The organism is Shimazuella kribbensis DSM 45090 (genome assembly GCF_000428065.1).
Lineage (GTDB): Bacteria > Bacillota > Bacilli > Thermoactinomycetales > Thermoactinomycetaceae > Shimazuella > Shimazuella kribbensis.
Genome location: NZ_ATZF01000007.1, coordinates 113,839 through 229,181, shown reverse-complemented (window position 1 = coordinate 229,181; position 115,343 = coordinate 113,839). Strand labels below are relative to the sequence as shown.

At 37.8% G+C, this 115,343-nt stretch carries 108 protein-coding genes and 9 pseudogenes (2 of these 117 only partly in view); 82 read left to right on the top strand and 35 right to left on the bottom strand.

Annotated elements, in window-relative coordinates; all coding sequences use genetic code 11:
- A protein-coding gene (locus tag A3GQ_RS0112805) for a hypothetical protein (RefSeq protein WP_028777379.1) crosses the window boundary here: on the bottom strand, positions 1-839 show its 5' portion. Its footprint begins 265 nt before the window's first position; only the first 839 of its 1,104 coding nucleotides appear in the window; its start codon is at positions 837-839; the stop codon falls past the left edge of the window.
- Positions 840-1,434: 595 nt separating this feature from the next.
- Positions 1,435-2,598 carry an iron-containing alcohol dehydrogenase gene (locus A3GQ_RS0112795; RefSeq protein WP_028777377.1) on the bottom strand — a complete coding sequence of 388 codons (1,164 nt, stop codon included), beginning with the start codon at positions 2,596-2,598 and terminating at the stop codon, positions 1,435-1,437.
- 163 nt (positions 2,599-2,761) lie between these two features.
- Here A3GQ_RS0112795 and A3GQ_RS0112790 point away from each other — a divergent pair, with 163 nt between their 5' ends.
- The 3 genes from A3GQ_RS0112790 to A3GQ_RS0112780 all read left to right on the top strand — a co-directional run bounded on the left by A3GQ_RS0112790 (position 2,762) and on the right by A3GQ_RS0112780 (position 6,240).
- Entirely contained in the window at positions 2,762-3,118 is a 357-nt protein-coding gene (locus A3GQ_RS0112790) for an ArsR/SmtB family transcription factor (protein ID WP_028777376.1), read from the top strand.
- Complete coding sequence (locus A3GQ_RS0112785; protein ID WP_028777375.1) at positions 3,115-5,217, top strand: heavy metal translocating P-type ATPase; 2,103 nt, start codon at positions 3,115-3,117, stop codon at positions 5,215-5,217. Before A3GQ_RS0112790 ends, A3GQ_RS0112785 begins: the two co-directional genes overlap by 4 nt.
- 117 nt (positions 5,218-5,334) lie before the next feature.
- A complete protein-coding gene (locus A3GQ_RS0112780; protein ID WP_028777374.1) occupies positions 5,335-6,240 on the top strand; it encodes a cation diffusion facilitator family transporter in 906 nt (301 codons plus the stop codon).
- 23 nt (positions 6,241-6,263) lie between these two features.
- On the opposite strand, the gene A3GQ_RS24370 is transcribed toward A3GQ_RS0112780, so the two are convergent.
- On the bottom strand, positions 6,264-7,433 hold the full coding sequence (locus A3GQ_RS24370; protein WP_051271719.1) for a CapA family protein: 1,170 nt from the start codon (positions 7,431-7,433) through the stop codon (positions 6,264-6,266).
- 142 nt (positions 7,434-7,575) lie between these two features.
- On the opposite strand from A3GQ_RS24370, the gene asnS reads away from it, so the two are divergent.
- Entirely contained in the window at positions 7,576-8,865 is a 1,290-nt protein-coding gene (asnS, locus tag A3GQ_RS0112770; protein ID WP_028777373.1) for an asparagine--tRNA ligase, read from the top strand.
- Between the two features lie 19 nt (positions 8,866-8,884).
- Positions 8,885-9,574 carry a DnaD domain-containing protein gene (locus A3GQ_RS0112765; RefSeq protein WP_051271716.1) on the top strand — a complete coding sequence of 230 codons (690 nt, stop codon included), beginning with the start codon at positions 8,885-8,887 and terminating at the stop codon, positions 9,572-9,574.
- A gap of 47 nt (positions 9,575-9,621) precedes the next feature.
- Here the strand turns inward: A3GQ_RS0112765 and A3GQ_RS0112760 are convergent, their stop codons facing one another.
- Positions 9,622-10,248, bottom strand: coding sequence for a hypothetical protein (locus A3GQ_RS0112760; protein WP_028777371.1), 627 nt, complete (start codon positions 10,246-10,248; stop codon positions 9,622-9,624).
- Positions 10,249-10,532: 284 nt separating this feature from the next.
- Between A3GQ_RS0112760 and A3GQ_RS0112755 the strand changes: the two genes are divergently transcribed.
- Together A3GQ_RS0112755 and A3GQ_RS0112750 are read left to right on the top strand one after the other, a co-directional pair.
- Positions 10,533-11,120 (top strand): TetR/AcrR family transcriptional regulator, encoded by a 588-nt coding sequence (locus A3GQ_RS0112755; protein ID WP_037464842.1) that lies wholly within the window; start codon positions 10,533-10,535, stop codon positions 11,118-11,120.
- Between the two features lie 54 nt (positions 11,121-11,174).
- Positions 11,175-12,542: an MFS transporter gene (locus A3GQ_RS0112750; RefSeq protein WP_028777369.1), complete on the top strand. Its 1,368-nt coding sequence runs from the start codon at positions 11,175-11,177 to the stop codon at positions 12,540-12,542.
- 85 nt (positions 12,543-12,627) lie between these two features.
- Here A3GQ_RS0112750 and A3GQ_RS0112745 read toward each other — a convergent pair whose 3' ends face one another.
- Complete coding sequence (locus A3GQ_RS0112745; protein ID WP_028777368.1) at positions 12,628-12,987, bottom strand: peptidase inhibitor family I36 protein; 360 nt, start codon at positions 12,985-12,987, stop codon at positions 12,628-12,630.
- A 306-nt stretch (positions 12,988-13,293) separates the two neighbouring features.
- On the opposite strand from A3GQ_RS0112745, the gene A3GQ_RS0112740 reads away from it, so the two are divergent.
- Complete coding sequence (locus A3GQ_RS0112740) at positions 13,294-13,914, top strand: histidine phosphatase family protein (RefSeq protein WP_051271711.1); 621 nt, start codon at positions 13,294-13,296, stop codon at positions 13,912-13,914.
- Positions 13,915-14,898: 984 nt separating this feature from the next.
- Positions 14,899-15,351, top strand: a complete 453-nt coding sequence (locus A3GQ_RS24360; protein ID WP_051271707.1) for a hypothetical protein — start codon at positions 14,899-14,901, stop codon at positions 15,349-15,351.
- A 779-nt stretch (positions 15,352-16,130) separates the two neighbouring features.
- Here the strand turns inward: A3GQ_RS24360 and A3GQ_RS0112720 are convergent.
- Positions 16,131-17,210, bottom strand: coding sequence for an acyltransferase (locus A3GQ_RS0112720; RefSeq protein ID WP_028777366.1), 1,080 nt, complete (start codon positions 17,208-17,210; stop codon positions 16,131-16,133).
- 375 nt (positions 17,211-17,585) lie between these two features.
- Between A3GQ_RS0112720 and A3GQ_RS0112715 the strand changes: the two genes are divergently transcribed.
- Positions 17,586-19,319, top strand: coding sequence for an ABC transporter ATP-binding protein (locus A3GQ_RS0112715; protein WP_169818293.1), 1,734 nt, complete (start codon positions 17,586-17,588; stop codon positions 19,317-19,319).
- 112 nt (positions 19,320-19,431) lie between these two features.
- Here the strand turns inward: A3GQ_RS0112715 and A3GQ_RS0112710 are convergent, their stop codons facing one another.
- On the bottom strand, positions 19,432-20,388 hold the full coding sequence (locus tag A3GQ_RS0112710) for an NADP-dependent oxidoreductase (protein WP_028777364.1): 957 nt from the start codon (positions 20,386-20,388) through the stop codon (positions 19,432-19,434).
- Entirely contained in the window at positions 20,385-21,743 is a 1,359-nt protein-coding gene (locus A3GQ_RS24355; RefSeq protein WP_051271704.1) for an MFS transporter, read from the bottom strand. Before A3GQ_RS24355 ends, A3GQ_RS0112710 begins: the two co-directional genes overlap by 4 nt.
- 122 nt (positions 21,744-21,865) lie before the next feature.
- Between A3GQ_RS24355 and A3GQ_RS0112700 the strand changes: the two genes are divergently transcribed.
- A complete protein-coding gene (locus A3GQ_RS0112700) occupies positions 21,866-22,747 on the top strand; it encodes a LysR family transcriptional regulator (protein WP_028777363.1) in 882 nt (293 codons plus the stop codon).
- Between the two features lie 60 nt (positions 22,748-22,807).
- Positions 22,808-23,497 (top strand): GH25 family lysozyme, encoded by a 690-nt coding sequence (locus A3GQ_RS0112695; protein WP_051271701.1) that lies wholly within the window; start codon positions 22,808-22,810, stop codon positions 23,495-23,497.
- A 4-nt stretch (positions 23,498-23,501) separates the two neighbouring features.
- Here A3GQ_RS0112695 and ytaF read toward each other — a convergent pair whose 3' ends face one another.
- Positions 23,502-24,116 carry a sporulation membrane protein YtaF gene (gene ytaF / locus A3GQ_RS0112690; RefSeq protein WP_028777361.1) on the bottom strand — a complete coding sequence of 205 codons (615 nt, stop codon included), beginning with the start codon at positions 24,114-24,116 and terminating at the stop codon, positions 23,502-23,504.
- A gap of 147 nt (positions 24,117-24,263) precedes the next feature.
- Between ytaF and A3GQ_RS24350 the strand changes: the two genes are divergently transcribed.
- The 4 genes from A3GQ_RS24350 (at position 24,264) to A3GQ_RS0112670 (ending at position 26,854) form a co-directional block, all read left to right on the top strand.
- A complete protein-coding gene (locus A3GQ_RS24350) occupies positions 24,264-24,863 on the top strand; it encodes a YczE/YyaS/YitT family protein (RefSeq protein ID WP_037464837.1) in 600 nt (199 codons plus the stop codon).
- 93 nt (positions 24,864-24,956) lie between these two features.
- Complete coding sequence (locus tag A3GQ_RS0112680) at positions 24,957-25,166, top strand: hypothetical protein (protein ID WP_028777360.1); 210 nt, start codon at positions 24,957-24,959, stop codon at positions 25,164-25,166.
- A 131-nt stretch (positions 25,167-25,297) separates the two neighbouring features.
- The gene (locus A3GQ_RS0112675; RefSeq protein ID WP_037464834.1) at positions 25,298-25,831 is read left to right on the top strand and encodes an NADPH-dependent FMN reductase; all 534 of its coding nucleotides are present in this window, start codon (positions 25,298-25,300) and stop codon (positions 25,829-25,831) included.
- Between the two features lie 339 nt (positions 25,832-26,170).
- On the top strand, positions 26,171-26,854 hold the full coding sequence (locus tag A3GQ_RS0112670; protein ID WP_028777358.1) for a TerC family protein: 684 nt from the start codon (positions 26,171-26,173) through the stop codon (positions 26,852-26,854).
- Positions 26,855-26,877: 23 nt separating this feature from the next.
- On the opposite strand, the gene A3GQ_RS0112665 is transcribed toward A3GQ_RS0112670, so the two are convergent.
- Positions 26,878-27,765, bottom strand: a complete 888-nt coding sequence (locus A3GQ_RS0112665; protein ID WP_028777357.1) for a LysR family transcriptional regulator — start codon at positions 27,763-27,765, stop codon at positions 26,878-26,880.
- A gap of 211 nt (positions 27,766-27,976) precedes the next feature.
- Here A3GQ_RS0112665 and A3GQ_RS0112660 point away from each other — a divergent pair, with 211 nt between their 5' ends.
- From A3GQ_RS0112660 to A3GQ_RS0112635, 6 genes are all read left to right on the top strand, one after another.
- On the top strand, positions 27,977-29,137 hold the full coding sequence (locus A3GQ_RS0112660) for an MFS transporter (protein ID WP_028777356.1): 1,161 nt from the start codon (positions 27,977-27,979) through the stop codon (positions 29,135-29,137).
- 142 nt (positions 29,138-29,279) lie between these two features.
- The gene (locus A3GQ_RS0112655) at positions 29,280-29,531 is read left to right on the top strand and encodes a hypothetical protein (protein ID WP_028777355.1); all 252 of its coding nucleotides are present in this window, start codon (positions 29,280-29,282) and stop codon (positions 29,529-29,531) included.
- Between the two features lie 153 nt (positions 29,532-29,684).
- The gene (locus tag A3GQ_RS27075; protein ID WP_156877702.1) at positions 29,685-29,825 is read left to right on the top strand and encodes a hypothetical protein; all 141 of its coding nucleotides are present in this window, start codon (positions 29,685-29,687) and stop codon (positions 29,823-29,825) included.
- A gap of 197 nt (positions 29,826-30,022) precedes the next feature.
- Entirely contained in the window at positions 30,023-31,006 is a 984-nt protein-coding gene (locus A3GQ_RS0112645; protein ID WP_028777354.1) for a ketoacyl-ACP synthase III, read from the top strand.
- 423 nt (positions 31,007-31,429) lie between these two features.
- On the top strand, positions 31,430-32,761 hold the full coding sequence (locus A3GQ_RS0112640) for an ArsB/NhaD family transporter (RefSeq protein WP_211227734.1): 1,332 nt from the start codon (positions 31,430-31,432) through the stop codon (positions 32,759-32,761).
- A 107-nt stretch (positions 32,762-32,868) separates the two neighbouring features.
- On the top strand, positions 32,869-33,258 hold the full coding sequence (locus tag A3GQ_RS0112635; protein ID WP_028777352.1) for a VOC family protein: 390 nt from the start codon (positions 32,869-32,871) through the stop codon (positions 33,256-33,258).
- Between the two features lie 411 nt (positions 33,259-33,669).
- On the opposite strand, the gene A3GQ_RS0112630 is transcribed toward A3GQ_RS0112635, so the two are convergent.
- The 4 genes from A3GQ_RS0112630 to A3GQ_RS0112615 all read right to left on the bottom strand — a co-directional run bounded on the left by A3GQ_RS0112630 (position 33,670) and on the right by A3GQ_RS0112615 (position 37,523).
- The gene (locus A3GQ_RS0112630; RefSeq protein ID WP_028777351.1) at positions 33,670-34,065 is read right to left on the bottom strand and encodes a RidA family protein; all 396 of its coding nucleotides are present in this window, start codon (positions 34,063-34,065) and stop codon (positions 33,670-33,672) included.
- 2 nt (positions 34,066-34,067) lie between these two features.
- Positions 34,068-34,967: a PhzF family phenazine biosynthesis protein gene (locus A3GQ_RS0112625; protein ID WP_028777350.1), complete on the bottom strand. Its 900-nt coding sequence runs from the start codon at positions 34,965-34,967 to the stop codon at positions 34,068-34,070.
- Between the two features lie 544 nt (positions 34,968-35,511).
- Positions 35,512-36,840 (bottom strand): sensor histidine kinase, encoded by a 1,329-nt coding sequence (locus A3GQ_RS0112620; protein ID WP_028777349.1) that lies wholly within the window; start codon positions 36,838-36,840, stop codon positions 35,512-35,514.
- Complete coding sequence (locus tag A3GQ_RS0112615) at positions 36,837-37,523, bottom strand: response regulator transcription factor (protein ID WP_028777348.1); 687 nt, start codon at positions 37,521-37,523, stop codon at positions 36,837-36,839. Before A3GQ_RS0112615 ends, A3GQ_RS0112620 begins: the two co-directional genes overlap by 4 nt.
- A gap of 720 nt (positions 37,524-38,243) precedes the next feature.
- Between A3GQ_RS0112615 and A3GQ_RS28050 the strand changes: the two genes are divergently transcribed.
- Complete coding sequence (locus tag A3GQ_RS28050) at positions 38,244-38,855, top strand: DUF6223 family protein (protein WP_245596781.1); 612 nt, start codon at positions 38,244-38,246, stop codon at positions 38,853-38,855.
- Between the two features lie 469 nt (positions 38,856-39,324).
- Here the strand turns inward: A3GQ_RS28050 and A3GQ_RS0112600 are convergent, their stop codons facing one another.
- Together A3GQ_RS0112600 and A3GQ_RS0112595 are read right to left on the bottom strand one after the other, a co-directional pair.
- A complete protein-coding gene (locus A3GQ_RS0112600; RefSeq protein WP_245596780.1) occupies positions 39,325-39,516 on the bottom strand; it encodes a YbdD/YjiX family protein in 192 nt (63 codons plus the stop codon).
- A gap of 2 nt (positions 39,517-39,518) precedes the next feature.
- The gene (locus tag A3GQ_RS0112595; RefSeq protein ID WP_028777345.1) at positions 39,519-41,591 is read right to left on the bottom strand and encodes a carbon starvation CstA family protein; all 2,073 of its coding nucleotides are present in this window, start codon (positions 41,589-41,591) and stop codon (positions 39,519-39,521) included.
- A 324-nt stretch (positions 41,592-41,915) separates the two neighbouring features.
- Here A3GQ_RS0112595 and A3GQ_RS0112590 point away from each other — a divergent pair, with 324 nt between their 5' ends.
- A complete protein-coding gene (locus A3GQ_RS0112590) occupies positions 41,916-42,623 on the top strand; it encodes an alpha/beta fold hydrolase (protein ID WP_037464828.1) in 708 nt (235 codons plus the stop codon).
- 466 nt (positions 42,624-43,089) lie between these two features.
- Here the strand turns inward: A3GQ_RS0112590 and A3GQ_RS28385 are convergent, their stop codons facing one another.
- The 3 genes and pseudogenes from A3GQ_RS28385 to A3GQ_RS0112580 all read right to left on the bottom strand — a co-directional run bounded on the left by A3GQ_RS28385 (position 43,090) and on the right by A3GQ_RS0112580 (position 45,616).
- Positions 43,090-43,512: a glutamate ligase domain-containing protein gene (locus A3GQ_RS28385; RefSeq protein ID WP_342665002.1), complete on the bottom strand. Its 423-nt coding sequence runs from the start codon at positions 43,510-43,512 to the stop codon at positions 43,090-43,092.
- A 75-nt stretch (positions 43,513-43,587) separates the two neighbouring features.
- Positions 43,588-44,019 (bottom strand): annotated as a pseudogene (locus A3GQ_RS28380) (Mur ligase family protein); the annotation flags it as partial.
- 58 nt (positions 44,020-44,077) lie between these two features.
- On the bottom strand, positions 44,078-45,616 hold the full coding sequence (locus A3GQ_RS0112580) for a recombinase family protein (RefSeq protein ID WP_028777343.1): 1,539 nt from the start codon (positions 45,614-45,616) through the stop codon (positions 44,078-44,080).
- Positions 45,617-45,700: 84 nt separating this feature from the next.
- Here A3GQ_RS0112580 and A3GQ_RS27065 point away from each other — a divergent pair, with 84 nt between their 5' ends.
- The 6 genes from A3GQ_RS27065 to A3GQ_RS0112555 all read left to right on the top strand — a co-directional run bounded on the left by A3GQ_RS27065 (position 45,701) and on the right by A3GQ_RS0112555 (position 49,173).
- Positions 45,701-45,856: a hypothetical protein gene (locus A3GQ_RS27065; protein ID WP_156877700.1), complete on the top strand. Its 156-nt coding sequence runs from the start codon at positions 45,701-45,703 to the stop codon at positions 45,854-45,856.
- Between the two features lie 372 nt (positions 45,857-46,228).
- Complete coding sequence (locus A3GQ_RS27720; protein ID WP_169818292.1) at positions 46,229-46,384, top strand: hypothetical protein; 156 nt, start codon at positions 46,229-46,231, stop codon at positions 46,382-46,384.
- Positions 46,359-46,628, top strand: coding sequence for a hypothetical protein (locus A3GQ_RS27055; protein WP_156877698.1), 270 nt, complete (start codon positions 46,359-46,361; stop codon positions 46,626-46,628). Before A3GQ_RS27720 ends, A3GQ_RS27055 begins: the two co-directional genes overlap by 26 nt.
- A 383-nt stretch (positions 46,629-47,011) precedes the next feature.
- Positions 47,012-47,239 (top strand): hypothetical protein, encoded by a 228-nt coding sequence (locus A3GQ_RS0112565; protein ID WP_028777341.1) that lies wholly within the window; start codon positions 47,012-47,014, stop codon positions 47,237-47,239.
- 557 nt (positions 47,240-47,796) lie between these two features.
- On the top strand, positions 47,797-48,324 hold the full coding sequence (locus A3GQ_RS24335; RefSeq protein WP_037464825.1) for a cupin domain-containing protein: 528 nt from the start codon (positions 47,797-47,799) through the stop codon (positions 48,322-48,324).
- Positions 48,325-48,861: 537 nt separating this feature from the next.
- The gene (locus A3GQ_RS0112555) at positions 48,862-49,173 is read left to right on the top strand and encodes a hypothetical protein (RefSeq protein ID WP_156877697.1); all 312 of its coding nucleotides are present in this window, start codon (positions 48,862-48,864) and stop codon (positions 49,171-49,173) included.
- Positions 49,174-49,204: 31 nt separating this feature from the next.
- On the opposite strand, the pseudogene A3GQ_RS28045 reads toward A3GQ_RS0112555, so the two are convergent.
- Positions 49,205-49,489, bottom strand: a pseudogene (locus A3GQ_RS28045) (IS4 family transposase); the annotation flags it as partial.
- Between the two features lie 273 nt (positions 49,490-49,762).
- Entirely contained in the window at positions 49,763-50,257 is a 495-nt protein-coding gene (locus tag A3GQ_RS0112550) for a DinB family protein (RefSeq protein WP_028777339.1), read from the bottom strand.
- Positions 50,258-50,652: 395 nt separating this feature from the next.
- Between A3GQ_RS0112550 and A3GQ_RS0112545 the strand changes: the two genes are divergently transcribed.
- A complete protein-coding gene (locus A3GQ_RS0112545) occupies positions 50,653-50,847 on the top strand; it encodes a hypothetical protein (RefSeq protein ID WP_028777338.1) in 195 nt (64 codons plus the stop codon).
- Between the two features lie 5 nt (positions 50,848-50,852).
- Entirely contained in the window at positions 50,853-52,100 is a 1,248-nt protein-coding gene (locus A3GQ_RS0112540) for a glutathionylspermidine synthase family protein (RefSeq protein WP_028777337.1), read from the top strand.
- A gap of 308 nt (positions 52,101-52,408) precedes the next feature.
- Here the strand turns inward: A3GQ_RS0112540 and A3GQ_RS0112535 are convergent, their stop codons facing one another.
- Positions 52,409-52,861, bottom strand: a complete 453-nt coding sequence (locus A3GQ_RS0112535; protein WP_028777336.1) for a Mur ligase family protein — start codon at positions 52,859-52,861, stop codon at positions 52,409-52,411.
- A gap of 166 nt (positions 52,862-53,027) precedes the next feature.
- Between A3GQ_RS0112535 and A3GQ_RS24330 the strand changes: the two genes are divergently transcribed.
- From A3GQ_RS24330 to A3GQ_RS0112505, 6 genes are all read left to right on the top strand, one after another.
- Positions 53,028-53,879: a cytochrome c oxidase assembly protein gene (locus tag A3GQ_RS24330; protein WP_051271688.1), complete on the top strand. Its 852-nt coding sequence runs from the start codon at positions 53,028-53,030 to the stop codon at positions 53,877-53,879.
- 12 nt (positions 53,880-53,891) lie between these two features.
- Positions 53,892-54,221 (top strand): c-type cytochrome, encoded by a 330-nt coding sequence (locus tag A3GQ_RS0112525; protein WP_028777335.1) that lies wholly within the window; start codon positions 53,892-53,894, stop codon positions 54,219-54,221.
- A gap of 238 nt (positions 54,222-54,459) precedes the next feature.
- The gene (locus A3GQ_RS0112520) at positions 54,460-54,678 is read left to right on the top strand and encodes a hypothetical protein (protein ID WP_028777334.1); all 219 of its coding nucleotides are present in this window, start codon (positions 54,460-54,462) and stop codon (positions 54,676-54,678) included.
- Entirely contained in the window at positions 54,651-55,451 is an 801-nt protein-coding gene (locus tag A3GQ_RS0112515; RefSeq protein ID WP_028777333.1) for a vWA domain-containing protein, read from the top strand. Before A3GQ_RS0112520 ends, A3GQ_RS0112515 begins: the two co-directional genes overlap by 28 nt.
- Before the next feature lie 36 nt (positions 55,452-55,487).
- Entirely contained in the window at positions 55,488-55,823 is a 336-nt protein-coding gene (locus tag A3GQ_RS0112510) for a hypothetical protein (RefSeq protein WP_028777332.1), read from the top strand.
- Between the two features lie 364 nt (positions 55,824-56,187).
- Positions 56,188-56,421: a hypothetical protein gene (locus tag A3GQ_RS0112505; RefSeq protein WP_037464822.1), complete on the top strand. Its 234-nt coding sequence runs from the start codon at positions 56,188-56,190 to the stop codon at positions 56,419-56,421.
- Between the two features lie 528 nt (positions 56,422-56,949).
- Here A3GQ_RS0112505 and A3GQ_RS24325 read toward each other — a convergent pair.
- From A3GQ_RS24325 to A3GQ_RS0112485, 3 genes are all read right to left on the bottom strand, one after another.
- Positions 56,950-57,261 carry a site-specific integrase gene (locus A3GQ_RS24325; protein ID WP_281170829.1) on the bottom strand — a complete coding sequence of 104 codons (312 nt, stop codon included), beginning with the start codon at positions 57,259-57,261 and terminating at the stop codon, positions 56,950-56,952.
- Between the two features lie 2 nt (positions 57,262-57,263).
- A complete protein-coding gene (locus tag A3GQ_RS28245) occupies positions 57,264-57,653 on the bottom strand; it encodes a tyrosine-type recombinase/integrase (RefSeq protein WP_281170828.1) in 390 nt (129 codons plus the stop codon).
- An 870-nt stretch (positions 57,654-58,523) separates the two neighbouring features.
- Positions 58,524-59,126 (bottom strand): coiled-coil domain-containing protein, encoded by a 603-nt coding sequence (locus A3GQ_RS0112485; RefSeq protein ID WP_169818291.1) that lies wholly within the window; start codon positions 59,124-59,126, stop codon positions 58,524-58,526.
- A 335-nt stretch (positions 59,127-59,461) separates the two neighbouring features.
- On the opposite strand from A3GQ_RS0112485, the gene A3GQ_RS0112480 reads away from it, so the two are divergent.
- The 9 genes from A3GQ_RS0112480 (at position 59,462) to A3GQ_RS0112440 (ending at position 70,569) form a co-directional block, all read left to right on the top strand.
- Entirely contained in the window at positions 59,462-60,853 is a 1,392-nt protein-coding gene (locus A3GQ_RS0112480) for an RtcB family protein (RefSeq protein WP_051271684.1), read from the top strand.
- Between the two features lie 19 nt (positions 60,854-60,872).
- The gene (locus A3GQ_RS0112475; RefSeq protein ID WP_028777327.1) at positions 60,873-61,799 is read left to right on the top strand and encodes a hypothetical protein; all 927 of its coding nucleotides are present in this window, start codon (positions 60,873-60,875) and stop codon (positions 61,797-61,799) included.
- Positions 61,800-61,991: 192 nt separating this feature from the next.
- On the top strand, positions 61,992-62,252 hold the full coding sequence (locus A3GQ_RS0112470) for a hypothetical protein (protein WP_028777326.1): 261 nt from the start codon (positions 61,992-61,994) through the stop codon (positions 62,250-62,252).
- 34 nt (positions 62,253-62,286) lie between these two features.
- Positions 62,287-63,225: a conjugal transfer protein TrbL family protein gene (locus A3GQ_RS0112465; protein ID WP_028777325.1), complete on the top strand. Its 939-nt coding sequence runs from the start codon at positions 62,287-62,289 to the stop codon at positions 63,223-63,225.
- A gap of 15 nt (positions 63,226-63,240) precedes the next feature.
- Positions 63,241-63,597: a hypothetical protein gene (locus tag A3GQ_RS0112460; RefSeq protein ID WP_028777324.1), complete on the top strand. Its 357-nt coding sequence runs from the start codon at positions 63,241-63,243 to the stop codon at positions 63,595-63,597.
- Positions 63,539-65,935 carry a VirB4 family type IV secretion system protein gene (locus tag A3GQ_RS0112455; RefSeq protein ID WP_028777323.1) on the top strand — a complete coding sequence of 799 codons (2,397 nt, stop codon included), beginning with the start codon at positions 63,539-63,541 and terminating at the stop codon, positions 65,933-65,935. The genes A3GQ_RS0112460 and A3GQ_RS0112455 overlap by 59 nt, the downstream gene beginning before the upstream one ends.
- A 24-nt stretch (positions 65,936-65,959) precedes the next feature.
- Positions 65,960-66,685, top strand: coding sequence for an SLC41A family transporter (locus A3GQ_RS0112450; RefSeq protein ID WP_028777322.1), 726 nt, complete (start codon positions 65,960-65,962; stop codon positions 66,683-66,685).
- Positions 66,686-66,761: 76 nt separating this feature from the next.
- Entirely contained in the window at positions 66,762-68,513 is a 1,752-nt protein-coding gene (locus A3GQ_RS24320) for a type IV secretory system conjugative DNA transfer family protein (RefSeq protein ID WP_051271678.1), read from the top strand.
- A gap of 1,477 nt (positions 68,514-69,990) precedes the next feature.
- Positions 69,991-70,569, top strand: coding sequence for a GNAT family N-acetyltransferase (locus A3GQ_RS0112440; protein ID WP_028777321.1), 579 nt, complete (start codon positions 69,991-69,993; stop codon positions 70,567-70,569).
- Between the two features lie 1,054 nt (positions 70,570-71,623).
- Here A3GQ_RS0112440 and A3GQ_RS0112435 read toward each other — a convergent pair.
- Positions 71,624-71,941, bottom strand: coding sequence for a hypothetical protein (locus A3GQ_RS0112435; RefSeq protein WP_028777320.1), 318 nt, complete (start codon positions 71,939-71,941; stop codon positions 71,624-71,626).
- Between the two features lie 223 nt (positions 71,942-72,164).
- Here A3GQ_RS0112435 and A3GQ_RS27045 point away from each other — a divergent pair, with 223 nt between their 5' ends.
- Together A3GQ_RS27045 and A3GQ_RS27040 are read left to right on the top strand one after the other, a co-directional pair.
- Positions 72,165-72,332, top strand: coding sequence for a hypothetical protein (locus A3GQ_RS27045; protein WP_156877693.1), 168 nt, complete (start codon positions 72,165-72,167; stop codon positions 72,330-72,332).
- A gap of 228 nt (positions 72,333-72,560) precedes the next feature.
- On the top strand, positions 72,561-72,719 hold the full coding sequence (locus A3GQ_RS27040) for a hypothetical protein (protein ID WP_156877692.1): 159 nt from the start codon (positions 72,561-72,563) through the stop codon (positions 72,717-72,719).
- A gap of 62 nt (positions 72,720-72,781) precedes the next feature.
- Here the strand turns inward: A3GQ_RS27040 and A3GQ_RS0112420 are convergent, their stop codons facing one another.
- Positions 72,782-73,165, bottom strand: a complete 384-nt coding sequence (locus A3GQ_RS0112420) for a hypothetical protein (RefSeq protein WP_028777319.1) — start codon at positions 73,163-73,165, stop codon at positions 72,782-72,784.
- Positions 73,166-73,446: 281 nt separating this feature from the next.
- Between A3GQ_RS0112420 and A3GQ_RS0112415 the strand changes: the two genes are divergently transcribed.
- The gene (locus tag A3GQ_RS0112415; protein ID WP_028777318.1) at positions 73,447-74,076 is read left to right on the top strand and encodes a recombinase family protein; all 630 of its coding nucleotides are present in this window, start codon (positions 73,447-73,449) and stop codon (positions 74,074-74,076) included.
- Between the two features lie 479 nt (positions 74,077-74,555).
- Positions 74,556-75,182, top strand: a pseudogene (locus A3GQ_RS0112410) (ATP-binding protein); the annotation flags it as partial.
- Between the two features lie 336 nt (positions 75,183-75,518).
- Here A3GQ_RS0112410 and A3GQ_RS0112405 read toward each other — a convergent pair.
- The gene (locus A3GQ_RS0112405; protein ID WP_028777316.1) at positions 75,519-76,115 is read right to left on the bottom strand and encodes a DUF3393 domain-containing protein; all 597 of its coding nucleotides are present in this window, start codon (positions 76,113-76,115) and stop codon (positions 75,519-75,521) included.
- 616 nt (positions 76,116-76,731) lie between these two features.
- Between A3GQ_RS0112405 and A3GQ_RS0112400 the strand changes: the two genes are divergently transcribed.
- The 4 genes from A3GQ_RS0112400 (at position 76,732) to A3GQ_RS0112375 (ending at position 80,465) form a co-directional block, all read left to right on the top strand.
- Positions 76,732-76,974 (top strand): hypothetical protein, encoded by a 243-nt coding sequence (locus tag A3GQ_RS0112400; protein WP_028777315.1) that lies wholly within the window; start codon positions 76,732-76,734, stop codon positions 76,972-76,974.
- Between the two features lie 129 nt (positions 76,975-77,103).
- Complete coding sequence (locus A3GQ_RS0112395; RefSeq protein ID WP_028777314.1) at positions 77,104-77,319, top strand: hypothetical protein; 216 nt, start codon at positions 77,104-77,106, stop codon at positions 77,317-77,319.
- 1,665 nt (positions 77,320-78,984) lie between these two features.
- A complete protein-coding gene (locus A3GQ_RS0112380; RefSeq protein ID WP_028777312.1) occupies positions 78,985-79,518 on the top strand; it encodes a M15 family metallopeptidase in 534 nt (177 codons plus the stop codon).
- Positions 79,519-79,664: 146 nt separating this feature from the next.
- Entirely contained in the window at positions 79,665-80,465 is an 801-nt protein-coding gene (locus A3GQ_RS0112375; protein ID WP_028777311.1) for a PIG-L family deacetylase, read from the top strand.
- A 529-nt stretch (positions 80,466-80,994) separates the two neighbouring features.
- Here A3GQ_RS0112375 and A3GQ_RS0112370 read toward each other — a convergent pair.
- Together A3GQ_RS0112370 and A3GQ_RS0112365 are read right to left on the bottom strand one after the other, a co-directional pair.
- The gene (locus A3GQ_RS0112370; RefSeq protein ID WP_028777310.1) at positions 80,995-81,699 is read right to left on the bottom strand and encodes a hypothetical protein; all 705 of its coding nucleotides are present in this window, start codon (positions 81,697-81,699) and stop codon (positions 80,995-80,997) included.
- Positions 81,696-82,025: a PadR family transcriptional regulator gene (locus A3GQ_RS0112365; protein ID WP_028777309.1), complete on the bottom strand. Its 330-nt coding sequence runs from the start codon at positions 82,023-82,025 to the stop codon at positions 81,696-81,698. The genes A3GQ_RS0112370 and A3GQ_RS0112365 overlap by 4 nt, the downstream gene beginning before the upstream one ends.
- 215 nt (positions 82,026-82,240) lie before the next feature.
- On the opposite strand from A3GQ_RS0112365, the gene A3GQ_RS0112360 reads away from it, so the two are divergent.
- From A3GQ_RS0112360 to A3GQ_RS24315, 5 genes and pseudogenes are all read left to right on the top strand, one after another.
- Positions 82,241-83,161 (top strand): ABC transporter ATP-binding protein, encoded by a 921-nt coding sequence (locus A3GQ_RS0112360; RefSeq protein WP_037464819.1) that lies wholly within the window; start codon positions 82,241-82,243, stop codon positions 83,159-83,161.
- The gene (locus A3GQ_RS0112355; RefSeq protein WP_028777307.1) at positions 83,154-84,350 is read left to right on the top strand and encodes an ABC transporter permease subunit; all 1,197 of its coding nucleotides are present in this window, start codon (positions 83,154-83,156) and stop codon (positions 84,348-84,350) included. Before A3GQ_RS0112360 ends, A3GQ_RS0112355 begins: the two co-directional genes overlap by 8 nt.
- A 31-nt stretch (positions 84,351-84,381) precedes the next feature.
- Complete coding sequence (locus A3GQ_RS0112350; RefSeq protein ID WP_028777306.1) at positions 84,382-85,617, top strand: ABC transporter permease; 1,236 nt, start codon at positions 84,382-84,384, stop codon at positions 85,615-85,617.
- A gap of 20 nt (positions 85,618-85,637) precedes the next feature.
- Positions 85,638-86,864, top strand: a complete 1,227-nt coding sequence (locus A3GQ_RS0112345) for an ABC transporter permease subunit (RefSeq protein WP_028777305.1) — start codon at positions 85,638-85,640, stop codon at positions 86,862-86,864.
- 262 nt (positions 86,865-87,126) lie between these two features.
- A pseudogene (locus A3GQ_RS24315) lies at positions 87,127-88,551 on the top strand (IS4 family transposase).
- A 105-nt stretch (positions 88,552-88,656) separates the two neighbouring features.
- On the opposite strand, the gene A3GQ_RS0112330 reads toward A3GQ_RS24315, so the two are convergent.
- Positions 88,657-88,839 carry a DUF4158 domain-containing protein gene (locus tag A3GQ_RS0112330; RefSeq protein ID WP_028777304.1) on the bottom strand — a complete coding sequence of 61 codons (183 nt, stop codon included), beginning with the start codon at positions 88,837-88,839 and terminating at the stop codon, positions 88,657-88,659.
- Between the two features lie 207 nt (positions 88,840-89,046).
- Between A3GQ_RS0112330 and A3GQ_RS0112325 the strand changes: the two genes are divergently transcribed.
- The 10 genes and pseudogenes from A3GQ_RS0112325 to A3GQ_RS26290 all read left to right on the top strand — a co-directional run bounded on the left by A3GQ_RS0112325 (position 89,047) and on the right by A3GQ_RS26290 (position 101,311).
- Entirely contained in the window at positions 89,047-89,394 is a 348-nt protein-coding gene (locus tag A3GQ_RS0112325) for a hypothetical protein (protein WP_028777303.1), read from the top strand.
- Positions 89,395-89,698: 304 nt separating this feature from the next.
- Positions 89,699-90,895 (top strand): IS110 family RNA-guided transposase, encoded by a 1,197-nt coding sequence (locus A3GQ_RS0112320; RefSeq protein WP_028777302.1) that lies wholly within the window; start codon positions 89,699-89,701, stop codon positions 90,893-90,895.
- 195 nt (positions 90,896-91,090) lie between these two features.
- Entirely contained in the window at positions 91,091-91,552 is a 462-nt protein-coding gene (locus A3GQ_RS0112315; RefSeq protein ID WP_028777301.1) for a hypothetical protein, read from the top strand.
- A gap of 176 nt (positions 91,553-91,728) precedes the next feature.
- Positions 91,729-94,615, top strand: a pseudogene (locus A3GQ_RS24310) (Tn3 family transposase).
- A gap of 283 nt (positions 94,616-94,898) precedes the next feature.
- The gene (locus tag A3GQ_RS25720; protein WP_028777300.1) at positions 94,899-95,567 is read left to right on the top strand and encodes a DUF4328 domain-containing protein; all 669 of its coding nucleotides are present in this window, start codon (positions 94,899-94,901) and stop codon (positions 95,565-95,567) included.
- Between the two features lie 520 nt (positions 95,568-96,087).
- Positions 96,088-96,963, top strand: a complete 876-nt coding sequence (locus A3GQ_RS0112300; protein WP_028777299.1) for a TolB family protein — start codon at positions 96,088-96,090, stop codon at positions 96,961-96,963.
- A 374-nt stretch (positions 96,964-97,337) separates the two neighbouring features.
- Positions 97,338-98,228 carry a tyrosine-type recombinase/integrase gene (locus A3GQ_RS26295; protein WP_083964220.1) on the top strand — a complete coding sequence of 297 codons (891 nt, stop codon included), beginning with the start codon at positions 97,338-97,340 and terminating at the stop codon, positions 98,226-98,228.
- Positions 98,229-98,601: 373 nt separating this feature from the next.
- Positions 98,602-99,006, top strand: a complete 405-nt coding sequence (locus tag A3GQ_RS0112290; RefSeq protein ID WP_028777298.1) for a hypothetical protein — start codon at positions 98,602-98,604, stop codon at positions 99,004-99,006.
- Positions 99,007-99,143: 137 nt separating this feature from the next.
- A pseudogene (locus A3GQ_RS24295) lies at positions 99,144-100,577 on the top strand (IS4 family transposase).
- A gap of 584 nt (positions 100,578-101,161) precedes the next feature.
- The gene (locus A3GQ_RS26290) at positions 101,162-101,311 is read left to right on the top strand and encodes a ribbon-helix-helix domain-containing protein (RefSeq protein WP_083964219.1); all 150 of its coding nucleotides are present in this window, start codon (positions 101,162-101,164) and stop codon (positions 101,309-101,311) included.
- Positions 101,312-101,658: 347 nt separating this feature from the next.
- Here the strand turns inward: A3GQ_RS26290 and A3GQ_RS0112270 are convergent, their stop codons facing one another.
- On the bottom strand, positions 101,659-102,192 hold the full coding sequence (locus A3GQ_RS0112270) for a hypothetical protein (protein ID WP_028777297.1): 534 nt from the start codon (positions 102,190-102,192) through the stop codon (positions 101,659-101,661).
- Positions 102,193-102,610: 418 nt separating this feature from the next.
- Between A3GQ_RS0112270 and A3GQ_RS0112265 the strand changes: the two genes are divergently transcribed.
- Positions 102,611-103,030: a hypothetical protein gene (locus tag A3GQ_RS0112265; protein ID WP_028777296.1), complete on the top strand. Its 420-nt coding sequence runs from the start codon at positions 102,611-102,613 to the stop codon at positions 103,028-103,030.
- A gap of 516 nt (positions 103,031-103,546) precedes the next feature.
- Here the strand turns inward: A3GQ_RS0112265 and A3GQ_RS0112260 are convergent.
- Positions 103,547-104,017: a GyrI-like domain-containing protein gene (locus A3GQ_RS0112260; RefSeq protein ID WP_028777295.1), complete on the bottom strand. Its 471-nt coding sequence runs from the start codon at positions 104,015-104,017 to the stop codon at positions 103,547-103,549.
- A gap of 109 nt (positions 104,018-104,126) precedes the next feature.
- Here A3GQ_RS0112260 and A3GQ_RS0112255 point away from each other — a divergent pair.
- The 7 genes and pseudogenes from A3GQ_RS0112255 to A3GQ_RS27710 form a co-directional block, all read left to right on the top strand.
- Positions 104,127-104,321, top strand: a pseudogene (locus A3GQ_RS0112255) (HTH domain-containing protein); the annotation flags it as partial.
- Between the two features lie 917 nt (positions 104,322-105,238).
- On the top strand, positions 105,239-105,655 hold the full coding sequence (locus tag A3GQ_RS0112250) for a hypothetical protein (RefSeq protein ID WP_028777293.1): 417 nt from the start codon (positions 105,239-105,241) through the stop codon (positions 105,653-105,655).
- A gap of 21 nt (positions 105,656-105,676) precedes the next feature.
- Positions 105,677-107,005, top strand: coding sequence for a hypothetical protein (locus A3GQ_RS0112245; RefSeq protein ID WP_028777292.1), 1,329 nt, complete (start codon positions 105,677-105,679; stop codon positions 107,003-107,005).
- 158 nt (positions 107,006-107,163) lie between these two features.
- Positions 107,164-107,556 (top strand): hypothetical protein, encoded by a 393-nt coding sequence (locus tag A3GQ_RS0112240; protein ID WP_211227730.1) that lies wholly within the window; start codon positions 107,164-107,166, stop codon positions 107,554-107,556.
- Between the two features lie 825 nt (positions 107,557-108,381).
- Positions 108,382-109,155, top strand: coding sequence for a metallophosphoesterase family protein (locus A3GQ_RS0112230; RefSeq protein ID WP_051271676.1), 774 nt, complete (start codon positions 108,382-108,384; stop codon positions 109,153-109,155).
- Positions 109,156-109,220: 65 nt separating this feature from the next.
- Positions 109,221-109,433, top strand: coding sequence for a hypothetical protein (locus A3GQ_RS0112225; protein WP_028777289.1), 213 nt, complete (start codon positions 109,221-109,223; stop codon positions 109,431-109,433).
- Between the two features lie 781 nt (positions 109,434-110,214).
- Positions 110,215-110,547 carry a hypothetical protein gene (locus A3GQ_RS27710; RefSeq protein WP_028777287.1) on the top strand — a complete coding sequence of 111 codons (333 nt, stop codon included), beginning with the start codon at positions 110,215-110,217 and terminating at the stop codon, positions 110,545-110,547.
- Positions 110,548-111,103: 556 nt separating this feature from the next.
- Here A3GQ_RS27710 and A3GQ_RS24290 read toward each other — a convergent pair.
- Positions 111,104-112,675, bottom strand: a pseudogene (locus tag A3GQ_RS24290) (glutamate synthase-related protein).
- A gap of 328 nt (positions 112,676-113,003) precedes the next feature.
- On the opposite strand from A3GQ_RS24290, the gene A3GQ_RS24285 reads away from it, so the two are divergent.
- Complete coding sequence (locus tag A3GQ_RS24285) at positions 113,004-113,237, top strand: hypothetical protein (RefSeq protein ID WP_037464813.1); 234 nt, start codon at positions 113,004-113,006, stop codon at positions 113,235-113,237.
- A gap of 112 nt (positions 113,238-113,349) precedes the next feature.
- Here the strand turns inward: A3GQ_RS24285 and A3GQ_RS0112195 are convergent, their stop codons facing one another.
- On the bottom strand, positions 113,350-113,553 hold the full coding sequence (locus tag A3GQ_RS0112195) for a hypothetical protein (RefSeq protein WP_028777286.1): 204 nt from the start codon (positions 113,551-113,553) through the stop codon (positions 113,350-113,352).
- A gap of 347 nt (positions 113,554-113,900) precedes the next feature.
- Here A3GQ_RS0112195 and A3GQ_RS27855 point away from each other — a divergent pair, with 347 nt between their 5' ends.
- The 3 genes and pseudogenes from A3GQ_RS27855 to A3GQ_RS24280 form a co-directional block, all read left to right on the top strand.
- On the top strand, positions 113,901-114,383 hold the full coding sequence (locus A3GQ_RS27855) for a terminase small subunit (RefSeq protein ID WP_028777285.1): 483 nt from the start codon (positions 113,901-113,903) through the stop codon (positions 114,381-114,383).
- 111 nt (positions 114,384-114,494) lie between these two features.
- A complete protein-coding gene (locus A3GQ_RS27030) occupies positions 114,495-114,635 on the top strand; it encodes a hypothetical protein (RefSeq protein WP_156877687.1) in 141 nt (46 codons plus the stop codon).
- A 546-nt stretch (positions 114,636-115,181) separates the two neighbouring features.
- A pseudogene (locus tag A3GQ_RS24280) lies at positions 115,182-115,343 on the top strand (IS4 family transposase); it runs 1,241 nt beyond the window's last position.

Here is a 115,343-nt window from a genome sequence, read left to right as displayed (position 1 = left end):
ATGCTGAGTTCGTCAAGCATTTGATCCCATCTTTTCGCTGTTTCAAATGCGCGGATATAATCGTTACTAAGGCAGTATAGGATGGAAATAGAGCGGAGTGAAGAGACTTTATCTTGTGCACTCTTTGCTTTCTCAAGGTGTTTGCTTTGATAATAGATTGATTTTTCATAATCTTTAATGTCTTTAGCATAATGATACAAAGTCTGAGCATCTAACTGTTCTTCTTCCAACAAACGGAATAAGCGTTTCCCCTCTTCCTCATCTCCAAATTCGATTGCCCTACTAAATAAGGTTGTAGTTTCCTCCACCTCTATTCTGTCAGGAAACTCTTCTTTCATCCATTCCGAAAATTCTTCTATTTCATTTTCTGTATATATCTCTCGAAGTTTGTCCTTGTTTTTAAACAAATATAAATGATCTTCAGTGATTGTTTGATTTTCAAGATAATCACATGTAGCTTCTACACCAGCAGAAAAAATAAATTCACTACTATACCCACAATAGGTATCATAGTTAGCACATTTAGCCTTTTCAAATAACCATACATTTTCTGGTTCTCTAAATTTTGCAAGCAAATAAGAAAGGATGTTTAATGATTCTCCGATCCCTTGGTAAGGGGCGTTCATTCTATTTTCTATTTCTTGTTCCATCAAAAACTTTACAAGCTCTTTATCATGGGAGTTACCACTATATTGCAGTTCGATTGCAAGAGCATATCTCTTCAAATAGTTTGCATCTCCGAAATCATCATTTTCAGAATATACAAATACAAACTCGTTCCACATCTCTTTCGATTTCCTAATATGATTGAAATGATTTTTGATATCTTTTATTTCCATGATGGTATATCCTTTCTTTATTTGTAAGTGTGCAGAGTTGATCTTTTATTCATGGATTTTGTTCTACTGCCACAGCAACTAAATTATAAAAAACTGAATATTTTTCTATTTTTTCATTCTTCGCTTCTTAATGAAATTTATTATATAAAATGGAAGGATGATTAGTGCTATCGCATTGAAATAATTTCCATCTTTAAACGCGAAAAAAGCACCAACGATAAACAAAATGGTAATTACAAATCCAACAATAATTAATAGATAATTAATCCATTTTCTACTTCTCATATTATTCTTTCCTTCCTAGTATTTTGATAATACATATTTGAATATAATTATAATCAATTAGGTTAGGGGTATGCATCTAAAAAAGAGATATATGACTAATGGTAAATATTTACCTATTAATTGAAAGCTGATGAAACAAATTTCAAGAAGTTTTCTATGCAATATACTCTCATTTTTAATTCATCCTTCTTTATATAAAAAAAGCTACTGCATAAACATCTTTCGACATTTTTGAGCAGTAGTATCACTCTACAAGGTTTCTTATCTATTTAAGTTATTTTATCTTTCTTTTTTATACTATTTTTCTCGATTACAAACTCATTTTTAAGATTTCGTATACATCTTGTGGGGATACTGGCTGAAAACGACCTACCGTTCCTGATGGTGCAGCTTTTTCTGCCATGTCGGTCAATCTTTCCTCGTTGATACCATAGTCTGCTAAGCGATTGGGAGCCCCTATACTATTCCAGTATTCACGGAGTTTCTCAATTCCTTCTATTGCAATCTCACGATCAGACTTATTCGTACTATCTACTCCAAAAACACGAATAGCTAGTTGTTTCATTTTTGGTGTTGTGGTGTCTAAGTTGTACTTGATCCAGTTTGGGAAAATAATCGCTAAACCACCGCCATGAGGAATATCATAGACAGCTGAAACAGCATGTTCGATGCTGTGTGTACCCCAATCTCCTGTCATACCCATACTTAGCGTCCCATTTAATGCCATGGTGCCACAATATAAGATAGATTCCCTAGCCTCATAGTCTTCTGGATTTTCTAGTGCTCGGGGTGCTGCTTCTATAACGGTACGCAAGATGGATTCTGCAAATCTTTCGTTGAGTGGAACATTCGGAGCATGGCTAAAGTATTGTTCCAAAACATGTGACATAATGTCTACTGTCCCATATATGGTTTGATCTTTAGGTACAGAGAAAGTATGTACAGGATCTAAGATGGAGAATCGAGGAAATACAAAAGGAGAGCCCCATCCTATTTTTTCTTGTGTTTCCCAGTTAGTAATCACAGATCCAGCGTTCATTTCTGATCCCGTAGCGGCAAGTGTTAATACTGTTCCAAATGGTAATGCATCTGTGGCGTTTGCTTTTTTGGCAATGATATCCCATACATTGCCCTCAAACTTTGCACCAGCTGCAATAGCTTTTGTTCCATCTATTACACTACCTCCACCAACAGCCAGAATAAAATCTATTTGTTCAGCTTTGCAGATGTCTATTCCTTTTTGAACAGTTGTTAAACGCGGATTTGGTTCAACTCCACTTAATTCAAAGACAGTAGCATTTATTTCAGTTAATTGTTGTTGTACTTGATCATAGAGACCATTTCTTTTGATGCTACCTCCACCATAAACCAATAAAATTTTTGTTCCGTACGGCTTAATTTCTTTAGACAAAGCAGATAATTGATCACGTCCAAAGATTAATTTAGTTGGATTTTGATAAATGAATGGTTCCATTTTATTTTCACCTCTTTTTCGGATACCTATCATTATATCTCACCACTTCATCCTACAAAAATAAACAATTACTCATAATTTATTCAAAAGTTTGTTGGACGATAGTAGTATGAGATAATACAATTATATTCAAACAAATATTTGAATAAGGGAGTCTATCCTCTTGAGTAAAGATGTTTGTTCTACAGAATGTATAAATAAGGAAAAAGCCGCTAAAATGCGTGCTCGATTTAAGGAGGAAAATTTTCTAAGAAAGACAGATTTATACAAATCATTAGCGGATGCAAATCGACTGAAAATCGCTTATTCCCTTCTGTTAGAAGATGAATTGTGTGTTTGTGATATAGCGAATGTATTAGAAGTTTCTGTTGCTACAGCGTCGCATCATTTACGATTTTTACGAAAAAAAGGGTTAGCAAAACACCGGAAGGTAGGAAAGATGGTTTACTATTCTTTAGACAATGATCATGCAAAGCAATTGGTGGAATTAGCTTTTATCCATCGAAAAGAGGGAAGATGATGAGTAGAGATGAGCAAGTAGCAGTATATCGGATTGAAGGTCTCAGTTGTACATCTTGTGCAAAAAAATTCGAAAACAATGTCAATCAGATCGCGTCCGTGTCAGAAGCGAAAGTTAATTTTGGAGCAGCTAAGTTAATTGTAAATGGAGCAGCATCCATCCATGAATTGGAAAAAGCTGGTTCGTTTGATCATTTACAATTGGTCGCCGAACATGAGGAATTCAAAAAGAGATCTTGGTATCTACAAAGACATTATCAGCAACTTACCCTTGCTGCAGTTTTTCTTTTAGTTGGATTTGTTGTACAACTTCTTTATGAGGAACAAAATATTATCGGAATTCTCTCTTTCGTTCTTTCAACCCTTATTGGCGGAGTTACGCTTTTTTACGAAGGTTTTAAGAACTTAATTCGTTTTCAGTTTGATATGACGACTTTAATGACCATTGCTATCATTGGTGCTTTTGCAATAGGAGAATGGAGTGAAGGTGCAACTGTTGTCATTTTGTTTGCAATTAGTGAGGCGTTGGAACGTTTTTCTTTCGAACGTGCAAGAAGATCCATTCGTTCTTTGATCCGATTATCACCAAAAGAAGCACTTGTTGTCAGGGATGGTCAAGAGCAGTTTATTCCAATAAAGGAAATAAAAATTGGAGATATTTGTATTATAAAAGCAGGTCAACAAATTGCTGTCGACGGCAAGGTTATTCAAGGTACATCTTCTGTTAATCAAGCTGCGATAACAGGCGAATCTATTCCTGTTATCAAGTGTGTAGATGATGATGTTTTTGCAGGTACCATGAATGAAGAAGGTTATTTAGAAGTACAAGTAACCAAAACATCAGCAGATACTACCCTTTCCAAAATTATACAGTTAGTAGAAGATGCACAAGCAAATCGAGCATCATCACAAACTTTTATCGATCAATTTGCTAAATATTATACACCTGCTATTCTGATTCTTGCTATTTTGCTTGCCGTTGTTCCTCCTTTGTTTCATGATGATTGGATGACTTGGATTTACCGTGGACTTACTGTACTAGTAGTGGGTTGTCCTTGTGCACTTGTAGTTTCTACACCTGTGGCGATCGTAACGGCAATTGGTAATTCTGCTCGAAATGGCGTCCTGATTAAAGGGGGGGTTTATTTAGAAGAATTGAGCATGATACAATCGGTAGCTTTTGATAAAACAGGTACATTAACGAAAGGTGAACCTGCTGTAACCGATTATATTTCCTTGAATGAAGCCCGTCATTCCTCTGTTATACAAATTGCTGCCATACTAGAGAGTGGATCTACCCATCCTCTTGCATCTGCTATTCTTCGTTATGCTAAAGATCATCAAATAGAGCCAATGGTAAATCCTAGTTCGTTTCAATCGCATACAGGTAAAGGGGTAACCGGAATAATTGAAGGTGTGAAATACTTTTTTGGGAGTCCTAATTGGTTTGGAAAACGAGTAACGACAGAAATTTCAAATCAAATTGTCCCATATCAACAAGCAGGAAAAACGGTAATGCTTTTGGCTACTTCAGATGAAATACTTGGTGGATTCGCAGTTGCTGATCAACCACGAGAGGAAAGTAAGCAAATTATAAGAGAGCTAAAAGACATGGGTGTAGATCATGTGGTGATGCTAACAGGAGACAATCAACATACAGCACATGGTATCGCTGATAGATTAGGAATAGAAGAAGTAAAAGCGGAATTGTTACCTAATGAAAAACAACAGTATATACAACAGTTACGTAATTCCGGTATATCTATTGCGATGGTGGGCGATGGTGTAAATGATGCACCTGCTTTAGCTATTTCCAACGTTGGTATAGCGATGGGAGGTGCTAGTTCAGACACTGCCTTAGAGACAGCAGATATGGTTTTGATGGGGAATAAGTTAGAGAAATTACCATTTGCTATTCGCTTGAGTCGATTTACAAAACGTATTATTGGACAAAATATTACTATAGCATTGGGATTGAAATTGATTTCTCTTCTTCTCATTATCCCCGGTATGCTCACATTATGGTTAGCTGTTTTTGCTGATATGGGAGCAACTGTTCTGGTAACGTTAAATGCACTTCGTCTTTTACGTAGTAAATAGCTGTTTTCCTAAAGTGAAGTGATCTAAAAATACATCTAGATGCATAAAGCTGCTTTGTTCTTTCTTTGGGAAACATTTTCAACGGAGATATGATGAAAATGAAAGAGGACATAGTAGATGAAATTAGATTGGAAATCAAGTATTGTTGCGATCTGGATAAGCCTTATTAGTAATGTTTTTTTGACGATTGCAAAATTTATTGTTGGTGTGTTTTCGAAAAGCCAAGTACTGATCGCCGATGCGCTTCACAATGCTGGAGATGTAATTGCCACTGTTGCAACACTTACGTCATCAATGGTATCTAAAAAGCCTGCTGACGAAGAACATCCATATGGACATGGAAAAGCGGAAGTAATCGCGTCTTTAATTGTTGCCATTATTTTAGCAGCGGCTTCACTATATATGGTCTATCACTCTATTCTTGCACTTTTTGAACCCGCAGTAAAAGCAAGTTGGATTGCCTTGATTGCCGCTTTTCTATCTTTAATATGGAAACAAGGATTGTACCGATATTGTATCCGTTTAGGAGAAGAGCAAAAAAGTAAAGGTTTGATTGCGACAGCAAAAGATCATCTTGCTGATGTGTATGCATCTATTGCTGCCGTTGTCGGGATTGGTGCCGGACTGCTAGGCGATGTATTTTCTATAGAAATATTCAGATTTGGCGATCCTTTGGCAGGAGTTGTCGTCTCTTACCTTGTTCTAAAGTTAGCCTATGATATGGGCAAAGAATCCATTGGTATTTTGATGGAACAAAATGTGCCATTTCCAGAATTGATTCAATTTCATCATATTGTAGACACGATTCCTGAAGTGAAACGCATTGATCGAATTCGTGCACGCGAACATGGTCATTATGTTATTGTCGATATTCGAGTAAGTGTTCCCAATCAATTAACTGTGAAAGAAGGACATGATGTAAGTCGGAGAATCAAAGAATCCATTATAAAAGAAAATCCAAATGTAGAGGAAGTATTGGTTCATTTGAATCCTTGGTTTCCGGAAAAATCAGATGGAATGTAAAAAAGAACTGCTTTTGCAGTTCTTTATGGTTTTGGAGCAAATACCGGGAAGCTTTCCGTTTTGGTAATAATGGAATTAATATCATTCCAAGATTTTTCCCATCTCTTTTTCGTAAAGCCTGGATATGCTTTTAAGTTTCCCGCTTTTTTGGTTGGTAAGGGAACCACTTGGTATTCAGATTTTCCGGATTTTTTATATTTGTTTACAACAGTAGGTAAAAATGAGGTTTTTGTAAGTTTTATTTTTTTCGTTTTTGCATCTTTCATGATGTCCAAATATACAATCACACCTTGATCGGTGTATGGATCAGATTGATTGGAAATGAAATTCCCCATAGAGTAGATTATCAATTTCTCTTGTCCATTTATGTTTACTTTTTCAATTTGTTGTTGGACATGGGGATGATGTCCTAAGATAACATCAGCTCCTGCCTGTAATACTTGCGTAGCGGTTTTTTTCTGAAACGGATTGGGAGTGCGTTGGTATTCTGTCCCCCAGTGTAAAGAGACTAAGACATATTCGGCTCCTTGTTGTTTTAGCTCCTTGATATCTTTGGTAATTTTAGCAGGATTAATTAAATTAACCAAGTAAGGTTTACCTTTAGCAACAGGAAGTCCGTTTGTATGTTCGGTGTAAGAGAGAAATCCTAATTTGATTCCATTTTTCTCTATTACAATACCTTTTCGCTGTTCAGGAGTAGGAGCTGTCCCTGTCATCATAAAACCTTTCTTTTTAATCGTAGTAAATGTTCGAATAATCCCTTTTTCACCTGTATCATTGGAATGATTATTTGCTGTTGTTATCACATCTACACCAGCATACTTTAATGCATCCAAGATTTGATCAGGTGAATTGAATCTAGGAAATCCACTATAAGGTTTGCTCGTACCAGCCAAGGTTGTTTCTAAGTTTGCAACGGTTAAGTCAGGAGAAGATAAATATGGCTGGACGTTTTTAAAAAATTTGCGAAAATCATAACCGTTTTTTGTTTTTCCAGACTTCATTTGTGGTTCATGCATCATCACATCACCAATTGCTGCGATCGTAAGCTTTGAGGGTGGTGGAGGAGGTGGTGATGATTTTTTTTGTTTCTGTTCATCTGCCTGATCAATTTGAACTAGTTGGCAAGCGGATAATAGAAGAAATAAGACCAACATAGTAATGATCGATATTTGTTTTCTCAGTTGAATCACTCTCCAAAAATATGTTGCTACTGCTATACGATATTTTACCAGAAATTCAACAGGAAATGAAAAGTTTATCCCCGTTGTTGTCGAGTGGTGAACATAGTATAATTATGCTTAATGTTAATTGAATCGGATGGAGGATTGTTGAATGTTAACAACTATTGCCAATCTACACAATCATATAGAGGAAGAAGTAAAGATAGGTGTCTGGATGTATAACAAGCGGTCTAGTGGAAAAATTCAATTTCTACAGTTGAGAGATGGATCAGGTACAATACAAGGAGTTTTGCTAAAAAACCAAGTAGATTCATCGATCTGGGACGCTGCTAAAAATTTGACACAAGAAAGTTCTTTGTATGTATGGGGAAAAGTGAGAAAAGATGATCGAGCACCGTCTGGATTTGAATTAGATGTCATAAATTTAGAAGTCATACATATTGCAGAGGAATATCCCATTGCGAATAAAGAGCATGGAGTAGATTTTTTATTGGATCATCGACATCTTTGGATTCGGTCAGAAAGACAGCGTGCCATTCTCAAAATACGTGCAGAAATTATTCGGTCTATCCAGTCTTATCTTGATTCGGAAGGATTCAATTTAGTTGATCCTCCTGTGTTAACACCTTCCTCTTGTGAAGGTACAACCAATTTGTTCCATACAAAGTATTTTGACGAAGATGCTTATTTGACTCAAAGTGGTCAATTGTATATGGAAGCTGCTGCGATGGCCTTGGGTCGTGTTTATTCTTTTGGTCCTACTTTTCGCGCAGAAAAATCCAAAACACGTCGTCATTTAATTGAGTTTTGGATGATTGAACCAGAGATGGCATTTGTAGATCATCAAGGTAACTTGGAAGTACAAGAAAAGTTAGTTTCGCATGTGGTGCAGTCGGTTCTGACTAATTGCAAATTAGAATTAAAAGTTTTGGGTCGGGACATCAGTAAGTTGGAAAAAATTCAAGCTCCTTTCCCGCGCATTACCTATGACGAGGCAGTAGAGAGGCTCCAAAAGGCGGGTGTAGATTTTACTTGGGGGGATGATTTCGGTGCTCCTCATGAAACTTTATTAGCAGAGCAATTTGAACGACCACTGTTTATTACAGAATACCCGACAGGAATCAAAGCTTTCTATATGAAACCGAATCCTGAACGTCCAGAAGTCGTACTGTGTGCCGATATGATTGCACCAGAAGGTTATGGTGAGATTATTGGTGGTAGTCAACGTATTGATGATCCTGTCTTACTGGAGAAACGTTTCCAAGAACATGATCTACCAACAAAAGATTACGCTTGGTATATGGATCTAAGAAAATATGGAACTGTTCCACATTCAGGTTTTGGATTGGGATTGGAAAGAACAGTTGCTTGGATTTGTGGTCTGGAACATGTGAGAGAGACCATACCATTTCCTCGGATGTTAAATCGCATGTATCCATAAACCGACAAGGGGTCTGCAAATGAAAGGAAATGAAAAAATACGAGCTATGTTCGTACAACTTTTACAAAAGGGTACGATTCCATTGCCTGTTGCCCTCTTTACGGAATACAAACGTCTGGGTTTACGAGAGACCGAAGTATTGTTGCTAACACAACTACTTATTTTTCAGGAGAAAGAAAAAATAGCTGCACCAACTTTTCAAGAACTCTCCTATCGAATGAATTTAACAATACAAGAGATTGCAGATATGGTAGCGAAATTATCAAAAGATGGTTGGGTAGGAATTGGTTCAAAAGGAGAAAAAGGATATGATCTCTCTCTTATCTATGAACGTCTAGTAGCAAGTATAGAAGAAGAGGATGACGAGATTATTATTGATTCGGATGAGCAATATCAAACATTGTTTCATCTTATTGAACAAGAATTTGGACGGCCTCTTTCTCCAAATGAGTGTGAACATATTATCAAATGGTTGGATGAAGATCTTTATCCAGAAGAACTCATTGAAGCAGCACTTCGTGAAGCAGTTTATTGTGAGAAAATATCGATACGGTATATGGATCGTATATTAATGGAGTGGGAAAGACATCAAATCCGTACTGCTGAACAAGCTATCCAATTTTCGAAGCGTTTTAGGCAACCTGAAACACCAGTACAACCCAAACGGTCTACTTCCGAATTTACGTTTTATAATTGGTTAGAAGGATAGTAAAACCCCCATCCTTTTTATAAGAGAAAGGATGGGGGTTTTTTGTTTTATTTCAATATATCTTGGAACCATTTGGAAGTTGGTTTCCAAATATGAATGTTCCACCAATGGAATGGAGGGATGATAATATGTTGAAAAAACCATCGCACAGGAATCCAAATCAAATGAATTGTAATCCACTTAATCGGAATCCACAGTACATAACGTAAAATCTGTCCAATTATCCGAAAGATCCATGAAACTGCTATGTAAGTCCAACGAACAACTACAACAATGATTTCATTCCAAATCCAGTGCAAGACAGGATAAAAGATATGTTTCCATAACCAAGTGAATGGGAAGATGATGACATAGTAAAGAATAGGATACAAAATGTTCGTCCAGACGAATACAAATAGGTAACGCCAAATAAATAAGAAGACAGGTGTAATGATAAAATCCCATAACCATTTTAATGGTATCCAAACGACATAATATAACGGATAACCAATGATATACTTCAAAATAAATATGAAAACGGGTTCAAGAATAGTAGTCCATAACCATTGGAGAGGTATAGTAATAACATAAATCCAGATCCATTCTAAAATTTTGTAAATGAGATAGAACGGAAAATATATGACAAAAGCGATTCCGCGTACAAATGCTTTTATTACTTTTCCTATTTCTGCCATTTTTTTCCCCTTTTCGTTAAGTTTTAGGATAGGTAATGTTACAGAGGCAAAACGAAACTTCCTATTTATCATAAAAGAAATATGCAATTTGTAACAAGTCATATATGAATAATTCTAAAAAAGATTGTAATTATAATATTGAACCAAAATCATCACCTTAGAAAGTTGACAGAGTTATAATGATTTATTTAAGAATAGGAAAGTTATGATTGACAGAAATTCAAATAAAGGATAATATGACAGTATTCACTGACGTTATGGAAATAGAGAATAGGTGATTGGAAATGAGTAGAAAGTTACAAAATCAAGATAAAATGTTATTATCAGCTATTGAGTTGATCGCAGAAAAGGGATACAAAGGAGTAACAACTCAGGAGATTGCAAAACATGCAGGTTTTAGTGAAAAGACCTTGTTTCGCAATTTCGGTACAAAATTAAATCTGTTATTGACAGCATATGATCGATTTCACTATGGAGCAGAGATGACTGCACTTTTTCATGAGAAGTTAGTGCATGATTTGCCAACAGATTTAAAATTAATTAGCAAAACCTATCATGATTTGATGAATCAAAATCGAAAATTGATCATGATTTCGATTAAAGATGAGCATTTGATGGATGTTCTGAAAGATAAGGCGCAAAATCATCCAAGACAATTATTGCGTATTTTGACAGAATATTTGACTCAAATGCAAATGGAGCAAAAAATAAGAGAAGATATTAATCCGGAATCCCTTGCCCTCGCATTTATGATGATGAACTTCGGTGCATTTATGAACAATCTTGATGTGGAGAAGTCCATTTATAACATGTCATTAGATACCTTTGTTAAGGACAGTGTACAAATTTTTGTTCAAGGCCTTAAGACATAATTTTTTTTAACCAAATAGACAGTCAGTACTGACTGTAAAAAGGGGAAAAATAAGATGAAGCACAGACAACACGGAGACAAACTATTACTCATTTTGATGTTTACCCTTATTATTTCAGCAATGAGTGCTTTGATGTTTAATTTTACATTAACAGATATTAGTAAGGAATATCATATAACTACCGCACAAGTAAGTTGGGTTACATCCATTTATGGCTTAATTTATGGGATTGGGACAGTATTTTATGGGAAGATGGCTGACCAGTATCGACTAAAAAACTTGATTACATTTGGACTATTATTTTTTACGGTGGGATCATTAATTGGTTTAGGATCCACGAGTTTTTGGATGGTTTTGGCAGCAAGAAGTGTACAAGCACTTGGAGCTAGTGTCATCCCAGCAATATCCATGCTCATTCCTATCCGTTATTTTGCGCCTGAAAACAGAGGAGTTGCAACGGGGACTATCGTAGTTGGTCTTTCATTAGGAAATGCTCTGGGGCCAATCATTTCAGCACTCATTGTGGAATTTACCCATTGGAGATGGTTGTTTTTTATCCCCGTTTTTATTGTCATAGTGATACCCTTTTATCGCAAGTATCTAGATGATGAACAACTACTCAAAAATAGAAAAACAGATTGGATAGGCGGCTTCATGCTAAGTTTAACAGTTACGAGCATTTTATTATGGATTACAAATGGATCCTGGTGGTATTCACTCATTGGTTGTGTTACTCTTCTATTATTTATTGTAAGGATTCACAAATCATCAAACCCTTTTATCCAGCCTGTTCTTTTTCGAAACAAAGATTATGTAGTTGGACTGGGGATTTCTTTTCTTGTTAATGGTATGTGTACAGCAATTTATTTTGTTATCCCACTGCTTTTAGCCAATGTTCAACAGCTGCAGGCAGGATGGATCGGGTTTGTCATGGTTCCAGCAGCAGCAGTGTCAGCATTGCTTGGTAGATACGGTGGGAAAATAGTAGATACGAAAGGTAACAAGCCATTATTTACGATTGCTTCTTGTTTATTAATGGTGTTTTTTGGGGCTATCTCTATTTTAATAGGTAGTTCACCTTATGTAATTGCTATATTGTTGATTTTTGGTTTTTTAGGTCAATCGTACATGATGCTATCCATTTCGAATTCTATTTCTAGAACTTTGCCTTATGATCAAGTAGGAGTAGGGATGGGATTTCTTATGATGCTAAATTTTATTGCTGGGAGTATTGGTACTGGTATATACGCCAAGATAGTGGATATAGATGCCAAAGTCGCGATAATTCCTATCCAATTGTATGGTCCAAGCATTATATATAGTAATATATTTACTCTATTAGTTTTATTGCAACTTGTAACATTGATGATTTATTATTTGTCCCAATATGTATTCCAAAAAAGAAAGGTTTCACATTTATAAACAGATGGTCTACAATATGATCAGGGAGAGAACAAGGGGTTATTTACCATTCCTTATGTTATGGTAAATAACCCTTCTGCTTTGTCTATTCGATTTTGATAGAGGATATTCGGTCGTTAAATTGATAGATTGTTAAATCATTAATCTGTCGACAACCTCCCTCGAGTCGTATCGATTCGGCGTTTTCATCAAAATTGGCGTTATCATAAACTTTAATCGCATTCATCGAACAATTTGCTTTAAAAGAGCTGATCCGATCATTCCAAAAATCACCTACATAGTTTGTACTTCCACAGAATGTTGTTGATTTACCTGAGTAATTAATATCCTCATAAACCGTGACACAGCCAGCAGATGGTGTTGCATTATCCATAAAAGCAGTATGTGAAGAAGCAAAGAAGAAAGAGAGTATTAGTAAAATTATAACAATCCGACGATTTATCATGATTTCCTCCTTCGATTTTGTATAATTTCTTATTTTCAATTTATTATTTAGTTCACGAAATTATTATCCAATATCTGTAATTCGGAGGAGATGGTAAGAATCATTAGTAAATTTTACATTTATTGATTGTTATTTGTGATACACGACTTGTTTTGCTATTCAGGATTTCCATGGTTGTGTAGGGGGAATCCTTATCGGTTCTAAATACTATATTTAAATATTAGTATTTAATATTATTAATTCTGATTGTAAAATAAGGTTGAAACGAAGATGTACCCAGTTCACTATGATTGTAGGAGGGTTTGGTTGAAGTTGAATACCACTTTATATTTTGTGAGACCAGGAGAAACCGACTGGAACCGTAATCAGCGAATGCAAGGAAGAACAGATTCACCACTTACCCTTGTTGGAGTGGACCAAGCAAAAACTTTGTCACAACGTTTAGAACATATTGATTTTCATGCCATTTACACAAGCGAAAGCAAAAGGGCATGTGATACAGCTTCTTATATTTTACATAACCGCAAGATAAAATTAAGAAAGACCAAGGATTTAACAGAGATGTATCTTGGAGAGTGGGAAGGTTGTACATTATCTGAAATACAATTCCAATATCCTGATGAGTACCATTTATTTTGGAAGAATCCTAGCTCTTATGAAGCAACAGAAAGCAAGGGAGAAACCTTTGTTGACGTGCAGGAAAGGGTCATACCATTTGTACAAAATATTGTAGAGAGACATGTAGGAGAAACTATCCTGCTCGTAACCCATGCTATTGTAATTAAATTATTAGTTAATTTTTATGGTGGAGAAGATTTGTCTTCTCTTTGGGAAAGCCCTTACTATGATAGTACAAGCTCTTTTATCATGGAGTTTACTCAAAACGAGGTGCATTTATCATTTGAAGGGGAAAGATTGGGATATTAGAAGGAAAGCAGTTGGAACAATTGGAAACAAGGTAAGGAAGTACTTGTTGTACATATCGAGGACGATTTGTATTATTGTGAATCGAATGCGTATTTTCTAAGATCGAAGAGGATTACCCTTCTTTGGGCGAATAAAGATACATATCCAAATTATATTTTACTTTATTTTCCCGATGTTAATTTTATGATGTATCGATCATTGTTATTTTTAAATAGAATACTGTAGTAAGTAACAAAGAAGAACGAATGAATCGAAAAACGTTTAGCCTATGTGTTATTATTCTCATACTACTTTGAACTTGTAGTTCATCAACGCCTTCCGTAACCAAAATAAATTCAAAACAATCACAAAATAATGCAAAGACGATGCCTCTTATTTCTGATAGAAAATTTGGAGAAATGGAACGGTGACTTTTTTACGTTATCCAAGGAATTACAGTGGAGATAAGTATAATGAAGCTGCTATGCGAATAGCAATTAATAAATTTCTACAAGATGGACAAAAAAACAATATTTGGATTGAATTTATTCTTTAGCAACCGATTATTCTCAAGAATGTATTCAAAATTTATCTACAGATGTTCAAACTGATTTATCAAAAAAATGGAAAAATTGTTTTGGTAGAGGAAAAAAGGGTATATTTCTCCATATTATTAGATGCCAGCGGGAGTATGAAGGAAAAATAGGGAACAAAACAAAGATGAATATTGCCAAAGCGGCTGTACAAAAGTTTGCTTCTACTTTGCCAAGTAATGCTGTTATATCGTTACGTGTCGATGGACATAAAGGGGGTAATAATGGTGCGGATAAGACCACTTCATCATTTTGCCGTCAGGATACCCCGATCCTCTATAGGTCGGGGAGGAATGGTGGCGTTGTTCGGTATCCTCTTGTGGGATGCTTAGAAAAACACTCTTTTCTTCTGTTTATTTTCCTTAATGTTCGGAATTTTAATGAAAATTGTTGAAGGATCGAAGGTGGAAAAGTGGAATGGACGATTACAGCAAAAGTGAAGATCTTTCCCAATGAGGAGCAAAAGAAACTTTTGTTAGAAACATTACAAGCTGTCAAAGTAGGATGTAACTTTGTATCGGAACAAGTGTATCAAAGTAAGGTTCTAACGAGAGCCAAATTGATTAAAATGACATACGAAACGCTTCGCTCTCGCTATTCTCTTCGCTCTCAAATGTCCCAAAGTATTGCGATTGCTGTCATTGCGAAATACAAATCAGCGAAATCGAATGATCATGACTGGTCTCTAGTTAGGTTTAAAAATCCTGAATACGATCTCGTCTTTAATCGGGATTATTCCATTCGACCCAATAAAATCTTTTCGGTTAACACATTAGAAGGTCGGGTACAAATTCCTTACGAAACGAAAGGGATGGAACATTTCTTTGACGGAACATGGAGATTCGGAACAGCGAAGCCTTGGTAGAACGCTCAACCCACGGTGTACCAGCGATCATGCTTGCGTACTTTGGACAGGTCTGAGAGGTATAGGCAGGGTCCACAGCAATCACAGTGGATTGATCCCTTTGGAATCGCTTGCATGACTGGACAGATACAAGCCCCACCTCTTTAGAAGGGATGGATAAGAGAAGACAAGAGAAAAATAAAATTTACGATGAAGGCCAAGAAAATATTCATCAACTCAATCGAGAAAAGAGAGATTTAAAATCACAATAAATGAATCATAACATTGTTACTGCTTGTTAGTAGCGCTGTTTTGTTATTTGTTCATAAGGGATATTTGAAAACTAGTTTGTAGCAGAGACTGTATTTGATTAATCCATGCCTACTTTAACTTACAAATAATTGGTGATATTAGAATCTTTTCGAATAAGTGAATTAAAACTTCAAGCTGTCTCTCCTTATGTTTCATATATAGTAGCTAGTGAAAGGGTTGCTACCATGCAAAGTAAACATATTAACCAACCCTTCTAAGGAGCACAAAGAATTCAATAATTGGAGATAATCTTATAAACTAGAACAGCAGCCCTTGCTTAACCTAGCGAAAAATCAACCTCCGTTTTCACCACTATTATTACGACCACCACACAACTACACCATCATCGGGTCTATATGTCATTTCATTCACCACCTTACAATAGGACTTTTTGCGTTTGAAATATTTCGTAGAATTTGCGTTTCTACGGCACTATTATTACAGTAAAAGACCAAGGCGCACAGATCTTTTTTACGCCTTGGTTTCCATTATTTTGCTATATAACTTGGACCAGAATAGGATTGAGTATTTGTTTTGGTTGGATTGTTTCTCACTTTAGGAATAGGAATAAAGTATTGATAGTAAGGGACTTTTTCAAAGATTTTCAATGAGATAACGCTAACTATTAAGTAGAACAGAAAGGCAAAGCCTATAGCAGCTGGATGCCAGAAGAAGGCCGGCATAAAAGCTCCATAATAGATAAATAGTGGATGCATCACATAAATCCCCATGGAGTATTCTCCAATAGAAGTTAATGTCTTATCAAGCTTTGTTATTTGTTTTATTTTTGGATAGATACCGATTAATACAATGAAAAGAATAGGTACAATGATCATATTTTCTAATCGATATTCAGCTATTAATCGAATCCGATAAAAAGACCAAAGTCCATCAGCTAAAACGACAAATGCGAGAGCAAGATTTATCTTTGGGTGAGACTGTATCCAATCGCGAATCGTAGTCCAATATTGAGCAAGGTATCCACCTAAAATAAAATAGAAGATCCAATTGAATACATATACTTTTTCCCAATGCAAATAAAGTGGGAGCAGTTTTAAGAAGAGAAGTTGTACAATAAGCGAACCTACTAACATGATATTCCATTGTTTTGGACTGTCTACCCATTTTTGTAAGAGTGGGAAGATCAAATAAAATTGAAGGACCAATGAGAAGAACCACAAATGATAAAATCCTTCTCCTAGATACAACATTTGATAAAAATATTCGATGGAGAATGCAAAGTTAGTATGCCCACTATAAAGATAAGAAATAATCTGATAGAAAACCGTGAATGCAAGAAATGGGATAATTACTTTACTTGTTCGTGATTTCCAATAATGCTTAGCTTGAAACCCTTTTATTTTCCGGTGATAAAACAACAGAAAACCACTAATCATAATAAATAGATTAATACCATAGCGGCTCATCTGATTTAATAATAAGGTATACCATTCATGATGTTGATCGTGAATATAATAGTAGGAACCAGTAACATGGATGACTAAAATCAATAGGCAAGACAAGGCTCTTATCATATGGATTTCGTATAGGTAGTTATCGTTCTTCAAAGAAAACACACCTTTAAAAAATATTCACTTCTAACAAAGGTGAATAAAAATATACCTTCGTATCATGGAATGAGTTAGTTAGAAGCTAACATATATTTTGATAATGCACAAATAGATTTATAAAATTTTATATATGCAAACAGGTGTAAACAGAGGAGTAAATAGTAGTATTTTGGAGTATACGCGAGATTTAAATTCAAATGTGAATTTATTTTTACATAATCAGGCAGGTGAAAGTGCGGAAATGGGAATTATTATTAAAATATTATAAAAATTATGAGCTCAACTTAATATGGTATGATAAAAGGTAAGTGTCTCCTACGAGCTTTGGAAGATAAAGTGAAAACCGTACAGAAAATCTTCAAAAGTACAACGATGCGACTAGCGTGGCGATGGATGTGGGAAAAGAAGCTGCTTTCACTCGTGATTCTCTTCTGTGTCATGATGGATGCACTGGTTTCTTTCCTCCGTCCATATATGACGAAGCTATTCATCGATGAAGGGGTCAGTCAAGGGGAAAATGATATTCTCCTTCTCTCGATTCTTGGTTTCATGTTCGCCAGTGTGTTCGGCTTTATGTTCATGAGGCTTGGCGACGTCCTAGAGGAACTTATGAACGGATATGTAGATCTTGGTCTCCAAGGAAATCTAAGGGAGAAGCCGAATCAAGTATCTGAGCTTCGTTTGTTCCATAAGTTTCACAGCACGGAGTTGCCAGCAGGAGTGCCGATCTGGACCAGCAAGATTTCCTCTGCTATTTCAACTGTGATTCCTGATTTGCTCAACCAGAAACTCAACATGGTGGTGTCGCTTGGTGCCATGTTGTGGATTAGTCCTGTGCTGACCGTGATCTGTGTCTTTTGTGTCGGTTTGCTTTTTCTGTCAAAGCGTGTATTGAAAAAATACGCAAAGCTGAATAAGCAAATGTTCGAGCAGCAAAACAAGATCATGTCGCACACGGTTGATTTTTTTCGATCGTTTCGTGACATTCAGATGTGTGGAGCAATAAAGAGGGAAAATGACGAATTTAAGCGTCTCCGTACTGCATACATGAAGACCAATCTCAAAGCTGCTATGACGAAGATCTTTGGGATTGATTCGTTTTCTGTATTGATGGAAGCTATCATCACAGGGGCGATTTTCCTCATGGGGATGTTGTATTTTCAAATTATCTCACCTGGGCAATCCTTCCAGTTTGCGGGCTACGCTGTGACTTTTCAGGTGGGTGTCAATTGGTTCTTTCAGCGCTTCCAGTCTGTATTGGAATTTGTGCCTGATGTGGACCGATGTGACGAAATTCTCCATTTGGAGGAAATTCCTCTGAACCTCAATCCGATCGACCTGGAAGAAGTAGAGACTATTGAGTTTCGAAACGTGACTGCTACGCATCTGGGGAGCAATGTACCTGCGATCCACAATGTGTCTTTCTTGATCCGAAAAGGCGAAACTATCGGGCTTGTTGGACCATCTGGTAGCGGGAAGACTACAGTGATCTATCTGCTAGGCAGGATGCTTGAGCCCGATTCGGGGGAAGTACTGATCAACGGCCGATCGATCAAGGACTTCACCCTAGAATCGATGCGAGAACGGTTTGCTTTCTGCTTCCAAGATACAGACCCGCTCGATCGTTCGATCATCGCCAACCTAGAGCTTGCTAATCCTGAGGCAACAGATACAAAGATCCAGAAAGCGCTTTTCGATGCTTCTTTGGACTTGCCTAAGGAAAAACTCCAAGGAAAAACAGATCTCTCAGGCGGTCAGAAGCAGCGTCTCGGAATTGCACGATCTCTCCTTCGGCCCAATGCTGAGGTGTTCATCCTAGATGAATTTACCTCTGCTTTGGACGCAAAGACGGAAAGCCAAATGATTCAGCGAATGGATCGCAGGCTACAAGGAAAGACTCGGATCATCATCGCACATCGATTTTCCACGATTCGCACTGCGGATCGGATCGTAGTGATGGATTCCGGAAAAATTGTACAGACAGGTCCACATGAAGAGCTTCGTCGTCAGAAGAAAGGCTTGTACTATGAGCTGTGGAAAACCCAAAAAGAACAGTCATGGCTCGAAAAGTGGAATGGGAAGGTCCTAGGATTCTTCCAGAAATAAGGAGTAAGTGGCTTGGATTGATCTGGGGAATTTTCTGATCTCCGAGTCCCTTCTCCGTTTGAAAACCGCCCTTGTTGGAGTGAAATACAACAAGGGCGGACTCATTCATCGTTTATTTGGAATGATTAATAGCTAAAATGATTCTTCCACGTCCATGACCCGTTTCACTGAGAATATGGGCTTTGTGGGCTTCTTGTAAGGGAAAGACTTTGTTTGTTTCTGCTTTTAGTTTTCCTTTTACCATTAAATCAGCGATTTGCTGTGAAATAAGTTTTTGCTCCTCCAATGATGGCATAGTTTGAACATCAGGTTTTATAGCGATGATCCCCTTTTGTGCGGCCTTATCTATCGATGGTTCTCCAACAATAGATACTAATTTTCCTCCTCTTTTTACTACTTCCATCGATCGTTCCAGTGTTTCACCACCCACTGTATCAATCACAAGATCTATTTCTGAAACATGTTCTTCAAAAAGTTGGTTTGTATAGTCAATAACTTGATCAGCCCCTAATGAGTAGACAAAGGGGACATTGCGAGTGGATGAAGTACCGATAACGTGAGTACCAACCCATTTGGCCATTTGTACCGCTAGCATTCCAAAACCGCCTGCTGCTCCATGAATCAATATTTTCTGTCCTTTTTGTAATCCTCCATCATGAAAAAGTGTTAACCATGCAGCCAAAGCACTGGCCGGAATAGTGACAGCTTCTGAGAAACTTAAACCTTCGGGTTTAAGCGCAATTTGTTCAATGGAAGCTGTAGTATATTCCGTGTAAGTTCCATAGGCGCTTCGTCCAAATACGGCTTGTCCTTTGGTGAAAGTTGTAACATTTTCTCCTACTTCTTCTATAATACCTGCAAAAGTAGAACCTGGAATATAGGGGAACGTAGCAGGGCGTATCTGTTGAAACATACCTTTTCTATATTTCCAATCATAAGGTAATACTGCTGCGGTCTTAATTTTAACCAATACTTCCTTTTCTGCTGGTTTTGGATAGGGTATCGATTCGAGTTTTAGTTGTTCGGGACCTCCATATTGGTAGATGCGTATTGTTTCTCTTGATTTCATTTTGTATAAACTCCTTTGTTCATTTTTGTAAGTAGGAACATGAAAATCAAATTTACTATGGTGAGCACAAAGAAAAATAAATAAATATTACTGTAAATTCCGGATAGATCTGTATTGCTAAATGGATTGAGTGGAGGAATATGTTTAAATTCGATAAATTTAGTTAAAAGTGTTCCTGATATAGCAATCGTAAGAAAATTAAGTAATCCAAACATCCCCATTCCTATACCTGTATGTTCCTTTGGAAGGTGAGTGGAAATCGTTTTGCTAATGGTTGGCTGCATAAAAATGTAACCTATCTCAGTAAGGATAAGCAGGATAGAAAGCAACCATGCTTGATATCCTGAAAAAGACGAAAGCATGAAAAATCCTATACCAAGTAAAAAGATAGATATGGATAATACATAACGACTGCCTAAATGGTCTGTTAACTTACCACCAAATTTACCCATCAATGCAGCTGCAACAGCTGCTGGAGTTAGTACTAGCCCGATTTTATATCCAGATAAACCAAAATACTGACTTAGTAATAATGGGGTAATAAGAAAAACTCCAAAGTTCATTGCTGTATTAATGACTCCCATAAGTACACCTTGAACATAAGCAGTCCGACGAAACAGTGTAAATGGAACAAAAGGATTTTGTACTTTTCTTTGTCGCCAAACAAACAAGAGAAAGAAAATCAGGCTAATGATTAGTAAACTTATTTTCATAAAGGTAATAGCTTCCATTAAGGAAATAACAGATCCCATCAATAATCCTAAACTGAGGAAATCTATTTTATCTTTTTGTTTAGCAGTTTCATTAGGCAGCCATTTCCATATAAATGGAATGGTGAAGAGAAGAATGAATGGGAATAAAAATAGGAATCTCCAATTCAAACCTGTAAGTAGCCCGCCTAGTACAGGACCAATAATTGCTCCAAATGCCATGGCAGAAGCAAGTGTTCCTAGTGCATTTCCTCTTCTTTCTTCAACAATATATTTTGCTGGGATGGTCATTGCCAATGATGGAATGGTAGAGATCCCAATTCCTTGTATGATTCTCCCGATAAGAAGCAAGGTGAAATTTGGTGCGAAAAAGCAAAGGAGAGAGCCTCCGAAAAAGAAAACTACTCCAAATAACGCTATTTTTTTCACGCCATATAGATCTGCTAATTTCCCATATATTACGGATCCCATTGCAGAGATTATCCCAGCAATGGTTACTAACCAACTAGTAGTGGAAGGAAGCAAATCAAACTCTTTCGAGATACTAGGAAGTGCAACATTTAGCATGTAACTATTTACAATAGCGAACGGTACCATAAATAGAAGTAAACCAATAATTTTTTTTTCATCTTGTAGGGCAATCATAATGTTCTATCTCCCCGTGTTCTTTGATCTATATTTGTATCATACGCTTGCCTATGCATTATGAAAAATGTATATTTTCTTATATATAGATAACTTTTAACTTATGAAATGAGGTTAGAGTGATGGATTTACTTCCATTGAGGTATTTTAAAAAAGTGGCAGAAACCAAACATCTCACACATGCAGCAGAAGAGTTACATATTACACAACCTGCATTAAGTCAAACGATTGCTAGATTAGAGAAGGATTTAGGAGTAGCACTTTTTGATCGAAAAGGTAGGAAGATCCATCTTAATGCTTATGGAAAAGTGTTTCTAAACAAAGTAGATATTATTTTACAAGCATTAGAGGAAGGTAGGAGAGAGATAGCTGATATGGCTGGACTCGACAGAGGAACGGTGGCGATTGATACGACTTTTTTACCGCATTTTTCAGAAGTAATAAACGATTTTCGAACAACCTATCCTGATGTTCAATTTCGCATATCACAAACAGCATCACTAGAAAAACAAAATGAAATGCTAGAAAATGGTGAAATAGATTATTGTATTTCGTGTAAACAAAAAGATTTAAATGGAATAATTAGTATTCCTATCCAGACGGAAGAAATCGTATTTATTGTATCCAAAAAGCATGGTCTTGCTAAGCAAACCAAAATACAATGGACTGACATTGCAAAGGAATCTCTTATTCATTTTAAAGAAGGACATACCTTTAGAGAAGTAACGGATGAATGGTGTAAAACAGTTGGAATTACTCCAAAAATAGTTTGTGAAACAGATGATTCTAAAACATTAACAACACTTGTTAGTTCTGGAATAGGTGGTGCTTTTTGGTTAGAGACATTAGTAGAGGAGAACAATGCGTTTCATGTCTTAACGATCGAAGAGCCAATTTGTCATCGGAATTATTATTTGTCGTGGTCGAAAAAGCGATATCTTTCTATTGCAGCACAACGATTCAAAGAATTATTATTAGAAGATTATAGAAAAATAAATATATAGACTAGTTTGTAATGCAAACAAATTAATTCACACCGTTACAACAAAGAAATAGGAGGAAAAATGATTCGATATATTAGTGTAATAATGGTTCTTGTTGTTGGTCTAGGAATGCTTCATTATTATGGTTTTATCTGGTACAATTCGATATTTGCTATAGGATATGATGTGAAAGGGTTAGATGTATCTCATCACCAAGGGGCAATTGATTGGGAAGCGGTAAAAGAAGAAGGTAAGTTTGATTTTGTTTATATAAAAGCAACCGAAGGAAAAGACTTTACAGATAATCGTTTTGCTAATAATTGGATGGAAGCTCGAAAGCAAAGATTTCGAACAGGAGCATATCATTTTTTCTCCATGCAGAGTAATGGAAAAGATCAAGCCGAACATTTCAAAAGGATTGTTCCTGTAGTGTCGGATAGTTTACCACCAGTTATCGATGTGGAAATAGCTTTATATCATGATAAAAAGAAAGTTCTAGACAGCTTGACAACGATGATTAAGGAATTAAAAAAAACATACCAAAAAGAGCCTATTTTATATGTGACTTATGATACTTACCATACCTATATAAAAGACTCTATGGCTGGTTATCAAATATGGATTCGTGATGTTTTTAAATATCCCTCGATTGATAAAGAAAAGTGGATGATGTGGCAGTACCATAATCGAGGGCATGTGAATGGAATAGAAACATTTGTTGATATCAATGTATTTAAAGGAAATCATTTAGATTTAATAAAGTTAAAGTGATAGCCTACATCAAGATTTCGAATAGGCCCATACTTACTAATAGTACTCCTGCAATGGAGCTGGCAAAACGATTGATCCAAGAATAGGATAGTTTTATACCCATTCTGATCCCTATCATCATCGTGCAAAAGGACATACTACCAACGACAATACTAGACAATACAGGAGATACACCAGTTATTCCACCTCCGATTCCTACACCAAAACAATTGAGTGATAGAGCTATACCCAACAGTAACGATTCCTTGGAGGAGATGACTTTGTTGTTATCTGTATCAGCTCGCTCAGGGCAATCTAGTATTTTTTGTAGATAATGTCCTTCTTCTGATTTCTGTCTTGCATCGTTTAATGTGATACGTTGCCAATCCGTCCAAATAGTCCAAGCGCCTATGCCAAAAAGAATGATGCCGCCACCAATGTTAGCTAAATCAGGGTCAATATAATTACCGATCCAACTCCCTAATGTAACAGAAAAATAAGTAATTACAGCTCCAATACCAGCAATGATGAAGTTCGATTTAACAGGTATTTTAGTAGATTGTACGCCATATGCGACGCCTACTCCTAAGTTATCCAAATTGGCAGCAATCCCAATCAATATAATGGTTAACCATTCCACATCCGATACCTCCTAGGTCTCTGGACATTTGTAACAGCGTATGCAAGGAGGATCGAATGTTGAAAACAAAAAAGAAGACAACTCAGTTCTTCCGTCTTGTCATCATTCATATATATTTGCCATTACACAAAATGGGATGGATGATGAATGAAGGATGCTCCAATAAGGTTTATTCAATATATTTTGGGTCTACTGATAAAAACATTTGGACTTGTTTTGGTTATCCGATCTAATTTAGGAACTGGTTCATGGGAAGCATTTTATATAGGGTTAGCTAAAAAATCAGGCTTATCCATGGGAATGTGGGTTTTTATAATTGGTTTTATTCTTATTTGGTTCAATGCGTTTTTATGGAAAAGAAAGCCAACTTATAGCTCTTTTTTGACCATCGCAATGGTAGGGATATTAATTAATTGTTGGTTATTTTTTATAACACTTCATCCTATCCATATCGGATTGCAAATGTCGTTGTTTTGGACAGGCCTGATTGTTGCTTCTTTTGGAGCATCTATTTATCTGCTATCCGATTTTACCCCTACCCCAGTGGATCAACTCATGTTTGCTTTGTCTTATCGCTTTCAAATTTCTATTATGTTTGCCAAGACAGTTAGCGAGTTATTTGCTCTTCTTTTGGCGATTGCATTACATGGATCAATCGGGATAGGTACAATTATATTTGCTTTCCTCTTTGGACCGTTCATTCAGTTTTTTATACAAAAATTAAATCGAAAACAGGCTATACTTTAATAAATTTTTATAAAAAATCGCGTGTATATATTATTTGTATTTAAAATGTTTTAATATATATAAGTGTTTAAATCTATGAAAGAGGAATGGGAAATGTCGAAATCTCCTACTAAAAAAGGAACTGGAATGGCTTTAGGATTGTGTATAGGAGTAGCACTTGGATCGGGTATTGGCTTGGCATTGGGTAATACAGCTTTTATAGAAGTAGGCATGGCAGTAGGTGTTACATTTGGCATCATCTTTGAATCATCAAGTAAAAAAAGCAGGAGAAAGAATAATTTCTTCGTCCCTTTAAAAGAATAACCAATGAATAAACTATTAAATTAGATGTTGTATTTTTTGAAAATTTATTGACAAAAGATTTAGCTGAGGATAAAATGTCAGTGTATACTGTCGTTGTATACGATGGATTAGAGTTAATAGGAGGATACAACATGTTGAAAATAGGAATTATTTTAGGAAGTACAAGACCAGGAAGAGTTAGTCCGCAAGTAGGAGAATGGGTGAAAGCATTGGCGGATAAACGTGGAGATGCAACTTACGAGATAGTAGATATTGCCGATTATAAATTACCATTCTTTGGAGAATCAGGTGCAGAGGCGCAAATTCAGAAATGGTCAGAAAAACTAGCTAGCTTAGATGGTTTTGTTTTTGTTACTCCAGAATATAATCATAGCATTACTGGAGCTCTTAAAAATGCACTCGACTTAGCGCGTGAGGAATGGAATAACAAAGCAGCAGGCATTGTCAGTTATGGTTCTACTGGTGGAGCCCGTGCAGCAGAACACCTTCGTGGAATCATGGGTGAGTTACTTATTGCTGATGTAAAAACACATCCCACTCTTTCATTATTTACCGATTTTGAAAATTTTTCTACTTTTAAACCTGCTGATCTGCATGTAAGTAATATTAATCTGATGTTAGATCAAGTTGCCGCATGGAGTGGCGCATTAAAAACATTACGTTAATGAAAAGAATTATCAATAATATTTTTGGCCGATGAGTTTATTATAAATCATCGGTTTTTTTGTCTTTTTAATTTGAAAATACTTTATTTAAACTACAAATGACAGGAAGGTTTTACTTCAAGAATTTGTTATGGCATCACAATGGATAGGCATCTACGAACGTTATGTCTATTTTAAGAGGTGGATTTATGTTGAAAAAGAACAAAAATATGCAAAGTGTGAATAGTATAGGTCTGATAATATACAAAATATAAAGTAGTAAATGTTCTTTTTTTTATGCTGAAGTAAAGTAAATATAATGTAAATGGAGCATATTAACAGTGAGGAGTGGTACTAGTCATGGATTTTTTTACACCCGACTATTGGTCAGCATTGTTAGCAATTATCGTCATTGATTTAGTTCTGGCTGGTGATAATGCGATCGTCATTGGTTTAGTAGCAAGGAATTTGCCCAAAGAACAACAGAAAAAGGTGATCGTTTGGGGGACAGTTGGTGCAATTGGAATAAGAGCAATTGCATCGTTATTGGTAGTTTGGCTTTTAAAAATTCCAGGTCTGCTCTTGATAGGTGGCATATTACTGGTTTGGATAGCTTATAAACTCCTCGCAGAAGAGAAAGAACATAATGTAGAATCAGGCCAAAGTTTTTGGACGGCGATAAAAACGATTATTATAGCTGATGCCTTGATGGGATTGGACAATGTTCTTGCAGTTGCAGGAGCCGCACATGGCGACTTCTCCTTAGTCATTATTGGTTTATTAGTATCGGTACCAATTGTAGTGTGGGGAAGCACGCTAATTTTAAAATGGTTAGAACGTTATCCTATTATCATTACGATTGGAGCTGCCGTTTTAGCATTTACTGCTGCTAAAATGATGGTAGATGAGAAATTTTTGAAAGGTTTTTTTGAAGATAATCCCTTATTGAAATGGGGAGTAATCATCGTTGTTGTAGTGGGAGTAATTATGATTGGGACATGGAAAAAGCGGTCAAAACAAAATCAGCATACGAAATCAGAATAAACATAGGGAAGAAAACACCTTACTCAATTCGCAGTAAGGTGTTTTTCATTCTGGTAATAGTGGATGAGATATTCTTGAAAACGTAGAGCTGATTTAGATAAATATTTTTCTTTTAGCCATACAAGTTGAAAACTCCGCTGGAAATTTTGTTGTTTGATCGGTATTAAGGTGATTTCAGGACGCGAAACAGCTTCTGTTATAAACGCTACCCCAATTCCTTTTGCTACAAAACTGCTGAGAGCAGATAATTCTTCGACTTCACAAACGGTTTGAGGTTGAAAATTTACTTCTTTGCATAAACCATCTGTTATATGACGAAAATGATTTCGTGATGGTAGGCTAATGAAATCTTCATCTGAGAGAGCATGGAGATCGATTTTAGAATAATTTGCAAATGGATGCGTTTTTGGAACTGCTACATAAATTTCTTCTGTAACAAATACATGGTTTTCCATGTTCTTATTTGTAACTGGTAAGGAAGTAATGTAAAAGTCGATTTCTCTGTTTTGGAGAAGGTTTTGATTTTGCTCTTCAGAATGTGTCTGTTTAATAAGCAGACGATTGTTAGGAAACAAAGTTAAAAATGAGCTCACAAGTTCTGCGTCACATTGGTGATCGGTAGATGCCAATGTGACTCTTCCTCGATCGATATCGGCTTGATCCATTACTTGTTTTTTTCCTTCTTCTAATGCCGCTAGTGCAATGTCTACCTGCTTGAGAAAGGTTTGACCATATTCGTTTAATCTGATTTGCCGTTTTTGTCGATCAAACAAAGCAACACCTAGATCATTTTCTAATCTTGCAATGGTTTTACTAAGTGCTGGTTGGGCAATATGAAGTTCTTCTGCAGCTTTTGTTAAATGTCCAAGTCGAGCAACTTTTTGGAAGTATTGTAGTTGTAGTAGTTCCATGGAATCACTCCTCCTATTTCATATACTAGATGGAATGTATATATGTTGAATTATATATTTTTATTTATTATTTATCCATAGTACGATAAGCCCAACAAGATAAATCGATGGAAAAGTGGAGAAGCAAGTTGGCCAACATGATTTAGCAGGAAAGAATAAAGAAATAAAATTCCAAAATTCAAAAATAAAGAAAAAGAAAGGTTGATTGGAAATGAAAAACATAGCAATTTATTTACTGGCGATTGGAACATTTTTAACAGGTACTTCTGAGATGGTTGTGGCAGGAATTGCAAATCTAATAGCAAAAGATCTACAAATTACCGTTGCGCTTGCTGGTCAATTGGTAACCGCATTTTCCTTGGCATTTGCGATTGGTACTCCTATTGTTGTTACTTTTACTTCTCAAATGGAACGAAAAAAAGTTTTGCTTGGTTCATTAAGTTTTTTTCTCATAGGGAATATCGTTTCTTTCTTCCCAAATTCGTTCCCGATTCTATTGCTAACAAGGGTTATTCTTGGAACTAGTGCCGGTGTGTTTATTGTGGTGGCTATGAGTGTTGCTGCTAAATTAGTCACACCTGATAAAATTGGGAATGCAATCAGTACTGTTTCTTTAGGATTTGGAGCATCATTGGTATTGGGTGTACCTCTTGGGGTGTTTTTAAGTGAATGGTTGGGTTGGAGATCTATTTTTGCTCTTTTAACTATCTTGAGTTTAGCGATTATGATTCCATTATTCCAATTAATCCCCAAATTAGAAGGATCGGAACCAATCCCTATCAAAGAACAATTTTCTATTTTGAAAAACAAAAAAATTTTGGGTGGTCTATCCATTTTTTTCTTTTTGATCGCTGGATACGGAGCGAATTATACTTATCTAACGCCATTTTTGCAAGAAACTATTCATCTTGATATGACAACGATCAGTTTGAGTATGTTCGTGTTTGGTATTTTTGCAGTGGCAGGAACCCGACTTGGAGGATTTGGTGCAGATAAATGGGGAACATCCCGAACAATTACGTATAGTGTTTTATTTCATACGATCTTCTTGATTTCTATACCACTCTTTACTCAATCTGTGCTGTTAACATTGCTACTTACTGGATTATGGGTAGGAATAGCAAATATAACAATTCCAGCTTTGCAGACATATTTCATTCAACAAGCACCACAATCGTCAGATTTGGCTTTAAGCGCAAGTTCTTCTGTAGCCCAATTTGGATTAGCAGTAGGAGCAGGTCTTGGTGGCATGTTGATTAAATTCTCAAGTACAACTAGTTTTAATCCTTGGTTTAGTGCCATTATTGTGATCTTCGCTTTCTTGTCATCCATTATTGTCTTAAGTGTTAAATCAAAAGTAGTATCTGAATAAATGAATAAATCGAGCATCTACTAGAAATATTTAGATGCTCTAACTATTTTATTTTAGAATGTCTACTGTGTAGTATAATGAAAAATGCATGAAGTATGAAATTTCTGTATAATTGGAATGTTAATAGAGTAGGAGGGATGGGATGAGTGTTAACATTTTTTCTTCTGATTTTAAGGCTAAATCACATCAATTCTATAAGCAAATGCGAAAAGAGCGACCAACCTATCCTATTACACTACCAGGTAACAATCAGGGTTGGTTAATTACAAAGTATAAGCATGCAATAGAGATAATGAGTGATCAGCGGTTTATAAAGGATCCTCATGTGTTTCCTGATAACAACAATTATCGTTTCTTTCCAGATGACTACCGGGAATTTTTTATAGATTCGTGAGAGAGAAAACCCACGGTTTCAAACGTGGGATGAAAGCGATAGTCAGACGAGAGATGGCAGAGATCATCTCGTCTGACTATTTTTTGAAATTCTTGACATATACAAACATCGTTCTATAATATCCGTAAAATCCCATTTAGGGAGGTGAAATCGATGCACAGAGCCTTCCGATTTCGGCTTCGTCCCACAACAAAACAACGTATTTTAGAGTTAGCTGTTGAACAAGATGAATTAATCTATCGTCCAGGTTTTTTACTAAGGGGATTAGTTGAGTTTCCTGTGAAATACGAATAGTTTTTGGGAAACCACGCTTTTTAGAAAGTTGTGGTTTTTTTATATTTATCGAAAAGGAATGAACCAAATAGGAAAATTAAGAAATTGTACATTTATATAAGATGAATGAAACGTTATTATGGATGAAAGGTATTTTTTTAATTTTATATACAAATGATTTTAATATGGATAGTGTTCAGGATACGGAGGTAAGTTGTATGTTGTTTTCACAAGCAAAGGTAACTGCTGTTGGTTCTTATGTACCTGGAAGAAGACTAACGAATGATGATTTATCTAAATCAGTAGAAACAAACGATGAATGGATTCAACGAAGAACTGGAATGAAAGAAAGAAGAATCGCGGAAGATGTTCAATTTACAAGTGACTTAGCGATCAAAGCAGTTGAAAGTATGATAGAAACTTTTTCGCTTGAAATTCAAACCATCGATATGATTATTGTAGCAACATCTACATCTGATTTTGTATTTCCGAGTGTAGCAAGTCAAATTCAGAATTATTTTGGTATCTCGCAATGCGGTTCAATGGATCTTAGTGCAGCATGTGCTGGTTTTACCTATGCGCTCAATGTAGCAAATGGGCTTGTTTCAACCAATCAATGTAAAAAAGCATTGGTAGTAGGAGCGGAAACCATGTCCAAAGTTGTTGATTATCAAGATCGGACCACGTGTGTTCTATTTGGAGATGGAGCAGGGGTAGCCTTGGTAGAAAGAGAAGAGATCAATCCTAGTTTTGTTCATGCATCATATGGGACAAGAGGGGATGCAGGTCGGTATTTATATGTTTCCAATATAGCTAATAACATAGAAGGTGAAGGAATTAAAAAAGAGAAAAAAATTGTTCAAAATGGAAGGGAAGTTTTCAAATTAGCTGTTTCTTCCCTTTCCAATACTATTCCTCCCTTTTTAAAAGAAGCAGACTATGGGGTAGGAGATGTAGATTGGTTTGTGCCACACAGTGCTAATATGCGGATCATCCATGCAATTTGTGATCGGATCAATATGAATGAAGATAAGGTTCTATTCAGTGGAGAGTACTATGGTAATACCTCATCTGCATCTATTCCGCTATCTTTGACAGAAGCCTATCAGTTAGGAAAACTACAAAGAGGTGATCTTATTTTACTCTCTGGTTTTGGTGGAGGGTTTGTTTATTCACATTGTTTGTTAAGATGGAGTATTTGACTCTCTACACTGCTGAAGCAGTGGGATTCTTGGGATGGTAGTCTTTTGACTACTGCATTTAAAGGAAGTCTTAAATGAAGAAAAGATTGAAATCCAAATAAAGTTAGTTCAGGAAGAACCTTTTGCAAAGCACATCAGGCTAGTGAAGGATTTTTTGTTGATAACAAATAGGATACAAAGGTGTTATGTTATTGCTGTAAAAACAATGGGTTTCGAATTATTGTAAGGTCAGAGTACTATGCAGATTTGATCTTAATGCTTATGAGGCATCATCTTTTATAGAAAGTAGAATGGACAGCCTAACTTGTATCTTGCCTCCAAAGATCATTCCCTTTATAATGACATTAATATGAATATGTATTTTTCGGAGGAGCCTGTCAACCTATAACTTCTTTTTTAATAAAAAGGGAAGTTTATGTGTTGATGGGCTTTTTATTATGCAATAAGGGTGGGATTTGTTTGAATACAACAATGTTGGCTATTGGGATTTTTTTCATTATTTATGCCTTTATCATCACAGAGAAATGGAATCGAGCAGTTATTTCGTTATTAGGTGCATCTGTTATGATTTTAGTAGGTATTATAGATGTGCATAAAGTGTTTACTCACTATATAGAGTGGAATACGATTGCACTATTGATCGGTATGATGATTTTAGTGACCATCACGAATACAACAGGAGTTTTTCAATGGTTGGCGATCAAAACAGCAAAGTTAGTGAGAGGCAACCCGATTCATCTTTTGATGATGCTATCTCTTTTAACGGCCGCAGTTTCCGCATTGTTAGACAATGTTACAACAGTGTTGCTCATTGTGCCCATCACTTTTTCGATTACTCGTATTTTAAAGGTTAATCCAGTTCCTTATTTGATTTCTGAAGTAATCGCTTCCAACATAGGTGGGACTGCTACTCTCATAGGAGATCCGCCTAATATTATGATTGGTGCTGCGAACAAACATCTAACATTCAATGCTTTTTTGATGAATTTAGGTCCAATAGCAGTTATTATTCTTTTTACCACTCTTCTTATGTTGTATTTTATTTACCGCAATAAGCTTACTGTAACAGAAGAAGATAGACAGAAATTAGCTAATTTAGATGAAAATGAATCCATTGAGAACATTCCATTGATGAAAAAATCCTTATTTGTACTGGGATTAACGATTGTTGGTTTTACGCTTCATTCTATCTTACATGTAGAAGCATCTGTCATTGCTTTTGTAGGAGCCAGTTTATTGTTGCTGATTGGTTTAAATGAACATCAGATCGAAAAAACATTTGCCTCCGTTGAATGGACGACAATTTTCTTTTTTGCTGGGTTGTTCACTTTGGTAGGAGGGTTACAAGAAGTAGGAGTAATTAAATATGTCGCACAACAAGTGTTGAATCTCACTAATGGTGATCTTTCTTTAGCAGCTATTTATATTTTATGGATATCTGGAATTGCTTCTGCTACGATCGACAATATCCCTTTTGTTGCTACGATGATTCCATTGATTCAAGAGATGGCAAATAGCCTTGGTGTTAGTGTAAACGCACCTGCAATTAATACTCTCTGGTGGTCGTTAGCATTAGGAGCTTGTTTGGGAGGGAATGGTACGATTTTAGGTGCTTCTGCAAATGTAATTGTTGCAAGCCTTGCTGCTAAAGAAGGAAGAGGATTTAGTTATATGGAATTTTTAAAAATTGGAGCTCCGATCACGCTTGTTTCCCTAATCATCACCCATATCTATATTTTCATTCGCTATTTATAAGATAAAAGACAAAATGAATTTTTTTCCTTTCGAAACTATTGGGGAGGCAAGTGGAATGTTGAAAAGTGAGATTTGTTTTAGAAGAAAAAGAAAGGGAGTATTGTATTATGAAACTGAACAATATACGTTTATGTGTCACTAAGTTTAGGGAATGTTTTTTCTTTGATCGGGATATTTTAGGATTTAAAGTGTTATGGGGAAATGAAACTTCTGCTTTTGCTGAATTTGATACAGGTTTATCAAGACTGGCTTTGTTTCATCGAGAGCTTATGGCTCAATCGGTTGGTGTACATGATTTGCCATTGGAAAGTAAAAGTATGGACCCGTTTGTTCTTATTTTTGAAGTGGATCAAGTAGATAGGAAGTATAAGGAGCTACAGGATAAAGGGATCACATTTATCACTGAACCAACCGTTCGAGAAAATTGGGGAATGAAAGTATCTCATTTTAGAGATCCTCAAGGGAATATGATAGAGATTTACGAAGGTTTAGAGTGACTGGATAGGTAAAGAAAATAAAATTCATCTTAAAATAGGCAGACCTCTTTTATTTGAAAAAAGGTTCGCCTATTTTGTTTTCGATTATACCCAAATTATAAAAGTACTTATCATCACAAATAGGATAACATAGGTATTTACATTAAAATGATGTTATGAAACGTATGGTTGATAAAGATGGAGAAAAGATGAAACGAATAGGGATAGAAGGAGCATCGATCAGTTTTGCCGTTATTTGCTCAAGAAATGGAATGTGTATGAAGGACTAGATCATGATCTGTCTTACTATCCCTATTTTATTATAGAGGTACTTTAATAGTTTTTTAGGACGAGCTGTTGTAATTGGTTTAACCATCTTTATTGTAGCATAGTTATCTTTAAATGCAGGAGAGAACTGGCTATTTTCCTTTCTTACTGGCTATTTGAATCAGGAAGAGTTGCAATCATGCTAATCTCAACACGCGCACCTAGTGGCAATGAAGCAGCGACAGTTGTTTCGCGCACAGGGTATTCGTGATCAGGGAAGTAGCTTGCGTAGATTTCGTTAACTAGGCCAAAGTCTGATGCATCTGTTAAGTAGATCGTAGTTTTTACGACATCACGAAAGCCAACATCGATTTTATCAAGAATCTTGCCAAGATTTCTCATCACTTGATGCGTTTCAGCTTCGATACCGCCTTCGATAAGGGTACCCTCAGGGGTTTGCCCGATCTGTCCAGCTGTGAAGACCATTTCTGCATGAATGACCGCAAATGAATAAGGTCCAGCCGCCGGGGAAAGACCTTCCACTGCTCTTATTCGTTTCATTTTTAAACCTCCAATTTTGTTGAAAACACTTGTACAGCGCTTGCTGTAACTAGTATTTCATTCGTATCCATATCGTGGTTAATCTCCGCAAAACCTGGACGACCTATGAAGTTTCCTTGTTCTACGATTATTTTTTGTTGTTTGGATTCTATAAGATTGTTTTGTTTTGCGGCATGTATTAAACCAGCTTGCATGGAGCCGGTAAAAGGGTCTTCATCAATACCTATAAGAGGAGCAAGGCCACGCGCGTGCAAGTGTGACTCTTTCTTTATTGTTTCGTTGGTGAATAAACAAAATACAATTATATTTTCAGAACCAAAACTCGAACGGATTTGCTCGTAATTAAATCTCAGATCTCCAAGTTGTCTAAGGGACCTAATTGGGATATATAGGTAATTCAGTTCGTGGTCTAGGAGTACCTCACCATTTTTTTCAAGCACATTGGTGGGAATACCAAAGGAATGTGCAAATTCTTCCCCTTGTAGACGATAAGGTTCCATAGAGACTTTCGGAGTGGAAAATGTAATTTGGGACTGACTGTCGTTACCTCGCTTAACAGAAATATGGATCACGCCAATGTTTGTTTCGACACGGATAGAGCTTTGCCCAGAACCACCGAGACCATACATATGGAGTCGCGCTAGCTCATATAAAGCTCCTACGGTAGCATGCCCACAGAATTGCACTTCTTCGGTTGGCGTAAAATAACGCAGCTTGATATCAGCATCAACAGTAGTGGGCTTGAGTACGAATGAAGTCTCAGATAAGTTCATTTCTTTCGCGATATTTGCCATTTCGTAATTGTTCAGTTCGTCAGCATTTGTAACAACACCGGCAGGGTTACCACCAAAAAGAGTGTCCGTAAACGCATCCACTTGATGCAGATCGATTATTTTCTTCATGTTGTCTCCTCTGTTTCTAAATTGTAATTTGTCAATTCTGAAAATAACAAATCCAACTGTATGAACCTTGAATTTCCTTTCCTACTGTCTTTTCATCTTCATCATGGTCAAAAACATACATTTTCAATATTTTTTACCTAAGTCTCTACTTCTAAAAAGAATTACTCTACTATTTTAATATATATTCTTGTTTTACAAAACAAAAAAGTTCATTTCTAGTTCCAAATGTCTTAAGCTATTGGGGTTAATTGGAACAAAGCTCCTTAACATACAGAAAGTTAATAGTTTTACATTCCTAAAAACCGTAGCGTACCCTTTATCCAAAATAGTACAGTGTCCTCTTTTTTTAGTAACAGGGGTACCAGGAAGATATGTGTAAAAATAGGATATAGGCTAGGGATATTTACCAATGGACATTAGAAAGCCCAACAACCGTTGGGCTAATACATTTTTAACCTGTGAAATCCAGTGCCTTTCAAAAGGTTGTGGAGACCGTCTCTAATCAATTATATAGTCTCCAAAATCTTTCATATAACTGGTCGGACTATGCACAAGGCAGATAAACAATAAACTGGGTCCCACGCCCGATCTCACTTTGTACCGAAATGAAGCCTTGATGAGCTTCAACAAATTCTTTTGCAATTGCAAGTCCTAGACCCATGCCACCTGTATGACGGGAACGTGATTCTTCAACGCGATAAAACCGATCGAACAGAAAGGGCAGTTGCTCCGCCGCGATTCCGACTCCGGTGTCCGTAATCGAGATAGACGCAAAACGCGATTCATCATGGGAAATATCCGTAATTTGGATCGAAATCCTTCCACCAGATGAGGTATACCGCATGGCATTAACCAACAAATTATAGAATACTTGCGTAATTCTGTTAGGATCGACGAACACATTCAATTTTTGCGCCGGATACGAACGAATAATGTCGATATGTCGTTCTTCTGCTTCCGGCTTTAACATATCGATAATCCGATCTAAAAGGGGAATAAGATCAGTCGAGGATCGATCCAACTTCAATTTTCCTGCTTCTGCCAGTGTTAACTGGTGGAGATCGTCAACAAGCTTGGACAATCGGATTACTTCATCCTGCATAGGCAATAAGGTTTCTGGAGGAATGTCTCGTCCTCCCTCTTGAATCATTTCCATATAACATTGAATAATGGAGAGCGGTGTTCTTAATTCATGCGCCACATCGGCTGTCAAATTTTTTCGTACTTCTTCTGCGTGAAATAACTGCTGCGACATATGATTAAGCGCTTCAGTAACTTTCCCGAACTCATCCATTGTTGTCACAGGAATGCGAGTGTGAAGCTCTCCAACTGCGATTTTTTGTATGGCAGGGATGAGACGTTTCAGGGGTTGCGTTAATTTCTTGGTTAACCATAAGCCAAGAAGCAGTGCCATGATCCCGGTTAAGGCCGGTACCCTTAAACCTTGGGTGAGCATGGAGTCCAGAATATAATTTTTTAATAAATAATCTTCGCTTGATTCCCACCTATCGACATAGATTGTACCGACCGTTGTTCCGTTTACCATGATAGTATTCCGTTTTCCCTGTTGTATCAACGATTGAGGATCTCCCGATCCTCTAAAAAACAAGATGTTGCCATCAGGAGACAAAAGAGCAATCTTGCGTCGATCTAGATTTTTCTGCTCCAATTTGTCTGAAATCTTTATTTCTTCTATGCCTTCCCATGAGTTTTTATGCTCCTTATAGTAGATTTCAAACAGCCCTGTCGTTTTTTCTTTGAAATAATCTTCAAAACGGTTCTTTAAGTATCCTTGGGTTGCCCCGAAGTAGCCCACTGTGACAAAAAGAACCAGAATTGTCATTGCGCCAAATAATTTCCCTCGAACGTTCATAGCTTGTCACCGAATCGATAACCAAATCCGAACACGGTTTGAATATATTTTGGAACCGCTGGATCGTTCTCGATCTTTTTTCGCAAGTTGCTGATGTGAGAATCGATCGTGCGCTCGTAGTTAATGAAATCATCTTCCATGGCTGATTTCATCAGTTGAAGGCGACTGAATACAATACCAGGTTTGGCGGCCAAAGTAAGCAGTAATTTGAATTCAGTAGGAGTAAGAACAATTTCTACGTCATCGATCATGACTTGGCATTTCGACTCGATAATCGTCAAATTTCCCCTTATCATTGTTTGAATTTCTTCGGATTCCCCCTGAATGCGACGTAAGACGGAACGTATTCTCGCCGCTAACTCCCTCAAACTGTAAGGCTTTGTCATGTAATCATCGGCACCGATTTCCAAACCGATAATTTTATCCATCTCCTCCGTTTTTGCCGTCAGCATAATGATCCCATAAGAACCCATGTTTCGCAGTTCGCGGCAAACTTCAATTCCGCTCATTCCTGGAAGCATCCAATCTAAAACAACCAAAGCAGGACACTCCGTTTTGGCTGCGTTTAGCGCATCCTTTCCCGTAGTGGCGCTCACAATTCGAAACCCTTCATTTTGTAAATATGGAGCCATCGCCTCAAGCATTTTCACTTCATCGTCAACAAGAAGTATTGTTGTTTTCATCTAAAATCTCGCTTCTTTCTGCTGTTTTTATTCGTATTATAGCTTTATTTTTAAGCAAAAATAGAATCACCTTGAGAAAAGGATAGGTTCTGGACAAGTCCTTAACATCAACTTGATAAACTTCGTTTGATCGTGGAGGAACGCAATAGCAGGATGTACACAAATAAAAAATTCAACTTGCTCATTATTTAACGAAAGGGAGATGAAAGATGAATAATCAAAATAAAACGTAGTGGGGAGTTGGAAATCATACGGAGGATCTAAGCAAAGTAGCAAGTATCTGCGCAGCAAAGTATTTGAATGGAGTTTTGATCCCAATCTTCAAACCGGAACATGGTGGATGGAATCGGATTCAAATCGAGGTTGATGACCTAGGTGGCTTTGTCGAGATCTTACGTAAAGCAGGCCTACGCTTTCGGAATGATGTTGTCACAGGGGTTTTGGTGGAAAGCAGATCTTACCAGATGACCCAGCAGGTAATCCTATCGAACTCTTCGAGATTCTAAGTAAATGCAAGAGAAAGAACATTATCTCATTTGCATCTAACTATCCATACGAGAAGGACCAGAAGTGATCGCACGTTTTTGTTTTTCTTATAATAATGTGAGAACTACAACCATCCTAAAATCTGTTAGCAGACAATATAAGAATGCTAGATACATGGTATGTATAAGTTGATATATATACTACTTTAAATCAACAAAGAGGAGTAATTTACAAATGAAAATAAAGCTAGTTCCATTCGCAATACTTTGTACACTTTTACTTGTGCCAACTATTGCCTTTGCTGAAGGTACCAATGGTTATGTCGGATTTGGATATACCTCCGAGCGAACCGGAGCTATTGTGGCAGCAGTGGTGGGGCTCATCAGCGTGGTCATAGGTGGGCTGTCACTGGCTCGCTCCTCCGGTCGTTTCGGCACCGGCAACGGGCGGGCGGGGGCCATCGTGGCAGCAGTCGCAGGATTGATCGGTATACTCATCGCTGGACTTCATCTGACCAACACTTTCGGTTGTTTCGGCACCGGCAACGGGCGAGCGGGATCCTTCGTAGCCGTAGAGATAGGTTTGATAGGTATAGTAATTGCTGGAATAACTCTAGTTCGCTCCTCCGGTCGTCGTTTTAGCACCGGCAACGGACGTCGCAGGGCAATCGTAACCATAGTGGCGGGGCTGATCGGCATAGTCATTGCTGGGTTGTATTTGACTAACTCTTACGGTTGTTTCGGCAACAGCAACGGGCAAGCCTGGGCCATCGTGACCATAGAGGTAGGGCTGAACAGCATGGTGCTTGCTGGACTGTATCTGGCCCGCTTCCGCCGCACTGGCTGATGCCCTGTGTTGTGGTCCTTCCCGTCTTGGGCATTTTCTGGTGGGTGCAGAAATTTGCTCCGGTTTACTATATTTCATTTTCGTTCGTTATCATCTATATAGAAATCTAAACAACAGATTATCAAGCATTAATTTAAAAAGTGAAGTAGAATGAGTCTTCTGCGTCACTTTTGGGTTAAAATCGGAGGAAAAAATCCAAAAAAGAGAGGGCTAAGAATAAAAAAAGTGACATAGACATGGAGAAGTTTCAAACCCATCTTTTGGAAAAAAGAAATAGAGAGAAAACAGTTGAGGATTCTGGTCCGCAGGATTGTTTCCGATTAAAGGTTAGATGATACCAAAATTGATATATGCTCCCTTTACAATGGTACTATCGACGAAACTGCCCCGAGTCGTGCTTTTTCTCTTATATGGATCATTTAAAAAAGAGCATCCTTTTTAGGATGCTCTTAGTGTGAGAAACTAGAAACTAGCAACAGCGGCGGATACTTCCACTTCCATATTTCTCATCTGTTGCTTGTCGATGAAATTCTTTTTCGGATAGAGGGGTAGATGTTGGATGGCATTTTTGAAAATGATCTAAATACCGTTTGTAGTTTGGGACACCAGCAATTTCGTTTAAATAAGAAGAGATCGATCGCAATATTTTGAACCACTTCACAATCATACCTCCCCAGCAGGTTCATTTTTAATATATTCAGATTCATGAAGTGGGAGTTGTTCTCGTTTTATTAATACTTTATACCAGATACGAATGGATTCAAATAAGATAACTAGAACAAGGAAGATGAAAATTCCTGTTAGAACAGCATCCACCATGTTATTAAAAATAATTTGCTTCATTTGATCGATATTTTTGGCAACGCCCAATAGTTTTCCGCTGTCTAATGCTGTTTGATATTTATCAGCTGCTGCCAAAAAGCCAATGGCTGGACTGGGGTCGAATAATTTTTGCCAGCCGGCTGTCATTGTAACGGTTGTTAACCATACTAGTGGTACTACTGTTATCCAAGCGTAGATGGCTTTGCCCATTTTAATCAAGATCGTTGTTCCTACTGCTAATGCAATAACTGCTAGCATCTGATTGGCGATTCCAAATAATGGCCATAAGGTATTAATTCCACCAAGCGGATCTACTACTCCTTGGTAAAGGAAATATCCCCACAGAGCAACAATAACGGCACTTGTTAGAATATTGGCAGGATACCAATCTGTTTTTCCTAGTTTGGGAGATACTCTTCCAAGTAGGCCTTGTAAAACAAATCGTCCTACCCTTGTCCCTGCGTCAATGGTTGTTAAAATAAATACTGCTTCAAATAAAATTGCAAAGTGATACCAAAAAGCCATCCAAGTTTCTCCACCAAGAACAGATGAGAAAATAGTAGCCATTCCTATTGCTAAGGTTGGAGCTCCACCAGTACGAGATAAAATGGATTCTTCGCCGATCTGGTCTGCTAATTTGGTTAGATCATCTGGTGTAATCGTAAAGCCAAATTGAGTTACAGCTTGAGCTGCACTGTTTACGTCGGTACCAATCACAGCCGCTGGACTGTTGATAGCAAAATAGGTACCAGGTGTTAGAATACAAGCAGCAATTAAGGCCATAATGGCAACAAAAGATTCTGCGATCATTCCCCCATAGCCGATAAATCGGGCTTGTGATTCTCGCATAATCATTTTTGGAGTTGTTCCAGAGGATACCAATGCATGAAAACCTGAGATTGACCCACATGCGATAGTGATAAATACAAAAGGAAAGAGGTTTCCAGAAAATACTGGGCCTGTTCCATCAATAAACTTGGTCAATGCAGGCATTTGTAAATCGGGCATCATAAGTAAAATTCCCAGTGCTAGACCAAATATAGTTCCAATTTTAAGAAAAGTACTTAAATAATCACGTGGGGCAAGTAGTAGCCACACAGGGATAACAGAAGCAACAAATCCATAAATAATCATCATCCAAGCAATAGTTGTTCCTTCAAAGGTGAACATAGGAGCAAGAGATGGGCTTTCAGCAACTAATTGTCCTCCCCAAAGGGAGCCGAGTAACAAAATAAATCCGATTAAGGAAGCTTCTAATATTTTTCCTGGGCGTATATAACGCATATAGATTCCCATCAATAAAGCAATGGGGATCGTCATGGCAATCGTAAACATCCCCCAGGGACTTTCCGCAAGCGCTTTCACGACTACTAAACCTAATACAGCTAGAAGGATGGTCATGATACCTATAATAGCAATAAGCGAAGTAAATCCTGCTACTGGGCTTATTTCTTCTCTAGCCATATCTCCAAGTGATTTACCATTTCTACGCATGGATCCAAATAAAATAATGAAATCTTGAACAGCTCCACCAAGAACAACTCCAATAATGATCCAAAGTGTTCCTGGTAAGTACCCCATTTGGGCAGCGAGGATGGGTCCAACTAAAGGTCCTGCACCTGCGATTGCTGCAAAGTGGTGTCCGAATAATACCCATTTGTTTGTTGGTACGAAATCTTTTCCATCGTTATGAACTTCAGCGGGTGTTTTTCGTTGATCATCTAGTTTAAATACTTTCCTTGCCATGAATCGACTATAAAATCGATAGGCAACAGCATAAGTACAGACAGCAGCAGTGAGTAACCACATGGAATTTACGGATTCTCCCCGTTTTAACGCGAGTAACGCAAAACATGCTGCTCCAAGAACAGATACAAAAGCCCAGATCAAATAAGACCACCATTGTTTCTTCATTGTATTCATCCTTTCTGTTTCTTATTAATTCTGATAATTTTAATTAAAAAATTATTAATTAAATACTATTTTAATACAAAATTTCGATTCTTGGTACATGCTTACACCATTTTTTTATTACAACGTGTTGAGGAAAAGGTAGATTCTATCTTATATAGATACCTTGTTTTTATTGAATTGTAATGCATTGGAGTCAAAAAACTAATTAGAATCAAATTTGAAATGTTAGTTGTATGTTTTTTTTTTGAAAAAATCCACTGACAAGCTATGTCAGTGGAAGTGTTCTATTATAAATAAAAATGATTATTAGAGGAGAAGTTGAATATGTCACAAATAAATAAGAAAATTGGTTTTTTATTTCTTCAAGGTGCTGGATTACAAAGTTCGATTTGGAACAATGTATTGGAAAAACTGCCTTATCCCTATCTTTTAATAGATTCACCACAACCAAAAACCAATAAAAAGCTTACATTGGATGAATATTCGATGAATATTAAACAAGCAGTGGAGAAGTGGGAGGTAGAGAAAATTGTAATTGTGGCACACTCGATTGGAGGAGTGGTTGCTCTAAAGTGTGCCAACCTTATGCAAGATCGAGTGGTAGGATTAATAGCAATTGGGGCAGCTATACCGAAAGATGGAGGATCTTTTCTTTCTATCTTTCCATACCCAAAAAGCTTACTGATGCATATAATCTTAAGGCTATTCGGAACCAAACCACCTGAATCAGCAATCCGTCAAGGTTTATGTTCCGATATACCAGAGTCCAAAACCAAGGATATAATCGATAATTTTGTAGTTGAATCGTTGCATTTGTATACAGATCAGACCAATGTTTCATCACCGAATGTTTCAAAAATGTATGTGAAGTTGAGTGAGGATAAGGAACTTGATAATGTTCTGCAAGAAAAAATGATTCATAACTTGAATCCTGATCAGATAGTAGAACTAGACACTGGTCATTTGCCTATGATTAGTAGATCGGGTGAATTGAGTGGGATTTTATTGGATTTTATCAATAAGATGGATTGATATTTTGGATATATGAGTGGTCACATACATACATCCCCTATGATTTTTTAAGGGGGATGTAAATTATTATAGCAATTGTCGACTGAAAGCCCACGGTTTGAATCGTGGGATGAAAGACGACGTTGCTCGAAATCCCAAAGAGGGGTTGCAAGAGTAACGAATATTCTGTATATTAGAACATATGATCGGTGATCATCCTACTGGTAGTAGGTTTGGCTTTGAAAATGTAATGGTATTGGGTTTCGGCGGCAAATGGATACGTCTCCCGCCGAGTAAAACCATTAGAGGCAGGAAGAGGACTAGAACACTGGTAACAGGTGTTCCGCCCATGCGGGTACACTTCTAACTGCATGGGATGGGGTGATGGCACACCCCTAAACTTGAGCGTTGTTCCAAACGGAAACGGATTGCGGACGCTAACGACTCAAGAATCCCACGGCTTTAGCCGTGGGAGTGTCAATTTGGATTATCTAAGAGATTGAACTACTTTTTCTAAATGAAGTTTGCGGGATGCTTTAAAATAAACGACAGCTTTTGTTGGAACCTTGTTTTTGATATGCGTGATCAAAGGAGCATGTCGATAGTAGGAAAATATTTTTTTAGGATTCATTCCATGCGTAATGGCACTTTCCGCTATCTTTCGTCCATGGGATCCGATCGTAATCAATTGATCAATATTTGACTTTGCAACATATTCTCCAATGGAGGCATGAGACTGGTTTGAAATATTTCCAAGTTCTAACATATCTCCAAGAACAGCTACTTTAGGACGTTTGTAAGCGATTTGTTGTAAAACGCCCAAACCCGCTTTCATTGCTGTAGGATTTGCATTCCAAGCATCGTTAATCAAGGTGTGTCCTGTTTTACTAGATAGGACTTGAAGCCTCATTTTTGGTGTTTGGAACCGTGCTAGTCCTTGTTTGATATTAGATAAAGATATGCCCATACTCGTTGCAATGCCAATAGCTGCTAGTGCATTGTAAACATTGTGTTTTCCATAAGTGGGAATGTATATCGATATTTTCTTTCCTTGGACATCAGCGTCAAAAGTAATGCCCTTAGATGAATAGGAAATATTTTCACCTCGAATATGTGCAGTATTACTCAAACCGAAAGTTCGAATCTGTGCTTTGGATCGTTTTAAGTCCAACCGTTTGGAACGCTCATCATCAGCATTGATATACAGTATACCGCCAGAACGAACCCCTTCTACTAGCTCTTGTTTTGCTTTGACAACTCTACTCAACCCACCAAGACTGCCTGCATGAGCTTCTCCAACATTCGTAACAACTCCAATATGTGGTTTTACAATATTGCACTGACGTCGAATGTTATTTAAGCTTTTCATTCCGATTTCAAGCAAAAGTAAGTTGTGATGATCCTTCAAACGAATAAGATAATTTGGTAAAAAGGGAAACGTATTAACATTTCCTTTTTACCTGTAAATAACAACACTAAATTTTCGGATAAATAACCAATGTAAATTGATCATCTCGTTGGTGTTTTTCTTTTCTATAGGTGCATTTTTCGAGGACGCTTTTCAATAAGGAATTTTTTTGTGCTGGATCATCCAATTGATTGTAGATTTCTAAGACATGTTTCACACGAGGTATGATATCTTTTTTTGCTTTTTGGCGTTCTTGTTCTAGGGTTAAGTCTTTTGCTGTTTTTTGTATTAATGTTTGAGTTCCTTCTATACGATTGGCAATATGTTGGAAACGATCTAAGTAGGTAGAGTCATCATAAATTCCACGCTCTAATAAATCATGCAATCGACCTTTTTGGGATTCCAAATTCTTTAATTCTTGATTCAAATTATGTAATGTCGATATTTTTATTTCGATGATATGATTCTCACTATTTGGTTTATCTGATATATCCCATTTTAGCTGGTATTGCTCTAACCATTGATGGAGGACGAAAATGATCCTATTTTCCAAATGAGAGAATCGAGCACTCCTGTTTTTGCACTGTTTCCTTCTATAACACATGATGTGGGGAGGTTGTTTGGAATAGGTTCTAAGTATCATGGATGATCCACAATTTTCACATTTGACAAGTCCCGCAAGCGGATTGGAAATATCATTTGATGCTTTGTGAGGTACATGCGTCCTAGATTTTAGAATATCTTGTGTTTTTCGATATGTTTCCATTGAAATGATTGCTTCATGTTTACCTTTCACATCAATCCAATCTTCTCTTGGTCTTAATACAGAGCCCAGTTTGTTATTTCTTGTCTGTGTGGCTTGTGTTTTTTTCCATTGTAATCGTCCAGCATAAACTGCATTTTTTATAATGTTTCTCACAAGATATCCATTCCACCATTTACCCTCATATGTGCGTATTCCTTGTGCATTCAGTAGATCAGCAATTTTACTTGAACTGAGTCGTTGATGAGGATCATCATTGGTATACCATTCAAACATCATTTTCACAATTGGGGCTGTCTCCTCATCGGGAATCAAGTAACGACCGTTGACGTCTTCTTGTACTTTGTAACCATAAGGTGAGCGGGTTGCAATGAAGTTTCCTTCCTCTACAGATCGGATTCGTCCTCCTTGCAATCGTCGATTAATAATCTTTAATTCTTTTCTTGCCATGAAGGCTTCAAATTCGCTATATTCTTCATCCCATTCATCCAGAAGATCATAGGTTTTACGTGGTGTAATGATCTTTGTATTGGAATTTCGAAATGTTTCTAAGATAAGGCCCTGTTCCTTCATGTTTCCACGACCTAAACGATCCATGTCCATTACCAAAACACCATCATATTTGTCTGTTTCCACTTCTTTTAGCAGCTCCATCATTTCTGGACGATGAAGGAGGCTTTCTCCCGATACAATTTCCTGTCTAATGTTAATGATATTTAGATTTTGTTGTTTCGCTACTTGTAACAATGTCTTTTTATGCTTAGCGAGAGTTTCACCTTCGCCTCGTGTCTCTGCTTCGATATCACTTCTTGATTTTCGGAGGTATATAGCTACTCTTTCCATTAAGAAAATTCACACCTTTTGAATGAAAAATAATGTGATTGTCCTAGAGACGGAATTGCATACGGTTTATAGAGGTGATCCAGTATGCAAGATCCTCAATTTAGCAAAGTATATGAGGTAGGAGGTACAACTATCTACGTTGTTGGTCCACAAATTACAGAAGAGGAGCGAATCGAAAGATTAGAAGATATAAAACGGCAAATATGGTTTATATGGATGAACAGGTTATCAGAAAAATAAAAGCAATCTTGAAATGTTGATACCTTAAATCAAACAATAATATTCATGAAAATCGTGGTTATGTATGTAATTTTTTTATTTATCTTGGAAATGGACAGTAAACCCCTTCGTTTAACGAATTTCCATAATTGTTAATCTTTAATTAGCGTGATTATAAAAGAAGTCAACTAGTTCAACTCGACCGATAGGGTCTGGAGATGAAGGACAACAAGCACTTCTACGGGCTTCATGACGGTCGCGTTTCTGCCTGGTACAACTTGATCCGCTACTGGGGAAGGACCTCTTGACTGAGCAGATGCTCGAGGGGATCAGGTACATCGAGGAGCGCAACGTGCTGTCGGGTGCCCAGTGTGTGATCGAGAAGGTGAAGCAGTGTCTCGAAAGCAAGGAGCCCAACGAGTTCCCCAGTTCCGAGATGCTGAGGAAGCTTTACGGCTTCATACTTCGTCTGAAGAAGTTCTACTCGACACCACGTCACATGGAGCAATTCGAGTAGCTCGACATGGCTCTGCTTACCTTCGAGGGTGAGATCAAGCTTCACCTCATCCGAGTGTATACGAGTGAGGTGATCCGTGAATCTGGATTCCCGAGCTGGATCCTGGAGCAGTCTTCCTTCAAGGCCGCTCAGGATCATCTGGTGCACCAGTCCGAGGAGTCCCGAACCGAGTGTGCGGAGCTCTGGGATACCCTCCTCTATCTGTGGGTGGAGTTCGCTCCGGCTGTGAAGGCCGAGGTAGAGGCGTTCCGTAAGGTCGTCAAGCCCAGCGCGTAGGCGTTAGGGCACATCAGATGCAGTTCTTCTGATGTGCCCGCCAAAAATAATATTTTTCTATAGATAAAGAGATTGTCTTTTTAATGGCAGACAATCTCTTTTTACGTTTATTTTCCAAATGAAATAGCCATTTTTTCCTTTGATTTTCAATTTGTACGAATATTTATTATCTGAAATGAGTTAATCGAAGCGATGATCAAGATGATGTGGTCTAATCTACTGTCAAAATGGAGTTTCGGTGTTATTCTTGAGAAGTTTTTACAAACATGGTTGGTGTAATAGTACTTGATTGTAATTTTAAATGTTACAATTTGTAAAATTAAGAGGATTGGAGGTAGGGGTGTATCGAATAAATGAATAACTTTACATAGAGGTGGTTTAGAATGAAAAAAAATTATATTTTCCCTTTACTCTTAACCGTGTTGTTGATTACACCCTTTACGATGTATGGGAATGCAAGTCAAGTCTCAGCAGGAAGCTATGAAGAGACCCACAGAAAGAAAGATGTTAACAAATTAGATGAAGTAGAAATAGAGTTAGAGAGAGATGAAATCGAAGTTGAAATAGAGTTTGAACAAGGTGAGATAGAAATAGAAAATGAAAACAACTAAAGTGATCTCTTTGAGATCGCTTTTTTCTGTAGATGATAAAAGAAAATTCAACAACAATTATATTTTTCGCGGGCATAACAGAGCAGGAGCATATTCCGTGTAGCTGGTTGGATTCCTTCTAGCCAGCTCCTGGTTTTAGTGCATTCAAGAAGAAACTTTATCTATCTTTGATCAACCATATTTCCCGTGTCTCCTAGGAGATCTGAGGCAAGAGGTGTGAACCAAGGCACGAAATACGGGTTATATGATTAGAGTTATGGGTGGCATTACTAGATAAACATAGGCAATTGAGACTCCAAACGACTAAAGTCGTGGGATTCTTAGGTAGTTAGCGCATGCAGTTCATTTCTGTTTTGTGCAACTCCGTCTTTCATCCCATGATTCAAACCATGGGCTTTCAGTCAGCAAAAGTTTGTAATTTGATTTAACACACATATCCTCGACAAAGCAGGGGCGATTAGGGACAGAAGCTTTGTTTGAATATATAAAAGGTGGGTACATTCCTAAAACAAAGTGAATAAGTTAATTTGTATAAAATTTGGAGGGATTGAACTAGAATGTACTATCATCCGTATATATATCCATATCCTGTAAATGTATCAAGATACAACTTTAGAACAAGTTATGCTTATTGGAATAATCCTTATATGGATCAATATGGCACTGTAAATACGATTCCAATAAAGGATTATGGAGCTAAACCATATGTTGTAAATATTAATAAGGTTACAAAGCAAAACCGTACATTTCGTACAGCATTGTGGACGGGAGATCATCTTCAAGTTACTTTAATGAGTATTCGTGTTGGAGAAGATATTGGTCTCGAAGTTCATCCTAATGTTGATCAGTTCTTGCGCATTGAAGAGGGTCATGGAATGGTTCAAATGGGGAACAAGAAAAATAATTTATATTTCAAGAAAAGGGTGCATGATGATGATGCGATCATGGTACCTGCTGGTACATGGCACAATGTCATCAATACGGGGAAAAAACCTCTTAAACTCTACAGTATTTATGCACCACCTAATCATCCATTCGGTACGGTTCATAAAACAAAGGCAGATGCAATGCATGAGGAGCACTAGAGTATAGTTGTATTTATTGATATAAAGCCTACTTTCAAAACCCATATAACGTGTGGTTATTTCCGTTCAAACGAGGGTTGGAAGATGCGAAAGAATTGTCGAGATCATTTTATAAAGGGAAAGCATGGCGCAATTAATGTCATGCTTATTTTATTACTTAGCATGGATTAGATGAGATGAGAGAACTAAGAATATATGGTTTACGTTTTAAATAAAAGGTTAAGTAGTTATTCTATCAAAAAGAATTTTGTGTAATTAAGATGGGAATTGTTTTAAAATTTGAATGAAAGAAAATTAATTGGAAAGAGGCAGTGAGTATGTTTCAAGATTGTTTCGTGATATCGTATCCATTTTTATACCTAAGGGAGAACTCTATATCAGAATCTATCTGACTGTTTTTTTTATTGACTGGAAAGTTATGTCCTATGAAAATTGTTCATACTTCTGTTATTTCTTCTCGATCAAACGGTCTTACTACCCCCAATAAAAGAGAGAGGGATTACAATTCAAGTATTCAAATGTCAACGATGGATTAAGTTGATATTATTCATTACTTTTCCTATCGTCTTCGTTCTTGCTGGGTATGTATACTATCTATTTCAACAAGAACCGAACTCATGGAGTATTGGGCTAGCTGTAATAAAATTAGAATTCAGTGATGCTAAAATGGTTCCTATTGATTCTGATTATCATCAACAAAACAAACAATACATAACCTATGCAAAAGGTAGTAACGATTTCATACCAAAAAAGATGAAGCAGCAAGGTTGGAAGTTTCAAGAACAAATGGGTTCTGCTTATTTTTTCATGAAGGATCAAAAATGTGGACACGAAGGTATATCCTTATAAACATGCCATGATTCTTTGGATGTACTGGGTATTTTCTCCTATTCTTTTCTGTCAAATAGAAGAGGCGAAGTAGAATCTTTGATAACTCTTGTGTGTTTTCTTGTATCGACTGATGTATCAATAAAAAATAGGTTCGAATCATATAGAAGGCCTTCTTGCGGAGCAAGAGTTCTCTCATGCGAAACACGGAAGAAGAGCATAAGAAGATAGTGATCAGCTGACTATAGCGATAGCATTCCATTCGTTCATTTATAATGTCTTTACAGTGATCGATCTTGAAAATCGATTTCCATGTTTTGAACAGAATCTCGACTTCAAGAGCAGCTGATGATAAATGTTTTTCTTCCGTAATAGGTTTCGTTCATGTTGAATCGGAAGATTCATTGCGAAACGCCATCCTTTCCTATATTCCTATAGAAAGAATAGCGTTTTTCTGATGTTAAGACTATTCTATTTTCTTGGCTTGATGGCGATGGGGTATGGCAATCAAAAGCGGCCAGATGCAAGTAAACCAATCCCCTCAGCGTCTGCCCTTTTCCCCTACTGGGATTATTGTCTTCAGGGTTCTGTTTATCGCCGTGAATTTATTTCAGGATTGTCCGAATGACCGCTTAGCCGGCCAAGATCCTTGAAGTTTGCAGATTTGTATAATTTGTCCGGTGTGATACGCATCGTGAAGAATAAGACTGTATAACCACATGCCGACAGGGCTCGGAACTTCTCGCTCCAAGTCGTAATCGCTGTACCCAGCAATGATGTTGCGAATCGATTGATGTACGTCGTCCAGTTTCTTAACAGATTCTTCCCAAGCGGACGGTTCCACGGAAGTGACGGCAAATGTGTCGTTGTTTGTCAAACCTTGAGGGTTCTCGGTTTCTTCACCTGTTAGACGCTTCAGGAACCGTTCCTTGTAAAACGTCAGATGGTGAACGTTCTCCCAGATTGTATTGATCGGAGCGCCTTCAGGCTTCCAATTCGCTTGCTCCGCCGTAATGCCTTTGAGCACATCGGCCAACGGAGGATACCAGTCTTCTTTGTCGTAACCAATTTCCCAACCGTGTAATAAAAATGCTTTCTTGTCCATACGATTCCTCCTGAAATAAAAATATGTAACGACTAAAAATTAAAATGATAGTTACAACATAGTATCACATGCGGACAGAAGAGCACCCACCGATAATGTACTCAGATTTAGTAAAGTTGTCAGGTGGTTTTACTATTCAAACTCCTACAGCAAAACGGGCGAAATCTCACCGATATAAGAGAAAAACTGATAGGTGTTGTTTATGATTATACCACTTCTACTCATCAGGCAACGTAGTTCTTAACTTGATGGATGTGGGGTGCTACCTGTATCACAGGAAAATATATTATACTGAATAAACTATTTGAAATTGGTACAATATCCAAATATCTGAGATATAAACCTATACATAATTCCTAATGTTTATTATTATTTTTATAAAGGAGGGATTTTTAATGAAATCAAAAAAATTAATTGGTTTATTTGCAGCAGCAGTACTTACTACCGTTCCGTTAACGGGGTGTGGTGATGATGAGGAACCATGCTATGATTCTCAAGGGAATGAAGTAGCATGTGATAGTGTTGATGTCGATGTCCACAGTTCCAGTGGTGGTGGATATGGTGATGGATCTCACGGTTCCGGAGGTTGATTCGTTTGCTACGCCAAACGGATTATGTTAAAAGAAGAGAAGAAATTTATTTTCCCATACGGGAAGAAAAGATTTTTACTTGGGATATTGATGCACATGATCAGGAAGAATTTGCACTAGCGACGATTCATCCTGTTGCAGAACCATTTGTATCCAGTTTAAGAATGGCTACAGAACAATTGGGGGAAATCTTTGCCAAGACCATTCAGATTGTACAAAAGGGATCGGAAGAGCTCTTTCAAGAGTTGGGGTTTCCTCAGGAGACATGGGCTACTCTTCGTCTGTCTGTCGCTGATCATATACCGACTTTACTTGGGCGATTTGATTTTGCTCATACGCCAAATGGGTTGAAAATGTTGGAGTTTAATAGCGATACTCCTTCGAAAGTGGTAGAAGCCTTTTATGTGAATCAAAAAGTTTGTGATTACTTTGGATGGCAAAATCCAAATCTTGACCAAAACCGGATGCTTACGGACTCTTTTCAGTACATATTAAAGAGATACAAGCAGCTCGGCTATCCTTCCGAACACATAACCTTTAGTTCACTGGATTGGCATGAAGAAGATGCCGGCACGACCAAGTACCTCTTGCAGCAATCCGGCTTACTTGCTTCCTTTGTCCCACTGTCTGAACTTGTGGTTCAGTATGACGGTCTCTATGTTCGAGGCTTGGATCGACCTATTGATGTTTTATTCCGTTTTCATGCCTTAGAAATATTAGCAACCGAAAAAAGCAAAACTGATTATCCCATCGGCGCTCAATTACTGAGCTTGATCGCCCAAAAAAAACTGGCGATCATCAATCCACCTAGTGGCTTTATCAGTCAGAGTAAGGCAGTTCAAGCCTTGATCTGGAATTTGCACGAGCAGAATATGTTTTTTACAACAGAAGAGCATGAGATCATAGGAACTTATATGTTGCCTACTTATTTAGAAAATGTATTTACAGGAAAGAAGCCCTATGTCAGAAAACCTATATTCGGTCGCAATGGCGGGGCGATTACTTTATATGAAAAAGATGGTACCATTACATTACAAGATGATGGACAAGCGTATTGGGATCAAACTATGGTATATCAGGAAAAAGTCCCATTAGAAGAGATCGAAGTGGAAAGTTTGACGGGGCCCTACAGAGGTTGGCTGTTATGGGGTTGCTTCCTAGTTGGCGGAAAAGCATCTGCCATTACTACCCGGATATCGAATCAGATTACAGGAGATTCCAGCCGTTTTTTACCGATTGGCTTGCCATTATAAATTTGGTCAGTAAAGATTTTTAAGGTGTTATGTTGGCACTTGTCATAATTCAAATTTTATAGAAATGAAAAAAGAGCGTTCGCTGAATTTAGTAGCGGGTGCTCTTTTGGATTGCTTTGATTGGGGATAATACGAAAAAACTCTCTCGGCAACTTCCTTATTCTTTAAAAGAAATCCTTTTCACGTTACTAATTGAGATAGAACTACTGGTTTTACCCCGTACTAGGAGCTTCAAGAAGGAAAGCTCCCATCGATTCCTAAATAATCAATAAAATATTATTCATTATGTATCAACTTCAATGTATTTATTACGGATAAATAGGGAATGCAAATGTGTTTAGATTTCCATCCGTTCGAACCATACGATAGTGCTGACGAAGGATAGAAGCAACCATAGCCGTGGTTGTAGATTTCCCAGCGCTTCCTGTAATTCCAATTACCTTTGGATTCATTTGTTTCCAGTTCCACAATGCCATTTTCCAATAAGCAGCATAGGGATCTTTTGCTCTTATTATAGCCACACTAGCTGGAATTCCTCTTGCATCCAATTGATTCGGAATAACTACCCCAATAGGTTTCGTATGTTGAATAGCTGCAAGTTGTTTTTCCCATTTACTTTGTTTGGTATATACATAAAGTTGATGAGATTTTAAAGCGCGAAATCTTGCGAAATTAATTTCATGAACAGGCAGGTTGGGTTTTCCAGACAATAACCTTCCTTTCATGATGACTACTGCTTTTCCGAGAGTAGTAGCTCTCATCTTTTTCCCTCCCATGCATCTAGCTTCTCGGCTATCTTATTCGGGCAGGTTATAAGTTGGGATGGGTGTGTACCCAATTTGTTGAGAAAGTTTAACAATGGATCATGGAAATCAGATGAAACTGATGTTAAGATAGAAGCGATGTTGCAGAGAGGAGGGTTCTCTTGTGAGTAGTACTCAATTTTTACAGCTGTTCACTTATGCAAGTAATTGGGACATTATGTTAAATTTGGTTTTTGTTGCTATTGCACTGGTATATATTTTATTGACAGGCCCGATGGTAAAGTATATCCCTGGTGCAACTCCTGTCAGTGGTCTCCATCGTTTTTCTTTTATTATGGGGCTTATGTTTTTTTACTTCGCAGAAGGTAGTCCATTAAAATTACTTTCTCATGAGTTATTCAGCATGCATATGACACAAATGACAATCATGTATATTGTCATGCCCCCCTTGTTATTATTAGGTATTCCTGGATGGTTTGTTCGTCCTTTGTTGAAAATAAAAGTAATTCAGTTGTTAATGAATTTCTTTACTAAACCCCTTATCATTTTGTTTATATTCAATGGTCTTCTTTCGATCTATCATGTTCCTGCTGTTTTTGATATGATCATGGGAAGCCATTTGTATCACAATATCGCCCATTCCATTTTGTTGATTACCGCTTTACTTATGTGGTGGCCTGTTATATGTCCTGTAGAGGAAATGGATAAAATGAAACCTCTGCATAAACTAGGTTACATTTTCGCTAATGGTATTCTTTTGACACCAGCTTGTGCATTGATTATGTTTGGGGATGCAACCATTTATTCCATGTATAGCCAAGTCTCTCCATTTTCCTTTATGACGCCGTTACAAGATCAACAAACAGGCGGAGTGATTATGAAGATCACACAAGAAGTGGTATATATTACTGCAATAGCTCTTGTATTTTCACGATGGTTTCGTGAACAGCGAGCCCAAGATGAAAAAGAGTTATTAGAATGGAAGAAAAGTCAGTTAGCAACGGATAAACCTTAAGGAGAGAAAGTTTTGAAAAAAATAGGCTTTGCAATATCGATCGTATCCCTATTCTTACTTCTCGCTGCATGTAATACCTCATCACCTAACAAATCAGAGCAACCTAAAAATACACCACAGTTATCTGCTGAGGAAACAATTTACCAAAATAACTGTGCAACATGCCATGGTGGGAATTTAGAAGGGGCATATGGACCAGCTTTGCAAAATGTAGGTAAGTCCTATTCAAAAGAGCAAATTATGGAGATTATAAAAAATGGGAAAGGCAGCATGCCATCTCAGTCTTTCGTTCCTGCGGCTGACCAAGAAAAATTAGCAACGTGGTTATCCAGTAAAAAATAGACGCTGTCAGGCGTCTATTTTTTTACTCTTTGTTTTTGATGACTATTGATCATTACAAAGTAATTTTTAGAACAAATAAAAATATGATTCTTTCCTTTGTTTCATAAACTACAATTAGGGTGGGAAATTAGAATTTATTCACAAAAATGGTGAATCTATGAAAATTTAATTCCGACAATTTTCTATTATTAAAAAATATTCGAGGGATTTTCTAAAGGAAAAGGAGAAATACAATATAATGGATCTTAGAAAAAAGTATGTAAGTGTTGTTATTATCCCTTTTTTGTTACTTGTTGGATGTGCGGAAGACGCAAGAGATAAAGAAAAGAAACAAAGCAATGAAACAGTTCAACCTGTTAATCTCCAGAAAGAGAAAATGTTTATAGCTGCTAATGATCCTAAAGGAATGGTATATGAAGGTCCTGGGAAATGGAGTGGAAAAACTATAATGAAATAGTGGCTCAAAACGAATTAAAAAAGTTCCCTGCTCATTTGTCAGTGAAAGATGCATACATCCGACTCATTCAGCTTTTCGCCTTTGATTACAAACCTTTGGCAAAAGAACTAGAGAACTGGGACACTTCCATTCAAATACAAGGACAAAAATCTCCAGAAAATATCAAGCCACCAACCCAAGAAGAATTCCAAACACATGTAGAAATTCTATTAGATGCAAGTGGCAGCATGGCTAGTAGTGTTAATGGTGGAACAAAAATGGACTTGGCAAAAGAATCAGTTCAAAAGTTTGTTAAAAATATGCCAGAGGGAACACTAGTAACACTTCGAATATATGGTCATAAAGGCAGTAATGCTTCAAAAGATAAGGATATTTCATGTAAAAGTAGTGAACTAGTATATCCGTTTGGCCTCTATAATGAAGAAGAATTTAGCAAATCATTGAAAAAATTTAAACCAACAGGTTATACACCTCTTGCTTTAGCAATACTCCAAGCAAAAAAAGATTTAGAGATTCAAAAAATGAAATCAAATGATAGAAATACAAGAAACATCATATATATAGTAAGTGATGGAATAGAAACTTGTGGAGGAGATCCAATTAATGCTTCTCAAATCCTCCACAACTCTGAGATTAATGCAGTTGTTAATATAATCGGTTTTGATGTAGATGATGCTGGACAAAAAGCACTTCAGGCGGTAGCAAAAGCAGGTGCTGGGAAATATTCGACTGTGGAATCAGGGGAAGAATTAGCAAACTATTTGGAAAAGTAATATATTGATCTATGGTTTGCATGGGGTAAATGGGGAGTGAAAAACTGGAAAGATGTAGAAAGACGATATTGGGACAAGTACTATTTGTTGAGCAAAAAATTTAATGATGGTGGGTACTTTGATACATTAGCAAAACAAGAGAAAAAACGTTTACAAGCAGCAGCTGAATTTTTATTAAACCAAAACATCATTACATATGAGATTTGGTTCGATTTAGATGATGAAATTATAAAGCGTTACAAATGGATAGATCAATATTATCGAAGACCACTTTTTGAAGAAAAAGACCGGATAATGGAAGATAAGAAAGAAAAATTTCAAAAGACTATTGATACAAAGACCAATGATATGAAGAAAAAGTATGATTTTTAAAAGGAAAGGATGTAAGTGATTTTGGGATTCTCGATCTAGGTCTCGAACAGAGAGGAACTTGGTTCGAGAATCTTCAAAATAGCAGGAAGTAAATTAGAGCGAATTACTTTAGTTTGGAGCCATAAGGAGATACAAGAGGCATTGTTACCGGCTTTCCATATATTAAAATCATTAAAATAAAATACGTCTTTTAAACATCAGTTTAAAAGACGTATTTTCCTAAGACAAATAAATATTTAATAAAGTGGGATGTTGGCATGGAGAATATTAAATTTACTTTGTTTAAGAATTTTGCTCTACCATATTCAACGCTCCTATCAAATTGGATGCGCTGATCCAAAGACAGGAAGCTGCAACTATTTTTATGAAAGCAGCCAAAAAACTTAGAATGCCAGAGATAGATACATTGAATGCTCAGATAACAGGAGAAGTAAATGACTCATCGAAACAGAGAGTTAAGGCAATAGTAGCACTAGAATTATTTGGGCCTGAAGTTACTAAAACCAAAATTGGTGTTGATTACCATGCTAAACAAAATATGCTTAGAAAAGAAGCCGCTACATTAATTTCTGAAGCTATTTTTAAGTTAGCACCCTGATCACAAAGTCGATCTCCAGAGCTCAATGGGAGTAATCCGAGGTAACTCCAAAAACGGTCATACAGATAGAAAAAATTGTAAAATCCCGTTTTTCTCACTTAAATACTGAGAAATCGGGATTTTTAATATAAAACCCACGTTTTTTCTGTCAGACTCCTAATAAGTACCTCCCTTTTTTAGGTTTAATTGGTAGGGCTTCTTTTATCGAAAGGATGAATATTTTCACGGGTTCCGTAGGACACAAAGGTGTGTCGACGTGGAACCTGAGTGCCCTTGGATCAGACAGTGGGTGTCAGGATGTCTTCACCTTCACGTGTTTGTACCTTGATGTATTCCATCCGCGCGTTTACAGTCACGTAAAACGTGTGTGACATTGACGACGGGGCTGAGCACGTTGAGCTGAGGGCTCAGGTTGGTCAAGTCGACCTCGAACTGCAAAGAGGGGTGGAACCAGCAAACGAACGACGAACCCTAATTTGATCAACAAATGGAAAACAGACCGATATCTATTTCAAATTGGTCTGTTTTTTACACAGGAAAGGAAAAAATCACACGGTTATATTCTTCTTGAGTTTCTGTAATAGCTAATTTCGAATAAACTTCAAGCGATTGCCTACTTGCATGTCCGGAATAAGGCTGAATGAGTGCATGATCGATTCCTTGTTTTTTCAACCAAGTTAGCAAAAAACGTCTAAGTTTATGGGGGGAGATAGAAGGTAGCTCTGCTTGATCGGAATGCTTTTTGAGTATCATACGTATCCCTCGATATGTGTATTTCTTTTTCCAGCTTGATTCAAATAGATAGGTAGCATGCTTTTTCCTCATGTTTTCCGTGTGCATGGCTAATGTCTCTTTAAAGGAAAAGGGAATGGAACGATACGATCCTTCTTACCTTTTCCTTGATTCACACGAATTTGACATTGCTGAAAATCTATATCGATTCGTTTGATGTTAATCAACTCACTTACACGTATTCCTGTATACAGCAGTGTTTTAATGATTAACATATCTGGAAAGTTCTTTAAATTCCACACTTTTTCACAGTAGCTTTTTAATTCATTTTCCATTGGTACATAAGGCAACTTTTTTGGAGTGCGTGATACTTCTACCTCTAGTTGGTTTCGGCGTTGACGAAAAACACTTTTTAGGTAATCATAGTCAGGTCTTTCTCCTCTCAAATATTTAGCCAGTTCTTTGGCTTTTTTCTTCGGAGATGTTCGCTCCACTAACATGACCAATCTTCTTTCTATAAAGCTAGTCGTTGATCCAGATTCATACGAAATTCACCATACGGATTGAAATGATAATTCCAGTAGGTCCCGGTGAGAAGGGATCACTGCAAGATGTCCAAAACTTCCATCTCCTCACGCAAAGATGCCTTCAGAGCATCAGAATCTTCAGGGACTTCATCAGGGGATGAAATCCACATGTATTTTGAATGTTCCTCAGGCCTAAGTTCGAGATATACGCTATCTATATGGTGATGGATTACCACGAAATATAGAAAAGGGGAGAATGTGGACTGAACTTGCTAAACAACAGTAATGGAGAGGATTTTAAGGAGCAGGGAAACAGAAAGCATCATCTAAATACTTGGCAAATCCTTTCCTCGCTTCCTTTTATAATCCACTTACATCTTTCGATCATAAAAGGAGAAGCCTATCTTTGTTCAGATAGGCTTCTTCCTGAAATGTATTTTATCCCAAAGTGGCCCCTCAGTTCTCGAATTGGTTCCATACCCCAACAACAAACGAAGTAACAAAAACTGGTTGAAATGAGCCTTGTTCAATACAGGATACAATCCAACCAGCTTGTAGCTTAATTTTTAAGTCCAACTTTTGGGGTTCCGTACAAACTATAGGAGCCTTTTTCTTATTTCCATATATAAAGGCAAGTTCAACTTACCGAATTCGTTTGCCAAGAGGGACACGGGCTCCCTGACAAAATCCGGAGGATTTTGCCTGAATCGCAAGATTCACTTGACGTTGTATCTACCCACGTAGATTACAACAACACCTGTCGAAAACAGATGCTTTTTTTTGGTTTTTTCATTTTCTGATCAACAAGACAAAAAGAAAGAAGGAACGATCAGGTTAGCAATTCTAACCTTTCACATACCTAGCAAATCCTGCACTCCCGAAGAAAGCAAACAAGATGGCACAGATGGCAACTGCAATAGAAGTCCATCCTCTATGCTTCTCGTCATGAATCTTCTGGATGTTCTCCTTCTTCTCGACAATTTCGACCTTGGTCTTTTCAAGCTCGAGTTGGAGCTTTTCAATCTCCAGTTCGGTCTTCTTCTTGTCCAGTTGGATTTTTTCCAATTCTGCCTCGGTCTTCTGTTTATCCAGGTTGATCTTTCCCAGCTCTTCCTCTGTCTTCTTCATATCCGAGTTCGCCTTCAAGATGTCCGTCTCCGCTTTCTTGATATCGGAGACGAACTTGGCGATCTCGACATACGTCTTCATGTCGGACAGGGAAGCTCCAGTAATATCGCTGGCAGAGAGAAATTTCTCGGCCTTCTCCAACATGGATACAGCAAGATTTTGAGCATCATTCGGCTGCAATCCACTTGCGCACTTCTCGAGCATTTGGGCAACGGAGTCTTTGAATTCGTCGAGCGAACCTTCGACCTTTGCCATCTTTCCCAGAAGAGGCAAGATTTGAGACTGCAAAATCCCAGAGACAGATTCATCAGTTGGCATTCCATCCAACTTCTGAACCAAAGACTTCACTTGCTCCAGAAGCTGAGCAACGGTATTGACTGGAGAAGGAGTTCTCTCCGGAGTGCCCATGTTGATCACGACATCGTTGGTAGCCATATTGTCGGTTGGTTGATAGGTATCGATTTGGTTATGTGCTGTGTGTGTGGTGAATATGTTTCGAAGGTACAACTTCACTATATCATTGAAATTTAGAATATTCAATATATATATTATTCTATATCAATTTCGAATTATATGTTTATAATTAATTATAGGTGTTTTGCATCATTTGAACATAGAATCGCTAGAATAAAATCTGAAAGAACGTGATATTTTTGGGTTATTCGCGATCCATTCAACTGCAAAACGGAAACTTTCAACTTTATGCAAACCAGGTCATTCATTCAATGATCCCTTCCGAAGTATATGATGTAGCCAATGATCAACTGCAAATTCCCAATCAAATTTTCTTTTCGTTAACACCTGATGTACATGTAAACGGAAATACATGTGTAGGCACCACTGCTGTTTGGGATGCGGCAAATGGCTATATTAGTCCCTCCATCGTCGGTACAGATATAGGTTGTGGAATCCGAGTTTATTTGACTACACTCCATAAACAAGATTTAGCAGATATTCGATTGAAACAAAAAATAATTCGTGCGATCGAAAAATTCATTCCACTAACGGATCAAATTCCATCCCATTATCGTTCCTTGTCCTTGTCCGCTATCCTCCAACATGGTTTGCCTGCATTATCAGCTAAGTATCGGAATAAACGAAGCCTTAGCCATGTGGAATTATCTTCCTCTCCCGTTGGTGTGTGTGTTTTATCGAATATATCTGAACACATGAAAAAACGAGCAGAAAATCAACTTGGAACACTGGGTAACGGCAATCATTTTATCGAAATTCAATCAGTAACTATTCCAGAAGAAAACAAAGAGATCGCCAGATTGTGGGGTTTGTTTGAAGGTCAAGTCATCTTCTTAATTCATACGGGTTCTCGAGCATGGGGAAAAGCCTTGGCTGCTTCCTACACGGAAGATTTTATTTCTGTAATGGAAAAACTCAAACTACCAAGAACACCATCCAACTTACTTTATCTCCCTCTTTCCCATCCTGTAGGCATGAAATATTTTCATATGATGAGCAGTGCACTTAATTATGCAATTGTCAATCGCCATCTCATTGGATTTGGTATCGAAAATGCGCTAAAACGTATCTTTGGAGCGAAGTTTCAAACCCATCTACTTTATGATTTGATGCACAATTACGCGTTGATGGAAACACATCAGAATCAAACATATATTGTCCATCGAAAAGGGACAACAAGAGCTCTACCTGCTCTCCATCCAGCAAATCCTCTCATTTATAATCAGACTGGCCATCCAGCGCTCATTCCCGGCTCTATGGGCACCCCTTCCTATATTATGGTTGGAGGGTCGAATGGAATAGAAAACTATTACTCCATCTGCCACGGTGCAGGACGTATATTTGCTAATCAAACAAGCTGTCAGCAGTTTGAGCTGGATGGAAAATCGAACACACTTATAGTAGATAACAATGAATCAGTCGTATTGAACCGATGGACCAAAGAACGACTTTGGGAAGAATCACCTGCTACGTACAAAGAAGTGAATCAAGTGACCAACACAATTGTTGGAGCTAAACTCGCTTCAATCGTTGCAAAATGCATACCGTTGATTGTAATAAAAGCAAGATGAAAGAAGGTGTCAACTGCAAATGAACAAAAAGAAAGAAACCTCATCCAAATGGGATATGGAATGGAAAAAACCGAAAAGACAAAAACTCAACTGGAAAATCCCAAAGGGTTGGTGGATCATAGTAGGATTACTCCTTTTATTTACGGGAATTACGCTGGCAACCAATATCTTACCAAAAAAGGAAACACCAAAAAAGGAAACACCAATAGAAGCATCTCCTCAAAAAAAACAGCCGCCTAAAAAAACGAATACTAGCTCAACCGAAAAACAAACAGCGACAATATACTCAAAACCTAGAGAAGACCGTGCTCCAAAGCAGCAGAAGCCCCAAAATCCTCAAAATACAAATCCTAGTCCAAAACCAGAAGTGAAAACCGTTTATATTTACAAAGATTCTCCCAACGACAAGACAAAAACCCCTAGTTCCAAGAAGTCATCTCCTGCCACTAAAAAGAAACCAAACAAGGAAAGCAAACCTTCCAATATCTCGCGAAAAAATGTTGTCTTAAATGGTGGTTTTGAAGATGGTTTAAATCATTGGGACAGTTGGTCCCCTGATGGACAAGGCGTGGCTCATGCTGCCACCAATGACCACCCAGCAAGTGGAGAAAAGATACTGGCACACTGGTTTGACCGTGATTATCGACAACTTTCCTATCAGATTATATATAACTTACCAAACGGAACGTATCGACTCACAGGTAAAGCAAGAAGCAGCGGTGGACAAGCTGATCTCAAGTTAGGTGTAAAAGATTTTGATAACACCATGAATAACGAAGAAAAATATGTTCAATTGAGTGGACAAGCTGAACCAACGAAATGGAAATCATTTCACGTCGATGATGTAGTAGTCAAAGCCGGGATGGCAATTGTTTTTACTTATTCCGTTGCGGGCGGTAAACAATGGGCAGCTTTCGATGACATTACTTTTTATCGCGTAAAATAACCTTCCCTCTTCTGATTTTATTTTACAATTTTAATTCATTCTATCAGATTACAATAAAATATTATTTGTAATCAGAATATTTAATAGACAAATCTGTATATTTTGGTTATTCTTAACATAGATAATTTTATTTTTGCTCTAAACCTATGGCTATATTTTGGTAAATAACCTACACAAGAGGTGAAGCGTTTAATGGGTGTTCCTGGGTTTATTACTGGATTACAAACTGCTCTCACACAATTGGCTAACTGGATGTTGATCTTAGTACCAGCTGTAATTGTTATCACCTTCGTGATTGGTGGCATAGCTTTGGCAAAAGCAGAAGATGGAGCCGAAACAAAGGCAGTGAAGGACAGGATGGCAAGAGCCATTATTGGGGCGGCAATCGCAGGTGGCGCTTCATGGGTTGGTCAATGGGTAGTACAGCTTTTCAATATCAATACAGGTGGTTGAGTAGTTTCCTACTCTATATATAAAGGAGGAAAACATGTCGCCTCTTTTTTTGATCAATTTTTTTGATATATTTACCAATCCAGTAAAATTTATCACTGATTTGATTGGAGAAGTTGTAAAAAGCATCGTAGAGGGAATTCTTAACAGTCTATGGCATGATATCGTTTTACCTCTTGTAAACGAATTTATCGTCAATCCATCGAATCCTATTAACCCGGTTGGCGTCGATTTATCTACCTTATTTATCAGTTTTCAATATACCGCCTTTGGACTGCTAATGGTTCTGTTTATGATTCGAATCTTGAAGAGTTTGCGAGATAATCTCACCGATGAAGAAGAAACAAATTATCCCGAATTGCTTGGTTCCTTTATCGTAACTTGCGCCTTTATTTTTGCCACCCCATACGTGATCACTGAATTTCTAATCCCTGCTAACACAGGTATTATTAATCTGATCACTAGTACGAAAATTGGTGCGACCGATATCAGTGTAATCAACAAAGCAAAATTTTCCGATGTCGTTCATTTCTCGAGCAGTGTTAATGTGTGGGTACAAGTGATATTAGAGATCATCTTATTTATTGTCTTCATCCTACTCACCTTTGCTGGTGCGATGCGTTATGTGGAACTGATCTTGCTCTATTTTTTGGGACCATTTTTCGCTACCAGCTACATCAATCGGAGTAATCTTTATCCGACATATTGGACGGAATGCTTTGCTGTGATTTTTACCCAAAGTCTGCAATTTTTCCTTTTGAAATTGGCCATTGCGCTTCTTCCATCAGGCAATGTTCTCACCGGAGATGGGATCGTCCATATTGTTTTTATGACAGCTGTAGTAATCGTAGGCATCCAAGGACCGCAAACCTTACGCCAATATATTAGAGGAGCTGGCATTAGCAATCTAGCAAGTAAAGCTGGCAAAGCGTTAGTGTACCGAAACTTAGGAAAAGGTTCTTCTTCGAATAAATGATGATCAGGTGATATCATGCGATTTACAATCCCTCGCAATGTAAAAAAAGGACAAAGTTTTATGGGTTTGGAGCTGGTGGGTTGGATTTGGATGGCTGTCACCCTGCCGATCTGCATTTTAATTGGATGGCTTGTTTTTAAAATTACGGCTAGTATTATTGGAAGCATTGTCCTTGGTGCTAGTTTGATCGGAATCTTTTATTTTCTGTTTACCGTGGATGAGAAAACAGGCAACATGAATTTAGGCTTTCTACTGGATATTGTAACGTGGTACCGCTCAAAAAAAATTCATCTGTTTTGGAAGGGGGCATCATATGACAATATCCATACGCTCTTGGTTCGGGTTAACCTCCAAAAGCGAGAAAGAGAATGAACTGGCGAAAGAATTTCCTATTTTAGATGTCCAGAAATTTTTCGTTCAGACGACGGATGGTCACTTCAAATTAGTATTAAAAATAACCGATACAATCAATTCCGAGCTGTTATCCGACGATGAAGTCATCAAAGCAGTTGAAGCTATTCAATCCTGTCTCAATGCATTAAACCTCCATCAAGCAATCCAAATTCTCATCTCCTCTGAACAAATCGATATGGAACAATATTTTACTTACTTGGATCAAAAAGCAGAATCAGCAGCACAAGATGAAAATATTTACCTCCTAGAACGAATTGCCGGAAAACAATCCTTCTTAAAAAACCACGCCCAAAATGCCCGCAATATCCATAATTTTTATCTTGTCCTATCTACCAACACCAAAAACCCAGAAGACGCTTGCGACGAATTATATGATACAGCCCTAGCATTGATCGAATACTTGGAAACCGGTGGAATGGGAATGATTCCCGCTGATGAAGATGAGATCAAAAAAATTTGTTATGAAAAACTCAATCCAAAAAGCTCGATGATAGAACCATATACCGAGCACAGTACGCTTACAAGCATACTCCCTTCAGCAATCGAAGATCATGCAGGTAAAACGATTGAAATGGATGATATGTACCATCGTTTTTATACTTTTTCTCATTTCCCAGAGGAAGTAGGCGCCGCTTGGTTAAAACGAGTCATCGAAGTAAAAGCAAACTTAGATATTAGTATTTTGCTGCGTCCAGCGGAAAAATCTCGGTTTGTAAAATCAACCAATCGAAAGCTTATCGAGTTAGAGAGTAAATTAGTCGGGAAACTACCACCGATGTATCAACAGAAATACGAAAAGCAAAAAGAAAGCTTAGAAAAACTGATGGAAGAAATTCAATCCGATACAGAAAATTTGTTTGATGTTTCCATCATTATGTGTCTAAAAGAAAACAGTCTAGAAGACTTACAATCAGCGGAAAAGCGGTTACAGACAGCCACTGCTTCCAGCCGTTTCCGATCCAAAAAAATCTTATTTCAAGGAAACCAAATGGTCTGGTATCTGCTTCCTATTTGCTTTCATCATCAAGATCTAGAGAGTCAGATCAGTTGGCCCATGCAATCTACCCTTGTATCATCTATTTTGCCGTTTAATTCTTCTGATCTAAACTACAGTGAAGGTGTACTCAAAGGAATGAACGGAAGAACAGAAGGCCCCGTTATCTACGATCGCTACAACAATAGTTATTTTAATAATCCAAATGAAGTTGTATTTGGGGAATCGGGTTCAGGAAAAAGTTATTATCTGCGTTTGGATATGCTCCGCCAAGTTACAACGGGCACCAGCAATCGTATCTTTGTGATCGACCCTGAGCGGGAATATTTTTTGCCTGATGCCAATCGCATCATATTTCGATTGGGTTCATCATTTACCACGAACCCTTTTCATATCCGCTCTACTGTCGTAGATTCAGATAGTACCGATGATGGAAGTCATGATATAGAGCAATACTTACGCCGAAAAATAGCAGAAATGATGAGTTTTTTTGCATGGATATGCCCTAATCTCTCTGCGATCGAAAAGGGATATCTATCCGAAGGTATTCAAACAGCTTATGAACAAAAAGGATTGATTCTGGGCGCGAACATTCATTCTCTTCCTGCTATCTTTCCGACATTATCAGATTTGGTTCATGTATTAGAGACAAATGTCGAAACTCACAACATGATAGCCACACTCAAGCCATACGTTTTTGGCCCTTATTCCAGTATGTTCAATGGGCAGACCAACTGGGATATGAAAAAGAAAGTTACTGTTCTCGATATACACGAACTCAGCGACGAAGTTAAACGGCCCTTGATGGATTTATTGCTCAAAGATATTTGGGAAGAAATTAAAATTAGTCGTGAAGAGAAAAAAGGACTCTATGTAGATGAAGCATGGTTACTTGCCGATGAAGATAACCAGCAAACGATGAAATTTTTGCGAGAGATAGCAAAACGAGTACGTAAATATGGCGGATTTCTTACTACTGCAACGCAAAATGTCGATGATTTTCTCACCATTGGTAAATATGGTACAGCAATTTTTAACAATGCATTCATCAAGACATTTATGAAAATGTCTGAAAAAGATATCGAAGAGTTATCTCGGTTTATGTCATTTTCAGAAAAAGAATTGCGGATTTTGGGGAAGAAAAAGGAACAAGGTCACTGTATCCATGTTGCTGCGGGTAAACGTATCGAGATGAAAGTCAAATCATCTCCAGACGAACGGAAAGTGCTCGGTTTAGAAGAATCCAAGAAAATATCCAAACGTCAGATCATCGAACAAAAGCTAGGGATATCACCAACTTAAATCATAAAGTGCAGGTGTATGCCTATGGAAGTATTGTCCAGAATAATAAAAATTATCAACACCTTAGTAGGGGGAAACCTACTACTCATCTTATTTATTCCCCTTGTCATTGTTCTGATTATCGCAGCAATCGTTGGGTCTGTTATTGGTGCAATTTTACGCTTTTTTGGTATCATTCCCGATATACCAAGTGCTCCTGATGATATCGAAGAACAAATCACCAACGCTCCTGGTATGACCGCACTAGATCTTCCATTAGCTTATGTAGCTATTTATCGGCTTGCCGAAATCCAGACCAACGTTCCATGGATGCTCCTAGCCGCCATGCACAAAGCTGCAACGGATTGCGGTCGCAACATGCCAGAGGATGACTCCGATACTTCAGACGATCCCAATCCGATCGGCCAGTTTAAATTCAAACAAACTTTTTGGTCGGGAGAAAGCTGGGATCATGATGAAGATGGAAAAATCACAGAGTCAGACTTTGACCTGACAAACATAAGCAAAATCCAAGAAGGTAACGGATGGGGAAAAGATATCGATCAAGATAAAAAAGCGGATCCAGAGGATGCGGATGACGCAATTATCAGTGTAGCTTATTTCCTTCAAAGCAAAGGAGCGAAAAAAGGGGCGACAGATGATATTATTCGTCAAGCAGTCTCTGCCTTCTCCACCAATAATGAATTTGTACAGCAAGCAATGAATTACTATCATCAATTACAAGCAGATCCCGAATTACAAAACGAGTGAACCACCTATCACACAAAAAATTCCCTAGATATCGAATCAAGAGATTATCGCTTGGTTGATCAAAAAGGAGTGAAAAATGGAAAGTAGCAACAGTGGAACAACTGCCTCGAATGATTCACTGATGATCGCTTCATTTTGGTTCTTTTTACAACTTGCCTTTGTTATTGTCTTTTTCATACCATGTTTGGTTGGGATCATCCTCATCATCTTAGCCAAAAAAAATGACTGGGAGTCGCGGTGGTTACTACTCACTGGGCTGCTTTTTACCACTATCATGGGCTTTTCCGGATATATCATCCAATATATCGATGTAGTCACGACATATTGGGACATGAGTACAACCATCGTAACTGCTTTTGCAAAAACACTTCCTCACTTCAACTACCCTTGGGCTACTTCCTTAGATGTCATTTGGCAGTATATCCCTATTGGCAGTATCCTTGCTCTGCCTGCATCACTTGGTATGGGCACTCTGCTCGGAGGAATTGGTTTATGGTTTATCGTTCATCGTCCTGAACTTATCAAACTTCCGATCAATCTAAAAAAAGGACAAACAGAGCCCAGAACTATTTTTCCCAAAGGAATTCGCTTACCCACACTCCCTCACGGAGCAGCACTTGGTATAGATAGCAAAGGAAAACCAGTTATTGTAAAAGATGAAGAATTAAATATGCATGCTTTGGTTCTCGGCGCAACAGGTGCTGGAAAGACCAATACTTTGATGGTCATTCTCGAAAGTGCGATTCGTCGTGGAAAACCAGTCATTTTTGTCGATGGTAAAGGTGATCCTGCACTTGTAAATGATCTTGAGAAATTAGCTACACAATACAATCGATCATTTCAAGCATTCTCCTATGGTGGTAATCTGCGATACAATCCTTTAAAACACGGCAATGAAACAGAGCTAAAGGATAAACTAATCGCTGCAGAAGAATGGACGGAAACTTACTACAAACGTGCAGCGGAAAGATATTTGCAACTTGTCTTTCGTATTATCAAAGAAAGAAATGTTCCACCTGATTTGGTCAATGTCCAGAAATTGTTAGAGACAAAAACATTATTAAAATGGGTTAAAAAATGCAGATTGGATAGGGAAACAGAAGAAGAGATCAAAGACTATATCAACGGACTTGATGCTGGTCATAAAAGTGCGATTGATGGGTTAAAAGACCGTTTAGCGTTAATGACAGAGAGCAATGTCGGTCCCTTATTTAAAGACGATGGCAGTGCACTTGACTTACTAGAAGCTGTCTTAGATAAGCGAGTTGTCATTATGTCACTATCCGGACTGAGTTACTCCTCTTTTACACCTGCACTTGGAGCAATGATAGTCGAAGACTTGAAGTCAGTCGCTGCTGCTGTTACGGAAAAAGGCAGAGATGACTATATCTATGTAGTTTTGGACGAATTTAACTTATTTGCAGGAGAACAAGTCATCAATATGATCAATAAAAGTCGTTCAGCAGGATTTTGTTGTTTGATTGCAACTCAAGAACTAGCCGATCTAGCTATCGCAGGAGGAGATGAACTGGTCGATCAAGTCGTTGGTAATACCAATGTGAAAATCATTCATCGACAAGATGTACCAGATTCTGCTGAATATATCGCAGGAGTAGTAGGGACTCATATCGTCTATCGCAAATCACTCAATACCGAGGAAACTCTCCTCGGAAAAAGACCTACTGGAGTAGGCAATGTATCCGATGAAGAGGTGCATGTCATACATCCAAATACGCTAAAAACATTGGGACGTGGACAAGCAGTTGTTATTCGAAAAATCCCAGATTTATTAGTTGATCTAACTCAAGTACAACCTGCATCCAAATGAAAAAAAGCTACCGTTATTAATGTGCACCCTTCCTAGTTAGACCAAGAAATCTAACTAGGTTGTTTTTGCCCATCCTCCGAAAAGGGGGGATAAGGAATACAATAAATGGAACTTATGTGACGGATTTGCACATGGAGGGGCCAAACTGGAAAATATATGTAGCTGTATTGGCCGCTTTTGGACTTATCTCGGATTGATATGACAGGGTTGCTACCATAGACCGCAAAGTAAGTTAAACCACTCACTCGGGTGGTTTTTTATTTTCGACGCGGTAGCAGGGAGTGAAACGAGGATGTCGGGGGACGCTTAGTCGGGCGACTTGTTGAACGAAACGAAGATATTTGAAAAATATTGTAGTGGGGGTAGAGGGAGCGAAGATTGATTTTGGTGCCATTTTCCCATTTAATGTAAATGATCTTGCGGACGACAGCAGCAAACCTGCTACTGATCCTTAGACGTCCACTGGGTTGATTAGATCCTCTTGGAAGCCAATCAATCCAGTGCTGCTTCCTTATGGAGCGGGGGGATTATCCGTTTGTTTCTACTTGAGTAGTCACGGCATGAATAGGATGGTTCGATACTGTGGCAAAGCTTCCAATGTAAAACGGTCTTCGTTGAAACGCAGAATTCTAAATTTCAAGAAGCTACCATTTTCATGCTTGATTCTCCCAGTGTAATACCACCTCTTCTCATGATTAGAGAATAGGGGATTATCCGTGTAGACGGTAAAGGACAACACTCGACCATCTTTCAGGATGCAGTAAATTCAATACGATGACCGTAGGAGAGTCGCTTGAATTCTACGATTTCGAGCTCTACCATTGCAGTCCTTTCCAAGGAAACAGATATTATTATCATAGCACTTAAATAATGTGAATGTAGCTCTCATTTCCTGAATCACACTCCCCTTAGGCCAAAAACCCACAAACAGCGTTTGAGGGGCAACGTAACCATATAATGGAATCTATCTGACGAATTAGAGCAGGAACTCTGTCACTGAGCCTTTTATAGCAGACCCTCAGTGTATAGTTTCTAGAGGTTAATTCTAGTTTCATCAGTACCATCATGATATTAATTGAGTGAGCTCCACATCCGTAATAGGGGAGATTGTACTAGGTGACAGCTTCACAGGTATTATCCCTATCAGTGAAAAAACTAAAGACAGGATGGTTATGATTGACCGTTTTATCTTTTTATATTTGCGACTTTTGCGTAATGATCCTGTATATCCTTTTACAGAGGTTTATTGCTATCGGTTTCACTAATATTTGTATAAATCTTTGCAATGATCAAGAGATAACGAAAAGAAAATCTTCAAGAATATTTAAACTCGAAGTATAAATTCATATTGTTATTGGGGTGATGACATTTGTTAATTTTTAATAATGAAAATTATTGAAAAATTAACAAATGAAGGATCATTTTTATGTTATATTGAGATTGGGCCAAATGTTTTCTACTAGATGAAGGGATTAGGATGTTTGGCTTATCAATTCAACAGGGACTGGTCGATCTTGATAGAGGACTAAAAGTTACTCCCATTGACTTCTCCAATCCAAACCTCAGTCGAAAAATATATGAGGCAATTGGAGTTGGAAGCGGAGCAACGACCGAAAAAGACTGGAGTTACCTCAAACTTCCAGGAATTGTACCTATTACCATCGATAAAATGGTACAGTTTCTTTGCTACTTAGAGCAACAGTGTGAACAAGGAATTGTTTGTCCATTGCTCATTTGGTATCAAGGGAGGCTAGTTGGTACTACTTCTTTCAAAGGACTGGAAAATGGTCTACCCATGAATCGAAAGATAGAAATAGGCACGACGATATTGGGAATTCCATTCCGTGGTAAAGGATTGAATCGACCAGTCAAACATTTGATGATGACACACTCCTTCTCATTTGGCGTAGATGTTGTTGTCTTTAAAGTACGAGAAGACAACATAGCATCTATACGATCATTGGAGAATAGTTTTAGGGTTACTCCATTCAGAATCACAGAAGACGGAGTAAACAAACTGATCTATGAGATTGATAAAAATGCTTTTGATCTATAGAACACCGTCGACCAGATGAGGTTTGGAACTATCATCTGGTCGACGTTCGTGTCTGTTATTACCAAATTTTACTTTTTTGAAATTGATTATCCCAATTATAATCGAAGGCGACTCCAAGCATGGTTACGAGGTCATCTTTTCGCGGAATACAGGCAATAAATTATCGCTTTATTAAAATGAAGATCTCATACTATATGTTATATTTTTGTAAAATTTTTCACTTTTGAATCATTTAGCAATCATGAAAAATGAAATATAATTTCTAATATATAAAACGTTTTAAATTTAATATTATTTAGGGGTGGAGCCAATGAAAAAGATGTTAATATGTAAGTCTCTATTGGGGGTAGAACCAGCAAACGAACGACGAACCCTAATTTGACCAACAAATGGAAAACATACCGATATCTATTTTAAATCGGTATGTTTTTTACACAGGAATGGAAGAAATCACACGGTTATATTCTTCTTGGGCTTCTGTAATAGCTAATTTAGAGTATACTTCAAGCGATTGCCTACTTGCATGTCCCGAATAAGTGCATCATCGATCCCCTGTTTTTTCAACCAGGTAAGCAAAATCAAACGTGGCATAAGTTTGAATCCAAGTAAATGATAAAAGGCAAAACCTTAATTGGTCTTTGATCGATAATGGTAACATTTTCCTATTTTTGTAAAGATCAGCGAGATAATAAATGTTAGGGTCATATAAAATTTGTAATTCAGTAAAACAATCAGGATTACCGTTCTACAATCAAGAAGTAGGATCGAAAAAAATAGGATCTAATGAGGAATATTATATGGCTTCGAAAACGTAGGTAATAATAAATACTATTTTATTATAGAAAATGACCAACTAGAGATGTGGAAACAAGATGATCGAAACGAGAAAATTTGTAAGTATAAAAGGGAATATTTCAAAAGTCTATGTATAGGAGTTAAAGATTTTTTTACAAATTAAAGATGATCTGTAATGTAATGTAGTAGTCATAACGAATGTTCTTTGTAATGAGTCGCTAGTGCGGGTCGAAAAGAAGACTTGAGATCCTACTTGGACTCAAGTCTTTTTCCATTTGTTGGTCAAATTAGGATTCGTCGTTCGTTTGCTGGTTCTACCCTCATAAGATTCCTGTATTGTTTTCTTCTTCTGTTTCTCTATTTCTAGAATCATCCTTTGCCCTTTTTGGGTTAGCGTGTAGGAACTAAAAAGAAATCCTTTATTTTTCATATATCCATTTTTCTCTAAACCTATTAATAGGAGAGATGTTTCCTCTTTGGTGAATCCTATTTTATAGAGATAACGAGAATATAATATTCTCCCACTCTTTCCTAATTGGTGGCAATATCGCAATACCTTTACTTCATTTTCTGTCATGTTTCCTCCTCAATAATTGATGGGTAATCAAGATATTAACTTCTCCATGTCTCGAACCACATCTTGTCCTTTTCCTGTCAGCTCATAGTGATCAGAAAAGAATACAGTATTCGAAATGAGATCCTTTTCTCTAAACGTTCAATAAGATGAGCGGTTTCTCTGCCAATGGTGGTGCGAATGCAAATACTGCCAGAAAATCGGAATAAGATTTGAGGGGAGAAGTGTGAGGCTATGTGATTGCGTAGATAGCGACCGTGAACATAACTGGAATTCTCCTCTTTTGATGGCGGCATACCAAGCAGCTAGAGATGCAAGATTCGGACATGGAGAGACACCAGTAATAGCAGAGGAACCAGATCTTAGGAAAGAGCAAAGGGAAGACATAGTGTAACTGTCGTCATCCAGCGAGTAGATGAGTCTATCAACACCTCGGAATCCTACCTATCACTTGCTGGATGCTCATATTAGCGGTCAATTGATTGCTTTTTTTGTTGTTATCGATTATACAGGCTTATAGAAGGCAATAACGCTATTTTTATACTTCGTATGGTATTATCAGATATATAAAACGCGATCAGAACGGCTCACATTAGATGTTTTACATACAGGGAGTAACTGAATGATCCCAATTCTTAGAGAAGGCGACACCATTCAATTGAAAGATGGTCGGCGTGGAGTTGTATTCTACATCAATCGAAGAATTAAGCATTATCAGGTGATGTGCAGAGATGATTATCATGAGCTTGTGAGATTTGATTATAAGAAAGAAAAGAGATGATAAAACGGCAGATCGGCTGAATATCTTCAGATATTCAGCCGATCCATACACTCTGCTAACAACTAGCGAGTGTGAGTTTCCCAGATGGAGGTGAATCGATCTGGGTGCTCCTCGTTGGAGAAGAGGACATCCCAGTACTTCCTTGGATCGAGGCGAAGTTTGAGATCAGAATACTTCCACTCTTCACCCACCAAAGCGTAACCGTATACCTTTAGACTTTCAGCTCGACCACAAATACGAGTACACCCCCTCGGGATCTCAGGAATCCACTCTCCATTGTCACCAAGTTTGATGTTCTTTGGGAGGATCAGGTCATAAGTGACATTGTGAAGTCGGAAACCGCTCCTATTTGTCCAAGTGATCCTACTACCTTGGAACGTTGCCTGTCCATGATCGAGAGTGTAGGTCTTCATACTCTCGTCAAGTTCACCATGTCCGTAACGCAAAATACTCTCCGATGCCGTGGTTGGTGGACTTTAATCTATTTTAAGTATAAGGAGAAAGATAAATAGGGTCAACAACTTTTGTTTAATTATGAGAAACAAAAAACCTCCGTTTGTAAAGGAGTACCTTTTTAAGTGTTTACAAAGGTACTCCTTTACAAACGGATGGAAACATGTATGATTATTCGTTTATTTATCTATATAATACACCTTTAAAAGCGTCCTTCTTAAAATTGATCTTTATAAACATTTGTGATACTATTCAGACAAAAGGAGGTGTTTTTATGGGGATTCATTTTGGATATGTGAGAGTTTCGACAAAGGAACAGAATTTGGACCGACAGTTCGTTGCGATACAACCCTATGTGACTGCGGATAAATATATTTACAGTGATAAAGCTAGTGGAAAAGATATGGANCGAGATGGATTCCAAAACATGCTGAAAGCCATNCGTGAAGGGGATACGCTTTATGTAAAATCGATTGATCGCTTAGGTCGCACCAAAGATGGGATTAAGCGATACCTAGAGTATTTTAAAAAAGAAGGAATAAGAGTCAAAATAATTGACCTTCCTACCACCATGCAAGATGTTCCCGAAGGTCAAGATTGGGTAATCGATATGATTAATAATATTATCATTGAGGTTTATACTACTTTGGCTCAACAGGAAAGGGAAACGATTAAAATACGTCAAGCCGAAGGGATCGCAGTTGCAAAATCCAAAGGGAAACATCTAGGACGACCACAGATGAACCTTAACAATTTGACAAAAGAGCAAAAACAAATTCTATCTGTCCATTATCCTCGATGGAAAAACAAAGAAATAACAGGTGTTGCATTTGCTATATTGTTAGGATTAAAAAAGAATTCCTTTTACAAGATCATCAAAGAACACGAAACGAAATTAGTTTAGAACCAGCATCCGGCGACTGAGGGGTAACAGAACCATATAATGGTATCTATCTGACGGACTAGAGCAGCAACCCTGTCACTAGGCCTTTTAGGTAATCTCGTAGTAGATGAACCACCTTGTCCGATAAATTCACCAAAGCATAATCGCGTTTGTTTTTTGATTCTAACACCGCCTGAATGAATCGTTGTACATGGGGTATCGGGATCAGTGGAACAAGAAACCGGAATAAGCCTTATCGGACATCGTGTAAACCCTTAAGTCAATAAGGGGATTACTCGTTTCTAGTACGCTTACTTTCTATCTTCGATAAGTAGAGTTATCGGAGATAAACGCAACCAAATACAGCCCTTAGTATCCGATAAGGCAGTAAATAGGAGCTAAAATTCATGTTCGGTAAGGTCTATTCCCGTTTTCTGTTTGGTTGCTCCCTAGACTCCCTCAACTAAGATGAAGTTTGATTTGAGAGAGAGTAGGTGAGTATGTTGACAGTACAAAGTAACAACTATGATGCTTCAAAGATTCAGGTATTAGAAGGTTTAGAGGCAGTCCGGAAGCGTCCAGGTATGTACATCGGTTCTACTTCTAGTCGTGGTTTGCATCAATTAGTTTGGGACATCGTAGAGTATAGTATCGAGGAAGCGTTAGCAGGCTATTGTGATATGATTAAGGTAATTGTAAACGAAGATAATAGTATTACTTTAATTGATAATGGACGTGGAATTCCTGTTGAGATTCATCCTAAGATGGGGAAACCAACTCTAGAAGTTGTTATGACGGTCCTCAATGTTGTCGAGGAAGGTTATAAATTTTCTGGTGGTCTGTTTGGTATAAGTATTTTTTCAGTTGTAAACGCTCTTTCTGCTGTATTGGAAGTACAAGTCCACCGAGAAGGAAAAATTCACTATCAAAAGTATCTACGTGGAGTTCCGGAGGCGGATCTACGAGTAATCGGAACGACCGATATAAGTGGTACCCATATTAGATTTTTGCCTGATCCAACTATCTTTACTGAAACAACTGCGTATGAGTTTAATACACTACAAAATCGTTTACATGAATTATCTTTATTGAACCATGGAATTCATATTACTTTAGAGGACAAACGGAGAGTAGGTAAATAGAGAGAGTATAGTTTACTTTGGCCGTTTGTCTTAACAGATCACCTTTTTGTATTTCGGAAAGATGGCACCAAATTTGAGCCTCGCTACCTTTGCCCCTATTAAGGATAAAACCAGCATCCGGCGACTGAGGGGTAACGTAACTATATAATGGAATCTATCTGACGGACTAGAACAGCTACCGTCTCACTACCCCTACTAGGAGCTTTTTCTTGTTTATCAATATAACTCCCCCCGTCTATTAAGTAGACAGGGGGAGTTATGTAAGACAGCTCGTTTAAGCGTTGAAATTTTGGTAATCAACTATTCTACTAATTGTTAATTTTAGTTGTTTTCTGTTATTACTACAGATGATATTTTGTCCATTTTTCCATCTTTAACAGAGAAGCGGAATTCAAGCACGTTAAGTGAACCATCAGGATCATTATACCCGACTATCCCTTCAGGTTTTCCTGTATCTTCATTTTTGTCTATCGCGTCATACTGTGCCTTGCCCAATGTTTTTTTCACTTCGTCATAAGTAATAGATGTATAGCTTTTATCAGTTGTATATAAGCTATACACAAGCCATTGACCGCCTGAGTCAGTAAGGTCATTAGCTATTTTAAATGTGGTAGCATGTTTGCTATATTTGAGTTCGTCTTTTTTACTGTCTGGATCGGCTTTTCCCCATTTGGCTTCAATTTCTTTTTGAGAAGAACGGAGACCGAATTCGCCGCTGGTTGTCAGCCTCAACTTGTCTTGTTTAAAAAGTTCATCTGCTTGTTTTAAGAGTGCTGTATGATTTTGATCCGATTGGGGCGATGTAGTTTTTGGTGAGTCACTAGACACACTTTTTTGGCTACAACCCCCTAGTAATGTTTCCGTGATTAGTAGTGTGATGGCCAACATTAAACCTATTGTTTTTCTCTGTAATACCATTTTTTTCTCTCCTTCATATTTTGTACAAATTGATTATAGCAGATATTTTCTAGAGATTTATAAATGAGCAAAACCCATTACAAATATTTACAATCGAATAGAGCAGACTCTCCCTAGGTCGTGTCTGGTAAATCACTTTAGCCAATCCACGATAGAGGCGACACAAACAGCAGCAAAGAAATAGGCTGCTCTTTTTTTAAATCGCGTCGCAATTCCACGCCAATGCTTCAATCGGTTGATGAAACGTTCCACAACATGGGTTTTTTTGCATATCCCCCGAAATGGGGTCACGGTACCCAAAAAAGAAAATTGTACGTTAAGGAGCGGATTCAGTAAAATAAGGGTTTTTCATTTAAGCCGAGACATTCTACGATGAAAATTTCTAGGGAAAATAGGTTGTTTTTCCTGCCCTACTTGGTCCGATATGCTCAATTTACATCGTAGAAATGTAGTTCTGCGACGTAATTTCTCTTAGCGTAGGTTTCATACAAAATGTTGGCGGTACCTCATCTAAGATGGTTTCATCAGGACAGCAACCCTGTCACTGAGATAATATAGTATAATGAATTTATAGAAAAATCAAAATTAGTAGGATGTAACGAAGAGGAGGGATCATTTGTTTCTTTTATCCATCATGAGCTTTTTTATCTTTGCTATCAGTGGAATTCAATTGGTTTCAGGAGGTTATTTGCTAACTGGTATTCCAGCGCTGGTAGTTTCTGGTGCGGTTCCGGTTCTATCTTCGCTTTGGAGTAGCCAACAAAGTTATAGTAGTGACAGTTGGGATGATGGTAGTTCGGATGATGGTTGCTGTGATATTGGGGGATGTGGATGTGGTCCATGCTGGTATGTTAAATAAATAAAGAGGGGCAACAAAACCATATACTGGAATCTATCTGACGGACTAGAACAGCAACCCTGTCACTACCCCTATATTGGAGATTGATAAAATTGAACTTAGACTGTTGGAAAAGAAGGAGCTATGTAAATGAAATATCAAACGTATTTTACAGAAATAAATCCTAAGGATGCCAATATGGCTACTAGGCACATCCTAACAATTGATGACAAAGTGGATTTAAAGGTAAAAGATTTAATTGTTATACATGGTACAAGTTACATAGTCTTTGAATCGATGTATGATATCATAACGAACGATTCAGAAAGTGTTTTTTATACTTACATCCATCTGTGGAGGAATTAGGAAAGAAAGAAGAAGAAATGATTAAAACACTTGCTACAAATAAAACTCCCATTAAAGATATTGCCGAAATGGTACGGGAACCCCAGCAAACGAACGACGAACCCTAATTTGACCAACAAATGGAAATAATCCTGCGGACTAGAGCAGCAACCCTGTCACTGGGCCTAGAAGGTACCATGTCATCACCTCCTAGTAATTGTAATCTACTTTGCGGGTAATGGCATGTTCGCTGGTACTGCCTCAGGAAAAAGGGAATCAAAATTGCTTAACGTTGTTAATCCGCGTAAAAATATCTGTACCCCAGGTAGTCAGTTGAATTGTGTCTAAAATATGTCTAAACGTGTATTTTTCCCGAAATGGTACGGTGACCCCATGCCCATCAAGCTAAGAAACACGAATACCCCCAAAACGAAAAAATGAGCCCGCTTCTCCCTGAACATCCTCAAAAAAAGTACTCATTCTTTATATTTAGTGATTTGGCAACTTCTTAGCTTGATGGGCATGGGGTAAGGCACCGATTCCCACATTGAGGGGCCACTCTGGGAATTAATTACAAAATCACTCTAATGTTCAGTAAAAAAGATGAAGCTATTTAACTGGTCATTGAATATCAGACAGAGTAAGTGAACACATCTATCGTTAGAAAGAGTTAATCTAAGGAATAACTTGATCTAACCAGAAACTTATCTTTCTGAACATGAGCCTTTAACGGACGACTACTACTCTATTAACAAAGTAGCAGTCGTCCGTTAAAGGGGTACAAATTGAATCCTTAGTGTTGTGTTTTGTCGGGGAGTCCTTCTACTCCTAGTAATCTATATCACGAAAAATTATTTTCTGCCAACCATGTTCTCCTACTACCGAAGTAATAAGTGAACATGGTTGATGTCCTTCACATTACTGGTGGTCCACTTGGCAGGTGATGTCCTTCACTTCTCGCACCGTGTCGGGAACAGCGTACTGGTTGAAGTCGCGCTCAACCGACGCTTGATTGTAATATTCATACCCGTGTTCTCCAGAGAGACCAGAAAAAGCGGAAAATGTCAGAATGAAACACTTTCTGATCGGGTCTTCTCTCATGCAGACAGGGCGACCGTTACTGTCAGTGCCACTCTTGTGAAAAAACATCTGTTACTCCTCGCCTTGATTGGCTAGTAGATTGATATATTTTCCAGAGTGGCCCCTCATTCCTCGACCTTACCCCAGTTTCTTTTCAATTATTGCTTTCCCTTCTCTCTATGTCATTTCTAAATAAGTATAATTTCTGATAGAGAGAAACTATCTACAAAAGCAGTACAAATCAGTTAAAAATCAAAATTCTAAAATATGGAAATAATCCTGCGGACTAGAGCAGCAACCCTGTCACTGGGCCTTCATCGGGATGATGACACATTCACTGGTATTACCCCTTATTCTTATTATCATTAAAATTTCACAAAAAATGATCAAACTCTATTGAGTTTGATCATTTTCTTTTTCCAAGTTTGCTGATAGATCATATGAATAGCCATTTCAATAAAAGGATTTTGGATTCGACCACTAGACCTCTTTTTTATTATTCTTTCTGTTTTACAAATTTATACATTGCATTACGACATATGTACTATTACTATATATAAAAAACTAGGTAAAACTAACCCATTTTGAAAAGAAAGTGGTGAAAAAATGAACAAGAAAAAGTGGATTTTTGTATTAGGCATTATTGGAGCTATCTTTCTCACAATCGTAATCTTCAAAAACTACTTCTCCCACTCGCGAAAACATCACGAGTATAATGTTCAACATTTGCATCCAAAAGTGCAATCTGCTATGGAACAGTTGATAAGAAAGGCACAACGGAAAGGAATATCCATTCGGATTACAGAAGGATTCCGCTCTTTTGATCAGCAAGACCAGCTCTATTCACAAGGCCGTAAGAAACCTGGACCAATTGTAACAAATGCCAAGGGAGGACAATCCTATCACAACTATGGATTAGCAATTGATTTTGCTCTTTATGATGAAAAAACACATCAGTTATCTTGGGATATCAAAAAAGATGGAAACAAAAATGGTATTTCAGATTGGCAAGAAGTGGTGTATGAGGCTAAAAAGTTAGGTTTTTCTTGGGGAGGAGACTGGGAACAGTTCAAAGATTATCCTCATTTAGAAATGACTTTTGGACAATCCATTGATGAATTACAAGAAATGTTGAATTAAAAATGATTTTTTCTTGCTAAAGATTACTCATTCTATGGAAGGCTTAATTTTTAAACTCTTATAAAAATAGAGAAAGATACTATTTCCTTTTGCTACTCAACAAATTAATTCATGAAAATCTATATAACTCGGAGAGGTATTGAATAATGAAAAACATAATCGTGATTTCCATTTTTATCCTCTTTTGTTGTTTTGCAATTATTTTCTTGTATACTTCAAAAAAATCAGCTCTCTCCAGTGAAAAGATAGAACCGGCCATTTTTTTTATTCCTCATCAAGACGATGAAACATTATCCATGGGAGTAGCCATTACACAGCATCTTGATGCTGGTAGAGATGTCATAATAGTACTTTATACAAATGGTGAAGGTTCCGTTGCACAAAAAATACTAAATGGTCAAAGAAAGTCCAACTGGTGGGGTTCTATCCATGATCCCAATAAAGAGGGATATGGATATGTCAACGATCAAACTTTTACACAAGCACGTACAAAAGAGTTTATGACAGCTCTGTTACAGCTAGGTGTAAAAAGAGAAAATATCCATATTCGCCCTCTTCTGCCCATACCTAATTTGAAGACAGTTAAACAGTTAATTCTAGAATATGCTTATAAATACCCAAATGCTAGTTACAAAGCAATGTCGCAACATGATAGTTCCTTATCGCATGCACTTAGTGGACAAGCCCTTGTGGATCTGTATCATCAGCATATTATTTCGGACATACGATTATTTGTTTCTCGAAATGATTTTACAAAGCTGAAAAATCTGGGTTTTACGATAAAACCAAACTTTTTTCAGGCATATCGAATTAAAAAAGCTGCGCTGGTCTATCAAACTTGGAATCCGAAAGGAGGATTTTTTGCAATTGGTTATCATAGTGTTGCTTCCCAATTTGAGTCCATGCTTTCGAATATTGAAAATAGACAACATAATCCATCAGAGTAAAATGCATTCCGCTGGATCAGATATATTAGGCCCAGTGACAGGTGAAGTAGGGAGCCAAGCGTCAGTAGAGCATCAACTCCTCCGAAACTGCTTCACAGCATGGCGTAAGTTTTCATTCTATTAAAAGTGAAAATTGGTCGTAACAATGGAAACAACGATTTTATCTGACGAAATCTATCCCATGTGACATGAATTGTGTAGACCGAAACAAGCCCTTTCTCTTTCATCACGCGACCAATTCGTCACAAGAACTCGTTTCTGTAGTTTTACTTTGATTTTGCGTGTTCCATAAACCTAACGGTTTTGGTAGAAATCTTGATCACATCGTTTGTGATGTCATCTTCTGCTTTTCACACTTTTGATTCGTAATAGTAGGTGCTCTTGGAATTTTTTATAAAACGTCACACAATGCTGATACCGAGTATTTGTCCCCATTTTACTGGGTAACAGTTCCTTTCGTCCATGATCAGCGCTGCTTGCTTTAAAATGTCGTTTTCATTTCCAATGAAATAACATTTTCGTCAACATTCTAAGGCTTATTAAAGGTTAAACCATCAATATCTAGTTTGTTACTTCGTTTTCGTTCTATCCAGTAGTTTATGATAATACGAACAAACTTCCAGATCAAATAACCTATTGCAAAACCAATAAGATGAAAAACAAATTTGTATGCATAAAACATATTAAATTTGATCAGAAAGGAAATCAGGTGAAGCCCCTGGAGAAAACATAGACTTACGATCAGATTGAAGGTGAATTTTTTACGAAATAGATGAGACCAAAGAAATCCTAGAGGACCATACTTCAGGATAGATCCAAGTAATATTCCTATGATAGACGTTGTTGTGAATGAACCGTAAAAGAGGGAGAAGTCAAAAGTAAAATGATCTCGTAGAAAGTGTCCATAAACCATCTGATTCCGATAAAAAAAGATAAGAAAGTTCTCGTAAAGATAATAGCTGCAGTATAAGATCATCATTCCCCAAAGTGTGTATTCTTTCCAGTGATAAAATGGATTGATGCTTTGTTGGAGTGCAGGAGTGATATCATTTGAATGACCAAATTCATTAATAGCCATCCTAATCGATTCTTGTTCCGTATATTCTTGCTCGATAAACTCTTGTTTTAGAAGTAAAAGATGATCCATGAACTCAGAAGCCAGTTCCATTTTCTCTCGGTTTGAAATTTTTAAATGTTGAACAATGCTATTTACATAGAATTTAAGTTCGTTCATGAAAGCTCCCCCCTGCATTGCTGGATTAATTTCGTAATATTATTCCAACTCATTATTTTTTCTTCTAATATTTTCTTCCCACTATTCGTAATGGAATAAAATTTCCGATTGACTCCAGTTTCGGGAGCGTCTCCCCAGTATGAAGTCAAGTATCCTTTTTTCTCTAAGCGTTTTAAGGATGGATATAAAGTACCTTGAGTCATCAAGTAGTGATCCTCACTTCGTTGACGGAGCACTTTCATAATCTCGTATCCATAAGTATCTCCTCTATTGATAATAGATAGAACGAGAATATCTACACTACCCTTCATCATTTCTTTATCCATTACATAAACCTCCATAAAAATCGAATATAGATAGTGTTGCTATCTATATAGTAAATCAATATATTCTGTTTTACAATCTAATGAAAAATTCCTTTTTTTATATGCATATCATTTCAAAAATATATCGTTACAGTATATATGTTGCATTGCAACATTATTTGATTTACTATACTTCTTAGATGTCTCATATTATGTTATTTACTAGGAGGTACATGATGTCAGCACTAAAACTACAAAACGTAACAAAGAAAATTGGTACGAAAACGATTATTCACCAACTAGATTTAACTGTAAATGCTGGGGAGGTTTATGGTTTTCTTGGACCCAATGGGTCTGGAAAAACCACTACCATCCGGATGATGGTAGGGCTAATTAAGCCGACAAATGGAACAATCAGCATAGGTGGATATGATATAAGGAGTGAACGTGCTAAAGCGTTAGCGCAAATTGGTACCATTGTGGAAAATCCAGAATTATATTCGTACTTAACGGGTCGAAAGAACCTCATTCACTTTGCCCGCTTAGCTGGTATATCCAACATGAAGGCGAGGATCGAAGAAGTAATCGAAATGGTTGATATAAAAGAGTATGTTGATGACAAGGTAAAAACTTACTCATTAGGAATGCGCCAGCGTTTGGGTTTAGCCCAAGCATTGCTAGGTAACCCTAAACTATTAATTTTAGATGAACCAACCAACGGTTTAGATCCCGAAGGAATTCATGATTTTCGTAAGCTAATACGACATTTAGCTTCTACAGATATAGCGGTATTTATTTCTAGTCACCTGTTGAGTGAGATTGAACTGATGTGTGATCGGGTTGCTATTATCAAAAGTGGAAAAGTAATTACGGAACAAAGTGTGACGAGCTTAATTGAACAAAAAACGAGTGGATACCAAATTCAGTTAAAAGATACGACGCTCGCTTCTTCCATCTTGAAAGATCAAAAGATTCCTTATATACAGATTGATCAACAGACCCTGCAAGTACAATTGGACGAGCCACGAGTACAAGAGCTAATAGGTTTCTTGGTAAGTCAAAATATTATGATTCATTCGGTTCAACCTATTCAAGAAACGTTAGAAGACCAGTTCCTAATCCTAACTTCAGACAAAGGTGGCGTGATCCGTGCATGAACTAAGCCGAGTAATGGCCAATGAATTTATGAAGTTAATACACCGTTTGCGGATGTGGTTTACAGTAGGCTTGATGTTGGTAGTGGCTATTGGACTATCAGTCTCTGGATATATGAACTATCAAAATAGCTTAAACAGTTATTCGCAGGCATCTCGACAACAAGTGCTTGGTACTCAAGAGCAGAACTTAAAAAAATTGGAACAGGAATTAAAAGATAAGAAGTCAAGTCGTAAACCAAGTGATATCAAAAAAGAGATTGCTGTTGTGCGTGCAGATATTCAATCGTGGAAAGGATTAATGCAAAAAGAGCAGCAGATACGGTTTGGTGACTGGAAAACCTTTTTTAAGAACGATCTTCAAAAAAGAACGAGAGATTTAAAAAACTCCAAGTTAAATGTTGCATCAGCAGCAAAATTGGAAGGGAAACGTTTGCAAATGGAGTACCAACTCCAACATGATGAGCGTCCATTGTTACTGACGGAAAAATCGAGTTATCAAGCAACAAATGAACAAATGACGAATATGTCTAGAATCTTTCTGTCGATATTGGTTGTGATCTTAGTAGCAGATATGATGTCTAGCGAAACAACTCACGGCACTATCAAGTTATTATTGGTTCGACCTGTCTCGCGTTTGAAAATTTTTTTCGGCAAATGGTTAGTCAGTTTAACCATTACGTTGATACTTGGTTTGGGTTGTTTCATTGTGTTATTTTTGACCAATTTAGCTTTGTACGGCAGTCATGGAGCATTTCAACCTAATTTTCTAGGGGTCTCCTATAGTCCTATGTATGTCAATGACGTAAATCCGGGCGCACTAAATGAACATGCTAGATTAACCTTAGTTCCAAATTATGAGCATGTAACCATTATTCCTGACTGGCAATTTATTATCTTTAAGGCTTGTTTGAATACGTTGTCCATGATGGTAGTAGCAACGATTGTCTTCCTATGTTCAACGGCTTTTAGATCGTCAATGATTAGCACAAGCGCTTCCTTAGCAGTTGTAGTACTAGGTAATCTTTTTCAGTGGACAGGTTTCATCGATAAATTTTCCAAATGGGTGACAGGGGTCACATCCAATACTTATCCTATATTGTTTACAGTAGCCTTCCTATCCCTGTTTTCCATTGTTGCAGTCATACTAGCCAGCAGACATTTTAACCGCAGAGATGTATTAAATGCGTGAACTGTACATTTGGTAATGAGGAGTGGGATAAATGTATGAAATGGGACGGATGTTTGCCAATGAATGGATGAAACTCGTACATCGTTGGCGCTTGTGGGTTGCGATGGGGTTGATGATTTTGGTCGCAATTGGATTATCGATGGCTCTTTTTATACAGTATCAAAATAAGGCCGAACATCACTACACCATAAAAAAAATAGAGGAAAGTATTTACCGGATCGACATAAATCTATCAAAGTTGCATCAGCAGTTAAATAGTAAATCAAAATCGGATACCCGATTCGAGGAGATCCCACATCAAATCGATGATCTAATTTATCGTAAAGACATATTTCGAAATAACCAGCTAATTCTTTCAGGTAACTGGAGGTTAGCTGTCAAAAGGGAACTACAGAAATCAAACCAATTATTAAATAATCAAGAAATAAAACAGCATAGAAAAGCCTATGCCATCGAAAAAGGCAATCAAATAAAATTAGTGTATCAATTAAAACAAAAAGAGGAACCGCTGCCCTATTGGAAGCAATCAAGTTACCAAACTGTAGCTAAACTAATTGCAAGGACATCAGGTCTGTTCTTACCACTGCTGGTTGTGATAATGGTGTCAGATATGATGTCTAGTGAAACAACCCATGGGACGATTAAGCTACTATTGGTTCGATCTGTATCACGCTTAAAAATCTTTTTCAGCAAATGGATGGTTAGTTTAACTGCAACGATGATCTTAGTGTTAGGTTTTTATAGTTTACTATTTTTAATAAATTTTATACTTTACGGAAGCAAAGGAGCATTTGTACCTGTGGCGGTGGACGTTCCCTATACTTATGAGGGTCAAGCGTTAATTTCCGGTTTACCAGCATCCTTAGAAGCCATTCCCCACTATGACATGGCAACTTTGATCCCTATTTGGAAATTTATTTTAACAGGTGTACCCTTAAGTCTATTTTCGATGATGACATTGGCGACAATTATCCTATTATGTTCAACTCTTTTTAAGTCATCGATGGTCAGTACAGGGGTGTCGCTTGCACTAGTTATCGTTCCTCAAATCTTTGTTGTTCTGGTAGGAAAAGGCGGCAAATGGATGATTGGCTGGCTGTTCACGGCTCACTTAAACTTGCTTAATAACTGGTTAGGAATTCCATCGGAATTTTTGATGACCAATATTACTTTGCTAGATGGAATCATTGTGCTGGCATTCTGGTCTCTTTTTTCGGTTGTAATAGCCGCAATTTATTTTAATCGCAAAGAGATACTTAATGTATAAGTGGAAAAGAAGGGGATCATATGGATGAATTAAGACGCGTATTTGTAAATGAATGGATGAAGATGATGCATCGCTGGAGACTGTGGGTTACGATGGGATTAGCGGTTTTGATCGTATTTGCTATAACGGTGATCGATTATAATGAATATACAACACGAACTCAATTCTATATGAAATCAAACTTGCCAAAACTGATTGCCCAAGCCGATCAAAAGATCAAGGAGTGGCAACAAGAGTTACAAAATCCAAAGTCAACACGTAATCAGAGCAACATCAAGGATGACATTTTTAATATGACAGCTGAGAAACAATCGTTTCATGATGATTTGCAGATTCTCTCAGGAAATGGGAGAGGGGTTTTAGAAAGAGATCTTACCCTTTTAAATTACTATTTAAATGATAAAAAATCAAAAAACAACATGGAAATGTACTCAGCCAGACAAGTAAAGAAATTAGAACTTGAGTATCGATTAAAACACAAAGTGGAACCTTTGCCATCTTGGTGGAACTCCAGTTACTTTAGAACAGAACAGATTATTGCTCAGCTATCCGTTCTCTTTCTACCAATGTTGGTAGTAATTTTAGTAGCAGATATCGTATCAGGTGAAACAACGAATGGGACGATCAAACTCCTATTGGTACGTCCTATCTCCCGTCTGAAAATCTTGTTGGGTAAGTGGTTGGTCAGTCTAACCGCAACCGCAGTTTTAGTAATTGGTTTTTATGGGTTCCTTTTTTTGATTAACCTAGGTTTCTATGGACACCAAGGAGCATTTGCACCACGAGCTATAAATGTTACCTATATATTTAAATCGATCAGTATGGATAATCTAGGTACACCAAGAATGGCTGCTATTTTAAATCTTAATCACGTTACGCTTATTCCTCATTGGCAGTATATTTTAACTGGATTCTTTTTATTAATGATTTCATTGATGGTTGTCGCAACAATTACCTTTCTATGTTCGACTCTATTTAGGTCATCGATGATCAGTACATCCGTTGCATTTGCAGTTATTATCATATGCCAGCTGGTACAATGGATGTTTCCGATTGGCAAATGGATTGGTTGGTTATTTACCGTTCATCTTAATCTACTGAGTAACTGGAGTGGAGAACTATCCCACGATTTACAAACAAATCTAACACTACCGATCGGGATATTAGTCCTATCGATTTGGCTGGTTATTTCCATAGTGGTAGCAGCAGTTTATTTTAATCGGAAAGATATGCTAAGTACACTTTAAACCATGTAACTAACAAAGAGTCATCTTTTTAAAGATGACTCTTTGTTTTAATGTGCGCCCGGCATGGGTTTATTCTATAGGGTGAAAGTCCCGAACGACGAAGGTTGCAGTAGTCGTTAGTTTAAGGCCCAGTGACAGGGTTCCCCTATCATAGGGGTCACCGTACATGCCCATCAAACTAAAAACAAAATAATCCCCCAATCCGAAAAAAACACGCTATTCTTTCTTTAGGAATGAAAAAAGAAGGGATGGCGTTTTTTCTGTGAATGTATCCACCAAAGAAGAACTTCATTTGTTTTCACAGGTATTGCAAAAATATCTCTCGTCTGCCGAATTAGAAAAGTTAGCTAGATCAAGCGAATTTGTAAGGCGAACGAGTAAATATCGAGGACAAGATCTAGTAACCTTATGTGTTTGGTTGAGCCGCAATTTAGCAAGTACATCTCTCACTCAATTATGTAGTGAGTTGGAAGTTGCAACAGGGATCAGTATGAGTGCTGAAGGATTAAACCAGCGAATGAATAGAAACGCGGTAACCTTTCTCCGAGAATTGTTTGCACGTCTACTGAAAGCAGAACTAGGTTTATCCAGCGCTCTCCCAAGTGAATACCGCGATCATTTTCTTCGGATTCGTATTCTCGATTCGACCACGTTCCAAGTTCCAAATTCCTTGGCAGAACATTATCCAGGTGCAGGAGGCTGTGGTCATACAGCTGGGGTAAAAATCCAATTGGAATATGACTTACATAGCGGACAGTTCTTGAATCTGGATGTAGGTGCTGGAAAAAAGAATGACAAAACCTTTGGCACCACTTGCTTATCCACCCTTCGACCAGGGGACTTGTGTATACGGGATTTAGGCTATTTTTCACTGGAGGATCTGGATCAGATGGATCAGCGAGGTGTTTCTTATGTCTCTCGTTTAAAACTGAATAACCGAATCTACCAAAAGAATCCAGAACCAACCTATTTTCAAGATGGAAGCCTGAAGAAACAAACCGAGTATCTCCCCCTAGATCTAGAGGAGATCATGAATCACATGCAACCAGGAGAAACCATAGAAATTCGGGATGCTTACATCGGAAGGGATAAAAAGCTAGCTACTCGAGTTATTTTGTACCGACTTACCGACATTCAAGTACAGAAATGACAAAAAGATCAAGCCTATAAAGAGAAGAAAAAAGGAATGAAGTATTCGGAGAAGAGCAAACGGTTAACCGGAATCAATATCTATATCACCAATATTGCTTGGGAGATCGTCCCAAAAGAGCATGTTCACGACCTCTATTCCTTACGGTGGCAGGTGGAGATCGTGTTCAAAACATGGAAATCTTTTTTTCAGATCGACCGATGTAAGGATGTGAAACGAGAGAGGTTGGAGTGTCACCTGTATGGGCAACTCATTGCTATCCTTATCTGTTCTTCCACCTTGTTTCGGATGCGAGAGCTTTTGCTGAAAGAAAAACAAGTGGAGTTAAGTGAGTATAAAGCTTTTTACATGATTCAAACCTATTTTCCTTTGTTTCACCAAGCCATCCAACAAGAAAACACCCAAGCATATGCAAAGATCCTGCTTCGCCTATTCCACCTACTAAAGAAAAATGGGAGAAAATCTCACCGATATGAGAAAAAGACAGTCTTTGACATTTTGGGTGTTATCTATGAATATACCACAAAAGTAGCATAGCATATTTTTAAAAACAAGCCTAACTAGGCTTGTTTGATGTACCATCCTTTTCCATGTGCCAAGATTCTTCTATGTTGTTTACTCTCTTTTCATCTTTCACTTCTCTTAGCTTGATGGGCATGTACGGTGACCCCTTTTAATGGGGGATCTAGCTTCTTGTTGAAAATACTTCAGTAAAACAGTAAACCCTAATCGACTTGCTCCCGTTTTATTTCCAATGAGTTGTTTTTCAACTGGAACTAATCCAAAATGTTCTAACAACTCATCTGGACTCCAATTCTGCTTCATCAGTTTCCCCCAATCCGAATAACTATTTTTGATTCTAATGGATTTCTCGTTAAAGAAGATCATTCGAATTAGGGGCAGAACCAGCAACTGAACGACGAAGTGCAATTTGACCAATAAATGGAATATATCTGACGGACTAAGGCAGGAACCCTGTCACTGAGATAATATAGTATAATGAATTTATAGAAAAATCAGAGGAGTTACATCATGATCTTTTTATTTCAATCGGATGTTACGGGTAGTGGAATTAACTTTGTTTTAAATGAACAGATTGCCAGAGATATGTATCCAGACTTAGTAGAAAAAATGAGACCTATTATAGTTGAAACGTGTGATGTGCTACAGAACTACAAACAGCACAGCAAAGGTAATCCAATTTTAGAAGTAGTAATACAGGATAATGAGGACGTAACTGTTGACTTGAGCCCAGGGCTAGGGAAATTTATCGATGAACATACCAGACGAGCTATATTTGAGAACGCCAAACAAATAGCACTTATTCTAGGTGAGGTAATGAATCGCAAGACATTAGAACGTGAACGATTCGCACATTGAGGGGCCACACTGGGAAATATATCTATCTTCAACCACTCACACGAGTGGTATTTTCGTATATAAGGTCGTCCAGTTAAGAAAAAACTGGATGACCATTTTTTATACAAATGGTTGTAGTATCACGGTAGCCGGGTAGAACGAAGTGGTATTTGGGAGTATGATCCCGTCATAAAAACAGTTCGCCCTCCTACTTGTTTAACTATGTTTGAGCTGGTTGAGACACAGATCTCGTATTACATGCGAAGCTATGGTAGACAAGGGGAGTAGGGTTACCGGCATAAATAGTGGGTAGGTGTGGGAAATGATGAATCCAGTAGTAGGCATTGATGTGTCCAAAGGAAATAGCCAGTGTCAGGCGTTTTTAGATAGGAATCAGCCATACAAAAAAAGCTTTCGTTTTGCACACACAGAAGAGGGATTCCAATCTTTCTTGAAGATCCTTCAAGAAATAGAGAAGGTAAGTGGAGTACGACCAGCCATTATTTTAGAGGCAACCGGACATTATCATCAGCCTGTCGTCCAAGTAGTAGAGAAACATGAGTACTTACTTATGGTGGTGAACCCTTTGACCTCTCAACGAGCGAAAAAGGCACATCTTCGGAAGGTGAAAACCGATGTCATCGATGCTTTTCATTTGGGGGATTTGTATTACAAAGAGGATTTTGAACCCTATAAACAACAAGCAATCCAACTGTTGAATTTGAAACATTTAACCAGACAACATGGGGCTTTGACAGCTACTTATGTACAAACAAAGTTACAGTTTCAAGCTGTACTTGATCAAATTTTTCCGCATTATGTAGGTGCTTTTGGCAATTTGTTTTCCAATGCCTCTTTAACGATCCTACTAGCATATCCCACCCCTCAATCGGTGATGGAAGTAGGAATCGAACCAATCATGAGGTTAATCCAAGAGAAAGCAAAACGTTCGGAGAGTTGGGCAAAGGAAAAAGCACAAAAAATCATAAGCGCTGCACAGTGTAGCCCAAATAGTAGAGTGATCTACGACAGTCATTTCATCACCCTTCACATGCTCATCTCTCTACTTTTGGAGCTTCAAGAGCATCTCTCGCACTTAGAGCAAGAAATAGATACTTTGGCTCAGGAAAGAAAGGAATATGATCTGCTTCGCTCGGTTCCTGGTATTGGAGACAAGATTGCAGCAACCATTTTATCTGAAATCGGGGGAATTGAAAGATTTGATCATGCTAAAAAATTAATTGCGTATTCAGGAATTGATCCAAGTGTATATGCATCAGGAAAGTTTATAGCGACCTCCAATCGCATCACAAAACGAGGTTCCAAACGACTGCGGCGAGCCTTATTTTTAGCTGTACAATGTGGGATACGTAAGTCTGTCAATCAGCAACTGAAAGAATACTATGATAAAAAACGAGCAGAAGGTAAGGCTTACAAGGTAGCGATCATAGCATGTACAAACAAATTAGTGCGTTGGATCTATGCAATTTTAAAACATGAACGACCTTATCTCACTCCATAACTTGGCCCAGTGACAGGGTTGCTGTTCTAATCCGCAAGATTATTTCCAATTGCTGTAATTCTAATTGAACCTTTTCGGGACGTTGGGCAAAAATAGCCAAAAAAAGATATTTGTGAATTGTCATGTTTTACCTTTGACAAAGGATATCTCACAGGATTACGTTATAGTCAATAAGTGATAGAGGGGTTAAATCATATGGGGAAATGTACTTCTAAATTGATCACCATTCTTCAAGCTGTATTCCGGAAATTGTTAGTTTCGTTTATTATTGCTTTCATCATAGGTGCTAAAGGTTTTATTTCTTATTATTATGGCGATTCATTAATATCTCAATATTCACTTTCCTCTTTTGGTGAAGATCTATTCTATTGGACTTATATTCTCTTTATTATAGGTGGGAGTACTTCGCTACTCTCTGATTTGATTACTTGGAAACTTCCTTTACGACGAAAAAGAACCGTTGCAGCTATGATCCATTTAGCACCCATGTTTTTATATGGATCATATTATGCATTTGACATGGTTTTGTTTTTTATTTGCTTAACAGTTGTTTTCGTCTTTTGGATAATGGATGAGTTGATTCGGTTTTATCAAAAAAATTGCGATATGTGTCTCAAACGAGTATATAGCAACTTTCAGTTAAAGAAGGCGACATGAATTGGTTTTTAAGCGAATTTATCAAGTCTTCTATTACAAAAAACGACCTAATTAGTCGAAAAGCAATCCTAGATAAGCTGAACCAGCTTTAAATAAAGGGCTGGTTCTTCGTTTTACATATTTAGGAAATAATCCTGCGGACTAGAGCAGCAACCCTGTCACTACCCCCTTTAGAAATGAATCTACTGTCGAACAAAACTCCAGAAAATCGATTAGCTTTCGCGATTTTATTCAAAATATTTCAATATAAAGGAAAATTTCCACAAGACGCTCTAGAAATTCCAGATCCAATTCTTAAGTACATCGCAAAGCAAGTAAGTGTCTCAGCTGATACTTTAAGTCGCTTTGATTTCAGTGGAAGATCTGCTAAATTACATCGTGTACAAATTAGGGAGTACTTTGGATTTCGGACGAGCACGATAGAAGATATGGATTTACTAGCTGAATGGTTACGTGCAAAGGTACTGAATCAAGACACCGATTTATCTTGGATAAAAGAACAAGCATACATAGAACTTCGGAAACGTCAGCTGGAACCACCAACTCAAGGCCGTATGGAAAGGTTCCTTCGATCCATTATCAAACTACATGAAGAAGAAATATTTCAAAACACATATAACCAGATAACAACTCAAACTATTAAACAAATGGATCGTCTTATCTATCTATGGACAGAAGAACCTGATTCAGGAGCAGAGGAAATGCCAATATCTTTTCGAGAACTTGTTTCTGATCCAGGAAGAGTAGGACTGGATAGTATTTTCCAGGAGATAAAAAAACTCCAAACCATACGAGAACTAGAGTTACCAGAAAACCTATTTTCTCATCTTCCTGCAAAAATGTTAAAAAAATATAGACAAAGAGCAGTATCTGAGGACATTCGGGAATTACGAAGGCATCCAGATCCCATTCGCTACACTTTACTTGCAGCTTTTTTTTGGAGTCGAAGTAGAGAAATTACAGATAGTTTGGTGGAATTACTCATTCAAATTGTCCATCGAATTGGCGCTCGTGCAGAAAAGAAAGTAGAGCGAGAAATACTTCATGATCTTAAAAAAGTGAACGGAAAAACCAATCTTCTTTATCGAATGGCAGAAAAAGCATTGGAACATCCTGATGGAATTATTAAAGAAATTCTATATCCAGTAGTAAATGAACAGACACTGAAGGATTTAGTAAAAGAAATCAAGCACACTGGTCCTGCCTTTCGTCAAAAGGTGTATACGGTCATGCGAGCTTCCTATGGAGCACATTATCGAAGAATGGTTCCACAAATATTAGATATTCTTCATTTTAAATCCAATAATGAGCTTCATAGACCTGTTATTGAGGCATTGGAATTATTGAAGAAGTATGCAAATACAAATCATCGGTTTTATGCTGAGGACGATAATATTCCCATTGAAGGGGTCGTTCGCTCCTCTTGGTTAGATACAGTACTAGATAAAGAAGAAAACCGTATTAACCGTATTACTTACGAAATAAGTGTGTTGCAAGCAGTAAGAGATAAGCTTAGATGCAAAGAAATCTGGGTAGTTGGAGCGGATCGATACAGGAATCCAGAAGAGGATCTTCCTGCAGACTTTGAATCACATCGTATAGAGCATTATGCAGCATTAAAACAACCTATAGAAGCAGAAGATTTTATCGAAAAATTAAAACAAAGGATGCACACCTCACTTGAAAAACTAGATAAAGGTATGCGTCAGAACCAGAAAGTACGAATTTTATCAAAAGGATCTGGTTGGATATCGGTAACGCCATTAGATGCTCAGCCTGAACCCAAACACATCACAGCTATCAAAACGGAAATCATGAAAAAATGGTCCATGACAAGTTTGCTTGATATTTATAAGAGACCGATTTACAAATAGATCTAACCCAGCACTTTAAGACACTAGGAAATCGTGAAGTTTTAGATCGAGAAACCATTCAGAAAAGGCTTATTCTTTGCCTTTATGGATTAGGCACGAATACAGGTTTAAAACGTGTATCCGCAGGTGATCACGGGGAAAACTATAGAGATTTATTGTATATTAGGCGCAAATTTATTCATAAAGAGAATTTGAGACAAGCTCTTTCGGAGGTTGTAAATGCCATTTTACGAACTCGTATGCAAGACATTTGGGGTGAAGGGACAACTGCATGTGCCTCTGACAGTAAAAAGTTTGGATCATGGGATCAGAATTTGATGGCAGAATGGCACATTCGTTATCGAGGTAGAGGTGTAATGATTTACTGGCATGTGGAGAAGAATTCCACCTGTATCTATTCACAATTGAAATCTTGTTCCTCTTCAGAAGTTGCGGCAATGATGGAAGGATTACTTCGACATTGCACAGAGATGGAAGTAGAGAAAAATTATGTTGATACTCATGGTCAAAGTGAAGTTGCATTTGCATTTTGCCACTTGTTAGGTTTTCAGCTTATGCCAAGGTTTAAAGCCATTCATTCTCAAAAATTGTATCGACCTGAGCCAGAGTTAGGTGATCTTTATTCTAACTTAACCCCTGTTCTAACAAGACCTATCAATTGGGAACTCATTCGGCAACAATATGACCAAATGATGAAGTATGCTACAGCTTTGCGTTTAGGTACAGCGGAAACAGAAGCTATACTAAAAAGATTTACTCGCAATAGTAGCCATCCAACCTATCGAGCTTTAGGCGAATTGGGTAAGGCTATAAAGACTATTTTTTTATGTGAGTATCTGCATTCAGAGGAGATAAGAAGAGAAATTCATGAAGGTTGAACGTAGTTGAAAATTGGAACTCTGCCAATAGTTTTATCTTTTATGGAAAAGGTGGAGAGATCCAAACAAACCAAATCGAAGATCAAGAAGTTGCTGTACTATCCTTGCATTTACTTCAAAATTGTTTAGTCTTTATTAATACTTTAATGATTCAGGAAGTGTTGTTGGAAAATGATCAACGCATTTTAAAGAACCTTCATCCTGAAGACTTCCGTGCTCTTACTCCGTTGATCTATGCTCATGTAAATCCTTATGGCACCTTCCAGTTGAATATGAATCAACGAATATCTCTACAGCGTAACAGTGCTTGATAAATGAAAAAAAACACCCTAATTGGGGTGCTGAACCGATTCGACAAATAAGATGCCACTCCATTTTTGTATTTATATGTATACGTATATATCGTAGAAAAAAGATGTTTTGACATGAAAATAGAAATAAGAACATATACTTATCTTCTTATTTCTTAGCGAAGAGTTTCTTTCTATTACTTTGTTTTAGTTCTTTGACTTAAATAGTAGCTTAATAATATTTAATATGTTATTTTAAAATGTAATTATATAAAATATTATTAAAAAGAAAGGGGGAAGTTTCATGCAAGATGATTCATCGGTCATTGTCCTTTTCAAAAGTGCTACACGAAGAGCGATGACAGTGAAAGTAATGCTTGTAATCTATTTTATTTGCGCCATCCTTTCTATTATCGTTTCATTTAGAAAGATAAATATTTATTCTGGAAAAACAATAAGTCAGCTGAACTCAGATATGGATATCTTGAAAATCTCCCAACTTAGCCAATATGCGGGACTTTTACAATTGTCTGTTTTTTGCATTACTGTTATCTTCTTTTCATTGTGGATTTTTCGTATTTATCAAAACATGTCCGCTTTGGAAGCTAGTGATTATTTAAGAATGACACCTGGTTGGGCAGTAGGATGGTATTTTGTTCCCATCGCTAATCTATTTAAGCCATATCAAGGAATGAAGGATGTTTGGAATGCATGTGATACAGAATACGACAAACAGAGAGGGCATTCGTTAATTAAATGGTGGTGGATTATTTTTTTGTTATCCCATCAAATATTTAGTTATACAATCACCCCGCCTACTATGGATAACGTGATTCTAAATTTAAAGATTTCCACTGGTTTGGCATTTCTAGATGTAATTTCAACTGTATTAGCTTTTATATTAGTAACCCGATTAACAAAGAAGCAAGAGAAGAAACGGCAAACACTAGTATCCAATGGTGATTTAACATAATCCAGAAAATATTTCATCCGTAAATCAAATACAAATAAAAATATGCTCTAATATCATAATCTAAGAGAGAATTACTTAGATTACTCTCTCGAAAATCAGATGATTAAAGAGCGTGTTCATTTATGTGGGGACAGGGTTCTTGGATGTTTATGAACATAAGATCAAAAGCCAAAGGTTTAATTCTTTTGGCTTTTATTTTTTTGGATAACCAATAATTTTTAATTTATGGGGGTAATTTTTTCTCAGTTTTCTGCAACAGCTTCCAATGGCTTATAATGATATTTACAATTATATATATTAAAATATTATTATATTAACACTTCGCCTAATAAAAAAGAAAGGAAAATTTTATGTCACAGAAGCAGCAAGAAACTACCTCATCCTTGGTATCTTTAATAATCTTTGTTCCTCTCATCATTATAGCCATTGTCGTTTTACCGTTATCAAGTTTGCAACTCCTCCCTCTGCTTCCAAAGATGACCCGTCTTTACGATACTTCCCTGAGGGTCTTCAAGAAAAAATGGATCTATCGCCCGATGATTCCCATTTCGTTTTTTCACATCGTCAAGGAGAATTTTCCAGTATCTATACGAGTAATTCTTCTGGATTAAAGGTAGTTCGCTTAACATTTGCTAAAAAAGGCGAATTTCATATAAACCCAACATACTCACCAAATGGGGAACAAATCGCATTTATCTCGTCTAGTTCAGATCGAACCCATTCTCCTCTTTTTCTAATGAGTAAAGACGGAACACGTGTCAGACAATTAACTGGGAAAAATACAATGGTTCAAGAAACCATCTTTTCTGCTGATGGGAAAAAAATTTACTTTGTTCAAGCCAAACGGTTGGAAACTCAAGCAGGCTACCCTATTCCTACAGATCTTGACCTGTACTCTTTTGATCTAGCTGAGAATCGTATGCAACAACTTACTCATTGGAATGAAAGTAGCTTGTACAATTTGAGATTAATGGAAGCTGGTAAAAAACTCATTTTTATTAAATCAAGCAATATAGCACCTCACCACATAATCTTCTCATTAGATCTGAGTACTCCAGAAAAAAAGGTGTCTGATATCAAACCTAACATCACGATGAACGGTTCAGGGATATTAAGTTTTGCTATTTCTGACAAATCGGCTCTTGCGTTCACTGTGGAATTCAATAATGGCAATACTATTGAACCCAGGTATGATATCTATTTAACGGATCTACATGACCGACCACTTTATGCTGAACCATTAGCCACAACATTTTATCATGTTCAAAAATTTTATCATCATAGTAATAAAATACTTTTAACTCCTCATGGAGATGAATTTTTCCAATACGAAATGGATACAGGTAAATTTTTCACAGGAGGGTCGATTAGAATTCCATTGAACACATACAAATAGATTAAAACAATAGAGATTTAATAGGATATATGAGAAATGCAAATTTTTGTTATATATATTTCATAGCTGTTTTTTAACTGCTGAGCCCCTCTATCCCCCTATATAGGGGGATTTCGTCTTTAGTAATACAAGAGATCCCCATTTCTGAACCATCCCCTTCGATTTTCTATCTGCCCAATCTACTTCATGGGCTTGTGATGTATAGACTTCTTCTAATTCTTCACTTGTTAGATTACTTTTAAATATGTTTACCGAATATGTCTTCGGTAAAGTTAAAGGTTGAAATCTATTGCTTTGCTTTTTCTTTACCGAATACGTAGAATTGCAGTAGTAATAATACTTTACCGAACACGAATTTAGAAAGAAGGTTTCTGATGAACTACTTAGATCCCTTTCAAACCTATCTTCATGAAAGTGGAAAAGGAATTCGAACCATTTCCGAATATGTAGCAGCTGTTCTTTCTTTGGAGAAATGGATATTGGGTCGTTTCGAAGATTTTCATCCGGATCACATTACGGCTCGTGATCTGCACGAATGGATTTCCTTTATGCAAACTGTTGAAAAATTAGCTCCAGCAACCATCAATAAACGAGTAGCAGCAATCAAAGTGTATTGGTCTTTTCTTATTCAATATGGCCATTCCACTCTCAACCCTACCTTTAAAGTAAAGATGAAAAGAATTTCTCCTTTGGACCAATCTCATAAATGGTTGGATCGTAATCAACAAGACAAATTCATTCATCAACTGGAAAAAGAAAAAAACGCTTGGAAGAATGCTCGAAATTTAGCCATTGTACAATGCATGCTGCAAGCAGGGTTACGAATATCAGAAGTTGCTTCGTTGGACATGCAGGATATCAACATTAAAAGAAAAACTCTTACTGTTATTGCAGGTAAGGGTGGGAAAAATCGGGTTACTTTTATCAATCTGGATCTCCTTCGAGCATTAGAAACCTGGATAGACATTCGAGGATCAATAGAATCATCTACTTTATTTCTATCCGAACGAGGTCATGAACGCATGACACGCCAAGGAATTCACTATTTAGTGAGAAAATACTTAGATGTAATGGATTTAGAGGATTACTCCGCACATTCACTTCGTCACTCCTTTTGTCGGAACCTGATTGATTCGGGACAGCCTTTGCAGATAGTGGCACAACTCGCAGGACATGAAAGTTTAGAGACAACACGAAGATATATAACCCCTAGCCAACAAGATCTAAGGCGGGCAGTAGAAAGCATTAGCACAGAAAAAAGTTGATTCCTATTATTTGGAAGCCAGATTGCACCTGGTGACAGCTACGCTGGTATTACCCCATGCCCATCAAGCTAAAAACAAAATAGTCCCCCAAACCAAAAAAAACACGCTATTCTTTCTTTAGTAAATGGAAGGATGATGTGTTTTTGTGAAGAGAAACACCAAATAAGAACTTCATTTGTTTTCACAAGTATTGCAAAACCAGCTAATATCTTTCTCCAATAGAACTTGAACAGTTGGCAAGAGCAACCGGATTTGTGGGACGAACGAGCATATATCGTGGAACAAGTTACGAATCTATGCTACGCCAAAAAGTGTTTAAGGTGATCAAAATCTACTATATAATGAACTTACCTCCAAGTGAAAGGTTGCTTCCATGAACACGGAACACATCGACTACGTAGATGATGATGAAATGGAACACATCGGCTGCGTGAACGACGATGAAATGGAACTCTCCCAACCGGGTGAACTTCGTAAGGATGAGAAAATCCTTGTGCTCTCCCACGAGCAGGGGAAGCTTTCGTTCGAGGATTTCAGAGTCTTTTTGACCGGTACCGTTCTCTACAAGGTCAATTACGATCTTGTTCTTCCCCGTGGAATCGAGTTCGATGGTCAAGTGACAGAGGAAGAGCAGAGGTTGCAAGGCTCGGCAGATGAGGCATATATCGAAGAGTACCATCTAAGTGGATATGGACCAGAAATCCGCTTGGGCTCCTCATGTCTGGTGTTTTTTAATAAGGATCTGAGGATCGAGAGCATCCATTCCACCAACAGGTAGCATATGGTTCTTGCACCATTTGCGAGCCAACCCCAGGATCGTTTTAGGTTCTGGGGAGAGTTTATAAGGGAAATTATATAGATAAGAGCTAAAAAACACGCTATTCTTTCTTTAGGATTTGAAAAAGGAAGGATGGCGTGTTTTCTGCGAAAGGAACAACTGTAGAAGAACTTCATTTATTTTCACAAGTATTGCAAAAATATCTCTCTCCTACCGAATTGGAGAAGTTAGCAAGAGCAACCGCATTTGTGAGACGAACAAGCAAATATCGAGGACAAGACCTAGTGACTTTATGTGTGTGGTTGAGTCACAACTTAGCAAGCACATCTCTAACTCAGTTATGTAGTGAGTTGGAAGCTGCGACAGGAATCAGTATGAGTACAGAAGGTTTAAATCAGCGACTGAATGGAAATGCGGTAACCTTTCTCCAAGAATTATTTGCAAATCTACTAAAAGCAGAAATGAGTTCAACTAGTTCTATTCCAAGTGAATATCGGAATCATTTCCTGAGGATTCGTATTCTAGACTCTACCACATTTCAAGTTCCAGACTCTCTTACGGAACATTATCCAGGAGCAGGTGGTTGTGGGCATACAGCTGGGGTGAAAATTCAATTGGAATATGACTTACATAGCGGGCAGTTCTTGAATCTGGATGTAGGGGCAGGAAAAAAGAATGACAAAACCTTTGGTACTACTTGCTTATCCACCCTTCGACCGGGTGACCTGTGCATACGAGACTTAGGCTATTTTTCGCTAGAAGATCTGGATCAGATGGATCAGCGAGGTGTTTCTTATGTATCTCGGTTAAAGCTAAATAATCGAATCTACCAAAAGAATCCAGAACCGGAATATTTCCAAGATGGAAGGATCAAGAAACAAACCGAATATCTCCCACTGGATCTAGATGCTATCATGAACCGCATGAAACTCGGAGAAACCGTGGAAATCCGAGAAGCTTACATTGGAAAGGATAAAAAGCTAGCTGCTCGAGTCATTTTGTACCGACTTACCGACTCTCAAGTACAGAAAAGACGAAAAGATCTAGCCTATAAAGAGAAGAAAAAGGGAGTGAAGTATTCGGAAAAAAGCAAACGTTTAACCGGAATCAATGTTTATATCACCAATATTGCTTGGGGGATTGTCCCAAAAGAGCATATTCACCATCTCTATTCCCTGCGTTGGCAAATCGAGATCGTGTTTAAAACATGGAAATCTTTTTTTTAGATTGACAGATGCAAGAATGTGAAACGAGAGCGGTTAGAGTGTCACCTATATGGACAACTCATCGCAATCCTTATCTGCTCCTCCACCTTATTTCGGATGCGAGAGCTTTTGCTACGTAAAAATCGAATGGAGGTAAGTGAGTATAAAGCTTTTTACATGATTCAAACCTATTTCCCTTTGTTCTCCCAAGCCTTACAACAGGAAAACACCCAAACCTATACAAAGATCCTGTTTCGCCTATTCCACCTTCTAAAGAAAAATGGGCGAAAATCTCACCGATATGAGAAAAAGACAGTCTTTGACATTTTGGGTGTTATCTATGAATATACCACAAAAGTAGCATAGCATATTTTTAAAAACAAGCCTACCTAGGCTTATTTGGTGTACCATTCTTTTCCATATGTCAAGATTCTTCTCTGTTGTTTACTCCCTTTTCATCTTTCACTTCTCTTAGCTTGATGGGCATGGGGTAGAACCAGCATCCGGAGACTGAGGGAAAACGTAACCATATAATGGAATCTATTTGACGGACTAGAGCAGCAACCGTTTTATCCAAACAAACTCAACTGCTGACCAGGATCAAAGTTAAGCCGAAATTGCTTGTGTGTCATCACGGTACCGCCAAGCTGTAAGCCGTCCACCGCTACCACATGATCAAAGGATACATTGGACATTGCGCGAGGTTACAGCGTCGATTGTAGCAGATGCATTTTCATATAGCATACCTTCTTTATGCCAGATATCATTTATTTGAAGCTGTTCCATGTGATTACTCCTTTGATTGTTAAGCTCACAATATACCGAAATGAAAATAAATGGAATCTACTTTGCGGGTAATGATACGTTCGCTGGTACGACACCTATTCTATCGATAAGGTTACATCACTTATGTATTATTGACATGTAACTAATGCGAAGGGGTGTTATGATTGGCTGGTGGTAAAGATAAAACAAGACTTAATATAATATTGACCAAGGATCTAAAAACAGAGTTAGAAAAAGAAGCAGAAATGGAACAAAGAAGTTTGTCCAATTATATTGCTTATTTACTTCAAAATAGAAAGAACATTAAGACTTAGATAGAGATAAGGCACCGATTCGCACATTGAGGGGCCACACTGGAAAATATATGAATCTATCATGCCGCTTTTGTACTTATCTCGGATCAGTGCGTTTTACCCCTAAAAGAAAAGCCTATCGGAACAAAGATAGACCCCTTCTTAAAATGTATTTTATTTCCAGAGTGGCCCTTCATTTCTCGAATCGGTTCCGTACCCCTGTCAACCTCCAAATGGCGAATGGAAAAAAAGAAAGTAAAAAAGTGATGGAGGCAAAATCAGCTTCGCTACCACTACCCTTAGTAGAAAACATTCCTTTATAAAAGTTCGGGCCATTCGTTCTCGGATGAGAAACGAACGACCCCCGATCAGAACTTGACCAAAGAATCGGAGCCAACTCCAACAAACTCCATAGCATTGGAGTCTACCTCGAAGAACTCCCTCGCGACATGAAGCACAGCATCCCTCGATACACCATTGCCAATGTAACGTGGGGCTACCATTTCTCCGAAGGTAAAATGGATCGTCTTTGAAGTTTCTGCTGCACAACTATGCACTTCGCTCTTGATCCAGCCCCGTTCCTTCTTATTCACCGTCCTTAGCTTGAGAAGCTTAGAAATCGCTTCAAGAAAACATGTGCAGATTGCCGCCAATGCGAGCATTTCCAGACCTTCATCTTTAAAGCCAATTGCGGGCTGTCCAAGATTTTGGAGGAAATGATTGTACTTACCGAGCAGATTCTCGGCCAATGTTTTCCCTTCTTCACTGACCATCTGTTCCAGTTCTTGTCGATTCTTCTTCTCGTAAACCTCTCGGATCGGTTTCGATTGTTTCTGGAGGTCATCACGGATTTTGCTGTGGTTATCCTTCATGATCTCGTTTGTCAGTTCTTGCGAAGTCATCCTCACTCCTTGGTAGTCTGATCGGTAGACACTTATCCTTTCATTTTAATGTATTTATCAAAATATTTCATTGTTTGATCTAACATTGGGATACGTAAACGATTCGAGGAATGAGGGGCCACATCTCAATAAAAAATCAAATAAGTAAAAATATAGGGTATCTATCAGTAGAAAGCGACGAGTTTATTGCTTATTTGGAAAAATTTTCAGATGTGGCCCCTCATTCTCCGAATCGTTCACATACCCCAATGTATTCTCTTTTTATACGATTAATCGTAGAAGGTACATTCTATGAAGTAAATTGTTGCTCTATTAAATTACGTATTAAACGTATTACTTTCATTTCAGCGTCTTTTATAGTCGTCTTTGCGACTAACTTTTATGGTATATTTATCCCAACTTCTAAGGAGTGATAGACTTGATTAGATTACATAAGGATTTGTCTGAATTTATTGAAAGACTTCAGGAAGAGGTAATACCTAATTCTCCGATTAGCTCTGTTCATGCAGAACTAGATGCTACCTTAACGATTGGTGAAGAGGCTCATGTAGAAGAGCAAAGTTTAAGGCTAGAGGTATACTTAGTTAATTGGGGAGCTGGTCTGGAGCTACGTGCAGACTTAGACTCTGAATTATTAACCGTTGACTCTCTTTTAGAAAGCATTCGTGGCATCGCTGAACTAGTAGTAACCAACGAGGATAACGATGAAGATATCATAGGTGAGCAAATTGACGTTTTTCTTCGCGAAAGAAATCTTTCACACGTACTTGAATTCTTTGGTACCACTTATGAATTTGTGAATCTTGGCCGTAATGCTGCTATGATGGCAGACAGTTAGAACGCAAAGAATGCGGCAAAGCAAAAGAGCCACCTTCGGAGGATGGCTCTTTTTATTACAACATACGTTCCTATTTATTTAGAAACATGTTAATTGTAGCAAACAGCGTAGCTGCTACCAAGTGCAAACTGACTTGTAATAATTTACAGTTAGCTTGCGGGAAATAGCAGCTTCGCTGGTGCTCCTCTAATTCCTCAATAAATGAATGTAAGTGTAAAAAATACTTTCTGAATCGTTTGTTATGATTTCATAAAGGGGTAGAGTCAGGATTTTGACAATTTACAACGCTAAGATAAAAATCCTTGTATCAATAGGGTTTAATCTATTGAGACTTAAGCTATTTTGCACCAAATAAAGTTTTCTAGTGTCTCATATGACTTGTATCAAAAATCTTATCGTTGTTACATTCTTCATTTTTATCACTACAAACTTCTTAACGTTGTAAATCCGCATTTTCGGGACGCTACCCCTATAAGAGAAAGCGACATTTGCTGATCGCTTTTTCAATTTATCTCTTTACTTCCTAACAACAGGAATCCAAATTTCACCAAAAACGAACCCATTTCGCTGGCCCAACTTAACCATTGCATTTGGAGCACCAACATATGCAAAATCTTTAGCTTCTGGCAAGATTTGACCAAAAGCAATGCCTTCAAGTTTACTATTCAATTCATCAGCCGTCTTCCCTTCCCCTTTCACAATCAGGTACTCCCCCTTAGGAAAATGGATAACTCCGGCTTCTTCTGGTGCTGATTCTTCTGTCTGGACACCAGCATAATACATCATCTTGCCATTCACTCTTTCGTTCACGGAAAAAATGTAGTCATTTGTGGATAGGGCTTTTAAAGTGTCAAGCCTTCCATCTTGGCTGATAGCCTGCCAAAAGTCTGATTTTTCCTTGTTTAAGTTAGCATAGTCTGTTGTAAGCTCCGTTCCAAAACCTACAACGGTAAAGCTGTCTTTTTCTTCAAGTGTATAATTTGTCATATTCAATACCTTCCTTTTTTTTATGAATTGTTTTCTTTGCTTGATAGGTATATCATAGCCTTAAATCATGTCAAAAAATGATACTGTTTAGGAGTCCCGATGAAAAAAGTTGAACCGGATTAATATCATCATGCGGTATATCAACAACCGCTCCCACTTTACCATTTCTGAAATCATGCGAGAATTTAACATCTCTCGTTCGACAGCTATTCGAGATATCAGAGAAATTGAGTCCATGGGGATGCTACTCGTCTCTGAAGTTGGAAGGGATGGGGGTTATTCTGTCATGCACAACTCCGTCCTGCGAGAAAAAAGAATTTAAATAAGCAGTAAGTAACTACGAACAACCGACTATTTACCTTAACGTACAGGTAGTCGGTTGAATCGTGTCCGGGATATATCTAAGCGTACAATTATCCCGGAATGATACGGTGACCACTATTTAGGATGGATGGGATAAAACCCTATATCATTCTAGCGAGTTCACATATTGGTAATGGCTTTGTGTCTATTTTGCGGACTAGGGGTATGTGAACGATTCTAGGAATGAGGGGCCGCACTGGAAAATATATCTATTTATCGTGCCGCTTTTGGAATTATCTCGGATTGCTATGACAGGGTTGCTACCATAAACCGCAAAGTAAGTTAACCACTCGCATGGGTGGTTTTTTATTTTCCGCGGCGCGCGGCGGAAATATAGCTGGGAGTGAAACGGGGATGTCGGGGGACGCTTAGTCGGGCGACTTGTTGAGCGAAACGGAGATATTTGAAAAATATTATAGTAAGCGAAACAAGTAATTTATCACTATCCCTTTGATATCGCAGCATTCAAAGCTTTGTTATTTTGATGATTTTTTAGCAATTATTTAGATATTATTTTGTTCTTATTTTACTTCGTAGAATGTGCCTTCTACGATTAATTTAAGTACTCCGAGTACCAACGCAAAAAAGCGTAGTTGTCACCAAATGTATCTTTATTAAGAGGCTTTAGATGTCCTGTAGGTTAATTCATTTTACTTTAGGTCACCTAAAGTAAAGCCGAAACCTCTATTCAAATTCCTATAATTTCTTTTCGTTCCATAAAGATGAATTACCTTTTGCGAAAAATATAATCAGATTATTGAGATAAAAATGAATATATTAATAGGATTTTTAGAAGTTATACCGAAAATATTTTATATAGAAATGGTAATAAATGAAAGAAGTAGAAGGAGGATGACAATGCCGCGTTATGCTAAAGTTGAACCCTTTGAACTCTGGGAAAATTTTTTACCAAATGGATCGAAAGAAATCTTTAAGGAAAAGGACTTTATTGCCCTAGATAGTATGAGTATTTCAGATGAAGAAGTACGTTATTTAAGGAAATATAGAACAGTAAACTGTCCTGTTTGTAATGATGAACTCCATTTTAGGTTTGGTCATGTTAAGAGTAAAACTGGTGAAGAAGTTAACTCTTGTTGGTTTCATAAAAAGAACGGAAAAGAGAATTGTCATAGCTCAGAAGGTGTATCCCATGCCATGATTAAAAGTTTTGTATTTCAGAAAATGACGGAACGTGGTTACCGAGTATATGAGGAAAAGAAGTATAAATTTGGAGGTAGGTCTGTCAGAGCGGATGTTGCTGTGATAGAAGAATAGAAAGAGAACGAGGTTCTAAAATTGGTTGTGGAAGTGCAGGCGTCTAATACAACACAAACTGAAGTGAAAAAGCGTATTGCTGCTTATTTTCAAGAGAATGCCCCAGTATCTTGGGTGTTGTTTTTAGTCGGTTTTTTTCCAAACTATAAGATGGATAGTGGAGTAGTATATGATGCTGAATTAGATGACTATGTTGATGCCCCTTTATTGTCGGATAAAGAGTATCCGTTTTATTTGGTTGGTGAGGATAATCCTGTGTTCAACTTCATCATGGATCACTATTTTTTTGTAATAGGAGTAAAGCATGATGGAAGAATTTTTTTGATTAGACGCTCTCCTGAAACAGCAATGGAAAAGGAGCATGCACTTTTAAGAGGGGAAAAATGGACTTCACGAGATGATTATTATTTAGCAAGTCTCATTGATGATGATCGTATTGCAGATGTTCTTCTAGGTACACCATTAGTTCCCATAGAATATGCATTTTCTGAGAAGACAACAAAACCGAAAGAAGTAAGTGAACATGATTTTAAAGGTAATGATTGCCTTGAGTTATATCAAGAGAATGAGTCTAAAAGAAATGTCTTTATTGATTTTGATGGAGGGCGAACCACTGGAAACACTCTAAATAGTTTGAAATTAATTATGGAAACACAAGCAGCAGCTTGGAGAGCACGTTTGGAAGCAAAAGCGCAGTTGGAAAAAGAAAAGCAAGAGCGTTTAGAAAGAGAAAAAGAGGAACAAGAGCGAATAAAACAACAGAAATTACAAGAAGAACGATTAAGAGTAGAGATGCAGCGAAAGAAAGATTTAGAAAATCAAATAAAGAAGAAATTAGAGATAGAGCATCCAAACAATAATCTAAAACAATCTAGAAATCCCAATGGGATATCAGCACTTAACAAAGAGAATCAGTCAAAAGCGTTTCATCATGCACCTGAAGGAAATTTGGATAATCTTAGATTTTGGAAAGAGAAAATAAGTTCTTTGAATCAAATCACTTTACCCATGATTAATCTGGACCCAGAAACATTTGATCTGAAAAGAAAATTAGAAACATTCCCTGTTCGGAAATCCTATATAGATAAAAGATTTAAACAAGTAGATTTAGTATGTGATGTTGTTTTAGATTTAGGCCTCGGTAACCCAATTATCATAGATATTTTTCATGTACACAAAAAAGCCGGACAAAATTTAACCAAATTTCGTGAATTAGGTTATCCAGTATTTTCAGTCAATGTTTCATTAGATCGAATGGGCTCTTTTATCTTATTTTACTCACCAAAATATGATCGATTAGAAAAGTTGTCGTTGCAACTTAAAGGTGTGAAACAGAAGTTTGAAAAATAGTCGATGATTTAAAGGAGGAATATTCTTGGCATGAAAGAGAACAACAATCTTGGGCAATTGAAAAACATGGTGTTAAATTTTGGACTGCATCTACTTGGAAAGTAATGAATGAATATAAAAAAATTCATCCAGAGCACCTAGTTATTGAATCTAAAGAAATGAAACTAACATCTGAAAAAGTAAAAGAGTGGGTTCAAGACATAAGAGAAAAAGAACGGGAACAAAAAAAGATCCAAAATGCATTAGGCATTTGTTTACAGAAAAAGCAATTACCTTATGCTATTCCTAAGAAATACTTAGAGATAGATTTGTTAGATGGTATTATCCCACTCCCACCAATCAGTGTAAATTTTGGATTAAGGGACCCTCTACAGTCTTTAACAAGCACCATTGCAAGTAATTGGGGGATATTCTTTCTCGAAAAGACACTAGAAGAAAGTGTAGAGCATTTTATCAAATTTAGACCTAAGTTTATAGGGTGGGAGAAATTAATTCCTTACCAAGTTGCGAAATTAGCAAAAAGAAAATTCCCTTTAACTGCTTTTCAATAATCGAATTGATGAAATATACCTACAAAGGGCATGAATTTATACCCCGATGACTTTTATTTTCCGACGATGGTTCTTTTTGTAGAAGGACAAGAAACGGATAGCTTGGTAAGCATGGTTCAACAAACCGCCCAAGAAGTAAGTTAATCAAGGGCGGTTTGTTGAACCGATTTTTGTGTTTGTATTAGTGCAAGTATAAAGATATACAATAGGGATAGTATCAAAATGGCCTTGATTGCATCTATACTCGAATTAAAATACAATCAGATAGGAAGTATCTACTGGTGTTCACAGACGGGTTAAATTGCATCCTTATAGGAATTGAAACTCGCTTTCTTCTTGGCCTTTCTCGTTGCGATATCTGTAACAATTAAATTGTATCCTTGTAGGAATTGAAACCTCTCATCTTTTGACCACTTCACACCGTCCCAAATTAAATTGCATCTTTATATGCTACTTTGCGGTTAATGGTAGAAACCCTGTCACTGGGCCTACATAGGGTAAGGCACCGATACCCACATTGAGGGGCTAATCTGGGGATTAATTACAAAATCACGCCAAGTTAATAGATACAGTCAATATTGATCGTGATATGATAAGGTTACTGTAGGTCGATTTCCTCAGGGAGTAGCAATGATCATCGCATTGATGTCAGCGGGCCGCACTACTTTTACAACAAAAAAGCGAGGGTTTCTCCCATGCCCATCAAGCTAAGAAAAATAATTACATCAAGAATAAAAAATGCTATTCTTTCTTTATATAGTTTCTCAGCCTTCGAACAGTTGGCTAAGGAACTTAATTTATACAAAATAGAAGTTAAGGAAATCTATGATAGAAAGGAGAATTAACATATCTGGTCTTTCCGCTTTGGCAGTTATTTCGGATATTCATGGGAATTCATGGGCATTGGATGCTGTTTTAGAAGATATCGAGAGAAGAGGAATTACCAATATCGTTAATTTAGGAGATAGTATATACGGTCCTCTTGATCCTGTAGGCACTATCAAAAGATTATCTTCAAAAAAAATCAAGTCTATAAAAGGAAATCAAGATCGAGTTCTCTTAACTCCTACAACGGAAGTATTAAAATCAAAAACCTATGTATATGTGAAAGAAAGTTTAACTTCGAACGACTTATCTTGGATAGAAAATATGCCCGCTACCTTAAGTTTTTTTATGGAAGAGTTTTTCTTATGCCATGGTACTCCAACGTCCGATGAAACTTGTTTGTTAGAGGACGTTACGTCCCATGGAGTCTTTCTTAGATCTTCTGAATATATCTTAAGAGATCTTAAAGATATAAATGAACCTGTAATTCTATGCGCACACAGTCATATCCCAAGAACAGTTTATCTTTCTACAGGCCAAATTGTAATAAATCCAGGAAGTATTGGGCTTCCTGCTTATTCAGATGATTTTCCCTTTCCTCATCAAATGGAATCTGGTTGTCCTCATGCTAATTACACAATTTTATCAAAGCAATACGATAAATGGATTATTGAACATATTATAATTCCATATGATTGGAAAACTGCTTCGAAAAGAGCTTTAGAAAATGGCCGAGAAGATTGGGCTAAATGGATTTTATATGGCCGTGTCTAATAAGGATCAGATAACATACCTATCAAATTAAAAACAAAATAATCCCCCAAGGTAAACAAGTAAAGATGGATAGTCGTTATAAAGAGATTTCTTGGGGTGAAATAAAAAAAGTATTAGGTCATCCTTATATGTCAGGACCAGAAGATGGAGGGGTATTGATATATACAGCTGGTAAATATGAACTTTGGTTTTTATTCGATTGCCAATGTGCAGATTCTGCAGAGCTTGTCCCCAAAACAAAACTTGTTTCTATGAAAGTCGAAGGAGCCACCAAGTAGTTTCTTATTGCTATTTATCTAATGTGGAGTGAGAAACTACCATGTTCCATACTATTCATTATTTGTCTCGTTTTAAAATACAGATAAATATGATTTGACACAAAATAGTTATTATTTTAATCCTTTGGGACCATTTTTTTTCCATGATTCTCCTATAATGAGATCACCACAAACTCAACTGCTGGCCAGGATCAAAGTTAAGCCGAAACTGCTTATGCGTAATCACTGTGCCAGCCAACTGTAAGCCGTCCACAGCTATCACATGATCAAATGATACCTGCACATTGCGCGAGGTTACAGCCTCAATACGAGCGGATACATTTTCATATAGNGTACCTTCTTTACCATGCCAGATATCATTTATTTGAAGGTGTTCCATTTGATCACATCCTTAGTCGTATCATTTCGAGAAAATTGTACGTTAAGACATATCTTAGTCACAATATATCAGATATCCTACACGGGGTAGAACCAGCAAACGAACGACGAACCCTAATTTGACCAACAAATGGAAATAAACCTGCGGACTAGAGCAGCAACCCTGTCACTGGTCAAAATTGGAAATAAAATACATTTTAGGGAGGAGTCTATCTTTGTTCAGATAGGATTTTCTTTTATGATCAAAAAGTGTAAGTGGATTATAAAAGGAAAAGAGGAAAGGGTTTACCGAGAATACAGGATACGACTTATCCTCGATTTAAAAGTAATCTACATGTGAGGAATTAGAAGAATCTATGACCACAAGCCTATATTGAGAAAAAATTATAGGGAGATGATTTTTTTGGATACACAAATACAAACAAAATCAGGAAATCCAAGTAAGATTAGCCTAGCACTAACATCGATAGTTATTGGGATTGTCTCTATTTTAATTAGTATTATACTATTAGTTAATCTCGGTCCTCTAGGCACCATTATCGGTATCATTGTTAGCACTGTAGGGATTGTATTTGGAATGAAGAGTATAAACTCACGAAACAAAGGATTTGCGATTACAGGTATCATCATTTCAGCGTTTTCCGTCGTGGTTCATCTATATTTTTTATCATTAGGCGAAAAATTCGTCTATTGTGAGTCCTCTCTTTTTAGATGCATTGGACTCATCTCCAGCTAGAGATAGGACCAGCAAACGGCGACTGAGGGGCAACGGAACCATATTTTGGTATCTATCTGACGGACTAGAGCAGCTACCGTCTCACTACCCCTATAGGAGAATGTGACAAGTTTGATCCAATCACGACTGAAATAGAGCATTTACAGGACGATTAACACTATAAAAACTCGTCGCATTCTACCAATATACACCCTATATTTTTACTTATTTGGTTTTTAATTGAGATGTGGCCCCTCAATGTACGAATCGTTCACGTACCTCCAAAAGAATCTATTTATAAATCCTTAATTATCAGGTCGGCGGCCAGACTACATTGTAGCTGACCGCCGTTCTCCAAAGAAATGCTCAGCTTCAGCCGTTGGCGACCTCCGCGTCCATCTCCTCCCAGATCCGGTCGAGCTCAGCCATGCCTCGGGACCGAGCTGCACCCACGAAGAGAGAGTGCACCAGTGGTCCTCCGCCCACTTCACGATGATGGCACCGCTGGCTTCGTCGCACTCGATGGTGGCCTAGGTTCTACCCCCTATAAGGATCGACAGCTTTTCGAACTGTATACTTACATCGATACCGGATAAGGAAACAAATCCACGATTCGGAAGCTTTGTCCGTTTTCGTTCGTAAACACCACATGTTCTCGCCTTAATTCGCTGGGACTCTCTAATCCGCAGGCGGCAGCCAGCGAAAATAAGCCTTCCCTCATCTGAAGAATATAGTTCATCACGCGCCATTGTTTCTCTTCGGGCGCCAGTGCCTCTTGATACTTAGAATCCGTAGTCGTAATTCCTGTTGGGCACTTGCCCGTATGACATTGCAGAGCCATGATGCAGCCATTGGCCATCATAAAGCCGCGTGCAGAGTTGACGCAGTCCGCACCCATCGCCAGGGCGATTGCTACTTTGTCAGGCGTAATGAGTTTGCCGGAAGCGAAAATTTTGAAACGCTCGCGCACGCCGAATTTTCTTGCGATGTCGTCAAGGATAAGCAACGCGTTAAAGAGCGGCAATCCCATGCCATCCGCCATTGCTTTGAACGTAGCTCCAGAACCTCCCTCGGAACCGTCTACGGTAATAAAATCCGGGAAGATTTCTAGCTCAAGCATAGTCTGAAAAAACAGCTCGAGCCGTTTTGGATCGCCGACAACAATTTTGATACCCACGGGTTTGCCGCCTTCTTCTTGCAAGGTGCTTATGAATCGAAGCGCTTCCTCCGGATTGGTTAGAAATTCGAACCGATTCGGTGAATTCACTGTTTTCCCGATAGGCACTAAACGAGCTTCTGCGACTTTTTCGGTGACCTTGGATCCTTCGAGATGCCCGCCGCGTATTTTGGCACCTTGATGAAATTTCAGTTCGAACGCCTTAATGTTCGAGATGTTAGCTTTGTGCTTGAACACTTTAATGGAGAAGCGGCCAGTGTCATCACGGAAGCCAAACAGGCCTGGCCCGATTTACGAGACGATATCGACGCCTGTGGCAAGATGTACATCCGCAACTCCGCCTTCACCTGTATTGATCCAAGAACCGCCCGCCATGAATGCGCCGCTTCCCGTGGACTGAATATAATGCTCACCTACAGCTCCATAGGAAGTAGCTGAGGCGCCGAACATGCCTTTGAGCCGCCATGGGTGTTCGCGGTTTTCGCCGACCATAATAACATCATTGTCATGCAGAAGCCAAGGTTTGACCTGTTCTTCTACGAATATTTCCTTCCTTGTAAACAGCCCTTCGTCGGTAATGACATATTTCTTTCCTGGTACGAGGACTTCGTTACCCACCCTTAGCTCGCTTGTCAATTTCGTGAACATGGCATTGGATAAATAAAATCCGGGCTTTTCATAATCGCGCCTGCCGCCGAACGAGATAAGATCCGTCCGGTATTTCGCCGCATACACAAGACCGACAAAGTCTGCCCGCGAGAATGGCTTCCCTTCCATATCACTGTCAAACCAATATTGACGGAACTCAGGCCCCAACTTTTCAAGCAAATAACGTACCCAGCCAAGAAACGGGTGTGAACGAATGATGGAATGTTTCGGTTTTTTGGATAAGGCATACATATAACCGATAAAAATGATCGGCGGCAGGATAACGATAACAAACAGTATAACCAGCAGGACACTTTGTACCACTGCATTGACCCTCCTGTAATGAAAATCACACAAAGATTATTGTACCACCAATTACCAATAATAATTCTGTTAGTCGATAGAAATACAACATTAAATTAACCGGGTTGAACTGTGACCTTTAATGTGGACGGTTCATAAAAAACACTACGTTGTCAGAAGATGACTCCTATACTTGTTTACTCGTTAGGGGTCACCGTACCCGAAGAGGCCCAGTGACAGGGTTGCTACCATAGACCGCAAAGTAACAGGTTGATTACAGGAAATGGAATCTATGTGACGGATCAAAACACGAACCGTCTCACTACCCCATGAAGGAGGGTGAATAAATATGGGTTACACAATGGACATGTTTCTAGAAGAGTATAGGACATCAGGTGCCAATTCTAAATTCATGATGGTGTTGGTATCTGTCAATGATTCCGCTCATCCAGAGATTATTATCAATACCAAAAGCAATTTTGAAGAGAAAATGAAGTACTACCAGCACGCCTACTTGGATGATTTAACTCTAAAAGTCAATCGTAATGTTAGAATCATCAGTTTTTCTTTTTTGATGATTTAGATTACTTAAAGACTGTAGCTATAGTTTTAGGTTTAGCAAAGGGGTAGAACCAGCAACCCTGTCATGTGGTCCACTTGGTGCAGGAGAAACTTCAGTTATCATCAAAACAAACTTAACTGCTGGCCAGCATCAAAATGTAACCAAACTGCTTATGTGTCATCACGGTTCCAGCTAACTGCAAGCCGTCCATCGTTATCACATGATTAAATGACACCTGCACATTGCGCGAGGTTACAGCGTCGATCCTAGCGGATACATTTTCATATAGCGTACCTTCTTTACCATGCCAGATATCATTTATTTGAAGCTGTTCCATGTGATCACCTCATGCTCACAATATACTCAAACAGCGTTACTGTCACTAGGTGCAATCTAGATGTTAATATATGTAATCTACTTTGCGGGTAATGACACGTTCGCTGGTACGGCACCGATTCGCACATTGAGGGGCCACACTGGGAAATATATCTATCTGTATGGCCGCTTTTGGAGTTATCTCGGATTGCTATGACAGGGTTGCTACCATAGACCGCAAAGTAGAACAAGTAAGAATCAAGTAACCGCTTATTCTACAGGTGCTTATTTAGAATATATTTAGATGATTTTTAGCCACTTTTATAGTGGTATTTTTTATATCTCATATTGTTGGGGGTGGTGGTGTATGTGAAGCTGACACCGAAACAGAAGGCATTTTGTCAGTACTATATCCAATCGGAAAATGCTACAGAAGCCGCAATAAAAGCAGGGTATAGCAAGAAGACAGTCAAGGAAAACGCCGTTTGGCTCGTGCGTCATCTCATGAACAAACATGATATTCCAATCGGAAACGTGGTCCAGCGTAACAAATGGAGCGGGAAAAACTGTCCACGTAGACTTCGCGCAAGTGGTTGGAGCGCTTTTATCAATCTTATTAAAAGTAATCCTACAGCTGTAGCGCCGCTCAAAGACCTTGAAATGTATGATCTGTCATATCTCAAAGATTACAAGCTCGTCGGTATCCGTAGCAGCAAGCATCCAAATGAGATCCGCGATAAAGTTACATGGGCAATGGAAGCAAATGCGAATTGTGTTCTACTGCTCAAGCGTGATTTTGATCTAAGGATATTGCAGAAGGCACTAAATGAAATGTACCCAAAAGTTAAATAAAATGATATTATTAATTCTGAAATATAACCAACTCGAAGGAATTCCGTGGAAACTTTCAAGTCGTTTCTGGAAAATCCGATCATGACGATCATCGGCTATGTGGTGGCGTTCTTGGGTGGAATTGTCATCATTCGTAGTGCATGGAAGTCAAGCCGTCCTGTCCTGAAGTGGATGGGTCTTGTCTTCGGAGTACTCGGAACTATCGCCATCACACTCAGTCTGATCGTAGACTGTGTATCCCTGATCATCTAGAAAAAAATAGGGAGCACTGTGACCTGCTGATGTCTTCGGATGTCAGCAGGTCACACTACTTTACAACAAAAAAGCGAAGATTCCCCTCACTTGTGATATAAACACAGTTATGATTTCCGAGTACTACAAAAAACTTTGAATGAAATGTACCCAGATAATAGATTATAAATATGTAATTATTCTGATTAGAGTGATAAAATAATAAGTGACAGATAACCCTTCTGTCACTACATAAGGAGATGATCATGCGATCGATCATTGCATTCATCTGTAACCTCATGGGATCTTACGGACATGTTGCAAGTTCCACGTGTGGTATCTGTACCTCTTGTTGTGACGGACTTGCTTCCAGTCACTGATGAGCTACTTCTTACACATGTCTGCTGGGGGCTCTACTCACAAGATAGTCTCCAGCAGGCAACCAATGAAATAAAAAAGCGAGGGTTTCCCCCATAACCATCAAGTTAATAACAAAATAATCTCCCAAAACGGAAAAAACACGCTATTCTTTCTCTAGGAATGAAAAGAAAGGATGGCGTGTTTTCTATGAATGTATCCACCAAAGAAGAACTTCATTTGTTTTCACAGGTATTACAAAAATATCTTTCCCCTACAGAAGTTGAGCAGTTGGCAAGAACTACTGAATTTGTAAGACGAAGAAGCAAATGTCGGGGACAAGATCTGGTGACCTTATGTGTTTGGTTGAGT

What these genes read in the sequence shown, in the direction of transcription:
- A3GQ_RS0112195 (WP_028777286.1), bottom strand. Translation starts at nt 113,553, where the DNA reads ATGGAACAGCTTCAAATAAATGATATCTGGCATGGTAAAGAAGGTACG.
- A3GQ_RS0112595 (WP_028777345.1), bottom strand. Translation starts at nt 41,591, where the DNA reads ATGAAGAAACAATGGTGGTCTTATTTGATCTGGGCTTTTGTATCTGTT.
- A3GQ_RS0112360 (WP_037464819.1), top strand. Translation starts at nt 82,241, where the DNA reads ATGTCAGCACTAAAACTACAAAACGTAACAAAGAAAATTGGTACGAAA.
- A3GQ_RS0112225 (WP_028777289.1), top strand. Translation starts at nt 109,221, where the DNA reads ATGGATAGTCGTTATAAAGAGATTTCTTGGGGTGAAATAAAAAAAGTA.
- A3GQ_RS0112350 (WP_028777306.1), top strand. Translation starts at nt 84,382, where the DNA reads ATGTATGAAATGGGACGGATGTTTGCCAATGAATGGATGAAACTCGTA.
- A3GQ_RS28050 (WP_245596781.1), top strand. Translation starts at nt 38,244, where the DNA reads ATGAAAATAAAGCTAGTTCCATTCGCAATACTTTGTACACTTTTACTT.
- A3GQ_RS0112470 (WP_028777326.1), top strand. Translation starts at nt 61,992, where the DNA reads ATGGGTGTTCCTGGGTTTATTACTGGATTACAAACTGCTCTCACACAA.
- A3GQ_RS0112700 (WP_028777363.1), top strand. Translation starts at nt 21,866, where the DNA reads ATGGATTTACTTCCATTGAGGTATTTTAAAAAAGTGGCAGAAACCAAA.
- A3GQ_RS27065 (WP_156877700.1), top strand. Translation starts at nt 45,701, where the DNA reads ATGCAAGATCCTCAATTTAGCAAAGTATATGAGGTAGGAGGTACAACT.
- A3GQ_RS0112580 (WP_028777343.1), bottom strand. Translation starts at nt 45,616, where the DNA reads ATGGAAAGAGTAGCTATATACCTCCGAAAATCAAGAAGTGATATCGAA.
- A3GQ_RS0112655 (WP_028777355.1), top strand. Translation starts at nt 29,280, where the DNA reads ATGAGTGTTAACATTTTTTCTTCTGATTTTAAGGCTAAATCACATCAA.
- A3GQ_RS0112620 (WP_028777349.1), bottom strand. Translation starts at nt 36,840, where the DNA reads ATGAACGTTCGAGGGAAATTATTTGGCGCAATGACAATTCTGGTTCTT.
- A3GQ_RS0112330 (WP_028777304.1), bottom strand. Translation starts at nt 88,839, where the DNA reads ATGAAGCAGAATTGGAGTCCAGATGAGTTGTTAGAACATTTTGGATTA.
- A3GQ_RS0112750 (WP_028777369.1), top strand. Translation starts at nt 11,175, where the DNA reads ATGAAGCACAGACAACACGGAGACAAACTATTACTCATTTTGATGTTT.
- A3GQ_RS0112520 (WP_028777334.1), top strand. Translation starts at nt 54,460, where the DNA reads ATGGATCTTAGAAAAAAGTATGTAAGTGTTGTTATTATCCCTTTTTTG.
- A3GQ_RS0112590 (WP_037464828.1), top strand. Translation starts at nt 41,916, where the DNA reads ATGTCACAAATAAATAAGAAAATTGGTTTTTTATTTCTTCAAGGTGCT.
- A3GQ_RS0112745 (WP_028777368.1), bottom strand. Translation starts at nt 12,987, where the DNA reads ATGATAAATCGTCGGATTGTTATAATTTTACTAATACTCTCTTTCTTC.
- A3GQ_RS0112635 (WP_028777352.1), top strand. Translation starts at nt 32,869, where the DNA reads ATGAAACTGAACAATATACGTTTATGTGTCACTAAGTTTAGGGAATGT.
- A3GQ_RS0112715 (WP_169818293.1), top strand. Translation starts at nt 17,586, where the DNA reads ATGCGACTAGCGTGGCGATGGATGTGGGAAAAGAAGCTGCTTTCACTC.
- A3GQ_RS28245 (WP_281170828.1), bottom strand. Translation starts at nt 57,653, where the DNA reads ATGTTAGTGGAGCGAACATCTCCGAAGAAAAAAGCCAAAGAACTGGCT.
- A3GQ_RS0112535 (WP_028777336.1), bottom strand. Translation starts at nt 52,861, where the DNA reads ATGAGAGCTACTACTCTCGGAAAAGCAGTAGTCATCATGAAAGGAAGG.
- A3GQ_RS0112440 (WP_028777321.1), top strand. Translation starts at nt 69,991, where the DNA reads ATGTTTGGCTTATCAATTCAACAGGGACTGGTCGATCTTGATAGAGGA.
- A3GQ_RS27040 (WP_156877692.1), top strand. Translation starts at nt 72,561, where the DNA reads ATGATCCCAATTCTTAGAGAAGGCGACACCATTCAATTGAAAGATGGT.
- A3GQ_RS0112290 (WP_028777298.1), top strand. Translation starts at nt 98,602, where the DNA reads ATGAACACGGAACACATCGACTACGTAGATGATGATGAAATGGAACAC.
- A3GQ_RS26295 (WP_083964220.1), top strand. Translation starts at nt 97,338, where the DNA reads ATGAACTACTTAGATCCCTTTCAAACCTATCTTCATGAAAGTGGAAAA.
- A3GQ_RS0112695 (WP_051271701.1), top strand. Translation starts at nt 22,808, where the DNA reads ATGATTCGATATATTAGTGTAATAATGGTTCTTGTTGTTGGTCTAGGA.
- A3GQ_RS0112755 (WP_037464842.1), top strand. Translation starts at nt 10,533, where the DNA reads ATGAGTAGAAAGTTACAAAATCAAGATAAAATGTTATTATCAGCTATT.
- A3GQ_RS0112640 (WP_211227734.1), top strand. Translation starts at nt 31,430, where the DNA reads ATGGGCTTTTTATTATGCAATAAGGGTGGGATTTGTTTGAATACAACA.
- A3GQ_RS0112485 (WP_169818291.1), bottom strand. Translation starts at nt 59,126, where the DNA reads ATGCCAACTGATGAATCTGTCTCTGGGATTTTGCAGTCTCAAATCTTG.
- A3GQ_RS0112320 (WP_028777302.1), top strand. Translation starts at nt 89,699, where the DNA reads ATGAATCCAGTAGTAGGCATTGATGTGTCCAAAGGAAATAGCCAGTGT.
- A3GQ_RS28385 (WP_342665002.1), bottom strand. Translation starts at nt 43,512, where the DNA reads ATGAGGCTTCAAGTCCTATCTAGTAAAACAGGACACACCTTGATTAAC.
- A3GQ_RS24355 (WP_051271704.1), bottom strand. Translation starts at nt 21,743, where the DNA reads ATGATTGCCCTACAAGATGAAAAAAAAATTATTGGTTTACTTCTATTT.
- A3GQ_RS0112395 (WP_028777314.1), top strand. Translation starts at nt 77,104, where the DNA reads ATGAAATATCAAACGTATTTTACAGAAATAAATCCTAAGGATGCCAAT.
- A3GQ_RS0112710 (WP_028777364.1), bottom strand. Translation starts at nt 20,388, where the DNA reads ATGAAATCAAGAGAAACAATACGCATCTACCAATATGGAGGTCCCGAA.
- A3GQ_RS0112545 (WP_028777338.1), top strand. Translation starts at nt 50,653, where the DNA reads ATGAAATCAAAAAAATTAATTGGTTTATTTGCAGCAGCAGTACTTACT.
- A3GQ_RS0112665 (WP_028777357.1), bottom strand. Translation starts at nt 27,765, where the DNA reads ATGGAACTACTACAACTACAATACTTCCAAAAAGTTGCTCGACTTGGA.
- A3GQ_RS0112675 (WP_037464834.1), top strand. Translation starts at nt 25,298, where the DNA reads ATGTTGAAAATAGGAATTATTTTAGGAAGTACAAGACCAGGAAGAGTT.
- A3GQ_RS24350 (WP_037464837.1), top strand. Translation starts at nt 24,264, where the DNA reads ATGAAGGATGCTCCAATAAGGTTTATTCAATATATTTTGGGTCTACTG.
- A3GQ_RS0112475 (WP_028777327.1), top strand. Translation starts at nt 60,873, where the DNA reads ATGAACAAAAAGAAAGAAACCTCATCCAAATGGGATATGGAATGGAAA.
- A3GQ_RS0112370 (WP_028777310.1), bottom strand. Translation starts at nt 81,699, where the DNA reads ATGAACGAACTTAAATTCTATGTAAATAGCATTGTTCAACATTTAAAA.
- A3GQ_RS0112465 (WP_028777325.1), top strand. Translation starts at nt 62,287, where the DNA reads ATGTCGCCTCTTTTTTTGATCAATTTTTTTGATATATTTACCAATCCA.
- A3GQ_RS0112405 (WP_028777316.1), bottom strand. Translation starts at nt 76,115, where the DNA reads ATGGTATTACAGAGAAAAACAATAGGTTTAATGTTGGCCATCACACTA.
- A3GQ_RS0112365 (WP_028777309.1), bottom strand. Translation starts at nt 82,025, where the DNA reads ATGGATAAAGAAATGATGAAGGGTAGTGTAGATATTCTCGTTCTATCT.
- A3GQ_RS0112375 (WP_028777311.1), top strand. Translation starts at nt 79,665, where the DNA reads ATGAAAAACATAATCGTGATTTCCATTTTTATCCTCTTTTGTTGTTTT.
- A3GQ_RS0112565 (WP_028777341.1), top strand. Translation starts at nt 47,012, where the DNA reads ATGAAAAAAAATTATATTTTCCCTTTACTCTTAACCGTGTTGTTGATT.
- A3GQ_RS0112260 (WP_028777295.1), bottom strand. Translation starts at nt 104,017, where the DNA reads ATGACAAATTATACACTTGAAGAAAAAGACAGCTTTACCGTTGTAGGT.
- A3GQ_RS0112660 (WP_028777356.1), top strand. Translation starts at nt 27,977, where the DNA reads ATGAAAAACATAGCAATTTATTTACTGGCGATTGGAACATTTTTAACA.
- A3GQ_RS24335 (WP_037464825.1), top strand. Translation starts at nt 47,797, where the DNA reads ATGTACTATCATCCGTATATATATCCATATCCTGTAAATGTATCAAGA.
- A3GQ_RS25720 (WP_028777300.1), top strand. Translation starts at nt 94,899, where the DNA reads ATGCAAGATGATTCATCGGTCATTGTCCTTTTCAAAAGTGCTACACGA.
- A3GQ_RS0112625 (WP_028777350.1), bottom strand. Translation starts at nt 34,967, where the DNA reads ATGAAGAAAATAATCGATCTGCATCAAGTGGATGCGTTTACGGACACT.
- A3GQ_RS0112795 (WP_028777377.1), bottom strand. Translation starts at nt 2,598, where the DNA reads ATGGAACCATTCATTTATCAAAATCCAACTAAATTAATCTTTGGACGT.
- A3GQ_RS0112550 (WP_028777339.1), bottom strand. Translation starts at nt 50,257, where the DNA reads ATGGACAAGAAAGCATTTTTATTACACGGTTGGGAAATTGGTTACGAC.
- A3GQ_RS24325 (WP_281170829.1), bottom strand. Translation starts at nt 57,261, where the DNA reads ATGCACACGGAAAACATGAGGAAAAAGCATGCTACCTATCTATTTGAA.
- A3GQ_RS0112680 (WP_028777360.1), top strand. Translation starts at nt 24,957, where the DNA reads ATGTCGAAATCTCCTACTAAAAAAGGAACTGGAATGGCTTTAGGATTG.
- A3GQ_RS0112250 (WP_028777293.1), top strand. Translation starts at nt 105,239, where the DNA reads ATGCCGCGTTATGCTAAAGTTGAACCCTTTGAACTCTGGGAAAATTTT.
- A3GQ_RS0112505 (WP_037464822.1), top strand. Translation starts at nt 56,188, where the DNA reads ATGAAAGCAGCCAAAAAACTTAGAATGCCAGAGATAGATACATTGAAT.
- A3GQ_RS27075 (WP_156877702.1), top strand. Translation starts at nt 29,685, where the DNA reads ATGCACAGAGCCTTCCGATTTCGGCTTCGTCCCACAACAAAACAACGT.
- A3GQ_RS0112345 (WP_028777305.1), top strand. Translation starts at nt 85,638, where the DNA reads ATGGATGAATTAAGACGCGTATTTGTAAATGAATGGATGAAGATGATG.
- A3GQ_RS27055 (WP_156877698.1), top strand. Translation starts at nt 46,359, where the DNA reads ATGGCTCTGCTTACCTTCGAGGGTGAGATCAAGCTTCACCTCATCCGA.
- A3GQ_RS0112240 (WP_211227730.1), top strand. Translation starts at nt 107,164, where the DNA reads ATGAAACTAACATCTGAAAAAGTAAAAGAGTGGGTTCAAGACATAAGA.
- A3GQ_RS0112785 (WP_028777375.1), top strand. Translation starts at nt 3,115, where the DNA reads ATGATGAGTAGAGATGAGCAAGTAGCAGTATATCGGATTGAAGGTCTC.
- A3GQ_RS0112460 (WP_028777324.1), top strand. Translation starts at nt 63,241, where the DNA reads ATGCGATTTACAATCCCTCGCAATGTAAAAAAAGGACAAAGTTTTATG.
- A3GQ_RS0112765 (WP_051271716.1), top strand. Translation starts at nt 8,885, where the DNA reads ATGAAAGGAAATGAAAAAATACGAGCTATGTTCGTACAACTTTTACAA.
- A3GQ_RS0112670 (WP_028777358.1), top strand. Translation starts at nt 26,171, where the DNA reads ATGGATTTTTTTACACCCGACTATTGGTCAGCATTGTTAGCAATTATC.
- A3GQ_RS0112270 (WP_028777297.1), bottom strand. Translation starts at nt 102,192, where the DNA reads ATGACTTCGCAAGAACTGACAAACGAGATCATGAAGGATAACCACAGC.
- A3GQ_RS0112760 (WP_028777371.1), bottom strand. Translation starts at nt 10,248, where the DNA reads ATGGCAGAAATAGGAAAAGTAATAAAAGCATTTGTACGCGGAATCGCT.
- A3GQ_RS0112315 (WP_028777301.1), top strand. Translation starts at nt 91,091, where the DNA reads ATGGGGAAATGTACTTCTAAATTGATCACCATTCTTCAAGCTGTATTC.
- A3GQ_RS0112300 (WP_028777299.1), top strand. Translation starts at nt 96,088, where the DNA reads ATGGATCTATCGCCCGATGATTCCCATTTCGTTTTTTCACATCGTCAA.
- A3GQ_RS0112455 (WP_028777323.1), top strand. Translation starts at nt 63,539, where the DNA reads ATGACAATATCCATACGCTCTTGGTTCGGGTTAACCTCCAAAAGCGAG.
- A3GQ_RS0112230 (WP_051271676.1), top strand. Translation starts at nt 108,382, where the DNA reads ATGATAGAAAGGAGAATTAACATATCTGGTCTTTCCGCTTTGGCAGTT.
- A3GQ_RS0112780 (WP_028777374.1), top strand. Translation starts at nt 5,335, where the DNA reads ATGAAATTAGATTGGAAATCAAGTATTGTTGCGATCTGGATAAGCCTT.
- A3GQ_RS0112435 (WP_028777320.1), bottom strand. Translation starts at nt 71,941, where the DNA reads ATGACAGAAAATGAAGTAAAGGTATTGCGATATTGCCACCAATTAGGA.
- asnS (WP_028777373.1), top strand. Translation starts at nt 7,576, where the DNA reads ATGTTAACAACTATTGCCAATCTACACAATCATATAGAGGAAGAAGTA.
- A3GQ_RS24285 (WP_037464813.1), top strand. Translation starts at nt 113,004, where the DNA reads ATGGGTTACACAATGGACATGTTTCTAGAAGAGTATAGGACATCAGGT.
- A3GQ_RS0112615 (WP_028777348.1), bottom strand. Translation starts at nt 37,523, where the DNA reads ATGAAAACAACAATACTTCTTGTTGACGATGAAGTGAAAATGCTTGAG.
- A3GQ_RS0112515 (WP_028777333.1), top strand. Translation starts at nt 54,651, where the DNA reads ATGGAGTGGAAAAACTATAATGAAATAGTGGCTCAAAACGAATTAAAA.
- A3GQ_RS0112325 (WP_028777303.1), top strand. Translation starts at nt 89,047, where the DNA reads ATGATCTTTTTATTTCAATCGGATGTTACGGGTAGTGGAATTAACTTT.
- A3GQ_RS0112645 (WP_028777354.1), top strand. Translation starts at nt 30,023, where the DNA reads ATGTTGTTTTCACAAGCAAAGGTAACTGCTGTTGGTTCTTATGTACCT.
- A3GQ_RS0112380 (WP_028777312.1), top strand. Translation starts at nt 78,985, where the DNA reads ATGAACAAGAAAAAGTGGATTTTTGTATTAGGCATTATTGGAGCTATC.
- A3GQ_RS24320 (WP_051271678.1), top strand. Translation starts at nt 66,762, where the DNA reads ATGGAAAGTAGCAACAGTGGAACAACTGCCTCGAATGATTCACTGATG.
- A3GQ_RS0112450 (WP_028777322.1), top strand. Translation starts at nt 65,960, where the DNA reads ATGGAAGTATTGTCCAGAATAATAAAAATTATCAACACCTTAGTAGGG.
- A3GQ_RS0112630 (WP_028777351.1), bottom strand. Translation starts at nt 34,065, where the DNA reads ATGAAACGAATAAGAGCAGTGGAAGGTCTTTCCCCGGCGGCTGGACCT.